Origin of the sequence: Sunxiuqinia elliptica, from assembly GCF_900113005.1 — a bacterium.
Classification (GTDB): domain Bacteria; phylum Bacteroidota; class Bacteroidia; order Bacteroidales; family Prolixibacteraceae; genus Sunxiuqinia; species Sunxiuqinia elliptica.
The window spans coordinates 1-115343 of the sequence record NZ_FONW01000011.1 but is presented as its reverse complement, the minus strand read 5'-3'; the positions used below and the strand labels follow the sequence as shown (position 1 = coordinate 115343).

Annotated in this window: 105 protein-coding genes and 1 tRNA gene (1 of these 106 running past the window's edge); 36 read left to right on the top strand and 70 right to left on the bottom strand. The window is 41.4% G+C overall.

Annotated elements, in window-relative coordinates; translation table 11 throughout:
- From BM156_RS17055 to BM156_RS16985, 15 genes are all read right to left on the bottom strand, one after another.
- Window positions 1-536: the 5' portion of a DUF4382 domain-containing protein gene (locus tag BM156_RS17055; protein WP_093921113.1), read on the bottom strand. Its footprint begins 382 nt before the window's first position; only the first 536 of its 918 coding nucleotides appear in the window; it begins with the start codon at window positions 534-536; the stop codon falls past the left edge of the window.
- Window positions 537-575: 39 nt separating this feature from the next.
- Window positions 576-1490 carry a Cbp1 family collagen-binding glycoprotein adhesin gene (locus BM156_RS17050; RefSeq protein WP_139218320.1) on the bottom strand — a complete coding sequence of 305 codons (915 nt, stop codon included), beginning with the start codon at window positions 1488-1490 and terminating at the stop codon, window positions 576-578.
- Between the two features lie 174 nt (window positions 1491-1664).
- Window positions 1665-3017 (bottom strand): sigma-54-dependent transcriptional regulator, encoded by a 1353-nt coding sequence (locus tag BM156_RS17045; RefSeq protein ID WP_093921111.1) that lies wholly within the window; start codon window positions 3015-3017, stop codon window positions 1665-1667.
- Between the two features lie 184 nt (window positions 3018-3201).
- Window positions 3202-3681 carry a response regulator gene (locus BM156_RS17040; protein ID WP_093921110.1) on the bottom strand — a complete coding sequence of 160 codons (480 nt, stop codon included), beginning with the start codon at window positions 3679-3681 and terminating at the stop codon, window positions 3202-3204.
- 155 nt (window positions 3682-3836) lie between these two features.
- Window positions 3837-6293: a response regulator gene (locus BM156_RS17035; protein ID WP_093921109.1), complete on the bottom strand. Its 2457-nt coding sequence runs from the start codon at window positions 6291-6293 to the stop codon at window positions 3837-3839.
- Window positions 6294-6348: 55 nt separating this feature from the next.
- Complete coding sequence (locus BM156_RS17030) at window positions 6349-6840, bottom strand: hypothetical protein (protein ID WP_093921108.1); 492 nt, start codon at window positions 6838-6840, stop codon at window positions 6349-6351.
- A gap of 187 nt (window positions 6841-7027) precedes the next feature.
- Window positions 7028-7534 carry an O-acetyl-ADP-ribose deacetylase gene (locus tag BM156_RS17025; RefSeq protein ID WP_093921107.1) on the bottom strand — a complete coding sequence of 169 codons (507 nt, stop codon included), beginning with the start codon at window positions 7532-7534 and terminating at the stop codon, window positions 7028-7030.
- A gap of 41 nt (window positions 7535-7575) precedes the next feature.
- Window positions 7576-8475 carry a DMT family transporter gene (locus BM156_RS17020; RefSeq protein WP_093921106.1) on the bottom strand — a complete coding sequence of 300 codons (900 nt, stop codon included), beginning with the start codon at window positions 8473-8475 and terminating at the stop codon, window positions 7576-7578.
- 150 nt (window positions 8476-8625) lie between these two features.
- Window positions 8626-9621, bottom strand: a complete 996-nt coding sequence (locus tag BM156_RS17015; RefSeq protein WP_093921105.1) for a phosphotriesterase family protein — start codon at window positions 9619-9621, stop codon at window positions 8626-8628.
- A 136-nt stretch (window positions 9622-9757) separates the two neighbouring features.
- Window positions 9758-10078 carry a hypothetical protein gene (locus BM156_RS17010; protein WP_212733547.1) on the bottom strand — a complete coding sequence of 107 codons (321 nt, stop codon included), beginning with the start codon at window positions 10076-10078 and terminating at the stop codon, window positions 9758-9760.
- Window positions 10079-10099: 21 nt separating this feature from the next.
- Window positions 10100-10714: a nitroreductase family protein gene (locus BM156_RS17005; protein WP_170846994.1), complete on the bottom strand. Its 615-nt coding sequence runs from the start codon at window positions 10712-10714 to the stop codon at window positions 10100-10102.
- 198 nt (window positions 10715-10912) lie between these two features.
- Window positions 10913-11836: a DMT family transporter gene (locus BM156_RS17000; RefSeq protein ID WP_093921103.1), complete on the bottom strand. Its 924-nt coding sequence runs from the start codon at window positions 11834-11836 to the stop codon at window positions 10913-10915.
- Between the two features lie 129 nt (window positions 11837-11965).
- Window positions 11966-14419 carry a phenylalanine--tRNA ligase subunit beta gene (gene pheT, locus BM156_RS16995; RefSeq protein ID WP_093921102.1) on the bottom strand — a complete coding sequence of 818 codons (2454 nt, stop codon included), beginning with the start codon at window positions 14417-14419 and terminating at the stop codon, window positions 11966-11968.
- A gap of 156 nt (window positions 14420-14575) precedes the next feature.
- Window positions 14576-15580 carry a DUF4249 domain-containing protein gene (locus BM156_RS16990; RefSeq protein ID WP_093921101.1) on the bottom strand — a complete coding sequence of 335 codons (1005 nt, stop codon included), beginning with the start codon at window positions 15578-15580 and terminating at the stop codon, window positions 14576-14578.
- A 10-nt stretch (window positions 15581-15590) separates the two neighbouring features.
- Window positions 15591-17954, bottom strand: a complete 2364-nt coding sequence (locus BM156_RS16985; RefSeq protein WP_093921100.1) for a TonB-dependent receptor — start codon at window positions 17952-17954, stop codon at window positions 15591-15593.
- 464 nt (window positions 17955-18418) lie between these two features.
- Here BM156_RS16985 and BM156_RS16980 point away from each other — a divergent pair, with 464 nt between their 5' ends.
- On the top strand, window positions 18419-20527 hold the full coding sequence (locus BM156_RS16980; RefSeq protein ID WP_093921099.1) for a M3 family metallopeptidase: 2109 nt from the start codon (window positions 18419-18421) through the stop codon (window positions 20525-20527).
- A gap of 144 nt (window positions 20528-20671) precedes the next feature.
- Window positions 20672-21583 (top strand): DMT family transporter, encoded by a 912-nt coding sequence (locus BM156_RS16975; protein ID WP_093921098.1) that lies wholly within the window; start codon window positions 20672-20674, stop codon window positions 21581-21583.
- A gap of 98 nt (window positions 21584-21681) precedes the next feature.
- Here BM156_RS16975 and BM156_RS16970 read toward each other — a convergent pair.
- Window positions 21682-21755, bottom strand: a tRNA-His gene (locus BM156_RS16970).
- Window positions 21756-21854: 99 nt separating this feature from the next.
- Here BM156_RS16970 and BM156_RS16965 point away from each other — a divergent pair.
- The 15 genes from BM156_RS16965 (at window position 21855) to lon (ending at window position 38080) form a co-directional block, all read left to right on the top strand.
- The gene (locus tag BM156_RS16965; RefSeq protein WP_093921097.1) at window positions 21855-22415 is read left to right on the top strand and encodes a molybdenum cofactor guanylyltransferase; all 561 of its coding nucleotides are present in this window, start codon (window positions 21855-21857) and stop codon (window positions 22413-22415) included.
- 214 nt (window positions 22416-22629) lie between these two features.
- The gene (locus BM156_RS16960) at window positions 22630-24873 is read left to right on the top strand and encodes a molybdopterin-containing oxidoreductase family protein (RefSeq protein WP_093921096.1); all 2244 of its coding nucleotides are present in this window, start codon (window positions 22630-22632) and stop codon (window positions 24871-24873) included.
- Window positions 24870-25403 carry a 4Fe-4S dicluster domain-containing protein gene (locus BM156_RS16955; protein WP_170846993.1) on the top strand — a complete coding sequence of 178 codons (534 nt, stop codon included), beginning with the start codon at window positions 24870-24872 and terminating at the stop codon, window positions 25401-25403. The genes BM156_RS16960 and BM156_RS16955 overlap by 4 nt, the downstream gene beginning before the upstream one ends.
- Before the next feature lie 10 nt (window positions 25404-25413).
- Window positions 25414-26355 carry an NrfD/PsrC family molybdoenzyme membrane anchor subunit gene (gene nrfD / locus BM156_RS16950; RefSeq protein WP_093921094.1) on the top strand — a complete coding sequence of 314 codons (942 nt, stop codon included), beginning with the start codon at window positions 25414-25416 and terminating at the stop codon, window positions 26353-26355.
- Between the two features lie 42 nt (window positions 26356-26397).
- Window positions 26398-26913, top strand: a complete 516-nt coding sequence (locus BM156_RS16945) for a YeeE/YedE thiosulfate transporter family protein (protein WP_093921093.1) — start codon at window positions 26398-26400, stop codon at window positions 26911-26913.
- Window positions 26914-26956: 43 nt separating this feature from the next.
- A complete protein-coding gene (locus BM156_RS16940) occupies window positions 26957-27562 on the top strand; it encodes a YeeE/YedE thiosulfate transporter family protein (protein ID WP_093921092.1) in 606 nt (201 codons plus the stop codon).
- A 49-nt stretch (window positions 27563-27611) separates the two neighbouring features.
- Window positions 27612-28235 carry a rhodanese-like domain-containing protein gene (locus tag BM156_RS16935; RefSeq protein WP_093921091.1) on the top strand — a complete coding sequence of 208 codons (624 nt, stop codon included), beginning with the start codon at window positions 27612-27614 and terminating at the stop codon, window positions 28233-28235.
- A gap of 149 nt (window positions 28236-28384) precedes the next feature.
- Window positions 28385-29689: a lipopolysaccharide biosynthesis protein gene (locus BM156_RS16930; protein ID WP_093921090.1), complete on the top strand. Its 1305-nt coding sequence runs from the start codon at window positions 28385-28387 to the stop codon at window positions 29687-29689.
- Window position 29690: 1 nt separating this feature from the next.
- Window positions 29691-30371 carry a DNA alkylation repair protein gene (locus BM156_RS16925; RefSeq protein WP_093921089.1) on the top strand — a complete coding sequence of 227 codons (681 nt, stop codon included), beginning with the start codon at window positions 29691-29693 and terminating at the stop codon, window positions 30369-30371.
- Window positions 30372-30481: 110 nt separating this feature from the next.
- The gene (locus BM156_RS16920) at window positions 30482-31255 is read left to right on the top strand and encodes a Bax inhibitor-1/YccA family protein (protein ID WP_093921088.1); all 774 of its coding nucleotides are present in this window, start codon (window positions 30482-30484) and stop codon (window positions 31253-31255) included.
- 282 nt (window positions 31256-31537) lie between these two features.
- Entirely contained in the window at window positions 31538-32704 is a 1167-nt protein-coding gene (locus BM156_RS16915; RefSeq protein ID WP_093921087.1) for a hypothetical protein, read from the top strand.
- 61 nt (window positions 32705-32765) lie between these two features.
- Window positions 32766-33941 (top strand): N-acetyltransferase, encoded by a 1176-nt coding sequence (locus BM156_RS16910; RefSeq protein WP_093921086.1) that lies wholly within the window; start codon window positions 32766-32768, stop codon window positions 33939-33941.
- 80 nt (window positions 33942-34021) lie between these two features.
- On the top strand, window positions 34022-34285 hold the full coding sequence (locus BM156_RS16905; protein ID WP_093921085.1) for a type B 50S ribosomal protein L31: 264 nt from the start codon (window positions 34022-34024) through the stop codon (window positions 34283-34285).
- A 77-nt stretch (window positions 34286-34362) separates the two neighbouring features.
- Entirely contained in the window at window positions 34363-35547 is a 1185-nt protein-coding gene (locus tag BM156_RS16900) for a GlmU family protein (RefSeq protein WP_093921084.1), read from the top strand.
- A 103-nt stretch (window positions 35548-35650) separates the two neighbouring features.
- The gene (gene lon, locus BM156_RS16895; protein ID WP_093921083.1) at window positions 35651-38080 is read left to right on the top strand and encodes an endopeptidase La; all 2430 of its coding nucleotides are present in this window, start codon (window positions 35651-35653) and stop codon (window positions 38078-38080) included.
- A 7-nt stretch (window positions 38081-38087) separates the two neighbouring features.
- On the opposite strand, the gene BM156_RS16890 is transcribed toward lon, so the two are convergent.
- Window positions 38088-38855, bottom strand: coding sequence for a LytR/AlgR family response regulator transcription factor (locus BM156_RS16890; RefSeq protein WP_093921082.1), 768 nt, complete (start codon window positions 38853-38855; stop codon window positions 38088-38090).
- Window positions 38855-39610 (bottom strand): LytR/AlgR family response regulator transcription factor, encoded by a 756-nt coding sequence (locus BM156_RS16885; RefSeq protein ID WP_093921081.1) that lies wholly within the window; start codon window positions 39608-39610, stop codon window positions 38855-38857. The genes BM156_RS16890 and BM156_RS16885 overlap by 1 nt, the downstream gene beginning before the upstream one ends.
- A 182-nt stretch (window positions 39611-39792) precedes the next feature.
- Between BM156_RS16885 and BM156_RS16880 the strand changes: the two genes are divergently transcribed.
- From BM156_RS16880 to BM156_RS16850, 7 genes are all read left to right on the top strand, one after another.
- Window positions 39793-40905 (top strand): AI-2E family transporter, encoded by a 1113-nt coding sequence (locus BM156_RS16880; protein WP_093921080.1) that lies wholly within the window; start codon window positions 39793-39795, stop codon window positions 40903-40905.
- 256 nt (window positions 40906-41161) lie between these two features.
- Window positions 41162-42319: a cytochrome c3 family protein gene (locus tag BM156_RS16875; RefSeq protein ID WP_093921079.1), complete on the top strand. Its 1158-nt coding sequence runs from the start codon at window positions 41162-41164 to the stop codon at window positions 42317-42319.
- Between the two features lie 31 nt (window positions 42320-42350).
- Window positions 42351-45296 (top strand): TAT-variant-translocated molybdopterin oxidoreductase, encoded by a 2946-nt coding sequence (locus tag BM156_RS16870; RefSeq protein ID WP_093921078.1) that lies wholly within the window; start codon window positions 42351-42353, stop codon window positions 45294-45296.
- 24 nt (window positions 45297-45320) lie between these two features.
- On the top strand, window positions 45321-46748 hold the full coding sequence (nrfD, locus tag BM156_RS16865) for an NrfD/PsrC family molybdoenzyme membrane anchor subunit (RefSeq protein ID WP_093921077.1): 1428 nt from the start codon (window positions 45321-45323) through the stop codon (window positions 46746-46748).
- A gap of 5 nt (window positions 46749-46753) precedes the next feature.
- Window positions 46754-47242, top strand: coding sequence for a DUF3341 domain-containing protein (locus tag BM156_RS16860; protein ID WP_093921076.1), 489 nt, complete (start codon window positions 46754-46756; stop codon window positions 47240-47242).
- Window positions 47243-47266: 24 nt separating this feature from the next.
- Complete coding sequence (locus tag BM156_RS16855; protein ID WP_093921075.1) at window positions 47267-47836, top strand: c-type cytochrome; 570 nt, start codon at window positions 47267-47269, stop codon at window positions 47834-47836.
- A 24-nt stretch (window positions 47837-47860) separates the two neighbouring features.
- Window positions 47861-49021, top strand: coding sequence for a hypothetical protein (locus tag BM156_RS16850; RefSeq protein ID WP_093921074.1), 1161 nt, complete (start codon window positions 47861-47863; stop codon window positions 49019-49021).
- A gap of 72 nt (window positions 49022-49093) precedes the next feature.
- On the opposite strand, the gene BM156_RS16845 is transcribed toward BM156_RS16850, so the two are convergent.
- From BM156_RS16845 to BM156_RS16765, 17 genes are all read right to left on the bottom strand, one after another.
- Window positions 49094-49489 (bottom strand): carboxypeptidase-like regulatory domain-containing protein, encoded by a 396-nt coding sequence (locus BM156_RS16845; protein WP_093921073.1) that lies wholly within the window; start codon window positions 49487-49489, stop codon window positions 49094-49096.
- Window positions 49490-49813: 324 nt separating this feature from the next.
- The gene (locus BM156_RS16840; protein ID WP_093921072.1) at window positions 49814-50119 is read right to left on the bottom strand and encodes a cation transporter; all 306 of its coding nucleotides are present in this window, start codon (window positions 50117-50119) and stop codon (window positions 49814-49816) included.
- A 141-nt stretch (window positions 50120-50260) separates the two neighbouring features.
- Complete coding sequence (locus BM156_RS16835; RefSeq protein WP_093921071.1) at window positions 50261-50737, bottom strand: DUF302 domain-containing protein; 477 nt, start codon at window positions 50735-50737, stop codon at window positions 50261-50263.
- A 59-nt stretch (window positions 50738-50796) separates the two neighbouring features.
- On the bottom strand, window positions 50797-51672 hold the full coding sequence (locus BM156_RS16830; protein ID WP_093921070.1) for a protoheme IX farnesyltransferase: 876 nt from the start codon (window positions 51670-51672) through the stop codon (window positions 50797-50799).
- Window positions 51669-52613, bottom strand: a complete 945-nt coding sequence (gene coxB, locus BM156_RS16825; RefSeq protein ID WP_093921069.1) for a cytochrome c oxidase subunit II — start codon at window positions 52611-52613, stop codon at window positions 51669-51671. The genes BM156_RS16830 and coxB overlap by 4 nt, the downstream gene beginning before the upstream one ends.
- 5 nt (window positions 52614-52618) lie before the next feature.
- Complete coding sequence (locus BM156_RS16820) at window positions 52619-52906, bottom strand: cytochrome C oxidase subunit IV family protein (RefSeq protein WP_093921068.1); 288 nt, start codon at window positions 52904-52906, stop codon at window positions 52619-52621.
- Between the two features lie 11 nt (window positions 52907-52917).
- Window positions 52918-53535 carry a cytochrome c oxidase subunit 3 family protein gene (locus BM156_RS16815; protein ID WP_093921067.1) on the bottom strand — a complete coding sequence of 206 codons (618 nt, stop codon included), beginning with the start codon at window positions 53533-53535 and terminating at the stop codon, window positions 52918-52920.
- Between the two features lie 17 nt (window positions 53536-53552).
- Window positions 53553-55169, bottom strand: a complete 1617-nt coding sequence (locus BM156_RS16810; RefSeq protein WP_093921066.1) for a cytochrome c oxidase subunit I — start codon at window positions 55167-55169, stop codon at window positions 53553-53555.
- A gap of 12 nt (window positions 55170-55181) precedes the next feature.
- Complete coding sequence (locus BM156_RS16805) at window positions 55182-55982, bottom strand: SCO family protein (protein ID WP_093921065.1); 801 nt, start codon at window positions 55980-55982, stop codon at window positions 55182-55184.
- 224 nt (window positions 55983-56206) lie between these two features.
- Window positions 56207-56929, bottom strand: a complete 723-nt coding sequence (locus BM156_RS16800) for a sulfite exporter TauE/SafE family protein (protein WP_212733546.1) — start codon at window positions 56927-56929, stop codon at window positions 56207-56209.
- Entirely contained in the window at window positions 56926-57375 is a 450-nt protein-coding gene (locus tag BM156_RS16795) for a FixH family protein (protein ID WP_093921064.1), read from the bottom strand. The genes BM156_RS16800 and BM156_RS16795 overlap by 4 nt, the downstream gene beginning before the upstream one ends.
- Before the next feature lie 12 nt (window positions 57376-57387).
- The gene (gene ccoG / locus BM156_RS16790; protein WP_093921063.1) at window positions 57388-58800 is read right to left on the bottom strand and encodes a cytochrome c oxidase accessory protein CcoG; all 1413 of its coding nucleotides are present in this window, start codon (window positions 58798-58800) and stop codon (window positions 57388-57390) included.
- A gap of 32 nt (window positions 58801-58832) precedes the next feature.
- Entirely contained in the window at window positions 58833-59480 is a 648-nt protein-coding gene (locus BM156_RS16785; protein WP_093921062.1) for a cbb3-type cytochrome c oxidase N-terminal domain-containing protein, read from the bottom strand.
- 18 nt (window positions 59481-59498) lie between these two features.
- The gene (locus BM156_RS16780) at window positions 59499-59678 is read right to left on the bottom strand and encodes a CcoQ/FixQ family Cbb3-type cytochrome c oxidase assembly chaperone (protein WP_093921061.1); all 180 of its coding nucleotides are present in this window, start codon (window positions 59676-59678) and stop codon (window positions 59499-59501) included.
- A gap of 3 nt (window positions 59679-59681) precedes the next feature.
- A complete protein-coding gene (gene ccoN, locus BM156_RS16775; protein ID WP_093921060.1) occupies window positions 59682-61838 on the bottom strand; it encodes a cytochrome-c oxidase, cbb3-type subunit I in 2157 nt (718 codons plus the stop codon).
- Window positions 61839-61843: 5 nt separating this feature from the next.
- Window positions 61844-62053, bottom strand: coding sequence for a cbb3-type cytochrome oxidase assembly protein CcoS (ccoS, locus tag BM156_RS16770; protein WP_093921059.1), 210 nt, complete (start codon window positions 62051-62053; stop codon window positions 61844-61846).
- A gap of 154 nt (window positions 62054-62207) precedes the next feature.
- On the bottom strand, window positions 62208-64607 hold the full coding sequence (locus BM156_RS16765) for a heavy metal translocating P-type ATPase (RefSeq protein WP_212733545.1): 2400 nt from the start codon (window positions 64605-64607) through the stop codon (window positions 62208-62210).
- 430 nt (window positions 64608-65037) lie between these two features.
- On the opposite strand from BM156_RS16765, the gene BM156_RS16760 reads away from it, so the two are divergent.
- The 3 genes from BM156_RS16760 to BM156_RS16750 are packed head-to-tail and all read left to right on the top strand — an operon-like array spanning window position 65038 to window position 67968.
- The gene (locus BM156_RS16760) at window positions 65038-65262 is read left to right on the top strand and encodes a DUF4492 domain-containing protein (RefSeq protein ID WP_093921057.1); all 225 of its coding nucleotides are present in this window, start codon (window positions 65038-65040) and stop codon (window positions 65260-65262) included.
- A 7-nt stretch (window positions 65263-65269) separates the two neighbouring features.
- Window positions 65270-66841, top strand: a complete 1572-nt coding sequence (locus BM156_RS16755; protein WP_093921056.1) for a cytochrome ubiquinol oxidase subunit I — start codon at window positions 65270-65272, stop codon at window positions 66839-66841.
- Window positions 66841-67968, top strand: a complete 1128-nt coding sequence (locus tag BM156_RS16750; protein ID WP_093921055.1) for a cytochrome d ubiquinol oxidase subunit II — start codon at window positions 66841-66843, stop codon at window positions 67966-67968. Before BM156_RS16755 ends, BM156_RS16750 begins: the two co-directional genes overlap by 1 nt.
- A gap of 314 nt (window positions 67969-68282) precedes the next feature.
- Here BM156_RS16750 and BM156_RS16745 read toward each other — a convergent pair whose 3' ends face one another.
- The 7 genes from BM156_RS16745 to rsfS form a co-directional block, all read right to left on the bottom strand.
- Window positions 68283-69032, bottom strand: a complete 750-nt coding sequence (locus BM156_RS16745) for a CDP-alcohol phosphatidyltransferase family protein (protein ID WP_093921054.1) — start codon at window positions 69030-69032, stop codon at window positions 68283-68285.
- Window positions 69032-69688, bottom strand: a complete 657-nt coding sequence (locus BM156_RS16740; protein WP_093921053.1) for a phosphatidylserine decarboxylase family protein — start codon at window positions 69686-69688, stop codon at window positions 69032-69034. Before BM156_RS16740 ends, BM156_RS16745 begins: the two co-directional genes overlap by 1 nt.
- A 178-nt stretch (window positions 69689-69866) precedes the next feature.
- Entirely contained in the window at window positions 69867-70679 is an 813-nt protein-coding gene (locus BM156_RS16735; RefSeq protein WP_093921052.1) for a phosphatidate cytidylyltransferase, read from the bottom strand.
- Complete coding sequence (locus BM156_RS16730) at window positions 70676-70882, bottom strand: putative signal transducing protein (RefSeq protein WP_093921051.1); 207 nt, start codon at window positions 70880-70882, stop codon at window positions 70676-70678. The genes BM156_RS16735 and BM156_RS16730 overlap by 4 nt, the downstream gene beginning before the upstream one ends.
- Before the next feature lie 9 nt (window positions 70883-70891).
- On the bottom strand, window positions 70892-71527 hold the full coding sequence (locus tag BM156_RS16725) for a LutC/YkgG family protein (protein WP_093921050.1): 636 nt from the start codon (window positions 71525-71527) through the stop codon (window positions 70892-70894).
- 10 nt (window positions 71528-71537) lie between these two features.
- Complete coding sequence (ftsH, locus tag BM156_RS16720) at window positions 71538-73565, bottom strand: ATP-dependent zinc metalloprotease FtsH (protein ID WP_093921049.1); 2028 nt, start codon at window positions 73563-73565, stop codon at window positions 71538-71540.
- Between the two features lie 5 nt (window positions 73566-73570).
- Window positions 73571-73948 (bottom strand): ribosome silencing factor, encoded by a 378-nt coding sequence (gene rsfS, locus BM156_RS16715; RefSeq protein WP_093921048.1) that lies wholly within the window; start codon window positions 73946-73948, stop codon window positions 73571-73573.
- Between the two features lie 192 nt (window positions 73949-74140).
- Here rsfS and BM156_RS16710 point away from each other — a divergent pair, with 192 nt between their 5' ends.
- Window positions 74141-74908, top strand: a complete 768-nt coding sequence (locus BM156_RS16710; protein ID WP_093921047.1) for a biotin--[acetyl-CoA-carboxylase] ligase — start codon at window positions 74141-74143, stop codon at window positions 74906-74908.
- Between the two features lie 112 nt (window positions 74909-75020).
- A complete protein-coding gene (locus tag BM156_RS16705; protein WP_093921046.1) occupies window positions 75021-76376 on the top strand; it encodes a GntP family permease in 1356 nt (451 codons plus the stop codon).
- A 22-nt stretch (window positions 76377-76398) separates the two neighbouring features.
- Here BM156_RS16705 and BM156_RS16700 read toward each other — a convergent pair whose 3' ends face one another.
- From BM156_RS16700 to pyrE, 7 genes are all read right to left on the bottom strand, one after another.
- Window positions 76399-77082, bottom strand: a complete 684-nt coding sequence (locus tag BM156_RS16700) for a DUF4956 domain-containing protein (RefSeq protein ID WP_212733544.1) — start codon at window positions 77080-77082, stop codon at window positions 76399-76401.
- Between the two features lie 2 nt (window positions 77083-77084).
- Entirely contained in the window at window positions 77085-77831 is a 747-nt protein-coding gene (locus tag BM156_RS16695) for a polyphosphate polymerase domain-containing protein (RefSeq protein ID WP_093921045.1), read from the bottom strand.
- Between the two features lie 121 nt (window positions 77832-77952).
- Window positions 77953-78321, bottom strand: a complete 369-nt coding sequence (locus tag BM156_RS16690) for a DUF6686 family protein (protein WP_139218318.1) — start codon at window positions 78319-78321, stop codon at window positions 77953-77955.
- Between the two features lie 81 nt (window positions 78322-78402).
- Window positions 78403-79005: a response regulator transcription factor gene (locus tag BM156_RS16685; protein WP_244525757.1), complete on the bottom strand. Its 603-nt coding sequence runs from the start codon at window positions 79003-79005 to the stop codon at window positions 78403-78405.
- Window positions 79002-79700 carry a hemerythrin domain-containing protein gene (locus BM156_RS16680; RefSeq protein ID WP_093921043.1) on the bottom strand — a complete coding sequence of 233 codons (699 nt, stop codon included), beginning with the start codon at window positions 79698-79700 and terminating at the stop codon, window positions 79002-79004. The genes BM156_RS16685 and BM156_RS16680 overlap by 4 nt, the downstream gene beginning before the upstream one ends.
- 93 nt (window positions 79701-79793) lie before the next feature.
- Window positions 79794-80243, bottom strand: coding sequence for an SRPBCC family protein (locus BM156_RS16675; protein WP_093921042.1), 450 nt, complete (start codon window positions 80241-80243; stop codon window positions 79794-79796).
- Between the two features lie 74 nt (window positions 80244-80317).
- The gene (gene pyrE, locus BM156_RS16670; protein WP_093921041.1) at window positions 80318-80950 is read right to left on the bottom strand and encodes an orotate phosphoribosyltransferase; all 633 of its coding nucleotides are present in this window, start codon (window positions 80948-80950) and stop codon (window positions 80318-80320) included.
- A gap of 34 nt (window positions 80951-80984) precedes the next feature.
- Here pyrE and BM156_RS16665 point away from each other — a divergent pair, with 34 nt between their 5' ends.
- Window positions 80985-81629 carry an NUDIX hydrolase gene (locus tag BM156_RS16665; RefSeq protein WP_093921040.1) on the top strand — a complete coding sequence of 215 codons (645 nt, stop codon included), beginning with the start codon at window positions 80985-80987 and terminating at the stop codon, window positions 81627-81629.
- A 147-nt stretch (window positions 81630-81776) separates the two neighbouring features.
- On the opposite strand, the gene BM156_RS16660 is transcribed toward BM156_RS16665, so the two are convergent.
- From BM156_RS16660 to BM156_RS16645, 4 genes are all read right to left on the bottom strand, one after another.
- On the bottom strand, window positions 81777-83201 hold the full coding sequence (locus BM156_RS16660; protein WP_170846992.1) for a peroxiredoxin family protein: 1425 nt from the start codon (window positions 83199-83201) through the stop codon (window positions 81777-81779).
- Window positions 83191-83676 carry a pantetheine-phosphate adenylyltransferase gene (coaD, locus tag BM156_RS16655; RefSeq protein ID WP_093921038.1) on the bottom strand — a complete coding sequence of 162 codons (486 nt, stop codon included), beginning with the start codon at window positions 83674-83676 and terminating at the stop codon, window positions 83191-83193. Before coaD ends, BM156_RS16660 begins: the two co-directional genes overlap by 11 nt.
- A gap of 50 nt (window positions 83677-83726) precedes the next feature.
- The gene (locus tag BM156_RS16650) at window positions 83727-85946 is read right to left on the bottom strand and encodes an APC family permease (RefSeq protein ID WP_093921037.1); all 2220 of its coding nucleotides are present in this window, start codon (window positions 85944-85946) and stop codon (window positions 83727-83729) included.
- A 111-nt stretch (window positions 85947-86057) separates the two neighbouring features.
- Window positions 86058-88325 (bottom strand): DUF6311 domain-containing protein, encoded by a 2268-nt coding sequence (locus BM156_RS16645; protein WP_093921036.1) that lies wholly within the window; start codon window positions 88323-88325, stop codon window positions 86058-86060.
- A 137-nt stretch (window positions 88326-88462) separates the two neighbouring features.
- On the opposite strand from BM156_RS16645, the gene BM156_RS16640 reads away from it, so the two are divergent.
- A complete protein-coding gene (locus BM156_RS16640) occupies window positions 88463-89938 on the top strand; it encodes a hypothetical protein (protein WP_093921035.1) in 1476 nt (491 codons plus the stop codon).
- Between the two features lies 1 nt (window position 89939).
- Here BM156_RS16640 and BM156_RS16635 read toward each other — a convergent pair whose 3' ends face one another.
- The 5 genes from BM156_RS16635 to BM156_RS16615 form a co-directional block, all read right to left on the bottom strand.
- On the bottom strand, window positions 89940-91919 hold the full coding sequence (locus BM156_RS16635; RefSeq protein WP_093921034.1) for a DUF2079 domain-containing protein: 1980 nt from the start codon (window positions 91917-91919) through the stop codon (window positions 89940-89942).
- Between the two features lie 7 nt (window positions 91920-91926).
- Entirely contained in the window at window positions 91927-92673 is a 747-nt protein-coding gene (locus BM156_RS16630; protein ID WP_093921033.1) for a glycosyltransferase family 2 protein, read from the bottom strand.
- A gap of 419 nt (window positions 92674-93092) precedes the next feature.
- Entirely contained in the window at window positions 93093-94256 is a 1164-nt protein-coding gene (locus BM156_RS16625) for a sigma-54-dependent transcriptional regulator (RefSeq protein ID WP_093921032.1), read from the bottom strand.
- Between the two features lie 50 nt (window positions 94257-94306).
- Window positions 94307-95221 (bottom strand): Ppx/GppA phosphatase family protein, encoded by a 915-nt coding sequence (locus BM156_RS16620; protein WP_093921031.1) that lies wholly within the window; start codon window positions 95219-95221, stop codon window positions 94307-94309.
- Between the two features lie 75 nt (window positions 95222-95296).
- On the bottom strand, window positions 95297-96211 hold the full coding sequence (locus BM156_RS16615; RefSeq protein ID WP_093921030.1) for a hypothetical protein: 915 nt from the start codon (window positions 96209-96211) through the stop codon (window positions 95297-95299).
- A 255-nt stretch (window positions 96212-96466) separates the two neighbouring features.
- Between BM156_RS16615 and BM156_RS16610 the strand changes: the two genes are divergently transcribed.
- Both BM156_RS16610 and BM156_RS16605 read left to right on the top strand, forming a co-directional pair.
- Window positions 96467-96823, top strand: coding sequence for a potassium channel family protein (locus BM156_RS16610; protein ID WP_212733543.1), 357 nt, complete (start codon window positions 96467-96469; stop codon window positions 96821-96823).
- A gap of 113 nt (window positions 96824-96936) precedes the next feature.
- Window positions 96937-98442: a sulfatase family protein gene (locus tag BM156_RS16605; protein WP_093921029.1), complete on the top strand. Its 1506-nt coding sequence runs from the start codon at window positions 96937-96939 to the stop codon at window positions 98440-98442.
- Window positions 98443-98570: 128 nt separating this feature from the next.
- On the opposite strand, the gene BM156_RS16600 is transcribed toward BM156_RS16605, so the two are convergent.
- The 7 genes from BM156_RS16600 to BM156_RS16570 form a co-directional block, all read right to left on the bottom strand.
- Window positions 98571-100091 (bottom strand): AbgT family transporter, encoded by a 1521-nt coding sequence (locus tag BM156_RS16600; RefSeq protein ID WP_093921028.1) that lies wholly within the window; start codon window positions 100089-100091, stop codon window positions 98571-98573.
- 185 nt (window positions 100092-100276) lie between these two features.
- Window positions 100277-100837, bottom strand: a complete 561-nt coding sequence (locus BM156_RS16595) for a mechanosensitive ion channel domain-containing protein (protein ID WP_093921027.1) — start codon at window positions 100835-100837, stop codon at window positions 100277-100279.
- Between the two features lie 290 nt (window positions 100838-101127).
- Window positions 101128-102000: a PIG-L deacetylase family protein gene (locus BM156_RS16590; protein ID WP_093921026.1), complete on the bottom strand. Its 873-nt coding sequence runs from the start codon at window positions 101998-102000 to the stop codon at window positions 101128-101130.
- Window positions 102001-102182: 182 nt separating this feature from the next.
- Window positions 102183-103094 carry a cysteine synthase A gene (cysK, locus tag BM156_RS16585; protein ID WP_093921025.1) on the bottom strand — a complete coding sequence of 304 codons (912 nt, stop codon included), beginning with the start codon at window positions 103092-103094 and terminating at the stop codon, window positions 102183-102185.
- Window positions 103095-103328: 234 nt separating this feature from the next.
- On the bottom strand, window positions 103329-104651 hold the full coding sequence (locus BM156_RS16580) for an ABC transporter permease (protein ID WP_093921024.1): 1323 nt from the start codon (window positions 104649-104651) through the stop codon (window positions 103329-103331).
- A 4-nt stretch (window positions 104652-104655) separates the two neighbouring features.
- Window positions 104656-105582, bottom strand: a complete 927-nt coding sequence (locus BM156_RS16575) for an ABC transporter ATP-binding protein (protein ID WP_093921023.1) — start codon at window positions 105580-105582, stop codon at window positions 104656-104658.
- A 277-nt stretch (window positions 105583-105859) separates the two neighbouring features.
- Window positions 105860-106429, bottom strand: coding sequence for a DUF502 domain-containing protein (locus BM156_RS16570; protein WP_093921022.1), 570 nt, complete (start codon window positions 106427-106429; stop codon window positions 105860-105862).
- A gap of 284 nt (window positions 106430-106713) precedes the next feature.
- Here BM156_RS16570 and hydE point away from each other — a divergent pair, with 284 nt between their 5' ends.
- Entirely contained in the window at window positions 106714-107805 is a 1092-nt protein-coding gene (gene hydE / locus BM156_RS16565; protein WP_093921021.1) for a [FeFe] hydrogenase H-cluster radical SAM maturase HydE, read from the top strand.
- 32 nt (window positions 107806-107837) lie between these two features.
- Here the strand turns inward: hydE and BM156_RS16560 are convergent, their stop codons facing one another.
- Together BM156_RS16560 and BM156_RS16555 are read right to left on the bottom strand one after the other, a co-directional pair.
- Window positions 107838-108347 carry a methylated-DNA--[protein]-cysteine S-methyltransferase gene (locus BM156_RS16560; protein ID WP_212733542.1) on the bottom strand — a complete coding sequence of 170 codons (510 nt, stop codon included), beginning with the start codon at window positions 108345-108347 and terminating at the stop codon, window positions 107838-107840.
- A 53-nt stretch (window positions 108348-108400) separates the two neighbouring features.
- Window positions 108401-109708: a serine hydrolase domain-containing protein gene (locus BM156_RS16555; RefSeq protein WP_170846991.1), complete on the bottom strand. Its 1308-nt coding sequence runs from the start codon at window positions 109706-109708 to the stop codon at window positions 108401-108403.
- A 238-nt stretch (window positions 109709-109946) separates the two neighbouring features.
- Here BM156_RS16555 and BM156_RS16550 point away from each other — a divergent pair, with 238 nt between their 5' ends.
- Both BM156_RS16550 and BM156_RS16545 read left to right on the top strand, forming a co-directional pair.
- Window positions 109947-111155 carry a purple acid phosphatase family protein gene (locus tag BM156_RS16550; RefSeq protein WP_093921018.1) on the top strand — a complete coding sequence of 403 codons (1209 nt, stop codon included), beginning with the start codon at window positions 109947-109949 and terminating at the stop codon, window positions 111153-111155.
- A gap of 300 nt (window positions 111156-111455) precedes the next feature.
- Window positions 111456-111908 carry an OsmC family protein gene (locus tag BM156_RS16545; RefSeq protein WP_093921017.1) on the top strand — a complete coding sequence of 151 codons (453 nt, stop codon included), beginning with the start codon at window positions 111456-111458 and terminating at the stop codon, window positions 111906-111908.
- 132 nt (window positions 111909-112040) lie between these two features.
- On the opposite strand, the gene BM156_RS16540 is transcribed toward BM156_RS16545, so the two are convergent.
- The 3 genes from BM156_RS16540 to BM156_RS16530 form a co-directional block, all read right to left on the bottom strand.
- Window positions 112041-113312, bottom strand: a complete 1272-nt coding sequence (locus BM156_RS16540) for a hypothetical protein (RefSeq protein ID WP_139218317.1) — start codon at window positions 113310-113312, stop codon at window positions 112041-112043.
- A 214-nt stretch (window positions 113313-113526) separates the two neighbouring features.
- Window positions 113527-114288, bottom strand: a complete 762-nt coding sequence (locus tag BM156_RS16535) for a cyclase family protein (RefSeq protein WP_093921015.1) — start codon at window positions 114286-114288, stop codon at window positions 113527-113529.
- A gap of 161 nt (window positions 114289-114449) precedes the next feature.
- A complete protein-coding gene (locus BM156_RS16530; RefSeq protein ID WP_093921014.1) occupies window positions 114450-115193 on the bottom strand; it encodes a GIY-YIG nuclease family protein in 744 nt (247 codons plus the stop codon).
- Window positions 115194-115343 lie beyond the last annotated feature (150 nt).

Here is a 115343-nt window from a genome sequence, read left to right as displayed (position 1 = left end):
TGCATAACAAAGGATTTGCTAACATCAAAGTCAAGTAAAACTGAAGACTCAGTGCCTTCTTCAATTACAACAGCTGGTTCAATTTTTACTTTCAAGCCGCTGGTGCTTCCACTTGGAATGGTGAGATCAAATTCAGTCCCATCTTTCAAAATTACTTTCGCATCTACAACATGTAGTCGGATTTGATCGTAACTACCTGCTTCCAGATCAACAGAAGCTAATTGCGCAGTTACACCATTCGCTAAGTCAAGCAAATTGATTTCATACTCCTCTTCGGATAGCGTGACAAAAGTGCGTGTTTCGGCTTCGTCCTCACTCGCTTGAGTGGTTTGTGCGATTTCAACTTTGTCAATTGTCACCACCGTTTTGTCAACGATGTCAATTGGGAAAGGCGCATCAGTAATCGCTACATTTAAGCGACCTTTTCCTTCTATTGTTTTTACATCATCCGACTTAGAGCACGAAAAGAACAGGGTGGCAAGAAGTAATGATAATACTCCAATTCGTGCTTTTCCATTCATCTTTAAAAATTTCATTCTTTATTGTTTTTAGTTAAACGAATATAGTCCCTTCTACTATTTCACTTCAATCACAGCATATTTCGAAATTTTCCAGAATTCCTCAGGATTATTAATTTGTAAGTAGGAAACTTGTCCGTCTTCTTCTACAAAGGTATAGGAATCAGCTGGATGCTCAGATATAATTGTAGCTTTTTTTGAATGCAACGGGATGGTTTTTGTTTCCTGAATATTCAGCTCGGTGAAGTATTCATCATCAAAATCTTCCTGGATGGTTTTGTTTTTTCCAATCCATAGGAAGCCACCTTCTTTGGTAAGCAATCCTTTTTCTTTTAACTCTTTGTAGGTTCCGTAAGCAATATGTGCTGTGTTCAGCTCTTCGTTTTTTTGATCAATGATGTTGAGCTTATTGGCAAGCGTGTCAGCTTGTTTGGCAATCTCAAACTCCATCGTTTCAACTTTCTCATTTAGGTCAGCAACCATGACGTCTTTTTCTTCAATGATTCGTCTCAATTCAACCATTTCTGAGTTCTGGTCATTAACGGTTTTTGAAAGTGCAGCAATTTTTTGCTGGAATCCGCTGAGCTTAATCCCTGAATTTTTAAGCTTCTTCTCTAGCTGGTCGATGTGCTTGCTGCTTTCTTCCAGCATCTTATTCATCAGGGCGATGTCGTCTAAAATGGCTTGTTTCCGATCAATATTTCCTTCTTTGTTTTGCTCGATTGACAATTGCTTTCTTTTTTCTTTGATAAATTTCAAATTGTTTTCGATATCGTTGAAAGCAGTAACCATTTCGTTGACAACAGAATCACGATTTTCAATCAATTCACTCAAATTACTATTCTCTGAAACTAAGTTCTCAACTTCCGATTGTTTTTGAGTGTAGACATAAATAGTACCAATCGCGGCTAAAATAACCACCACAACTGCAGTAACTATAATTCCCAATTGTTTTTTTCTTGTATTATCCATGATATTGTCCTCCATTCTTTAATAAATGTGATAAGCGATAGGCAATGGTTGTGCCAAGACAAAAAAAAAACCCAAAAGGCTGTCTTTTAGTCTTTTGGGTTTTTGTGCTGGATGTTTTTTCTTCTCAAATTGAATGATTGTTTCGCAAATTGAGAATAGAATCTGTTGGAAGGATCAGTTTCGTTCTTCTTTTAGCATGCGATAAATTGTTGCAACGCCAATGTCCAGTTTTTCAGCAACAAGCTTGATGTTGTTGTCGTATTTTTCCAGAAAGCGATTTAAAATTTCCAGGTTATATTCTCGCAAGGTCCGTTCTTCTGTCAGCAGGCTGTCTAGCATGTTTTGGCCGCCAAACATCAGGTTGTCTTCGGTAATCTCATCGGTGTCTGAAAGTGTGGCAGCTAACTCAATTACTGACTTTAGCTCACGAATATTACCAGGGAAAGAGTAGGACAGAAGTCGTTTACTGGCCGAGGAGCTTAGTGTTTTCTCTTCCAGTTGATTCTCTTTACAAAAGTTTTGGATAAAATGCTTGGCTAAGATGACAACATCGTTTCCGCGTTCGCGAAGTGGAGGTAACTCAATTGGAAGCCCAAAAAGACGGTAATAAAGGTCTTGCCTAAAATTACCTGCATTAACTTCTTCTATCAGGTTTTTGTTGGTCGCAATAATGATACGACAATTTGTTTTGACGGTCTCATTGCTTCCAATTCGGGTGATTTCCTTTTCTTGTAAGGCACGAAGGAGCTTGGCTTGAAGGGCAATGTCCATTTCTGCCATTTCGTCTAAAAAGAGTGTTCCGCCATTGGCTTCTTCAAATTTTCCGATCCGGCGAGAAGAGGCTCCGGTAAAAGCCCCTTTCTCATGGCCAAACAGCTCACTCTCGATCAAATCTTTTGGAATGGCAGCTACGTTGACGGGGATGAATGGCTTTTTTGCACGGGTTGAGTTGTAATGAATGGCCTTGGCAACCAATTCTTTTCCCGTTCCGGTTTCTCCGGTAATGGTCACCGAGATGTTGGTGCGTGTGGCCTTTTCAATTAATGAGAAGATTTTTTCAGCCGCAGGGCTATTCCCAATAATGGTATTTTGGTAGCTGTATTTCTTTTTAACCTCTTGCCGAAGCGAAACGATTTCTTTTTTCAGTCGGCTTCCTTGTCGGATGTTGTTAACCGTATTGAGTAGCCTTTCTTTTACATCCGAAGATTTGACAATGTAGTCATAAGCCCCGTGTTTTAGAAGTTCAACGACCACTTCGATATCATCCTGCTCCGAAATAAGCACCACCTGAATATCTTCATTGATTGCCTTGATTTCTTTGAGGACCTCCAGTCCTTTCATATCAGGCAGGCGGTAGTCAAGTGTGATGACGTCCGGTTCTTTATTCAGGTTTTTAATACAATCTTTCCCACTGGTAAACGACTCGATATCGTAATCGGGAATAAGGGATAAGTTGTGCACAAGCAATCGGTTGTACCAATCGTCGTCTTCAACTACAAAAATTTTAAATGATTTACTGGTGTCCATACGCTAGTTTCAACTACTAAAGCGGCTAATTAGTTTCATTTGGCTATGCAATAGTATAGAAATATTTTGTGAAAAATGAGTGATTTCGAGTAGATTTTTTTGAAAGAAAATCCCCTGGGTTGGAAACTACCCAGGGGAGGAAATTTAAAATAGAATAATCAAAGCTGACGAAATGAAACGTTCCTTACGAGGAAGCATCCTCGCGAATAAATTCTTCGAGCAACGATGTGCACATAAAATGAGTGAATTGATCTTTGCGGATAAATTGTGTTGCTCCGAGCTGTTTGGCCTCTGCGGCTATCTGGAAATTTTTAGTTTCTGAAATAATGACAATCCTTCGGTCTTTATCTGGCTGAAGTTGATTTAACACATCAATAGCCTTTTGACTGTCGTTTAGATAGTAATCGATGAAGAGAACCTTGCGGGTTCCTTTAACGTCCTTACTGTTAATTCCTTTAAAGAAGTCGTCAACCTTGAGGTAAGAGTGTACCTCAATTTGAGCTTGATACAATACGGCCAGATTGGATGAATAATGTTTTAATACTTCTGTCATAAGTGTATTGAAGTATTCATCATCATCTAAAACAGCAACTGAATACTTTTCCGCAGTAGGAAAAAACAGATCTAAAAAAGTTTTGTATTCTTTTGTTTCAGGCTTATCCATGACTTGCTTTTTCGATTTGGAAAACAAGCCCGATGCCAAAATTGATCAAAAAGGTTTAATTTGTTAAAAATCAGTTTTTTATTCTTTTACGCTAGAGTAGCTTATTTCGTCTTCTTTTCTCATATTGAGAAATTGCGTGTAAAAATGAAGCTATTTTAAAGCTGTTTCTTCTTCAATAGTGTTTTTAAATGATTGTTGGCCGCTTTCACTTCATTCTTTACATCCTGAAATAAGCTGACAATTTTATCTTCGTTTTGTGCCAGCTCTGCTTCATATTCCATTTCCTTAATTTTTGCATACAAGCTCATTGCTTTAATGTGCTTGGCTGGTGCTGCCATTTTATGGGCATACTCCCTTATTTGAGCCCAGTCTTTTTGATGCAGACTTTTTTGGATTTCCTCAATGCCATTCTCACTTGAGCGAATAAAAATCTCAATCATTTCCTGAACAAATGCAGCGTTCCCATTGGCCATTCGCTTTAGTTCGCTTAAGTCAATGGTTGTTTTTGATTGTGCTTTGTTACTCTTGCTTTTTTTTATTTTTGACTCATCAGCAAGGGTTGCTTCTAAGGTGTCAAGCAGTTCTTTCTCTGTAAACGGTTTTGACAAGAAGTGATGCATGCCTGCTTGTTCACACTTGTCAATATCTTCTTTTTTACTTCCTGCAGTAAGTGCAATGATTTTGGAATTTGCCGATTCTTTATTTGCTAATATTTGCTTGCTGGCTTCCAAGCCATTGAGAACGGGCATGCGAATATCCATAAATATGAGATCGAAATTTTGCTGGCTGGCTAAATCGACAGCTTCCTGTCCGTTGACTCCTTCAGCTACTTTCATTCCCCATTTTTCAAGAATGCTTTTCAATAAATATCGGTTGAAGGTTTCGTCGTCAACAATTAGGGCTGAAAGGTTTTTGTAATGCTTGGGAACATTGATTTCTTTTTGAGTTAAGCTTCTTATTTTTCCGGGATCTCCTTTTTTGTAAGGAATGGTGAGCGAAATGGTTGTTCCCTGATTTAATTGGCTACTAACTGAAATTTGTCCGCCTAAAAGGTCAACTAGTTTTTTGACGATGGATAATCCGAGACCGGCACCTCCCTGTTTTTTGGTCAGGTCGGTTTCCAATTGCACAAAATCGTCGAAGATCATGGCATGATTTTCTTCTGAGATCCCAATTCCGGTGTCAATCACTTGAAAATTGACATTAACCGGAGCTTCTGAAGAAGCAGGGCCTTCGGTGTAAGCTTTTAGGGTAACATGCCCTTGATCGGTAAACTTAATGGCATTGTTGACCAAGTTGATTAAGATTTGTTTTAATCGGAAGGCGTCACCTAATAAAATCAGTGGCGGAAGCTTTTCGGTGTCAAGCTGGAGTTGAAGCTTTTTTGCTTCAGCATTTGCCTTGTTTAAAGTAATCACTTCACCCAAAATACGATCTAATGAAAAATCAACCTGATCCAGCTTAAGTTTTTGACTTTCAATTTTAGAGAAGTCAAGGGTGTCGTTAACCAATGATATTAAGTGGCTGGTTGAGTTGTAGATGATATCCAAGTCTTTTTGGTATTTCGGGTCATCTGTTTTGCGCAAAAGTTGCTCGGTTAAACCATAAATGGCGTTGATCGGTGTTCGCATTTCATGGCTAACAGTCGCTACAAAAACTTCCTTGGCCTTAGCCAATTTCTCAGCATCTGTTTTGGCTTTGCGAAGAATGGATTGGTAGGCTCTTGATTTGTTGAGGTAGCGATAGAACAGGTATAAAACCAACAAAAGTAGAATGACCGAAGCAACGGTGAATAAGGTTAATCGTTTGTAGGTAATTGCAGCTAGACGGTCTGCTTCCTGGGTTTTCAGTAATAGTTTTTTCTGTTCGCTATTTTCAAGTTCAGTAATCTGGATATTTAGCAAATTCGACAGCTGAATGTTCTGTTCAAGCAATGCTTTTTCGCGAACCGACAGTTTTTTGTTGGTGTATTCAATGCGTTGTTCAATCTGGGCAATTTCTTGTTTAATGGCTTCCTTAGCGATGGTGTTGGTGTCAACAGTTTGGATTTGTTCCACCATTTCAGGCTCTTTCTTTTTCCCACCAAAAATACGCTTAAAGAAACCTTTCTTTTCTTCTTTCTGAACCGGTACTTCAACAACAACAGTATCGGGCTCAGTTCTGGAGCTGTCAATTTTGGAGTAGAGTTCAGAGAAGCTTTCGTGAGCTTCTTCCCGTGAATGATGAAGGGCAAGAACTTTCTCCCAAATAGCCAGTTTCTCGTTGACCAGTGATCGGATGGAGTCAATCTGTTGCTTTTCTTCAATGCTGGTTTGAGAGTAGTCTTCCAGGTTTGTCAGTTTTTCCTGAATTGATTCATTGATTTGTTTATAGGGGTGAAAATATTTTTCGTCTCGAGTCAGGGTGTAAAAACGTACTGTGTTTTCAACTTCTGCCAAGTCGGTTGCAACATCTTTTATCAGAAGTAACTTAAAGTCAGGTCTGGCCTCGCGATGGATTGAGTTAACAATTTGCGATAAACTTTGATAGACCAAATAGCCTGAGAAAACAACAGCTAAAGCGATTAAGGCTGTTAGTAGAGTTACTTGAAATTCAATTTTTATTCGTTTCATCAACTATAATTTTGAATGCAATCGTTGTCTTTAAAATTGGTAAGAAAGGTTTAGTTTATCTGAAGTTGAACCGGATTGAAAGTCCGATATCGTCCATCCAGAAACCGGAGTAGTTAATTAGGTTTAGCATGGGTTTCCAGTCGAGTGAGAAGCTAATTGGGGCTTCATCCAAACTGTACTCCAAACCGATAATTCCGTCAATCCCAAAGGCAGAATAAGTTCCACTTTTGTCGTACCACGGATGCTGATGCCCATTCAAATCCCAATACCCAAAATGTGCGCCGCCGCCATAGTACAGGTTAAAATTGGGATCGTTAAAAACATCATGATGTTTTTCGTACAGTGCCTGAATCAAAGTGCCATGCCAACGTGAACTGAAAATTCCTTCAAGCGCTGCATCCGAAGCAATAAAATGTTTCAACGATATTCCTGCCATTGGGCCTGCGCGAAAGCCAATACCAGTATAGTAGTCTTTCTGTGCCAGTAACTTTCCTTGACCAATTAAACAAATAAGGAGGATTAAAGTTAACGACCGAATTGCTTTCATGAAGTCCGTACAATTTTGAATTTATGCTAAGAGGGCAATTGTTATGCCGTAATTTTGCTTGTTGCTTTAAGCGCTTAATAAAGAGAATAAACCTGATGTTATGATCAGAGGAATGGTTCGCTTTGTTATTCTCATAATGAGAAAATTGTTCTCACTTCTGAGTTTTAGGCTGTTTGATGTTGCTACATTATAACTCTAGTAACTGTTCATATATTTCGTAGTTTTCATCATCATACACGCAGAAAGTGACTTCTTCAATGGAAGTGTCATTTTTGAGAAAGTCAGCAACCGTTTTTATTGCAATTTCTGCAGCTTGTCGTTTGGGGAAAGCATAAACTCCCGTACTGATGTTGGGAAAGGCAATGGTTGCAAGTTGATGCTCTTTGGCTAGCTTTAAGCTATTGTAGTAAGCAGAGGCTAACTGCTCCGGTTCTCCAATTTGGCCTCCATGCCAAACGGGGCCTACCGTGTGAATAACATAGCGGGCCGGAAGGCGATACCCCAAGGTAATTTTGGCTTCTCCTGTTTCGCATCCGTCTAGTTTTTTGCAGGCTTCTAAAAGTTTGGATCCTGCAGCCCGGTGGATGGCTCCATCCACACCTCCTCCGCCGAGTAAGCTTCGGTTCGCGGCATTTACGATGGCGTCAACATGCATCTCCGTGATGTCTCCTTGTAAAAGCTGAATACGATCCATTGGGGAATTATTTTTGTTGTTTTTCTTGAATGTTGTAGCAATTAGCTGCCAAAGCTAATCAAGAGAATGCCGGCCAAAATTCCAGCCAAGTAGATTCCTTTTTGGCGTATGTTGCGCTCATGAAAAAGCAAGGCTCCCATTGCAAAGGCAACCAATACACCACCACGTCGTAGAGCCGAAATGACTGCAATCATAGAGCCCTCGTAACTCAATGCATAAAAATAGGCAAAATCAGCTAAAACCAGAAATAATCCGATGGCAGGAATACTCCATCGCCAGGAGAAAGGAGTGCGTTTGCGAGGAGGTTTGGTCCATCGAAAAAGTGCAACAATTGGAAGCATGACGATTACCTGGTAAAATGAAAACCAAGCCTGAACAGCTAGCCGGTCAATCTTCCGGATGATAAACTTATCATACAATCCACTGGCTGCCCCGAGCAAGGTGCCGCCAATAATGAAAAACACCCAGGCATTCTTCCGAAAATTGATTCCTTCGAGCTTGCCTGCGGTTGAAAGTAAGTAGAAGAAGATAAGCGTCGTTAGAATTCCGAGCCACTGCATCAGGTTCAGTTGTTCGTTGAAGATTAGAATAGCTCCAATCAAGGTCCAGATGGGGCCTGTTGCCCGGATGGGGGTGACGATGGTTATTGGTAGATGCTTCATTGCGGTAAAAGCCAGGATCCAACTTGAAAGCACCAAGAGTGTTTTTACCAAGATCAGGAGATGTTCGTGTACGGATATTGTGGGAACGTAAAGGTTGATCGATTGGAAAAAATCTGGGAAGAATACCGAACCAACAACCGGAGGTACAAATAACAATGCACCGGTAAGAGTCGAGAATAACAGCACCATCATAACGGCATTGTTATTCACCGAGATTTTCTTTAAAACATCATAGATTCCGAGAAGGAATGCAGAAAGCAGAGCCAGTAGTACCCACATGTATTCTTTATTTGGTGGGTAAAGCTAGGCATAGTCTATTGGATTGAAGGCCGCACTACGGAGCTGGCAGCCAATTTTAATCATTCCTTAATTCGTCTCGCGGGTTTTTTTACGAGGGAAGTGACAACTAGCGACTATGGAAACAGCTTGTTATAACGTACGCTTTTCGACCGTAAATGCTCGCGCTGGATTTTTGACTAGCAACTGTTTAATTTCGGAAGCACTAAATCCTTTCACCTTAAGGTTGGGAATCAGTGTTTCAAAAATGGGGGTATAACTTTTAAAGGGATGGTCGGGCTTGTTGGGATCATACCATCCGGCATCATGCGAAATCAGAATTTTGTCCAATACGCCCTCGTTCTTTAAGTAAAGAAGCAGTTCTCCGTTTAAAAGAGAAGCGTTCCAGCCAAACTTATCAATTGAAATCCATGCTCCAAGGCGGGCTGCTTCAACAAGTTTGTGCCAGTCTTTTTCATCACTGGCATGTGTCCAGATAAAAGCAGATGGAGCAACACCTTCTTCGCTTAAAATTTCAAGTTGCTGAAAGGCAGGTGTGGCTGGGCCGGTATGCGACATGATGGTGAGTCCGGTGGCTCGATGGGCAATAGCGGCGGCTCGTACCAGCTTGGCATGGAACTCAGAAAGCGGTTTGCGGTTAACGGCAATCTTGATAAATCCGGGTTTGACGCCCGAGCCTTCAATGCCTTGCTCAAACTCAGCAATAAAAAAGGTAGCAATTGCTTCTGCTGACATGTCAATCACATGGACTGGAATAAATTTGTTGTTTTGTGCTCCGTAAAAGCCGGTGTTTGTAATCAAAGTAATGCCGCTTTTTTCGGTCAGTTGTTTTAGCAGAACGACATCTCTACCAACATGGTTAGGGGTGCATTCGATTAACGTTTGCACACCATGAGCTTTTAGTTTTAGCAATTCCGGAAGAATCCAGTCGAAGGCTTCTTGTTGGTTGTAGTTTTCTGGGGTGTAGTTGGCTGCTCCTGAGAAATCGACTAAAACATGTTCGTGCGCTAAGGTCGTTCCTAGTTGGGCTGGAGAAATGAGTCCTGAAACGGTAATGATTTTCCCATTGGGATCAGAAGAGCAGCTAATGCTGGTAATGGTTAATAGGAATATTAGAACTTTGTTCATGCGAGATGATTTTTGTTCAAATATAGCCTAATTACTTCTTCATAATCAGAATGTAAAGGTATTTTGTAGCATATTGAAATTAATTGTTTCTCTCGTTCTTTTATTGTCAAGCTCCTTCCTTTGATGCTTTAAAGGTTTAATCAAACTGCTTTTGGATAACTTGATTCATAAATTCGGAGATTTGTTCAGAGCCACTGGCTCCGTATGAATCCACAATTGTTCCTTTTAAGCCTGAATTTGTCTCAATCGCATAGACAATGCTCATGTCAGATGGATTCGTCATTCCTTCAAAACGATGAAATTCCTGAAGTGTTACTTGCTTTGGAAGAATCACTTGATCGGATTTTTCAGTAATCAACCCTCGGTCGTCAATTCTAAAGTTGTGGGTGAAGCCTCGTTTGGCCAATTCATTTAGAGCTTCAACAAGCGTGCTGTATTGATTATTTAAATGTTTCATGGTGTTCGTTGCTTTATAAGATTAATCTGAACTAATATGACTGGCATCGAGATAGGATTCGTCCCAGTTAGCACCAAAGAGAAAATGATTGACAGGCTTGCGCGGTGTGCGTTTTTGTTCTTGCTCCCTTTGTTCCTTCGAAAGTGAATTAAGATTGGCTGCATGACCGATGACGAAGCAGGTTATGGCCTCAAACTCATCGGGGATTGGAAAGTTTTGGTGAACTTTTTCGACCGAAAAACCTGCCATCTGGTGAACAAACAGGCCTAGGCTAACGGCTTTGAGTGTCGAGAAAGCCATAAATGCGCCTGCGTCATAGAAGCGGTGTCGGTTTTCTTTGTCTTTTTTAGTGAAGTGTTTTTTGACCAACACGACTCCTAAAAGAGGAGCGGTTTGTACCCATTGTTGATTGCCAGGTGTTAAGCACTCAAAAAGCTTATTGTAGTGCGGATCATCTTTGCTCGCGAGAATTACTCGCCAAGGCTGTTCGTTGAAACAGGACATGCTTGTTTTACCCGCATCAAAAATCTGAGAAATGGTCTTTTTTGAGATTTGTTGATCATCAAATTGGCGAGGACTCCAGCGTTTACTTAGCAGCCTGGAGAGTAAATCTGTGTTTGTATCTTTCTTTTCCATTGTACCTCCTGTTTTAATCATCCTTAACCAATGGAAAAACCTTGCCAAAATAAAATCGGATAAGTCTGCATTTGACTGATTGGCGCAGTTTGTGTGTCTTAGGAATAAAGTCGTTTTGTTGATTGTGGTTTAAAGATTTCCTTTCGAATTGCAAAACTGTGGACAGAATTCCCCTATTTGTGAAGTTTTTAGGGCGACTTAAGCGACTGACTTGCCCGATTTTATAGTTCGTTTTTTGCTGACAACCAGTACTGCTCCTGCAAGGATGGTTAGTGCTCCCAATAAAGACAGAATTGAAAAACGTTCGGCTTCAATCCAGGATACATCCAGCCAATTGAGTAAACCCATCGTTAAAAAGGTAATCGTCGGATTTAGAATGATGATGATGCTGACTTTGTTGGCTTGGGTATATTTTAGTGCCTGGGCTAAGCTACCGTAAGCAATCAGGGTGTTAAGTCCGAGAAAAAGAAGAATCAACCACCACTCCCAGCTGAGATTTAAGAGTGGGCTGAAATCAACAAATGGGAGATAAGCCAGGGTGGGGAAGCCAAACAAAAACAGATTTAAAGCACCTGCAGTATGTTTGAGAACCAATTGTTTTTGAAGAACAGCATAGGTGGTCCAAGCCAAAGCTCCACTAAAGGTCAGCAGCATGCCCATATTGTATTCCGCTTCTTCGCCGACCATCAGTTTGATTTGTTGGCTGTAAAAGAAAATAAACCCTACTGCGGCCAAGGCGAATCCCCAAAGTTGTGTTTTGCGAATTTGTTCTTTGAAGAAAACGACCCCGGCAAGTGCTAGTAAAATTGGGCCGGTTTGAATAACAAGCTGAGCATTTCCCGGGCTGGTGTAATGAATTCCCAGCATAAATCCGAGGTAATTCCATGAAAGTGCCATGGCTGCAAAAACGAGCATGAGTGGCGGGCGGATTAGTATTTTCAGGCTTTGGGGATGTTTTGTTGCTTGCCAGCCTAGTAATAGGGTGAAAGCAATGGCAAATCGGAACCAAACGACTGTTTGTGGTGCAACTTCTTGAACAGCTACTTTGAGGACAATCGCCAAAAATCCCCACAAGAAAGCAGTGATGATGGCATACATTATTCCTTTTCGATTTGTACTCATTGCTTGTTTTGATTATTGCTTTTTGTTGTTCATTATCTCAAGGTATAGCAACGCTGTCGGGTGCTAATGCTCCCCTTGAAAGATACTGAAACAAAAAAGCCATCGGGAAGTTCCTGATGGCTTTTGCTTTTATCTTAGTTTTGCCTCAAATTCCTTTTCAAACTGGAAGATCAATTTTTGCATGATCTTATCGATCTGTTTGTCCTTGAGCGTTTTTTCATCATCTCGAAGGGTGAAACTAACAGCATACGATTTTTTGCCATCAGGAACCCCGTTGCCTTCGTAAACATCGAACAGGTCAACTGCACGAAGCAGTTTCTTCTCAACCTTGAATGCCAAGTCACGAATTTCGCCGAACTGAAGTGATTGGTTTACCAGAAGGGCCAAATCTCTTTTTACTTCAGGATACTTTGGAAGTTCGCTGTAAAGGGTTTGATTATTCTTCTGTTCAAGAATAATGTTGTCCATATATAAATCAGCATAGTAAACCAAGTTATCAATATCAAAATGCTTGCGCAGCTTTGGATGAACGATGCCAAATTTTACAATGGTTTTGCCGTCACGAGTCGCATAAACCAAACCTTCAGATAGAAGTTCATTGTTGAAGCTGTCAATCTTTAGGTTTTGAGCTCTTAGACCCATGCGAACCAACAAGTTTTCAACGTAAGTTTTTAGTTGAAAGAAAGTACTTTCTGATTCCTTATTGGTCCAGTTTTCTTTTTCTTTTTGGCCGGTAACAAAAAGGGCTAAGTGCTCTTCTTCCCGGTAATTTTTAATGATGTCGTCTTTGTAATCCGTATTGTTGTGGAAATAGCAGTTGCCAAATTCATAAAATCTCAAGTTTGGATTTTGGCGATTGGCATTGTAGGCAATTGCTTCCAAGCCTCCGTAAAGAAGCGTTTGGCGCATAACGCCCAAATCATTACTCAGCGGGTTAAACAGTTTTACTGTATGCTGATCTTTGTAGGTTTCGCCATTTTCGTAATACGATGCTTTGGTTAATGAGTTTGACCAGATTTCGTTGAATCCTTGGGCTGTTAGCATTTCAGCCATCAGGTTCCTGATTTTTACCGGGTCGTGTGGGTCTGAGTATTGTAAAGAGGCATTAACCAATGCTGGAATTTCAATATTGTTGTAGCCGTAGATTCGAAGAATTTCTTCAACCACGTCTGCTTCGCGCCTTACGTCAACACGGTAAGGAGGAACTGAAAGTGAAAGCCCGTTTTCGGTTTCCTGGTCAATTTTAATTTCCAGTCCTTCAAGGATTAACTTGATGCGTTCTGCACCCAAATCTTTTCCGATAAGGCGCTTAACGTTGGAATAGCTCAATTCTACTTTGAAATCCTCAATCGGTGTTGGGTAAATATCAATAATGTCGGATGAGATTTTTCCTCCGGCAATTTCTTTAATTAAAAGGGCAGCACGTTTCAGCGCATAAATAACTCCGTTAGGATCGGTGCCGCGTTCAAAACGGAACGAAGCATCTGTGTTCAATCCGTGGCGGCGAGCTGTTTTCCGTACGTAAACAGGATCAAAACAAGCAGACTCAAGGAAAATACTTGTTGTGCTGTCTTTAACGCCTGATTGAATTCCTCCAAAAACACCAGCAATACACATGCCCGATTCTGCATTGCAAATCATCAGGTCGTCTTCGTGTAGCTCACGTTCACTTTCGTCCAGCGTGGTGAACTTGGTGCCAGCAGCTAGTGTTTTCACTTCAATTTTATTTCCTTTGATTTCTGCTGCATCAAATGCATGAAGCGGTTGGCCAGTTTCAAAAAGAACGTAGTTGGTGATGTCAACCACATTGTTAATTGGATTTAAGCCAATTGCTTTTAATCGGTTCTGAAGCCATTCAGGAGATTCCTCAATTTTAATTCCTGTTAGGGTAACGCCAGCATAGCGAGGACAAGCTTCTGGAGTACCTACTTCAACAGGAATTTCCAGCGCATGGTCATCTGTTTTGAATGAATCAACAGAAGGCTTGGTGTAGGCAATCTCTTGTTCTTGTTTCAAGTAGGCAGCCAAATCGCGGGCAACACCAATGTGCGATGCGCCATCAATCCGGTTTGGCGTCAGGTCCACCTCAATGGCAAAGTCTGATTCAACCTTGAAATATTCACTGGCTGGAGTTCCAACAACAGCATCGGCAGGTAATACCATGATGCCGTCATGGCTAGCACCCAAGCCAATCTCGTCTTCAGCGCAGATCATTCCTTTTGATTCTTCACCTCGGATTTTTGATCGCTTGATAACAAACTCTTCATCTCCGCTGTATAATTTTGTTCCTACTGTTGCAATAACGACCTTTTGACCAGCAGCGACATTTGGTGCGCCACAAACAATTGGAAGGATTTCATCAGTTCCCACATTGACCGTTGTTTTACTCAGGTGATCTGAGTTTGCATGTTTTTCACAAGTCAACACTTCGCCGATTACCAATCCGCGGAGTCCACCTTTGATGCTTTCAACTTCTTCGATGCCGCCAATCTCGAGTCCGGTTTGAGTCAACACCTCTTCCAGTTGTTGAGGTGTCAAGTCTGTAGCTATATAGTCTTTCAACCAATTGTAGGAAATCTTCATAATCGTTTTGCTTTAACACTGAGTTTGAGAAAATCAGTCTTTTATAGAATCCGACAAAAGTAAGCATTTTTTGTGCGGAGGCAAAGCCGGAAATAGCCAGAGACTGGTTTTTTCTTGAGGAGCAGTTTTTCTGGTTTTTTGAAGTGATAGAAACTTTCAATAACCACCATAATAACCGCCGTAGCCATAGTCCGGAGCTTCCACGACTTCAATGGTATCCATAGAGTGTGGAATGAAGATTTCTTTGAAGCTTACTTGGGCTTCATCATTAACTCCCGCAAATATGCCTGTTCCATTTTCGATGTTGGAATAAACCGGCACTGGTTCCGAGAATGGCTCATCACGGTAGTAGTTGTGTAGGTTGAGGTACTTTAAAAAGTTGAAAAGGTCTTTTGATAGTTTTTGAAGATGGACCGTTGATTTCTGATAGAGTATATCGTTGTTTCGATAAGAATCATACACTTCAAATTTGACATTGTATTGCTTGTTGTTAAAGTATAGGTCAGGGAAAATTTGGTAATTATTTTCAGGTCCCATATCTAAGGTTTCGTTGTCAATGTTGTTGTACAAACTGTTAAAAACCGGATCTTCAGACAAAATATATTGGGTGCTTCGGCTTAGCATATAAACCATGGAGTCTGGCTTAATTTGCATCGTGTACAGGAGCTCTTGGACAAGAAGAATCCGGTAGAAATCATCTCCTGGTTGATCTTCAAACGTTAGGTCAAATTGTTTGCGTTTATGGCCCCATTGTCCCTTGTTGGTTGTTGTGTCCACTGAGGTGATTTTTGCGGATGTTGGGATATAGGTTTCAGTGGTCAGGTTTTTTGATCCACTCTGGACATCAAGTTGATAGGTTTTTCCGGCCTGAGGACGGAAATCAGGAATGGTATAGTATCCATTCTTTTCAATTGCTTGCCCTAGTTCCGTTCCGTCTTCCTTCAGTGTTACCTGAGCACCGGAAACAACGGGATAGCCAGAAGATTCGAGTATTGACTGGCTTTTGACCAGCATAATTTTAAAGGTGCTGTCGGGGGTTAAAATTCCGTTAATGATGAGTTGTTGTTCGTTTTCGGCTTCCTGAAAATCGATGGTTTTTGTACAAGAGCTCCATCCCAGGACAATAAGCAAACAAGTAAAAATTAGTGGAATATTTTTCATGATAAACGGTTTAAAATTTGAAACTGTACGAAATAGATGGGATGATTGGGAAAAGGCTGAATTGTTTCAAAACTTTTCGGCTGCTTGTGTAGGTTTGTTCATTATCGAAATAAACAAAGAATGGATTTTGTCGGGAGTAAGCATTGTACAGGCTAACATTCCAGGTTCTGATGCCGTGTTTTTTTTGCTTGTGAAAGTTAAAGCCAATATCCATGCGGTGATAAGCAGGCATTCGATAGTTATTTCGCTCGCCATAATATTCATAGCCTCCAGTTATGTAGGGGGTATTGGGAATTTGAGGACTGATGACTTTTTGGGTGGGAATGGTCACGGCATTTCCGGTGCCATATACCCAAGTAAACCCAATGTCAAAGCGATCCGAAAAGCGGTGAGTCATCACAAAGCTCAGGTCGTGTCGACGATCGTATCGGGCGCTAAACTTTTCTCCCCAATTGATATTTTCAAATTGACGATCGGACCATGACAGCGTGTAGCCGAGCCAACCTGTCGTTTTTCCGGTTGTTTTCTGTAGCAGGAGTTCGGCTCCGTATGACCAGCCTTTGCCCATTTCTACTTTGTCCTCCCAGCCTGTTGAGACCCCAATAAAAGAGGCGCCTTCTTTGTATTCCAGAAGGTTGTCCATGGTTTTGTAGAAGCCTTCTGCGCTAAGTTCAATTCCTTTTTTGACTTGATAAACTGCTCCCAAGGCAAATTGGTGGGAGTGTTGTGGTCTGATTCGCTTGGTGGTGGGTAGCCAAAGATCGGTTGGAAGTTCGATGGTTGCCGTTGAAAGCAAGTGAATGTATTGATCCATTTTTGAGTAGGCAGCTTTGATGGCCAATCGGTCATTGGCCATGTATTTGGCAGATAGGCGAGGTTGAATGGAACCATACATTTTTCCTTCTACACCAAAAGCTGAAGCGTGCAAGCCAACATTGACCGAAAAAATTGGAGAAATTTCGATGTTGTCTTCGATGTAAGCATAGAGCTCATGTGCGGTGATGTTGGCGTTTCCGTAGGTGGTGTCGATTGGGGAAGTGTAGTCTGCTTTTTCTTTGTGGACCATGATTCCCGGTTTGAAGGTGTGATTGGTATAGCTTGCTCCAAATTTTACTCGATGTTGTGGGTTGGGGTAATAGTCAAAATCAATTTTGGCTCCCAAGTCCTCAATTCCCGATTTGTAATTAAGCTGATAGCTATCTCCTTTTTCGGCAGTCGACAGGTTTAAGGATGAGGTTCTTTCTTCAATGTCAAACACATAATTGCTATAGGTCAGTGTTGTGTTTGCAAAAAGCTTATTTGTTATCAGGTAGTTCCATCGAAGGGCTGTTGTGGTGTTTCCCCAGTCAAGATGAAAGCGATCATTGTGTCTCCATGATTCGTTGTCCCAGTTTGAGGTATAGTCATATTTTGAAGATGCGCGGTCTTTCCCGGTGTAGGCACTCAGGTAGAGCTTGCTTCTGTCCGAAAATTTATGAGTTATTTTCATGTTTAAGTCATGAAAGAAATAACCTCCGCCTTCTTCTCCCTCAGAACTTGCTTTGATGAGAGGACGGGCAATGAGATCAGCGTAAGTTCGACGGGCTGAAAAGTTGAAGGTGGTTTTATCTTTTACCAATGGTCCTTCTAAGTTAAGTTTAGAAGAGATGAGTCCAATGGAGAAGTTTCCGTGTAGCTTTTGGCTATTGCCATCTTTCATCCGGATATCGACAACCGATGATAAGCGACCTCCAAAGCGGGCTGGAAATCCACCTTTGTAGAGTGATACGGACTTAATCGCATCAGGATTGAAAACCGAAAAGAAACCAAAAAGATGGTTGGCGTTGTAAATCGGCACATCATCCAATAAAATTAGATTTTGATCTGGTCCTCCTCCGCGAACGTACAGACCACTTGCGCCTTCGGTTCCCGATTGTACGCCGGGAAGCAGCTGAATTGTTTTAATGATATCTGCTTCACCCAGAAAGGCAGGCAAGCTTTTAACTTTGTCCATGGTGATGTTTTCTCTACTCATTTGGGAGCTGGCCAGCTTGCTTTCGCCTTGTTGCCCGATAATGGTAATTTCTTCCAACTCCTGCTGTGCGGACAGTTGAAAGTTGATCACGGTGTCAGTCGCCAGGTTAAGTTCAATGGTTTGCGCTTGGTAGCCAACATAAGAGCAGGAGAGGGTGTGCTTCCCGGTTGGTAGGGTCAAACTGTAGAAACCATAATTGTTTGAGATCGTTCCGATCAATTTTTCGGAGCTATAAACCGATGCATTGATGAGATGTTCTCCACTTGAACGGTCGGAAGTGTAGCCTCTAAGGGTAACTGTTTGGGCAAAGGAAACTCCCGATAGTAGACTTAAAAAGAGTAGTGTAAAGATTTTATTCATGTTTTGGGAATTGAAAAGTGTTAATACATAAAGATGATCTAGCCCTGCTTCATCGAACCCTTCAGAATCAAAAGATAATCTATTGCAAACATAATATGCATTGTTGTTCTGTAGTATTAAAAAGTATTAAGGATAATTAATTTTACTTTTCAATTACTAATTTTTGTAAAATAGTTTTAGAGGAGGTTAAAACGGGCGCAAATATAGTCATGGAATCTTTTTCCATATCATCTTAATTGGATTTTTCTTCTCAATGAATCTAGGCTGCAATGGATTCTCGTTGTATAACTAGGCGCTTGGAGCAGGAGATTACTGATATATCAATGAGCTGCTATGCATTGGGAAATGCGACTCCTTGTTTATCGAATGAGCTGTTTTGGCAATATTCTAACATTTATCAGTAAAAACAGTCATTGTTTTTGTTATTTTTCACCCCAAATATTCAAAAAATAACCCATTAGAACATGAAAAAAATTAGTCCGGTTTTAATCCTGGCTCTGGCTTTATTTGTTTCGTGTAATTCATCAAAAGAGACAAAAACTGCTATGACAAATCCATTTTTGAAGCCTTATGAGACGCCTTTCGAGGTTCCTCCGTTTAATGAGATTGAAATTGAACATTATCTGCCAGCTGTTGCTGAAGGCATTGAGCAACAGCAAGAGGAGATTGAAGCAATTACCTCAAATGCAGAAGACCCTACTTTTGAAAATACGATTTTAGCACTGGATCATTCAGGTATTTTGCTTAATCGGGTGACGACTGTTTTTTCTAACCTGAATTCGGCGAATACCAATCCAGACATGCAGGCTTTAGCCCGTGAAATTACTCCGAAAGTAACTGCACACAGCGATAACATCATGCTGAATTCGGCTTTGTTTAAGCGTGTAAAAGCAGTTTATGATAAGCGCGCGAGCCTTAACTTAAATCATGAGCAATTGCGTTTGGTTGAAAAATTCTACAAAGATTTTGAGCGCAATGGAGCTAATTTGTCAGCTGAAGATCAAGAAAAACTTCGTGGGTTAAACCAGGAGTTATCTAATCTTAGCTTGAAATTTGGCGAGAACCTGTTGGCCGAAACCAATAAAAACTTCCGTTTGGTTATTGAAGATGAGGCTGACTTGAGTGGTTTGCCAGAGGGTGTTGTTGCTGCAGCGGCTGAAGAAGCTGAAAAAGCAGAAATGAGTGGAAAGTGGGTTTTCACTCTGCAAAAGCCAAGTCTGATTCCATTTTTGCAATATGCAGATAACCGCGATTTGCGTGAGGAGATTTATCGTGGCTATTTCATGCGTGGAAATAACGATAATGAATTCGACAACAAAGAGGTGTTGGCCAAAATGGTTGAGTTGCGCGATGAAAGAGCAAAGCTTTTGGGCTACACCAATCATGCTGCATACATTATTGACAACAACATGGCTAAAACGCCTGAAAATGTATATGACTTCTTGCAAAAACTTTGGACCCCAGCTTTGGAGGTTGCCAAAAAAGAGCGTGATGAAATGCAGGCCATCATTAACCGCGAAGGTGGTAAATTTGAGTTGAAGTCATGGGACTGGTGGTACTATGCTGAAAAACTACGCAAAGAAAAATATGACTTGGATGAATCAGAGATCAAGCCTTATTTTAGCTTAGATAACGTTCGTGAAGGTGTTTTCTACGTTTGTAACCAACTTTACGGGATTCAGTTCGAACGTCGTGAAGATATTCCGGTTTATCACCCCGAGGCTGAAGCTTGGGAAGTAAAAGAAGCTGATGGTTCGCATGTTGGTGTTTTGTACATGGACTTCCATCCGCGCGATGGAAAACGAGTTGGTGCATGGAATACTGGTTATCGTCGTCAGGCCTATGAAGAAGGTAAAAAGATTTATCCGGTAACTTCAATCGTGTGTAACTTTACTCGTCCGGCAGGAGATGCCCCAGCCTTGTTGAACTTTGATGAAGTGCAAACGTTCTTCCATGAGTTTGGACATGCTCTACACGGACTGTTCACAGATGGTCCATACCGCAGGACTGCAGGTCGTGTGCCACGTGACTTTGTGGAACTTCCATCTCAGATTATGGAGAATTGGGCTGCCGAGCCTGAAGTGTTAAAAGTCTATGCTAAACACTACCAAACAGGAGAAGCTATTCCTGATGCACTAGTTCAAAAGCTGGTGAATAGCGGACATTTCAATCAAGGATTTGCTACTGTTGAGTATTTGGCAGCTTCTCTGTTGGATATGGATTGGCACACACAACCATTTAATGGTGATGTGTTGGCTTTTGAGAAAACATCGATGGATCGTTTTGGTTTGATTGATGAAATCATTCCTCGCTATCGGAGTACTTATTTCTCACATATTTTCGCTGGTGGTTATTCTGCTGGTTATTATGTGTATATCTGGGCAGGCGTATTGGATACGGATGCCTTTGCTGCATTTAAAGAGTCAGGCGATCTGTTTAATCCTGAATTGGCCGCTAAATTTCGTACCTTATTAGCCAAATCAGGCTCTGACGAAGGAATGACGATTTACCGTAACTTCCGTGGTCAGGATCCTTCAACAGAATATTTACTGGAGAAACGTGGATTGAAGTAATACCAATTTTATCTCGATAAAAGACAGCCTTGCAATTTATTATATTGCGGGGCTGTTTTGCGTTGAGTAAGGGCTACTCAGAAAGCGCTTTTAACTAGTTGAAATGAGAGATTAATCAAATAATACCTTGTTACGAAGATTACGATGAATGCACATATAAAAAGTCACCTAAAACTGCACATGGTTGTTTTTATTTACGGATTTACAGCCATTCTTGGGAAGTTAATTGTTTTGCCAGCCGTTGAAATGGTTTGGTATCGGATGTTGATTGCTTTTCTGGCTTTAGGTGTTTATCTGGGATGGAAGAAACGATCAATTGCTTATCCTAAAGAGGCGATTGTTCGTTTTTTTGGAGTTGGGCTTGTGGTTGCCTTTCATTGGATCACCTTTTTTCACGCAGTGAAAATTTCCAATGTTTCAGTTACCCTGGGCTGTTTGGCTTCAACAACTTTGTTTACCAGTATTCTGGAGCCTTTGATCACCCGACGCCGGTTTGTTTGGTTTGAACTGATTATTGGGTTGGTGATGATTATGGGCTTATACCTGATTTTTCAATTCGAGTTTCAATACAAATGGGGAATTATAACGGCACTGACTTCAGCTTTTCTAGCTGGATTATTTACAGTGCTCAATAAGACTTTCATTGGGAAGTACCGTCCGGATGTGATCAGCTTTTATGAGATGGGAAGTGGATTTATTGGAATTACGGTTTTTATGCTTCTTTCCGGAGGTTTTGCTTCGGGACTTCCGGTGGCAAGTGCTATTGACTGGGCTTGGTTACTTATTTTGGGTATCGTTTGTACGGCCTATGCCTACGTAGTATCAGTTGAGGTCATGAAGGAACTATCAGCCTATGTTGTGGTGTTAACGATTAATATGGAGCCTGTTTATGGCATTGTAATGGCTTATTTCATCTTTAAGGATTCAGAATATATGTCGGCAGGCTTTTATGCCGGGACGGCTATTGTGTTGTCAGCTGTCTTTTTGTATCCTTTTGTGTTGAGGAAATGGCGACAGTTGGCCGAAAGACGGGCGAAACGGGAACTTGTTTCGTGAATTTTTTTCAATCTTCTCGATTGTGAAAGAATGATAAAAAAGGCTAACTTGCTGGAAATAAAAAAGCTTCACTCAAGATTGAGTGAAGCTTTTTGTTGGGTGGATGATGGGATTCGAACCCACGACCCCTGGAACCACAATCCAGTGCTCTAACCGGCTGAGCTACAACCACCGTATTGCTTTGGTTATGCAAAGCGGGTGCAAATATAACATTTTTATTTCTTCTCAAATAAAAAAATGACATTTTTGAATAAAAATTTTCATTAAAAAAATGGCGCTATCAGGAATCATATTGGCAGGAGGTAAGAGCTCAAGAATGGGGCAGGATAAGGGATTGGTTGATTTTCAGGGGAAAAGGATGGTTGAGTATGCGATTGACTTGTTGAATCCCTATTGTGATGAATTATTGATTAGTATAAACCAACCAGGATACGAAAATTTTGGTTTGAAGTTGGTGGCGGATCAATATCCCAATTTTGGACCAATTGGCGGCTTGCATGCCTCCTTAAAAGAGGCAAAAAATGAGTGGAGTTTGGTGCTTGGTTGTGATATGCCATTTTTGACTCCGGAATTTATTGAGCTGTTAATAAGCAAGCAAACTGATACCAGTGGGGTGATTCCTATACATGAGCGAGGCATTGAACCCATGGCTGCGATGTACCATAATCGCTTGGTGCCGCAGTTAGAGACTCATATTTTGAAGGGGAGCTTGAAGCTGCAGCAAGTATTCCTAGAGCTACCCGTTTCTTTTGTTGATGTCACTGACTTGTTGAAGCAGTTGCCCAAGCTGTTTGGTAACCTGAATCATCCTTCCGATTTAAAATCCCGTTAATTTTCTTAGAATAGATTTAAATTGAACCTACGTTTTATTTGTAGTAAGTCTAAATAAAGACTTGTCATTTCTTTTTAGCTTGGAATACAGTAATTTATAGATTGATGTAGCGGGGGATTATTTCCCTCATATCGAAGCGTATCGATATATTGATATTCCGACATATTTCGATATGGAGAATTCTGTATGTTTGTGTAACTAAAATTCTAAAGAGATGGCACAAAAACGTCGTGATTTTATAAAAATTTCCTCTTTAAGTGCTGCCGGACTAATCTTTGGTGCTCAGCAATTGCGTTCTGCAATTCCGCCTTACTCCCAAACCGAACTTGGCGATTTTGGTCCTTTAAGTAGTCAACGGACTCCAACTTATTGTGAAGTTTGTTTTTGGAAGTGTGCTGGCTGGGTTTATAAAAACCAGGAGGGAGCAATTCAAAAAGTTGTAGGGAATGATAATGATTCGAATTGCAATGGAAGGCTTTGTCCACGCGGAACGGGTGGAGTAGGGATGTATTATGATGAAGATCGCCTGAAAAATCCATTGATTCGGGTGAAAGGAAAAGATGGGAAGCAAACTTTTAGGGAAGCCTCGTGGGATGAGGCGCTTGATGTTGTTGCAAAAGGCTTGCAAAAGGTGAAGGAAGAGCATGGAGCTGAGTGTACAGCCTTGTTAACCCACGGTTCTGGGGGGCATTATTTTGGTACCTTGCTGAAAGCTTTTGGCTCAACCAATATTGCGGCGCCATCTTATGCACAATGCCGAGGTCCACGTGAAGTCGGGTTTATAGCAACCTTTGGAGAAGGCTTGAACTCTCCGGAGCCAACGGATATTCGGGATACACGCTGCCTGGTGTTGATCGGTTCTCACCTGGGGGAGAATATGCACAATGGACAAGTGCAGGAAATGTCTGATGCCATCGACAAAGGAGCTTCTATTATCACGGTTGACCCTCGTTTTTCAACGGTGGCCAGTAAATCTAAATTTTGGTTACCCATTAAGCCCGCTACCGACATTGCCTTGCTGTTAACCTGGATTCATGAGATTATCGAGAATGAGTGGTATGATAAGGATTATGTCGAGCGTTATACTTATGGTCTTGATTTGCTGAAAGCGCATGTTAAAAACTATACGCCGGAGTGGGCATACGGAATTACGACAATTAAACCAGAGGTGATTCGGGAAACAGCCCGGGAAATGGCCAATGCAGCTCCTTCTGTTATAATTCATCCCGGACGACATGTTACCTGGTATGGAGATGATACGCAGCGTTTACGCGCTGTGGCAATTCTTAATGCTTTGCTAGGCTCTTGGGGACGCCGGGGAGGTTTTTATGTGCCAGAGAAAGCATCGGTTCCAAGTTATCCACATCCTGAGTTTCCTAAGCCACAACGTACCTGGCGCGATGCGATGGGAGGAAAATACAAACTGGCTGATTTAGCTTTGGCTTCCGGTGTGTGTGATGCCACGATTCCCTCTCCTGATTTGAATTGCAGTATCAAAGCGTGGATTGTAAACGGAACCAACCTGATCATGACTTTGCCAGATCAAAGGAAAACAATTGAGGCAATCCAAAACCTGGATTTTATGGTGGTCGTTGACACCATGCCAATGGAAATTACGGGGTATGCAGATGTGGTTTTGCCTGAATGTACTTACCTGGAGCGTTGGGATGATTTGCGCGTTGTTCAGGGGCGGGAACCTAATATCGCATTACGTATGCCTGCGGCAGAGCCGAAATACAATACCAAACCAGCTTACTGGATGGCTAAAAAACTAGCTGATAAAATGGGGTTGGGTGATTATTTTGCCTGGAACAGCATGGAAGAAATGCTGGACTGGCAGTTGAAAGAAGTTGGTTCTTCGCTGGAGGAAATGAAACGGATTGGTGTTAAAAATCTACCGCGCGAGTATGGTGCCCTGTATTTCCGGGATGGTGAAGAGATTGAATTCAATACAAATACGGGTAAAATAGAGTTGTATTCCACGGCTTTGGCAGCCGAAGGCTTCGACCCAATGCCTAAATATACGCCACATATGGAACCACCAGCTGGGTATTATCACTTGAATTATGGGCGGGCGCCACAGCATACTTTCAGCCGAACTTCAAATAATCCAAATCTAACAGACTTGATGGATGAAAATACCCTTTGGGTGAACCCGAAGGTTGCCAAAGAATGGGGCTTGAAAAATGGACAACCGGTTTATTTGGAGAATCAGGATGGAGTCGTGTCTGATTTTCCAATCAAAGTGCGGGTGACAGAACGTACGCGTTTTGATTCGGTTTACATGGTTCATGGCTTTGGGCATGCCAATAAAAAGCTTAGCCGGGCCTTTGGAAAAGGGGCTAGTGATTCGCAATTAATCACACGGGTGCTGGTTGACCCCATTATGGGCGGAACCGGTATGCGGGGCAATTTTGTGACTTTTCGTTTTGAGAAAGAAAGTGAGGTGAAATCATGAGATATGCAATGGCTATTGATACCAAGAAGTGTGTTGGTTGTGGCGACTGTGTGGTGGCCTGCCAGACCGAGAATAATGTTCCCATCGGGTATTGTCGCGACTGGATCGTTGAAGTAACCGATGGAACTTATCCTCAGTTGGAAATTGAAATTCGCTCGGAACGATGCAATCATTGTGATAACTCACCATGTGTGCGCTGTTGCCCAACGGGAGCTAGTCACTACATCGAAGGAGGAATCGTGAAAGTTACGCCTCACAAATGTATCGGATGTGGCGCTTGTATCGCCAGCTGTCCGTATGATGCGCGTTATTCTCACCCCGATGGCTATGTGGATAAATGTACTTTCTGCGACCATCGGATTAAGCAGGGACAGCAACCGGCCTGTGTGGCCGTGTGTCCTACCAAATGCATGTACTTTGGCGATTTGGATGATCCGAATAGTGATGTCTCCAATGTATTGAAGAAGAGAAAATATAAAACCTTGATTCCGGAAGCCGGAACGAAACCACAGGTTTACTACCTAATTTAAATCCAAACAGATGAGAGAAGAACTAATAACCAGCGGGCGCATGAACCCGAACATTGATCCTCACTTGGAAATTTGGCATTGGCACATTCCGCTTTACCTGTTTTTGGGTGGTTTGGCTGCAGGTATTTTGTTTTTTGCTGCCTTGTACGTCATTCTGGGTATGGAGAGTAAATATGCAGGAGCTGTTCGTCGGGCACCAATTATTGTACCTTTCCTTTTGGTAATCGGATTGGCAGCTTTGTTTCTTGATTTGAGACACAAACTGTATTTCTGGCAACTGTACACCACCATCAAGCTGCAATCGCCCATGTCGTGGGGAGCCTGGACTTTAATGGGAATCACCCCGATTTCCGTGATTTGGGTGGCCATTCATATCCAGGAGTATTTCCCAAAGTGGGAATGGAAGAATGTTATTCTGAAAGATCTGAATGCATTTTTTCTGAAAAATAAACTGGCATTGGCTTGGGTGACAATTGTATTGTCGGTTATTCTGGGAATTTATACCGGAATCTTGTTTTCAGCATTTAATGCTCGGCCGTTATGGAACACTTCGATTTTGGGACCGTTGTTTTTAGCCTCAGGTTTATCGGCAGGAGCAGCAACCATCATTCTGTTTGCACGCTCAAAAGAAGAGCGGCTTCTTTTTGCCCGGATCGATATTTTGCTGATTGTGATCGAACTCTTTTTGATCATTCACATGTTTATGGGCTTTAAAGCGAGTACTCAGGTACAAATTGACGCGGTCAATATGTTTTTAGGTGGCCAGTACACAGCTCCGTTCTGGATTTTTGTAGTGGTACTGGGCATGTTAGTACCAGCATTACTTGAATTTTTGGAGCTTCGGCACAAAAAAATTCCGGTGGTATTGCCGGTTGCTTTGGTTTTGTTTGGAAGTCTGATGCTTCGATTTATTATCGCCTATGCCGGGCAGATGAGCCGTTGGCTCTATTGATATTAGAGGATAAAACGAAAAAAAAACTAAAAATATAAACGAATGAAAGAAGCAAGAAAATACATGAATCCATACCTCGGTGGTGTTTTGCTGGGGCTGGTTTTGATTGTTGCCTTTTGGGTGTCAGGACGTGGATTGGGAGCCAGTGGAGCCCCAAAATCAGTATTGGTAGCCGGTATGCAGGTTGTTGCTCCTGAGCATACCGAGAATACGGCTTTTTATAAGGAATATTTGGCAGGGCATGAACACCCGCTAAAGTCCTGGTTGGTTTTTGAGATGCTGGGGGTTCTGGTTGGTGGCTTTTTGTCAGGTGCTTTGGCCGGAAGGTTGAACTTTAAAGTTGAAAAAGGACCGAATGTGACCAATAAAGTACGGATTGTTTTTGCGGTAATCGGTGGAATTTTGTTTGGTTTTGGTTCGCAGTTGGGACGTGGGTGTACCAGTGGTTCTGCACTTACCGGAATGTCGGTCTTGTCGGTTGGCGGTTTTGTAACAATGGCTGCAATTTTCGGGACAGCTTTCGGATTGGCCTATTTTGCCCGCAAACTCTGGCTGTAGGTGTTGATTAATCAGAAATCAATTAACAGTAAAAAATTAAATTATGGGACCACTAATTGTAAACGAAATAATTTCAGCAAATACGAATTTACTTATAGCCTTTTTTATTGGAATTGGCTTTGGCTTTGTACTTGAGTCCAATGGCTTTTCATCAAGCCGCCGGCTGGCGGGGATGTTTTATGGATACGACACAACGGTGTTGAAAGTATTTTTCACTGCGGCCGTTACGGCAAGCATTGGCTTGTTGTTTATGAGCTTGTTTGGTTGGATCGACCTGAGCTTTATTTATATCAACCCGACCTTCTTGTGGTCAGCCATTGGCGGAGGCGTTGTAATGGGAGCAGGATTTATACTGGGCGGTTATTGTCCGGGAACGTCATTTTGTGCAGCTGCTATCGGGAAGTTAGATGCCTTGGCTTTTATTGGCGGAATTTTTATTGGGATTTTGATTTTCATGGAAGGCTATCCGTTATGGGAGAATTTTTACAAAGCCAAGTTCATGGGAAGTCCACTGCTTAGCGATTGGTTAAATATCTCTCGTGGATTGCTGGCTTTCCTGATTGCTTTAGTGGCGTTGGGAATGTTTTGGGTTGGTGAATGGGCGGAAAAGAAATTTGCCCGTGAAGACTATGAAATCAATCAACGTTAGTTGGATTGTTTGAAGTTTGAATGAAAACTGAAACTTAAAATTAAAGAAGATGAGACCAAGATTGATATTAGCAAGTGTTATTATTCCGTTAGGGCTGATTATTGCTGCAGTCCCGGAAAACACCACCAAGCCGTACAAATTGACGGCAGAACAACTTTTAAACGAACTTAAGACTGATCAGCAGTTTGTTCATCCTGATCAGGTGGCCGATATGTTAATTCAGAAAGATCCGTCGCTGCAATTGATTGATGTGCGTAGCAGCGCCGAGTTTGAGAAATTCAGCTTGCCCGGTGCGATCAATGTTCCACTGGAAAATCTGCTTTCTGAGGATTACGAATATTACCTGAATCAGGATATTAAATTGAATGTATTTTACTCGAATGGTTCAACGGCAGCCAATGAGGCATGGATGATTGCCCGACAGTTGGGGTATAAGAACAACTATGTGTTGCGAGGCGGACTTAATTTTTGGGTGGAAACCATCATGAATCCACAAAAACCGGCTGAAACAAGTCCAAATGAAGAACTTGCCCGCTACGATTTCAGAAAAGCAGCCAGCTCTGCCTTGGGGGGAGGAGGAGCGATTGCCCCTGCAGCCGAAGTCGATGTGCCCGCTGCAAAACCACCAATCATTAAAAGAAAAAAGAAAAAGACCGTCCAGGGAGGATGTTAAGAGCTATGAGAAGAGAGCTGTCATTTATGATGGCTCTTTTTTTTGGTCGTATTTATCGTAGTAAATTGTCGGTTTTAAGCCTCAGGACAGATAAGGATGAAGCGGGTTTTGTTGTTTGGCGTTTGCTATTTATGTTTTAGATTTGGTCAATGAATTTGAAACTGACTTCCATCTCTTCTTTGCAGTTGTTTCAGTTGATGCGCTTTGGAACCTTCATCTTGATTGGGATTATTTTTACCAAAACGCAGTTAAGTACTGAAGCAATTGGCGAGTACGAACAATTTTTGTTCTTGGCAGGAGGTGTGAGCTTTTTCTGGTTGAATGGATTAATCCGAAGTTTACTTTCAATTGCTAACGAGTCGCGAGAGGATCATGCCTCTCCGATTTTTAACGCTTTTTTATTGATCAGTGCTTTAAGTGTGTTGGTAATAATCGCTTTAGCACTGGGAAGTCGTTTGTTTGGTGAGCAACTTCTTGGAGAAGCAACTGGTCCTTATCTGCCATTGTTGTTGGCATATCTGTTTTTTAGTGTCCCTGCCAATTTGGTTGAGTACTTCTTTTTGCTAAAAAAACAGCCCGGACGGATTTTGAGGTACGGAGTCATCAGTTTTTTGTTGATGCTGATTTTAGTGAGCCTTCCTCCGGTAATCGGATTCGATATTCAGTGGTCTTTATATGGTTTGCTAGGAGTTGCTGTCGGTCGCTATGGCTATTTGCTGGTGTTGCTTTTGCGGGCTGGGGAGAATCGGTATTCGGCTTCATTCATGCAAAAACATTGGCAAGTTGCTTTGCCTTTAATTTTTTCGGCTTTGCTGAGTGGTTCAGCACAATATGTTGATGGCTTTATTGTGACTTCTTATTTTGATGAGGCAACATTTGCCGTATTTCGATATGGTGCGCGTGAGCTCCCTTTGGTCGTTTTGCTGGCCAATGCGTTTAGTAACGCTTTGTTGCCGGAGTTTTCGGATAAGGGACGATTAGTAGAGAACTTAAGTCGAATCAAGAGCGAGTCACTGCGGTTAAGCAATGTGTTGTTTCCGCTTTCTGCAGTGATGTTGCTGTGTAGTCATGCTCTTTTTCCGGTAGTTTTTAATGCGGGTTTTGCAGCTAGTGCCACGATTTTTAATGTGTATATCTTGTTAACTATAAGTCGTTTGTTGTTTCCTCAAACCATTTTGATTGGTTTGCAAAAAACGAGGATGATCGCTTGGGCTTCGGCTGGAGAATTATTGTTGAATGTGTGTTTGAGCTTGTGGTTTGTTCAGCTTTGGGGCATTGTCGGAGTGGCTTATGCTACGGTGGTGGCCTATCTTTTTGAAAAATTATTTTTGGCCGTAGTGGTGAAGCAATCCCTTAACATCGGCATAACAAAATACCAGAATTGTTTCAGGCACTTAATCTATTCCTTACTTTTGTTAGCTCTTTTTATTATCGTTGAATTTGTAATGTATTAAAATGGATATACTTATTGATGATCCCGTTGTGGATGGCCAGTTTCGGGAGATTTTGGCACGTATTCGAAGACTGAAAAATGGTGAAACAGTTGCTCAAATGAAAGCATTGGGTTTGGTGTATCGCATTAACTGGGGAGCCTCAATTATTTCCTTACGCGATTTGGCGAAAAAGTACGAACGAAATCATTTGCTAGCCTTAAAACTGTGGAATAAACAATGGCGCGAAAGCATGATTATGGCGACCCTGTTGGATGATCCGAAACTGGTGACAGAAGAACAGTTGGATTTTTGGACCAAAAGTTTTGTTGCCACCGAAATTGCAGAGCAGGCGGTTGCTAATTTATTTGTTCACTCCAAATTTGCTTATGCCAAAGCTTTGGAATGGTGTCGCGGAAAGAAGCATATGGTTCGGTATACTGGGATCCATTTGATGGGGCGCTTGGCGATGGTTGACAAAAAGGCAATCGATGAAATGTTTGATCCTTTCTTTGAAGTTATTGCTCCTTTAATTAAAGATCCGGAATTAGCACAGGTTTTTTACCGTAGCTTTTTAATTGTTGCTAACCGAAGCGATGAACTTAAGCAAAAGTGTATCTTGTTTTTGCAAGAAGCTACCGAGTTTGAAGAAGAACAGGCCCGGAAAATGGGCAAGGTGCTTTTGGATGACTTGGCTGAACTTTAGTTTTTGCTGGGTGTTTTTGAAACAAGTACAAAATGGCAGAACCAATTATTTGGTACAGTTTTTATAGGTACTGACCTGAACAATTAAACAACAATTTAAAATTGAAAACTATGAATTTGACAAAATCATCAAACCCGGTTTTGGGGCAATCTGCTTTCAGTAAGGTACAAGCCGGCACACAGGCAGATGTAATGACCGTTGAAGGAGCTGTGAATAAAACGGGACTGATGTTTCTTATACTAGCCTTTGCGGCGGCTTTCACTTGGCGAAAATTCTTTGGAGTTTTTGATTATGGATCTCCGGAAGGAGCCTTTTCAGCTGTCGCTCCATGGGTGATCGGTGGAGGAATTGGCGGTTTTATTATAGCAATGGTTACTGTATTTAGCCCACGCTATTCGAATATTACAGCACCTATTTACGCTGTATTGGAAGGCCTTTTCTTGGGAGGAATTTCTGCTTTTTTTGAAGTACAATATCCCGGCTTGGTTATGCGTGCCGTTGCCTTAACTTTTGGCGTGTTTTTTATTATGCTTTTCTTGTTCCGTTCTGGGAAAATTAGAGCAACAGGAAAGTTCAGAATGGCTGTGTTGGCGGCAACCGGAGGTATTGCACTGGTTTATTTTATCAGTTTTATTGCCGGATTGTTTGGAGCTAGCTTTGGCTTTTTACACGGGAACAGCTTACTCAGCATCGGTTTTAGCTTGGTGGTAGTAGGTATTGCAGCGTTAAACTTAATTCTCGATTTCGACTTTATTCAACGTGGAGCTGATTCACGTGCTCCCAAAATTATGGAGTGGTATGGTGCTTTTGGCCTGATAGTTACCTTGGTTTGGTTATACATCGAGATTCTACGTTTATTGTCAAAAGTAGCGAGTAGAGATTAAACGTTATTAATGCGGGAATCAACTTTGTCTAAAAGTTTGTTGTCTTTTGTAATGGGTTGATTGTTAGTTGGTTTTTTTGTTGTTTGGGTGGAGTGTTGTGGTAACTTACTTGTGCCCAGTTTTATTGTAACTATCTGATGGTCTGAAACTCGAAAATCTAATGATCGATTGAAGTTGACAACCGTTAAATCATATTTAAAATCCAGCAGGGGCTTTGGTCCCTGTTTTTATTTTGTTTTTAGAAGTATTATTTTCGATGCTTTCTAATCAAGATCAAAGTTAATGCAGTTAGTAGAGGTTACCGACAAAAAGCTGGTGGATGTTTTTCATCAGGTTCCATATGCTATATATAAAGATGATGAGAACTGGATTCCGCCGCTTCGGATGATGATTGAAGATATATTCAATCCAAAAAAGAACAATACCCTGAAAAAGGGAAATGCTTGCCGATGGGTGATTTACAAGGAAGGAAAAGCTGTTGGGCGAATTGCTGCTTTTCATACATCTGGTTATGCCGGACAATTTGAGCAGCTGACAGGAGGAGTCGGCTTTTTTGAGAGTATTGATGATCAGGAGGTCGCAACTGCGTTGTTTGATGTTGCCCGCGACTGGTTGAAAAAAGAGGGCATGGAGGCGATGGACGGCCCAATCAATATTGGCGAAAACTTTTTCAATTGGGGCTTGCTGGTTGATGGTTTTATGCCCCAGGGATTTGGAATGAATTATCATCCGCCATACTACGAAAAGCTTTGGATGGACTACGGCTTTCAGATTTATTATCGTCAGTTTAGTTATCATCTTAATATTACAAGCCCTGATTTGCCGCAGCGGTTTTGGAAAATTGCCGCGTGGATGGCTAAAAAACCAGGCTATCGGTTTGAACAGTTTCGGTTTAAGAACAGTGAAAAGTATATCAACGACTTTATCACTATTTATGATAAGGCATGGAAAAAGCACGATAATTACAAGCAAATTGATCCGCAGGATTTGCGCGATATGATTAACCAGTCGAAAATGATTCTGGAAGAAGATTTTATCTGGTTTGTCTATCACGATGATGAGCCGATTGCTTTTTTCATGATGGTCCCCGATATCAATCAATTAATTCGCTATTTCCCGAATGGACGGTTGAATTTTTGGAAGATGCTAAAAATGATTTACCTGAAGCGGAAGAAGGTGATTAATCGTTGCCGGGTATTGGTCATGGGAGTTGTTCCGAAATTTCAAAAATCTGGAATTGAGTCTGCCATTTTTTACCAGCTACGTCAAGTATTACTAAAGAAAGACTGGTATAACGAAATGGAGTTGAGTTGGGTTGGAGATTTTAATCCAAAGATGATTTCCATTTTTGAAGCAGTGGGAGGAAAGCGGGCGAAAACCCATTTGACCTTGAGATATTTGTTTGATCGACAAAAGGATTTTAAACGATCGTCAATTATTGAAGGTTGATTTTGAATGCCTCAGTTAATAGAATATTGTCGTATCTTGTCACGCAAAACAATTAAGCGCCATGCAACTAAAAACAGTGAATAACGCGGAAACGAAGAAGCTTTTTCATAAGCTTCCGCATCTCATTTATAAAAACGATAAAAATTGGGCTGCTCCACTCGAGATGATGGTGGAGAATACATTTAGCCCGCAGAAAAATCCGTCATTTCAACACGGCGAGGCCATTCGTTGGGTTGTCGTTGACGACCAAAACAAGCCAATTGGACGAATTGCAGCTTTTGTGAACTACGATAAAGCCAAGACTTTTGAGCAACCGACAGGTGGCTGTGGCTTCTTTGAAAGCATTGACGATCAGGAGGTCGCTAATTTGTTATTTGATACCGCTCGCGATTGGTTGAAGGAGCGTGGTATGGAAGCCATGGACGGCCCCGTTAACTTTGGTGAAAATTACATGAATTGGGGCCTGCTGGTCGATGGTTTCATGCCTCAAGGATATGGTATGCCTTATAATGCAAAATATTATCAGAAGCTATTTGAAAACTACGGGTTTAAAGTGTATTTTGAGCAATATAGTTATCACTTGGATTACACGGTGCCATTCCCTGAGCGATTTTGGAAAATTGCTGGTTGGGTTGCTCAAAAACCCGGCTACAGTTTTAAGCATTTTGATATCAACAATTCTGAAAAATTTATTAAAGATTTTTGTCACATTTATGACGAAGCTTGGCGGTTTCATGAGCATTTCAATCCATTAGATCCCCAAGACCTGCGCGACTTTCTTAAAGATTCGAAGGCGGTGCTTGACCAGGAGATGATTTGGTTTGCTTATCACGATGATGAGCCGATTGCGCTATTTGTGATGATTCCTGATATTAACCAAATTTTACAGCGGCTGAATGGTAAGTTGAATTTTATCAACATGCTGAAGTTTCTGTATTACAAAAAGACAAAAGTAATTAACCGAACTCGTATTCTGATCATGGGAGTTGTACCCAAGTATCAACGGTCTGGAGTTGAGTCTGCTATCTTTTGGCATCAAGAGAAGTTGATGAAGAAGAAGCCACAATATACAGAAATAGAATTGTCATGGGCTGGTGATTTCAATCCTAAAATTGTAGCTTTGTACCAATCAGTAGGAGGGAAGCATGTAAAAACCCACTATACCATGCGTTATCTTTTTGATCGAACCAAGCCATTTCAGCGTGCTCCAATTATTGGAGCTGAAAAAGATCAATAAAAAAAGAAAAAGCTTTGGAAATTAAGAAAGTGTATATATCTTTGCAACCCGATTGAAATAATGTTGAAAAAGAATCAGCAATGAAAAAAGAAATACATCCGGAAAATTATCGCTTAGTAGCGTTTAAAGATATGTCAAATGGCCAGGTTTATTTGACTAAATCAACCGTTAACACAAAAGAAACTGAAGTGGTTGACGGAGTTGAGTATCCATTGGTGAAAGTTGAGATCTCAAGTAGTTCTCACCCGTTCTATACCGGTAAAATGAAACTTGTTGATACTGCAGGACGTGTTGACAAATTCATGAACCGCTATAAAAAGCATATGGAGAACAAAAAGAAGTAATTCTTAAGTTACCTACGATATATAAGCTTCGCTATTTGCGAAGCTTTTTTTTTGCCTAGTTTTGTAAAAACCTTGTTATGAATATCATTCTTTTTGATGGTTCTCACCGAGATAATCTGCTGCCGCTATGCTTTACGCGTCCGGTTGCTGAGCTTAGGACTGGTGTGTTAACCATACGCGAAAAGTGGGAGCATCGTTTAGCGGGCAATTACTCGTGGCATACCGAAGATTACCTTCAATATAAATTTCCTCAAAAGACAGCTGATAAAAATCTGTTAATTAGTGCACATGTGTGTCCTATAAACTCTTTGGTAGAGCGAGTGAAGATCCTGAAGCCCGGAGAAGGTATTCGCTGGCAAGGGCATCCGGTGGCTTTATTGATTGAGCAAGCTGTTGATTTTGACTTGGAGCTATTGGATGGAAAAGTCACGTGGACTGATTTTGAGGGGGAGCTTGACTATGTCGAGTTTCCATGGGACTTGGTGCGCATGAATGCTCGGCAAATTCAGCTTGACTTTGATTTGCTGACCAGTGGACGTGAGTCCGAGCCGATAAGTTTGACCAATCAACTGATTCATCCAGAGAATATTTTTGTTGAGCCAGGCGTGAAGATGGAGTGTTGTACGATCAATGCATCAGAAGGGCCTGTGTATATTGCTGCAGATGCAGAGGTGATGGAAGGATCCTTAATTCGAGGTCCTTTTTCATTGGGAGAACATGCTGTGGTGAATATGGGAACCCGGATTTACGGTGGAACAACTGTTGGTCCCTATTCAAAGGTTGGCGGCGAGCTGAGTCAGTCTATTTTAATCGGTTATTCTAATAAAGGACATGACGGTTTTCTGGGGCATTCTGTGCTTGGCGAATGGTGTAACTTGGGAGCTGGAACCAACGTTTCAAATTTGAAGAATACCTATGATGAGGTAAAGGTTTGGAACTATCCGTCCGGGCGATTTGTCCGTTCTGGCTTGCAGTTTGGCGGCTTAATAATGGGAGATCATTCCAAAGCCGGCTTAAATTCGATGTTTAATACCGGAACTGTTGTTGGGGTGGCTTGTAATATTCATGGAAGTGGTTTTCCGCGCCAGTTTGTTCCTTCGTTTGCTGATGGTGGAGTGGCTGGCTTTAAGCTGCATCAGCTGAAAAGTGTATTTACAACCGCCAAACGAGTGATGGAACGTCGCCAGCTAGCATTGACCGAGCTTGATGAGCAAATTCTGACAGCTGTTTTTGAACGCACGGCTGCTTTTCGTCGATTTTAGGTCGTGAGTGGCGCCTTTGGCATGGCTATTGCCTAACTATAGGCCTGATTTTATTTTGGCGTTTTTACGCCAGTTTGTCACATTGAAGAAGAAAGAGAAAACAATGGGTAAAAATAAAGGACAATTGTTGAAAGATATCATATTTACAGGGTTAGGGGATGACGATTCAGAACTTATCCCGATTATTGCAGATGGAAATGAAGAGGAACTGAAAAATTTTCAGGCACCAGATATACTGCCAATATTACCGCTTCGAAATACGGTTCTATTTCCGGGCGTTGTGTTGCCAATTACGGTTGGTCGTCAAAAATCATTGAAGTTAATTCAGGATGTTTTTCGTGGCGATCGCTTGTTGGGGACAGTCACTCAGAAAGATGGAAGCATTGAGGATCCGGAAAAGAATGATTTGTACCAAGTTGGAACTGTTGCACAAATCCTGAAGATTCTGGAAATGCCTGATGGATCTACTTCGGTAATTATTCAAGGGAAACGTCGTTTTGAAGTAACAGAATACCTGGAGGAGTTCCCTTATTTTCGAGCTCAGGTGAATTTGTTGGATGAAATTTTACCAACTGATAACAGTGCCGAATTTAATGCCGTTGTTGGATCGTTGAAGGATCTTTCGATCAAAGTAGCACAATACTCAAGTAATGTGCCGCCAGAGGCTACTTTTGCCGTAAAAAATATTGAAAACTCCACTTTTCTAATCAACTTTATTTGTTCGAATACTGATTTGGAAGTTAAGGAAAAGCAGAGCTTGCTGGAGATTGCTGATGTTCGTGAACGCGGGATTCAGGCCATTTCGTACTTGGTAAAAGAAGTGCAGATGCTTGAGCTTAAACGTGACATTCAGTCGAAGGTGAAAACAGACTTGGATCAGCAGCAGCGTGAGTTTTTGCTGAACCAGCAGATGAAAACGATTCAGGACGAGCTTGGCGGAAATCCCATTGAACAAGAAATCAATGAGATGAAGGAGGCTGCCAAAGAGAAAAAGTGGAGCGAGGAAGTTGGTGCATTCTTTGAGAAGGAAGTGAATAAACTGCATCGATTGAATCCGGCTGCAGGAGAATACTCGGTACAGTTTGCATACTGCCAGACGTTGTTGGAGCTTCCTTGGAATGAATATACCGAGGATAATTTCGATCTGAAACATGCCGAGAAAGTGCTTGATGAAGACCACTATGGTTTGGAGAAAGTGAAGGAGCGTATCCTTGAGCACTTAGCTGTGTTGAAGTTGAAGCGAGATATGAAGGCACCGATCTTGTGTCTTTATGGCCCTCCCGGAGTTGGAAAAACGTCACTGGGTAAATCTATTGCTCGTGCATTGAATCGTCAGTACATTCGAATGAGTCTTGGTGGATTGCACGATGAAGCAGAGATTCGTGGACACCGAAAAACATACATAGGAGCGATGCCAGGCCGTATCCTTCAAAATATTAAAAAAGCAAAATCATCGAACCCGGTTTTTATTCTGGATGAGATTGATAAAGTCTCTAAAGATTTTCATGGCGATCCAGCTTCAGCATTGCTTGAAGTGCTTGATCCGGAGCAAAACGCTGAATTCCATGATAACTACGTTGAGTTGGATTACGACTTGTCGAAGGTGATGTTTGTTGCAACAGCGAATACCTTGAGCACAATTGCTCCTCCATTGCGTGACCGCTTGGAGTTGATTGATGTTAGCGGATACATTGTTGAGGAGAAGATTGAGATTGCTAAACGTCACTTGATTCCGAAACAACTGGAAACCCATGGTGTAAAGAAAGGGCAGCTTAGCTTTTCTAAAGAGGTGTTGGAGCACATTGTTGAAAATTACACTCGTGAGTCTGGCGTTCGGGAGTTGAATAAGAAGTTGGCAAAGGTTGTTCGCCGAATTGCAAAAAAAATTGCTTTCGAGGAGCCATTCAATAAGAAACTGACTAAGGAAGATATTCGCGAATATTTAGGTGTTGTGGAATACAGTCGTGAAAGTTACCAGGGGAATGAGATTCCAGGTGTAGTGACTGGCTTAGCTTGGACTGCTCATGGTGGCGAAATTCTCTTTGTGGAGTCGAGCTTGAGTTCGGGGAAAGGTGGATTAACCTTGACTGGAAACTTGGGAGAGGTTATGAAAGAGTCAGCAATGCTGGCGCTGGAATACTTAAAATCGCACCGAGAAGAACTGGGATTGGAACAGGATGTTTTTGAGCAAAATAACTTCCATGTCCACGTACCGGAAGGTGCAATTCCTAAGGATGGCCCTTCGGCTGGGGTGACCATGGTTACTTCGTTGGCATCAGCCATGTCGAAAAGAAAAGTACGCAAAAATATTGCCATGACAGGTGAGATCACCTTGCGTGGCAAGGTGTTGCCGGTTGGTGGAATTAAAGAAAAAATATTAGCAGCCAAGCGTGCCGGAATTAAGGAAATCCTTCTATCTGATGATAACCGGAAAGACTTGGAAGAAATTAAGGATGTTTACCTGAAGGGCTTGAAGTTCCATTTTGTCAAGACAATCAGCGATGTGCTTGATTTCGCTTTGCTGAAGCGTTAGGCAAGAATCAGGTTATTGGATAGCAATCGAGTTTCTCGAAGAACGAAAGTGTCGTGCGGTTCAATTGCTCTTCAATAACAATATCTTGATGGGTTAAAACACAAAGTCGGTTTTTGCGATCAATCCGTCGCAGGTATTGCAGGTTGATATAGGAAGACCGGCTAGCTCTTACCATATTGGGAGAGTCAACCAATTCCAAAATATTCTGCATCATGTGAGTGACCAGCTCAACACTTCCGTTTGACAGGAAGATGTAGCAATGGTTGATTTGAGACTGGATCATCATGATCTCATCTGGATTGATAAATACAATTCCTGATTTTGTGTTAAGCTTAATCTTAGCTATTGGCCGGTTGTTGCGGACAAAAATGTCCATGCTTCGTTCAAGTTCCTTCTTCTTATCCCGGGCTTTGTAGCGGTTGATTACTGAAATCAACTCTTCTGGACCAAATGGCTTAACCAAATAATCCAATGGTTGTAAATCCAGCGACTTGAAAGCATATTTGCTATGTGCAGTTGTAAAAACAATTTCGGTATTCAGCTGATTTTCCTTGATGGCTTCAGCCACTTCCAGACCATTCACCTCGGGCATATCGATATCTAAAAATACGATATCTGGCATCTTTTTGATGAGCAGTTTTATGCCCTGCTTGGGGTTTAACGTCTTGTCAATAACCTCAATTTCACGAAAAGCTTTGAGATAGATCTCAAGCAGCGACAGAGCTTCCTCGTCATCTTCAATGATAATAGCTGTTATGGTCTTTTCTGGCAGCATCACTTGTTGATTTCAATCTTACAAAGTTCTCTAATTTGTTTTTTAGAACCATAGAGTTTGACCTCTTTTTTTCCAGCAATTAAAATACAGGAATAATCGCTGCGGTTTGCACGCCACAGTTTGTCCAGGTTTATCAAGATCGAACGGCCAATTCTAAAGAATTTATATTCGCTGAGGATTTCGCTAATGCGCCCAATGTTGTTACTGGATAGTTCAATTTCTCCATTATCCATATGGATGTGCGTGTAGGAGCCTTGTGCTTCGCAGTATACAATTTCTTTGGGGTCAATAAGCGTATGGCTGTTGTTTGACGAAATGCGTAGCTTGGTTTCTTGCTTGTATTGATCGAAAATGGCATTCAGTTCTGTCGAAACATGCTCCTCTTTTCGCTTGATGATCGCTTCGATTGCTTTGTTTAGTTTGCGTGGACCAATGGGTTTTAGAATGAAATCATACACTTCATTTCGAATGGCTTCGATGGCCATGTCACGATATGCGCTAACAATAACAATATTGGTGTTTAGTTTTTGCTTTTTTACCAAACTAATAAATTCCATTCCATTCTTTCCGGGCATAATTAAATCCAGAAAAACAATATCAGGGCGCAACTCAAGGAACTTAAAGAGTGCAGATTCAGTATTGTCTGCTTCATCCACAATCGCAATTTCTTTATGCTCTTTGAGCATGTATCTCAACAGATCACGCGCTTCTTTCTCATCATCCACGATTAAAGCAGTAAGCTTCTTATTTGTCATAGCTAATCTTTACTTACACAAAATTATCAAAAAAAAGCAAAGTCAGTTTTCTTTTGCTTCGGAAAAACCGATAGCTCATCATGCTTTAAAATAGGTTCGACCATTTTGGCACAAGCTTTAAAAATATAGCCGAAACTTTTTAACTTGAATTAATCAGGTATATTTGTATAAAGCTTCAATCTATGATAAAAGTTCAGGGTAGAACAAGAAACTTCTTGTTTATCATTGGTTTCATCCTTATCGCATTTTTAGTTTGGTATTTTAGTAGTATTGTTACTTACATCTTAATTGCTGCTGTTTTATCGTTGATTGGACGCCCGGTTGTTCGATTTTTAAGTGGGTTGAAAATGGGTAAATATAAAATACCACAAGGAGTAGCCGCTTTCTTGACTCTCATTTTAATTTGGATCTTTTTTGTCGGTTCGTTTCGCTTTTTAATTCCTTTACTGGTGATGGAGTTCGAACAGCTTTCTTCGGTTAATCTGAATGCGGTCATTGAGGAGGTGGAAAAACCTCTTGGACAGTGGATGGACTTTTGGGGAGAGGGGGATAGCGTTGATACGAATGCTCAGTTAATGGCGCTGATAAAAGGACAGTTAGGAGATAAACTCAATTTTTCTCAGTTGACGGACGTGTTTGGTTTCGTGGCTGGAACGTTGGGGGAAATGCTCATCTTGTTTTTTGCGGTTTCATTCATCACTTTTTTCTTTTTAAAAGAAGAAAATATGTTTAGGGATGGAATTTTACTTTTTGTTCCTTCCGATTATGAGGAGAAAGTGCAACGCATTTTGCATTCGATTTACAACTTGCTACGCCGTTATTTCGTTGGTCTGTTGTTTGAAGTTACCATGGTAGGGATGTTGGTAACCCTTGGATTAACTATAGTTGGGGTGGGTTTTAGTCATGCCGTTGTTATTGGTTTGTTTTGCGGTCTGTTTAATGTGATTCCTTATCTCGGACCTTGGATGGGGGCATTTGTTGGGTTATTAATTGGTGTCGCAATTAACCTGAATGCCGACTTTATGAGCTATACTTTGCCGCTTTTAGGCTTGATGACTTTGGTATTTGCAACGGTTCAAATTATTGATAATATTCTTTTTCAGCCACTTATCTATTCCAGTAGCGTAAAGGCTCATCCCATGGAGATCTTCCTTGTTATTATGGCGGCTGGAAGTGTTGCCGGTATTTTAGGGATGATTTTGGCTATTCCTGCTTATACCATTCTTCGGGTGATCGCAAAAGAGTTTCTTGATAATCTGAAAATTGTAAGAAAATTGACAGAGAATTTAGAATAAATGTATCGAAATTATCTATTTCTAAATTTATTTCATAATTGAATTCTATATCTTTTTGTGGGTTTTAAATGAAATGTCGTTCAGGTTCAGGCATTTAGTTCGTAGATGTTTCTGGAGTGCTGTATAAAAGACTTCTGAATGTTTTTTAGCGCGAAAATTTTAGGCTGAAAGGCAAAACCTTAGAGTACAAAAATTGTTAATTCTCTTGAGTTGCAAAATCCTAAGGTTTGAAAAAAAACTTACTAAAGCTTATAGAATGAAACTTAAGTTCTCTGTTTCGCCTGCTTTCGGGTATTTACCTATGGCTGTGTTTTTGGCCCTTTTTTTGTTTGTTAATTCCCCTGTTCTTGCCGAATCCGTTGAAAATCAACATGGCGCTGTTGATGGACATTCCCACCGGGACATCAAAAGAGGGGAGCGTTTTTTTAAAGGGCTATTGCCTCACAAGCTAGAACACCAGGCATGCGTGTCGTGCCATAACCTAACACCTACCGACACGCTCAATTGGAATCCTTCAGCAATCGCTATTGCCGAAAAGTACTTAGACAAAGACTTTGCCGCCTTTAATAATGCGGTAATGAACCCGGGCGTAGGCATGCTGGCACAGGTTCACAAAGATTTTAAAATTGAAGAAGAAGATTTAAAGACTGTTAAAGTGTATCTGGATAACCTGGCTATGACCGGGCCAGTGCCACAAAACATGACAATTAATAACCTGCTTCTTTTCTTGTTTTTAGGATTATTAATAACCTGGGCTTTGCTCGAGTTAATCTTTTTCCGCAAAATCCGCTATCGCTTTATTCCGGTACTCATTTTTCTTGGAGCTTTTGGCTACCAAGCCAAAATGTTGGTTGACGAAGGGATTAAACTTGGTCGTTCTGAAGGCTATGCTCCAGATCAGCCAATTAAATTTTCGCACAAGGTTCACGTTGGTGAAAATGGTATCGACTGTAAATACTGCCACCACACGGTGGAGCAAGGCAAGTCTGCCGGAATTCCTGCTACGAACTTGTGTATGAACTGTCATGTGCTGATTCGTGAAGGCACAAATTCCGGGAAATTTGAGATTGCTAAAATTGTTGAGGCTGTAGAGAAAGAGGAACCCGTAGAATGGGTAAGGCTTCACAACCTTCCAGATCATGTATTTTTCAGTCACGCTATTCACGTAGGTGTTGCCAAAATTGATTGTCAACAATGTCATGGAGATGTTGAGGAGATGGATATTATGGAACAACATGCCGACCTGTCGATGGGCTGGTGTGTGAACTGTCACCGCGACACTGAAGTGCAATTTACAGAGAATGGATACTATGAAACTTTTGTCAAGATGCATGAAGAAATGGGCATTGAGGACTTGAAAAAAGTTACTGCTGCTGACCTAGGCGCAAATGACTGTATGCGTTGCCACTATTAATAACGATTATTCTGAAAAAAAACGATATTGAATGAAGACATATTGGAGAAGTCTTGAAGAATTGGAAGACCCGAAAGCTTTACGAATTAAGGAAGCTCGGGAAGAAGCCAAACAAAAAAGCTTACTGTATAAAGAAAGCAAAGGCTCGGAAAACAATTCACGCCGTGATTTTTTAAGAACACTGGGATTTAGCCTGGCTGCAGCGAGTATTGTTGCCAGTTGTAAAAAACCGGTCGAAAAAGCAATTCCTTATTTAGTCAAACCAGAAGAAATAATTCCCGGACAAGCCTCTTATTATGCGTCCTCCTATTTCGATGCCGGTGATTACTGCAGCGTTGTCGTTAAAGTTCGCGACGGACGGCCAATCAAGATTGAAGGAAATGAATTAAGCCCAATTTCTCAGCAAGGAACAAGTGCCAGAGTGCAGGCTTCTATCCTGAATCTTTATGATGGAGCTCGCTACAAAGGGCCTCGTTTTAAAGGCAAAAAGACAAGTTGGGATGATGCCGATAAAGCGATTGCTACGGCACTCAAAAGCTTGGCTGACAAAAATGAACCGGTTGTTTTGCTGGCTTCTAGTTTGATTTCTCCTTCTACCAAGTCGGTAATTGACCAATTTATTGAAGCCTATCCAAATGTCAAATTGGTTCAGTATGACTCGGTTTCAGCATCAGGAATGCTTTCCGCTAACTTGAAATCATTCGGTCAGCGGGCAATCCCTGATTATCGTTTTGATCAGTCGAATGTTGTGGTAAGCTTTGGAGCTGACTTTTTAGGTACTTGGCTTTCTCCAGTGGAGTACACCAAACATTATACATCCAAGCGTAAGCTGGATGAGGGACAACGAGATATGTTGCGCCATTATCAGTTTGAATCAGCTATGTCGTTGACTGGTTCAAATGCTGATGTTCGTTTCCCAATAAAGCCTTCAGAAGAAGGGGGAATTGTATTGGCTTTGTACAATGCGATTGCAAAAGCAAAAGGGGCTTCAGCTATAAGCGGTCCTAAATCAGCTGTTGATGTTAGCGATTTAGCAGAAGAGTTACTGGCTAACCAGGGACAGTCCATTGTTGTTTCTGGAAGTAATGATGAGCATATTCAACTGTTGGTTAACGGAATTAACCAGCTGTTGGGGAACTACGGCAAGTCTATTTCTTGGAATTCGCCGCTGTTGACTAAGCAGGGCTTAGATGCTGAGATGAATGAGTTTGTCACCGACTTAAAAGCAGGCAAAGTAAAAGGCCTGTTGGCTTGGGGCGTCAACCCAGTATACGATCATCCGGAAGGCATGGCAATTGAAACGGCTATCCGTAACTTGGAACTTTCAGTTTCATTTGCTGAACGCAAAGATGAAACGGCTAACCTGTGCCAATATATTTTACCAGAACCTAACTATTTGGAATCCTGGAACGATCATGAACCAAAATTAGGATCGTATAGTTTAGCTCAGCCAACAATTCAAAAATTATTTGATTCCCGTAATGTGCAAGAGAGTTTGCTGCGTTGGATGGGAGATGCTGAGACGACTTATGCTGATCTAATCAAAAAATATTGGGAAGCTCATCAGTTTACTGGTCAAACAGCGCTGACAGACTTCCGCTTGTTTTGGAACACCGCACTTCAGAAAGGTGTTTACGAACAGCAACAGAATGCTGAGGTGGCCTATTCTGATCATGGTCTTTCAGCGGCTGGCACTGGATTGAAAAGTGCCGGTAAAGGAACGGAAGTGGTTCTTTACGAAACCATCGCAATTGGAAATGGAAAGTATGCCAATAACCCATGGTTACAAGAATTACCAGATCCGATGGCAAAAATTAGCTGGGATAATTATGCTTCAGTACCTGTGGCTTATGCCGAAGAAAATGGCCTAAGCAATGAGAGTGTGATTACGGTTAATGGTTTGGAACTGCCAGTCTTTATTCAGCCAGGACAAGCAGCCGGGACAATTGCGGTGGCCTTGGGCTATGGAAGAAGCTATGCCGGTAAGGTGGGCGATGAAGTGGGAAAGAACATGTTCTCTTATGTGAGTCATGTTAATGGTGCTCGCCAGTACTACATGGAAAATGCTGATGTGGCTGTAGTCGAAGGGAAAACCTTCCCATTGGCACTTTCGCAAACGCACCACTCCATGGAAGGGCGTCCAATTGCCCGTGAAACGAACCTGGATGAATACCTAAAAAATCCTGCAGCAGGAAATGAATGGCATAAAAAGTCGGAAAGCCACCATGTTTCTCTTTATGAGAAGCCTGAATTTAAAGGGCATCATTGGGGAATGGCTATTGACCTGAATTCATGTACCGGTTGTGGAAACTGTGCCATTTCGTGCCAGGCTGAAAATAATGTTCAGGTCATCGGAAAAGAGCAGGTTCGTAACCGACGGATTATGCACTGGATACGGGTTGACCGCTATTACTCGGGCGATCCTGCCAATCCAGAAGTATCGAACCAGCCTGTAATGTGTCAGCATTGCGACAATGCACCTTGTGAAAACGTTTGTCCGGTGGCTGCAACTCCTCACAGCGAGGAAGGCCTGAATCAAATGGCTTACAACCGATGTGTTGGTACAAAATATTGCATTAACAACTGTCCGTATCGCGTGCGTCGTTTCAACTGGTTCCGCTATGTCAATAATGACCAGTTTGATTACAACGCGAATAATGATCTTGGTCGGATGGTGTTGAACCCCGATGTAACTGTGCGTTCGCGAGGAGTTGTTGAAAAATGCTCCATGTGTGTGCAACGTATTCAGGAAAAGAAACAAGAAGCCAAGTTGGCTGGACGAATGATTGAAGATGGCGAGATTAAAACAGCTTGTCAACAGTCATGTCCTGGAAATGCAATTGTTTTTGGAGACCTGAATAATCCTGAAAGCAAAATCAGCAAGCTGTTCAAGGATGAGCGGAACTACCATTTGCTTGAAGAACTGCATACGTTGCCGTCAGTTGGATACTTAACTAAAGTGAGAAATAAAGCCTGAACGAAGAAATAAAAACTTGTATTTATGTATAATACTGAAGTCAGAGGAAAGCTCATTGACGGGGATAAATCCCTGAAGCAGATTTCGAAAGAAATTTTAGCTCCTATTGATGCAAAAACACCAGCTTGGTGGTACATCGCTTTCATCATCAGCTTGGGAATGTTTGGCTGGGGCCTTTACTGTAAATATATCACCATCTCAACAGGGATCGGAACCTGGGGGGTAAACAATACAGTCGGCTGGGGATGGGCTATCATCAATTTTGTATGGTGGATTGGTATTGGTCACGCCGGTACTGCTTTTTCCATCTTCCTCCTTATTTTACGCCAAAAATGGCGGACCGCAATTAACCGTGCGGCAGAAGCGATGACTGTTGTTGCTGTATTGTGCGCCAGTTTGTTTCCACTGCTTCACATGGGACGCCCTTGGCTGTTCTTTTTCATCTTTCCGTACCCCAACACGCGTGGGCCTTTGTGGGTGAATTTCAATTCTCCGTTGTTTTGGGACTTCGTAGCAATTAGTGCTTACATGCTCATTTCTGCCAGCTTCTGGTATTTTGGTATGGTGCCTGATTTTGCAACCATCCGGGATACAACCAAGTCAAAAGTTAAAAAAGCAGTTTACGGATTTTTCGCTTTTGGTTGGGTCGGATCATCCAAAGAATGGTTGCGCTTTGAAGCATTGAGCTTTGTGCTTGGAGGTATTGCTGCAGTGCTTGTGGTATCTGTGCACTCTATTGTATCTACTGACTTTGCTGTTTCAGTAGAGCCGGGGTGGCACACGACTATTTTTCCACCCTACTTTGTGGTCGGAGCGATTTTCTCAGGTTTTGCGATGGTACTAACGTTGGTTACGCTGATGCGAAAGCTGTATAAAATGAATGACTTCATTACAGATGCGCACGTTGATGCCGTTTGCCGAATTCTGGTTTTCATTTCACTCATCATGGGAACCGCCTATCTGACAGAGATTTTTATAGCCTGGTATTCAGGATCAGAATATGAAATGTTTACTTTCTTCCGTAATCGGATTACGGGCGATTATGCTTTCCAGTTCTGGGCCATGTTTGTATTTAATGCCTTGGTTCCACAGTTGTTCTGGTTCAAAGCTGTTCGTAAACGTTTGTGGGTTGTTTTCATCATTTCAATCATCATTAATATTGGAATGTGGTTCGAGCGGTTTAATATCGTAATCACCTCATTAACCAAAAACTATTTGCCGGCCAACTGGGCGACTTATTCGCCAAGTATCATTGAAATCGGATTCTTCATTGGAACTTTGGGAATGTTCTCTGCTGGAGTACTGTTATTCTTCCGCTATATTCCAATGATTGCCGTATCAGAAGTGAAGAGTGTTGCCAAGTTCGATAAGCCAATCCCATCTCATGGTGAGCACGGTGGCGGGCATACTTCAAATGAAAGACCACTAACAACAAATAACTCTCAAAACTAAAGGCTATGGTAGGAGTATTTGATAACGAATTTGATTTGCTGCAAGCTTTTGGAAAAGTAAAAAGCAAAGGATTGAAAATTGAAGAGGTTTACACACCTTACCCAATTCACGAGATATTGGAAGGAATGGGAACAAAAACCCGGATTACCCATGCCGCATTTTTCTTTGGCCTTTTTGGAGCGCTTGCAGTTTTAGGTGGAATGTATTACGCCGCAGTAGAGAGTTGGCCGTTGAATTTTGGAGGAAAGCCGTTTAATACTTTTCCATCATTTATTGTTGTGACCATTGTTGCCACAATTTTGATTGTTACGCTGTTAACGCTTTTTACTTTTTCGGCACGAGCCAAAGTGTTTCCGGGGAAAAAAGCAGAGATTGTCGATATAAGAGCAACGGACGACAAGTTTGTAATGGTGGTTGATGCTTCCAGCCCTGGCTACGATGCCGAAGAGTTAACGGCACTTTTGAAAGCCAGCGGAGCCTCTGATGTATATTAAGTTTGAATCTGTTAAAAACAGTATATGATGAACCTGAAAAACCGAAACTTTTTATTGGCCTTAGCACTTATTGCCTTGGTTTTTACCGCTTGTGATCATGAACGGAATAATCCCGGATGGCAATACTTTGACGATATGGTTACTTCACCGGCCTACGAAAGCTATACGCCAAACCCCAACTTTAAGGATGGGAAAACCATGCAGGGAACGATTGAGGGAACCATTCCTCGTGATCGGATGCCTTATCCCTATGAAAAGACGGATGAAGATCGGCTACTCGCCGGACAAAATCTAGAGAATCCATTGAATCCAACCCCTGAAATCATGGCTCGGGGTGGCGAGTTGTATGGCATTTACTGTGCCAGTTGCCATGGCGACATGGGCGATGGGCAAGGACAATTGTTTACCCGTAAAAAATATCCATATCCACCGGCTGATTTGTTGTCCGACAAGGTCAGAAATAACCCTGAGGGAGAGATTTATCATGTTATTTCGGTCGGCTGGGGAGTAATGGGGGAGCATGGATCCATGTTGCTTCCAAATGATCGTTGGAAGATTGTATCATACATCAAAAATGAGCTGCATAAGAATTAAGCCTAAAGTATAATAAAACTGGTTATGGAAGAAAAATTTATCGTCCCACAAAAACTCAAACTACTATCCATTGGCTTAATTGTCATTGGGGTAATTGCTTTCGTTGTAGGTTTGCTAAACGACCCTACCAGAGCTTGGGCCAATTACTTGCTGAACAACTTTTACTTCGTGTCGCTAGCAATAGGAGCTGCTTTTTTTATCGGTATCCAATACATTTCGCAGGCTGGTTGGTCTGCGGCCTTTAAACGGATTCCGGAAGCCATGGCGGCTTACATTCCATTTGCGGCAGTACTTTTTCTTTTACTGATTTTTGGTGTACATCATTTATATGAGTGGTCGCATGACGAGGCTGTTGCTACCGATAGTTTGATCAAGCATAAATCGCCTTACCTGAACGTGCCCTTTTTCTTTGCCCGGGTAATTGTCTTTTTCGCACTTTGGATTTTATTGACCAAGTTGATGCGTCGGGTTTCGTTAAAAGAAGATGAAGCATACAGTTTGGAGTTATTCAATAAGCAAGAGTGGCTATCAAAGGTGTTCATCTTTGTGGTTGCCATTACGTTTTCAGCTTTCTCGGTGGATATGATTATGTCGCTGGAAGTTCATTGGTTCAGTACCATTTTTGCTGCCAAGGCATTTGTTGCAGCTTTCTTACATGGTGCGTCTATTATTACCTTGATTGTCATTCTACTACATCGTAGGGGCTACCTCAAGGTACTCAATCGTTCGCATTTGCATGATTTTACACGATACATGTTTATGCTGGCAATTGTTTGGGGCTATTTCAACTTTGCACAGTTCATGCTGATCTGGTACGGTAACATTCCGGAAGAAACCCATTTCTACGTCCATCGGATGCATGGCGTTTATGGCGTCCTGTTTTATGCCAATATTGTGTTGAACTGGGCCATTCCTTTCTTGTTTCTGATGCCACGGTTTAGTTCTCGGAGTCGAATGGTTATGGTGCCTGTTATTTTATTGCTGATTGTCGGACAGTATACCGAGTTGTATTTTGAGATCTGGCCTGCTACCGTACATGAAGCAAAGTTCGGATTAATCGAAATTGGTATGTTTTTAGGCTTTGCAGGACTGTTTAGCTTAGTGGTGGTAACTTACCTTGCAAAAGCTAGTTTGGTGCCGAAAAACCACCCTTATTTAGAAGAAAGCGTTCAGCATCATTTTTAAGCAGAGATATTTGCTTTTTAGAAGCAAGGAAAAGGGCTGAATCATTTTCGATTCAGCCCTTTCTTTTTGTCTTTACTTTTGTTTCTGTTTCCTCGTGTTTGAAGACATTTTGACATTAGCCTGTTTGTCGTGCTCTGCCGTTACTTCCAGGTAAACGACAGAAAGATCATTGTTCGTTTGGTTATTCAACGATTGAACGTCGGCAATAACTTCTTCATAGCCATCACAACGAATAATTATGTCGACCGTATCGGCAGGTAAATTCCATAGGCGAAATTCGCCTTTTTCGTTGGTGATGGTTCCAATGCCATCGGGGTGGTCTTTTATGCAAACACTCACTCCATAAAGGGGTTTTTGTGTTTCTTTATCGACAACCTTGCCGTAAACATTGGAGGTTTGACCTTGTCCTGCAGTTGAAATCAGGCTCATCAACATCAGTAAACTGAGTAAGAAAAGTGGTGTTTTCATACGCTTGTGTTTTTTTGGGTTTTACGTATGGAACTCCCTTTACTCTTCGTCACCTTTTATGGAGACAAAAAAGAAATGACGAAATTGAAAGTTTGTTTCATGGCTTGTTTTTATGACTCTTATTATATTGACAAATAATATGCCGAAAGGGTTGCTTTTCTGTCACCCTTTTTTTAAATATTTTTTAGATCACTTTTCGGCAATCAGCTATAATGCTGTACGCAGAAAATTGGTAGCGATTATCTTCGGCTATTCTAATATAAACCGATGGCGGTTAGTTGTTTATCGGCGATGGGATAAACAGCATTTTTTTAGTCATCGAATTCATTGAGTAACTTGATAACCTCTTTTTTTGATTGCAGCAATTATTTCATCACTGTTGGTTAATGAAGGATCAAAAACAACGCGTGTTGTAGAATCTTCATGATTGGCTTCAACCAGTGAGATGCCATCTAATGCCGCAACTCCTTTTTGAATGGATGACTCACAATGATCGCAGGTCATTCCTTCCACATGATACACAATTTCTTGTGTTGTTTCGCTGGCGGTTGGTTCTTGCTTTTTAGGGGTGCTGTTGCAAGCTGCAACAGCGAATGTTACCACGAGCATAAGTAAAAAATGATTTTTCATTCAGTTGTATTTTTAGTTTCTTAATGGTGTCCATCAAACAATTTTGCCTTTCAAGCTCGGGGCATTTTTGTTTGATGGGCTGTTGTTTTGTTGAAGTTAGATGTTTATGGTATGTTTTCAAAGAAGGCGTCAGAATGATCCTTATTCAAAAAGTGGCGCCAAGATCATTTCACTCCCGGCTCCGGCTTCGGACATAACCGATTTGGCATTGCTCCCCAACAATTTTGAAAGCATTCTGGCATTGATGCGGGCAATGTAGGTTTTACCATCTGATTTTTCGAATACGGCAATTCTACATGGCATCATTGCAGCGATGTGTCGGTCTGCATCGGTTTCTAGTATGCGTTTGGCAAGATCGGGCTTGCAGATTGAAAAAACTTTAACTGGTTTTACTTCAAAACCATGTTTAGTCATAGTTGCTTGCAAGTTATATTGATGAGGTAGGCTCCAACTTTGGGTCTTTGTTGACTCTTCGAGCAATGCGACTGTTTCATTAAAGTCGTATTTACTCTCCGTGACTGTAAATAAGCTTTTGGGGACAACTACCAAAATGATTAGAACGGCGATCGCAAGTCCAGCGACTAAGCCAATTAGAAATGAAGGGAACTTATTTTTCATGCCAATATATTTAAAAATCTAGATATATCGGTATAACATCTTTCCTTAAACTTTGTTCATTAGCGATGAAACAAGCTGTCGACAATGATTGCAATCATCATAAACAGGTACAAAAAGTTGAGTTTGAAAAAGGTTGGTCGCACGCTAAGGTTCTTTTTTACCAGTAGTTGTGTGGTGGTTGAAAAAAGTAAATAGAAAATATAGAATAGGAGGATGAAAATAACCGTTCGTCCAATAAGCACCTGCAGTGCAATGACCAAAGCAGCAGCGATGGTGGATAAAATCCAGGTATAGCTAAGTCGCTTGATCTGGTTGTCGGAAAAGAGGTCATTTAGGCTGGGATACCCAGCTAATTTATACTGTTTCCCAAACATCAGCAGTAGCAGCCAAAAGTGTGGTATTTGTCCGATAAAAAAGAAAATAGCGACTAAAAAGATCGTCGGATCGAGGAGGTCGCCTCCTGCAGCCAACCAGCCAATGTATGGAGGAAGTGCTCCCACCAGCGAGCCAGGAACAACGGCAAAGGCTGTGTACTTTTTTAGTGGGGTATAAAATCCGTTGTAAGAAATGAGAGTAACAATACTTGCAATTAAGGCAACAACCGGAAAATGAAGTGTGAGCACAATGGCTCCGCCAGTAAAATAGGCCAAGGCAACGGCCAACGCAAATCCAGGTGTTATTTTGCCTGATGGAATTGGGCGGTCCTTGGTTCGTGGCATTTTGGCATCAATGGCATGCTCTTGCCAGTGGTTGATGGCACTGGAGCTGCACGACATCAAAAAAACACCCAGAGAAAGGTAAAGACCTGCCTCCCCGATATGCCCAGTGTACATCGCATAACCTGTTAAGGCTGATAAAGCAATGGGCAAAGAAATACGTGCTTTGCCCAATTGCAGAATAATCTTTATGGTATTGCCAATGCTTTGTTTGCTCATTTCAATGTTTTCAGATACTCAATAATTTGTTCAACTTCAGTTTCTGTGAGTTGACCTTCGTATGAAACCATCAAACCTTTATTAAATCCTTCAACGATATCGGCATTTGGATCAAAAATTGATCGCTTAATGTATTCGTCATCGACCATTACGGTTCGGGTTTCTCCTCCTGTTTTAACTGTGGCTTCGTGTCCGTATAATCCTTTAAATGAAGGACCGACCAAGCGAGAGCCATCCAGTGAGTGGCAAGCCAGGCAGCCAATATTCGTCATAATGCGCTTCCCTGCAGCCGTAGGTGATTCAACCTGTGCACTTGCTAATTGCTGTGTCGTATCGGTGTACCACGTATTAAATTCTTCTTCGGGCATTACTTTTACCCAATTGTACATGTACGAGTGTTGTAAGCCACAATATTCAGTACAGAAGAGTTCGTAAATTCCTTCGTTCTGAGCCGTAAACCACATGAATTTGTCGGAGCCCGGAACAACATCTTCTTTAACCCGGAAAGCTGGGATATACACGGAGTGGATAACATCCATCGATCTTAGGTTTAATTTCACAGGTCTGTCTTTCGGAATAAACAAGGTGTCCGTACGTCGGCCGTTGTCATATTGGAAGGTGAAATTCCACATCCGGCTGTTGACAGTAATCTCAAAGCTGTCCTCGGGAGCTTCTCTCATGGGTTTCCAGCCTGCCCATCCGTAGTAGAACATGATCAAAACCAAAATTGTTGGAATGACAGTCCATACGACTTCCAGGGTATTACTTCCTTTTATTTGAGTTGCCTTTGGATGTTTCTTCTTGTTGTACTTAAACATGAAATAGATCATTACTGCTGTCAGTGCAATCAAAAAGAAAAAGCAGATGGCCAGAATAATGATGAATGCCTTATCGACACCGGAAACAAAGTTAGAGGCTTGTGTTGATGCTAAAATATACATGATTTCTATCGGTAATAGTAGTCAAAAAATGTAATAACAATCACTGCAATAAAAACTGCCATAACAAATCCCACCATAAGCTTGAGGTAGGGTTTGTCAAATTTTAGGTGCATAAAAAAATAAAGCACCAGTCCTGATTTTATTGTTGCAAGCAATAAAGCCCCGGCAACATTGTAGCTGCCTAATTCAATCTGGGTGATGGCTATTGATATGAAGGTAAACAATAGCAACAACAACAAGATAACAAAGTAGCTTCGATAGGAAACAATATGGTGTTTTTCGTTATTTTCCATGATTTTGCAGTTTAGTGAATTAAGTAAAATAATGGGAAGAGGAAAATCCAAATTAGGTCGACTAAGTGCCAGTAAAGTCCTGCATTCTCGAGTAATGAGGGACGATTCTCATGTACTGTTCCGTTCTTAATTCGGGCCAAAGCAAATCCCATAATAACCATTCCTACAATGATGTGAAGAGCATGTAAGCCAGTCATGACGAAGTACAAGCCAAAGAATAAAATCTCTCCCTGGCTCATTTCTTCTTTCATGTATTCTGATCCGGGGAAAATGCCGTGATCGAACTTAATACCCCATTCGAAATATTTGTTAATCAAAAATACTAAGGCTAGCATGAAGGTGATTTCCAACAAAACAATGGTTGTTGCTTTTTGCTTTTTCTGGAGTGCCGTGGTTGACATGGCTATGGTCATACTACTAATCAGCAGGATGACAGTGTTTATGGCTCCAACTGTTGTATTCAGCTCTTCAGCTGCCAAATGAAAGGCATCCTGATTTAGATAGCGATAAACTGAATAAACAATGAAAAGTCCTCCAAAAAGAAGCAATTCAGTAAAAATGAAAAGCCACATCCCGATCTTCGATCCTTCCGGGTCATAGTGCTCATCATGATGAATAACTTGTGACATAGGTGTAGGTATTGAGTTTATTTGTATTCGTAAGGTCCGTCTTTTTCTCCGTATACCGGGATTTCTTCATAGTTTTCAACAGGGGGAGGTGATGGAACTGTCCATTCCAGGGTTTTTCCATTCCACGGGTCTTTAGGAGCAATTGCTCCACTTTTGGCCGATCGGAAAAGGTTGATCAGAATGATCACCAGTCCGAGGGTCATTACCCAGCTTCCCATTGTTGATAAAATATTTGCGGCATGAAATTCTTCCAGGTAGTCGTAATACCGTCTGGGCATTCCTTGCATTCCCAAGTAAAACATCGGAGAGTATAAGGTTAGGAATCCGATGGTGAAAATGAGCCAACCAGCATTAGCCCAGGTGCTGTCGTACATCCGGCCAAACATTTTAGGGAACCAGTAGTGAATGGCTCCGAAGAAGGCAAAACCAACGCCTCCAAATACAATGAAGTGGAAGTGTGCAACAACAAAGGCTGTATCATGAACATAAACATTGGTGGCTAAAGCTCCTAAAACCAGTCCGGATAAACCTCCAATCATGAATACAAAAATAAACGATACCGCCCAGTAGAAAGGCGTTTGTACGTTGATGGATCCTTTATACATCGTGGAGATCCAGTTGAAAACCTTAATGGCACTAGGGATAGCAACCAAAAAGGTTAATATTGAAAAGGTATATTGAGCGGTTCCACTCATACCCGAAGTAAACATGTGGTGTCCCCATACAAAATAGCCAACAAAAGCAATGGCTAAGGTTGAAGCGACAATGGCTTTATAACCAAAAACGTGCTTTTGAGAGAAGGTAGGGATAATCTCAGAAATAGCTCCCATCGCGGGGAGGATCATAATATACACCGCTGGATGTGAATAAATCCAGAACAAGTGCTGATAAAGAATGGGGTCGCCACCTAAAGCGGGATCAAAGACTCCAATTCCGAAAATTCGTTCAAGCGAAACCAAAACCAACGTAATTCCAACGATTGGCGTAGCTAGAAGCTGAATCCAAGCTGTTCCGTATAAAGTCCATGGAAAGAGCGGCATCTTTGTCCAGGTCATTCCTGGTGCCCTAAGCCGGTGAATGGTTACAATAAAGTTTAGCCCGGTAAGAATGGATGAAAACCCGAGTACGAAAGCTCCGAAAATAGCCGGGAGCATATTGGTTCCCGTTTTAAAACTGTAGGGAGCATAAAAGGTCCATCCGGTATCCGGGGAGCCGTCTCCAAACAAGACCGAGGCAATTACTAAGAATGCTCCAGCTATGTAAACATACCAAGAAGCCAGATTTAGTTTTGGAAAGGCAACATCCTTTGCACCAATCATAATTGGCAGTAGAAAGTTTCCAAATACTGCTGGAAGTCCCGGAACGACGATCATGAAAATCATGATCACACCATGAACCGTGAAAACAGCATTGTAATCCTTGGCTTCCATAATGGTTTTCCCGGGGGCGATTAACTCAAATTTCATGGCCAACCCAAGAACAACGCCAATTAAAAACAAGGTCATCATTGAATACATGTACAGCAGGCCAATGCGCTTGTGGTCAGTCGATAAAATCCAACTAAGCAGCCCTTTATGCTTGCCTTTGTATTCTAAATAACTTACATCAGTGGGGATTTTAGAACTTGCTTGCATATTAGTGTTCGTTTAGTAAACTTTTTTTCTTTTAGGTTTTAAAATCAAGTACAAGAAAATTACGATTGCAAAAAACAAGATGATGGTTCCTGCAACCTTGGTAACGTTTAATACATAAGTTTGTCCTTTCGGATCATATGAATAACAAAACTGTAATATTTTATTGATGGTTGGGCCGGATTGCCCTTTGTTGGCTTCGATAATCGCCATTTTAAATTCGAAAGGCAGAAAGTAAACACCGTTTAAGTAACGGGTAATCTTTCCTTTGGGGCTGATTACCATGACTGATGCCGCATGGAGAAAATCATTCCCGGTGCGTTTGTATTTAAATCCTACTGCTTGCGTGCTTTTAGCAATGCTGACACTATCTGATACATAAAATTTCCAGCCTTGAGCAATGGCTTCTTTTTTATTAACCAAATTCAGATAATTGGTCTTTTTGCGTTCAGCCAATTCCAAGGTTTCCGTTGGATCAAAACTGATAGTAAGAACTTGGTAATCCTGATCGGGAATCAGATCAGATTTATCCATGACTTCTGCAAGTCCTTCCATAAGCGGACTGCATATTCCAGGACACCGGTAATAAACAAAGTTCAGAATTGTAGGTTTGTCAATTAAGTCTAGCAGTCGAACCCGTTGCGAATCAAGCCCCGTTATGTAGATGTTCTCAGGAAGGAACTCATCAAGGTGCTCAACAACTCCAATCTCTGGATCGTTCGATGTTTCATAATTGAAAAGGGAACTTTGTCCAAACGAACTATACTGGAACAAAAGAATGATTAGTACAAGTAATAATTTGGGACCTAGTCTCATAGATTTTGTCCTATTGATTTTCGTTGATCTACATGATCAAATAGACCGATTCACTTTATCACCATAAGAAACCCAAAACCACCACTGAATGTTTATAAAAAAGAGAATAAAACCGATATTTTTTTGAATTTCAGTGGAAGAGCACTTTTCCCCTGATGATTCGTCGGATTCTGGGGAATTGCTAACTGGTTATTTTTCAGTATTAAACAAGCTATTGTTTAAAATTAATGACAACAGCTATCTTCCATGGTCCTTTCCACCGGAATTAGTTTTTCGGCCTTAGGGCTTACATAGGGAATACCTAAAGATAAGCCTCTGAGAATAAACAACACGCCCAGAAGAACGATGAAGTAGGGAACCACTTTCCGCATGAGCGAACGCAGGCGCAAATTGATCAGGCTTCCGGTGAGTGAAAGCAACAACATCATTGGAATGGTGCCCAAACCAAATAGAATCATAAACCCGGCTCCTCCCCATATATGATTGGTGTTGATCGCTCCGGCAATGGCAACATAAACCAAGCCGCAAGGTAACAAGCCATTGAGCAGGCCAATGCCCAACAGCGAACGATAGGAACGGTTGCCAAAAAGTTTCCGAAGGTTGTTGATTAAACGTCCGGCATAACCGGTGAAAAGCGTGTTTAAGTTGATTTTTTGCTTGAATAAATAGGGAAATAACACGCCCAAAATCATAATGACTCCCAATAAGATTGAAGTCCATTGTTGAAAGCCAGCTAACTGAATTCCTTGGCCCAGCAATCCGAAAAGAAGCCCCAAAACAGCGTAGGTCAATGTGCGTCCAATGTTGTAAAGGAGCCCACCGGCAATCTTGGCTGCATAACTGTGATTTTTTAGCGGCAGGGCAACTGCAATTGGACCACACATGCCAATGCAGTGAAAGCTACCTACCAGACCGATTGTTAAAGGCGTAATTAGATCAAACATCATTCTAGCATTATTTCCAATTCCTGAAAAAATGGTTTCTCATCGGCAGTCCAGTCCAGCTTTATTTTGTATCGTCCTTTAGGAAGTCGACTCACTTCAACAAGTTGCTGCAGCGTTGAATCAAGCTGAAGCGGAATGTTGAGATCGTTTCTTTCGCTAACGGGACTGTAAACCTGGATTGTTCCTTCCAGTAGGTCGTGTTTAAACAAAGCCGGAAATGACAACTGAAGGTTGCTTCCGAGCTGAGTCAACTGGACCTTTTCTTCCAGGAGATTGACATTTTTTATTTTATCAATCTTTTGTTGGTAATTAATTGATTTCTGATAGTAATCGTCTTCAACCAGGTAATAATCTTGACTGGTGGCAATCGAAACCAGGTAAAGCATCCCTGAGACCATTAAAACAATGGCAATTGCAATGCCGGTTCCCCAGTTAAATTTTATTTTCATAGCACAAATTCTTTATTCGTTGTCCAACGAGTTGGGACCAACAAAAGTTGACTTTATTTCTTCCAGTAATTCACCATCTTCATAAACTCCGATGACCAAATGCGTATTTGATTGGCTAAGTGTGTTTTTGGGTAGAATGATGAGCAGGTTGCGTTTGGCAACTTTGCCTACTTCCAGGTTCAGTTCATCTCCCATCAATTTAATTTCACCATCAGGGGTTAGCAGCTTGAGTTCCATTTGAACAGCGTCGCTTGTTTTATTAACCATCTGGAGGTTATACAGGTTGCTGTATGCATCTGCTCCATATTCCTGAAAAAGGGTTCCCTGTGCTCGAATAATGGTTGTTTCAACATCACCTCGATTCATGAACGAGTAGCTAACAACAGCCAAAAGAATGACCAAAACAACCGAGTAGGCAATCGCACGCGTATTCAGAACATGCTTTTTGCTTTCCGAGATTGATCGTTCTGAAGCATAGCGAATCAGTCCTTTGGGTTTATTTACGGCATACATAACCGAGTTACAGGCATCAATACAGGCGGTGCAGTTGATGCACTCGAGCTGGGTGCCGTTCCGAATATCAATTCCCGTGGGGCAAACATCGACACAACGTTTGCAATCAATACAATCCCCTTTGTCTTCGTTTCGACCCCGTCCTCTTGGTTCTCCTCGAACATAGTCGTACGCAACAACAATCGAGTTTTGGTCGAGCATAACGCCCTGCAAACGACCGTATGGACATACCAAGGAGCATACTTGCTCCCGAAACCAGGCAAACACATAGTAATGAGCTGCGGTGAATGCCAAGACAACCAGTAGGGACGAGAAGTTACTTCCCGGCCAACCCGACATGTTTGCTAAAACATTGGGATAGCCAATAAGGTAAGACCAAAACGTGATGATGGTCCCAAAGGAAATGGCCAGATAAATACCATGCTTCAACAGTCGTTTCGATAATTTTTTCAGGTTCATTGGCTGTTGAGCAAGTACTTGTTGCTTGCGGCGGTTGCCATCAATCAAATATTCGATGGGCCGATACAGGAACTCCAGAAAGACTGTTTGCGGACAGGTCCAGCCACAGAAAATACGACCATAAACAACGGTAAACAGAATAATGAAGACCAGCAGTGTTATGAAAGCCAGCACCAACAGGTGAAAGTCCTGCGGGTAAAACGTGTTTCCAAACAAGACAAATTTTCGTTCCAGGAAATTGAGGAAAACCAATTGTTCTCCCTTTATTTTAAGGTGTGGTGCCAGGTAGAAAAAAGCCAATAACGTGTAGGCTACCACCCGGCGGTAGTTGTAAAGTTTACCTTTGGGCATTTGTGGAAATACCCATACGCGTTTTCCTTCATTATCAACGGTTGACATTCGGTCTCGAAAAGTAACCTTCTGATAATCGCTTGTTTTTTCTTCTGCGGCCATTTCAACGTTTCAATTAAACCAATTGCTCCTTGTTAGCTTTGGGGTTGTTTCTCTTCTTGCTGTTGTGGAACGTACTTTTCTCCTTCTGGAGCTTTTTGATTAGGAGGATTGGTGCCCTTAAGACTTTGAATGTAGGTAATAACATCCTGAATTTGGGTTTCCGTCAGCTGATTTTTATACGAAATCATTCCCTTTTCAATGACGCCATTGACAATCACCGCATGCATATCTTCGCGCGAACCTCCATGAATCCAGTACTCGTCGGTAAAGTTTGGGCCAACTAGGCCTTCTCCAAATTTACCGTGGCAAACGGAGCAAATCTTGCCATATGTTTCAGCACCGCTGGCCAACATGTCTTCTTGGGTACGCTGCACCGGTGCTGCCGTTTCTGTTCCATCTGAAGGAGTCGGCTCCTCCTGATGCATAGCAGCCATCATTTCATTGCGGTACTCTTTTTCTTGAATGACACTGTCGTGTTCAAAAACGAAAACAAGCATCAGGTAAGCGGCCGAAAAAACAATACTCGCATAAAAAAGGTATTTCAGGAAGGGAGGAAGTCGGTTATCCAACTCCCGGATTCCATCAAATTCGTGGCCTCCCAATAATTTGACATTGGTTGCTTCATCAATTTCAACCTGTTTTTTCGAGCTATCTTGGTTTTTATCTTCTATTGTACTCATAAGGATCAGTTTTAAAGGCTAGTGAAGATTGGTTTGCAGATCATCATCTAACGGGATTTCACTCAGTCGTTTTACTCGTGATTTATCCATCCGAATTGTATGAATAGTAACTAGGATGAAAAAAACAAAAAAGATGAGAAAGCCTACAATGGCATAGAGTTCTACTCCAATAATACTTTGTAAGTGTTCTTTAATCATAGCTTATTCTTCTTCAGTGTCTTCGTCTGTTTGGGGTGTCATAATATCAGTTCCTAAGCGTTGCATGTAGGCAATTAGGGCAATGATTTCTTTAGTGCTTTCAGTCTCAATTCCTGCTTCACGCAGGTTTTGTGCAATCTCTTCGGCCTGTTTTTTTAGGTCGTCATTGGCTTTATGCTCATAGTTGTCAGGGTAGGGGACGCCTAATTTTTTCATGACCCTAATTTTTGGAGCGGTTGATTTCAAGTCAATATCTTTCTCAGCCAACCATGGATACTTAGGCATAATGGATTCTTCATTCATCTTTTGCGGATCGATGAAGTGATTGTAATGCCAGGCATTCGGCTTGTAGATACGGCCTGTTTTTACCCCTTCACGAGCCAAATCAGGACCGGTACGTTTAGATCCGAACTGGAACGGACGGTCATAAATAAATTCACCGGCTTTGGAGTATTCGCCATAGCGCTCTGTTTCTGATCGGAATGGACGAATCATCTGCGAATGGCAGTTGTAGCAGCCTTCTTTTACGTAGATGTCGCGTCCATGGAGTTCTAATGGTGTGTATGGTTTTACACTTGAAATAATGGGCACGTTTGAATTGATCAGGTAAGTTGGAATAATCTCAAAAATACCTCCAATGGAAATAGCAATGGTTGCAATGATCAGAAAACGAATGGGTTTACGTTCCAGGAAGCTGTGCCAGCTTTCTGATTTTGTTTTCTCTACTGGTTGAGGCCTTAAAGCCGGAGCTTCAGCAGCTTCTTCTTTTACCAGGCTACCTTGTTTCGCAGTTTTAATCACATTGAAAACCAACAGAAGCATTCCAACAACATACAAGCCTCCACCAAATGCACGAATAGCATACATCGGAATAAGCTGAGTAACGGTTTCCAGGAAGTTCGGATAAGCCAGGAAGCCTTCCGGCGTAAACTCTTTCCACATTAAGGCTTGGGTAATTCCTCCGATATATAGCGGAACGGCATAAAAGATAATGGCTAGCGTGGCCAACCAGAAGTGGACGTTGGCCAACTTCACCGAATACAATTTGGTATTGTAGATACGAGGAATCAGCCAGTAAAGCATTCCAAATGTCAACAAGCCATTCCAGCCTAAGGCTCCAATATGTACGTGTCCAACAGTCCAGTCCGTGTAGTGACTGATCGCGTTTACTGTTTTTAGTGAGAGCATCGGGCCTTCAAAGGTTGACATTCCGTAGGCTGTAATTCCGACGACAAACATTTTCAAAATAGGGTCTTTGCGAACCTTATCCCATGCACCACGCAGGGTGAGTAAGCCGTTAAACATCCCTCCCCAGCTAGGAGCAATCAGCATGATGGAAAACGTGGTTCCCAGTGCTTGCAACCAGTCCGGCAGCGAGGTGTACAACAGGTGGTGAGGACCAGCCCAGATGTATATAAAAATCAAAGACCAAAAGTGGACAATCGATAATTTATAGGAATAGACAGGCCGGTTGGCAGCTTTCGGCACAAAGTAATACATCAGTCCCAAAAACGGAGTTGTTAAGAAGAAGGCAACAGCGTTGTGCCCATACCACCATTGTACCAAGGCATCCTGAACGCCGGCATAAATCGGGTAACTTTTCAAAGCGCTATATGGAATTCCGATGGAGTTGACAACATGGAGCACAGCAACCGTAACCCAGGTGGCAATAAAAAACCAAATGGCTACATAGATGTGGCTTGTGCGCCGTTGTAAAATGGTTCCGAACATGTTAATCCCGAAGATGACCCAAACGATCGTGATGGCAATGTCAATAGGCCATTCAAGTTCGGCATACTCTTTTCCTGAAGTAAATCCGGCAAGCAGGGTTACGGCTGCCGAAACAATGATTAACTGCCATCCCCAAAAATGAATTTTTCCCAGCAGGTCGCTATACATTCGGGTTTTAAGGAGGCGTTGCATGGAGTAGTAAACAGCCGTGAAAATGGCATTTCCTACAAATGCAAAGATTACTGCATTGGTATGCACCGGCCTTGTTCGTCCAAAGGTGGTGTACTCCAGGCTGAAATTCATTTCGGGAATAAAAATCTGCAAGGCTACCAGCAAGCCTGCTAATAAACCTACAACCCCCCAAACAATTGTTGCAACAGCAAAATTTCGGGTAATCTTGTTGTCATAGGTAAACTTCTGTAGTTCCATATAGCTTATGATTTAATAGATTTCTTCTCGTGCTTATTGTCTTGTTCTGATGTATCGTCGTTTTCTTCTGTAGAAATAGGATCGTCGAATAAAATGCGAACTGAAGGAGTGTAGGAATCTTCGAACTGGCCGTTTCTTACAGCCCAAATGAAAGCGATGAGAAAAACAGATGCCACTAATATTCCAATAATGATCAATACAAATACTACCGACATGTTTCTCGTTTTAGTTAAAGATTTAGTTTTTTCTCGTTAAAGACTAAGGTTGCGGGTCACAACATTTATCCTTAAATCAATTTGAAACAACAAGAATGATTGAACTTTGTTTTCCAATTTAGCTAAAATTTTCGGGACTCCTTAAGATTCAGCTTTACAGCAGTTTTTTTCTGGCTTTCAAATTGACTGAGAATGTGGCAAATGCTACAACCGTAACCGAACTGAGCGGCATTAGGATGGCCGCAATGATCGGTGATAGATTTCCCTGCACAGCAAAAGAAATACCAACCACATTGTAAAGGAATGAAATTAGAAACGACTGCCGGACGATGCTCATACTGCTTCGGGCAAAACGAATAAAGCGATGCAAAGATGCAAACTTATCGGCTTGCAAAATGGCGTCGCAAGCTGGCGTAAAATTGTAAATGTTATCGGCAATAACAACCCCAACCTTGCTTTCATTTAAAGCTCCAGCATCATTTAAACCATCACCAATCATTAACGAAGGCGAACCATCTTGCTGCAGCTTGTTGATGTAATTTAACTTGTCGGTTGGTGATTGGTTAAAATTTAAATGTGCTTCCTGTTTAAAGAGCGGGAGTAGGTTTTTTCGTTCTGACTCGTTATCGCCACTAATTAAGTGAAGTTCATAATTCGAACTTAGTTGGGCAATGGTTTCCTGCAGCCCTTTTCGGTAGCTATTTTCGAACTGGAAGTAGCCCAAAATATGCTGGTTGATGGAAACCCAAACCTGTGTTTTCAACTCTTTGGAGTCGGACTGGTCTCCGGTGACAAAATATTTGGAGCCGATATTGAGTTTCGAATTATTGACTTCGCCTGTAATTCCAAGCGAAGGTAACTCTTTGAAATTAGCGACTTCATAGCGTCCGCTTGCTTCAAGTGTTGTGCTAATGGTTTTACTGAGTGGGTGGGTCGAATGGAACACCAGCGAGCGAATTAGTTTGAGTTGTTCCTCGGTAAGTTGTTCGCCCTTAAAATCAATGCGAGAAGATTGGGCGTGGGTAATGGTTCCTGTTTTGTCAAAAACAATGGTTTTTATTTTATAGAGCTGTTCAATGACATCAGCATTTTTAAGGTAAAAGCCTCGTCGTCCAAATTGGCGCATGGTACTCCCAAAAGTAAAAGGGATCGTTAGCGCCAAAGCACACGGACAAGCAATAATTAAAACCGAAGTGAAAGCAAAGAGAGCTTTGGATGAGTCGTTGAAATTCCAGTACAACGCAGCTCCCAAAGCGATGGTAATGATGGTTGCCGTAAAGTATTGGCTGACCTTGTTGATAACGCTTGACATGGGAGCCGAGTTATTAGTGTTTTCATAATCTTGGTTCCAAAGCTGGGTGAGGTAACTTTGTTCAACTTCTTTTTGAACCAACAACTCAATCGCACTTCCCATCTGGCGTCCTCCGGCAAAAACAAAATCGCCCACATTTTTCCCAACGGGTACCGACTCGCCGGTAACGAAACTGTAGTCGATACTGGCATTGCCTTTTTCAAGGGTGGCATCGGCCGGAATGAGTTCCTGGTTCCGAACCAGAATGCGGTCGCCGGCTTTTAGCTGATCCAGGGGGATGGTGGTATTGCCCGCCTCCGTCAGCTTGGTAACAGCCACGGGGAAATAGGATTTGTAGTTTCGTTCAAAAGTCAGCGCTTCGTAAGTGATGCTCTGATACCATTTTCCAATTAACAGGAAAAATACCAAGCCAGTGAGCGAGTCAAAATAGCCAATGCCTTGATCGGTAATCAGCTCAAGCGTACTCTGCAGAAATAAGGTGATCAGACCCAGTGCAATGGGCAAATCAATACTGATAATCTTTTTTCGAAGGCTTTTGTAAGCCGATAAAAAGTAGTCGCTGGCACAATAGAACAGCACCGGAAGACTCAGTAAAAAGCTCAACCAACCAAATACCAAGCGGAAATTTGCTTCAAGGTGTTCACTTCCTGGAAGGTATTGGGGAAAGTGGTAAAGCATGGCATTTAAAAAGCTAAAGCCGGCAATGCCAATTTTAATGAGCAAGGTTTTACTCGACTTGCTTTTGGGGGCTTTCTCCAATGTTTGCTGACTGATTTCGGGGACATAATGAATCGAAGCCAGCAGTTCGACCAATTTGCGCAAGTTTAGCTCTTCTTCGCGGAACGTAATGCTAACTTCTTTTTTAGGGAAGTTAACTGAAGATTGAATGACACCCTTGTGCAGCGTATGCAAGTTTTCGAGCAGCCAAATGCAAGAAGCGCAGTGAATCGTAGGAATGAAAAAACGCACTTTGGAAATTCCTCCATCTGAAAAGTCGAGTAAACGGGTTCGGATCTCGTCCAATTCGAGGAAAGCGTATTTGTCTTCCGACGGAATCTGGTCATTCTCCAGCTTGATGCCTGGGGCATCCGCAATCGAATAATATTGCGTCATCTGATTTTCGTTCAACAGCTGGTAAACGGTTTGACATCCCTGGCAACAAAAAGGTTTCTGGTTCCAAATAATTGGAACAGGACCACAATTTTCACCGCAATGAATGCAGGCTTGCTCTTCTTTTTTCAAAATCAGAAATTTTTAGGTTGATTGATTTTTCTGACTAGAACACTTTGGACGTTTAAAGGTTGCAAAAAAAGCCGGATATCGATCTTTTCTTGAATTCAAAATTTGGCTATTGATTTTAGGAAGCAACCAGCTTGAAAAAAAATCAGCAGCACGAACAACGATTAACAAGAAAAGGCTCAGTAAGTTTTATCTGATTAACGATAAAAAGGTATTTATTTCGCAAATAGATTCTGCTAAAATTCATCAACAATCAAGATTAGTATGTTGTTTTGGAATTTATTAATTTGTTCGTCAATTCTATGAATTAAACAAAATAAAATTTGTTTATATGGAATTGATGACGAAATTTGATTCGATGATTTTGTATGAGAAGACCGATTTTTAACTGTAATAATTGGTCTTGTTTCATGAAATTGTAAAGTTATTCAAGATGAAGAAAGGATTGTTTTCACGGGTTTGGAGTTTGTATTACGATGGATTTCGCAATATGGGTAAATGGGGGCGACAAGTATGGTTGATCATCTTTATTAAGTTGTTCATTATGTTTTTTGTTTTGAAGTTGTTTTTCTTCCCCAATTTTTTGAAAACCAATTTTGAGACCGATGAAGAACGAGGCAATCATGTGCTGGAAAATTTAGTAGAACCAATTAAATAAAAAATCAATGTTAGAAGCTATCGACTTATCTTTAGTCAATTGGTCGCGCGCGCAGTTTGCGTTAACAGCCATGTATCATTGGGTTTTTGTTCCTTTAACATTGGGATTGACGGTGATTATCGCCATTATGGAGACACTGTACGTCAAAACCGGAAATGTGGAATGGAAGAAAATCACCAAGTTTTGGATGGTATTATTTGGGATCAATTTTGCCATCGGTGTGGCTACCGGAATTATTCTGGAGTTTGAGTTTGGAACCAATTGGTCCAATTATTCCTGGTTTGTGGGCGATATTTTTGGGGCTCCTCTTGCTATTGAAGGTATTTTTGCCTTTTTCATGGAGTCGACTTTTATTGCTGTGATGTTTTTTGGCTGGAATAAAGTGAGCAAGAAAGTGCACTTGCTGGCTACGTGGTTTACAGCCATTGGCGCCAGTTTATCAGCACTTTGGATTTTGGTGGCCAACGCCTGGATGCAAAATCCGGTGGGGATGCAGTTTAACCCGGAAACGGCTCGTAATGAAATGGTCAGCTTTTGGGATGTCCTGTTTTCGCCAACAGCAATTTATAAATTCACACACACAACCTCCTCAGGCTTTGTGCTGGCCTCCATTTTTGTGATTGGGATTTCGGCCTGGTTTATCCTGAAAAAGCGTCATTTGGTTTTTGCCCGGAAAAGTATTGCGGTCGCTGCCGTTTTTGGGCTTCTTTCGTCGGTTTATCTGGCCTTTACAGGCGATAGCTCAGCCAGGGATGTGGCTCAGAAGCAACCCATGAAGTTTGCCGCTTTCGAAGGTTTGTACAACGGAAGCGAAGGGGCAGGACTTATTGCTTTGGGGTTTATGTCGACTTCGGAGACTGACCCATCGAATGAAAACTTGCTTGATTTCAATATGAAAATTGAGATCCCCAATGTTTTATCTTACATGGCTTACATGGACTGGAATGCCTTTGTGCCAGGAATCAACGATTTGATTGATGGTAATGAGGCTTACGGTTACATGTCGGCTGACGAAAAAATTGAGCGTGGAAAAATCGCCATGGCTAAATTGAAGGATTTCAAAGAAGCCAAGAAAGCAGGTGATGAGCAGTTGGCTGAACAGTTGAAAACGGAGTTTATGTCGCCTGATTTCCAGGAAAACTACTTTAATTATTTCGGGTATGGCTACATTACCGATACGGCTATGCTAATTCCAAGTGTTCCTCTGTCATTCTATAGTTTTCATATTATGGTTGGCTTAGGATTCTACTTTATCTTGTTTTTCTTCTTGGCTTTGATGTATGTCATTAAAGGTAAGCTGGAACAAAAGCGTGGCTTTTTACGATTGGCGATCTGGACCATTCCGCTGGCTTATATTGCTTCGCAAGCAGGCTGGGTTGTGGCAGAAGTTGGGCGCCAACCTTGGGTCATTCAAGATTTGATGCCAACGGTTGCGGCCGTTACGCAAATTAGCACGAGTGCCGTACAGGTGACTTTCTGGTTGTTCTTTGGTATTTTCACGCTTCTGCTTATCGCTGAAATTAAAATCATGCTGCGTCAAATTAAAATTGGACCTAAAATGGAAGGAGGGCAGAACTAATGTTTGAAAGTTTATCACATTTGGCATTGCAACAGTATTGGTGGGTGATCATTTCACTGCTGGGAGCACTGTTTGTTTTTCTAACCTTTGTTCAGGGAGGACAAACTTTAATTTATACGATTGGTAAAACGGAGAATGAGCGGACCATGCTGGTCAATACCTTGGGCCGAAAATGGGAGTTCACTTTTACGACCTTGGTTACTTTTGGTGGCGCCTTTTTTGCATCCTTTCCCTTGTTTTATGCCACTTCGTTTGGTGGTGCTTATTGGGTTTGGTTTGCAATCTTATTTTTCTTTGTTATTCAGGCCGTATCCTACGAGTTTCGGACTAAACCTTCCAATTTTTTGGGAGCCAGAACCTATGAAGTATTTTTATTTTTGAATGGAGCTTTTGGAACTATCCTGATTGGAATAGCTGTTGGCACGTTCTTTAATGGGGCCATGTTTAGTTTGAATGATTTGAACAATGTAAGCTGGGAAACCCCTTATCGTGGTTTGGAAGCGGTTCTGACTTTCCACAATGTTGCACTTGGTTTGTCCGTCTTTTTCCTGGCACGGATTCTCGGAGCTTTGTATTTCATGAATTCAGTAGATAGTCCCGCCATTTTTGAGCGTTCAAAAAAACAGGTGCTTTACAATACGATCCCATTCCTGGTTTTCTTTTTGTATTTCCTGATTTGGTTATTGCTGAAGGACGGCTATGCTTATGGTGAGAATGGCGTTGTTATGGAACCTTACAAATACCTGAATAATTTGATCCAAATGCCAGTTGTGGCAATTATCTTGTTGCTCGGTGTGGTGGGGGTTTTATACGGCATTGGCATTACCTTGCTGAAAGGAAGTGGTTCTGGTATTTGGTTTTCCGGAGCAGGAACAGTGCTTGCCGTAATGGCCTTGTTCTTGATTGCTGGCTTAAACGGAACTTCATTCTATCCTTCGAACTTTAGCTTGCAGGATTCGCTGACAATCGAAAATTCTTCATCCAGCCACTATACGCTGACTGCAATGAGTTACGTATCCTTAGGAGTTCCTGTTGTAGTGGGCTACATTTGGTGGGTATGGAAAGCGATGAATGCAAAGAAAATTGATGAGGACGAGATTCTGGAAGAGGATTCTCACGCCTACTAGAGAAGATTTTACCGTAACACTTAAATTGTTTTGAAATGTATTGGAGTTCTATTTTATATTTATTGACATGGCCGGTTTTGGTAATTGCTTCTTACCACCTGGTCAAATTTGTGGTGAAAAAATATACCACAGTTTTTGAAAAAATTGAAGACTAAAGTAGTCCTAAAATAATTCTAACAGAAGGCATGCCAATTAGGCGTGCCTTTTTTATTGTAATTGCCGTTATTCAGCTTATAGCATGAGTGTATTGAGCAATTCAAATTGATCAATACACTTGCCTCAGATTGTTATGCGAATGATTTGATATTCGGTCTTTAGCGATTAGTCAATTTTAAAACCGCTGATATTAAAATGTAGCTAATAATGATCAATGGAACCGCGTATAGCTTTAAGCTGATGACTAGAATCAAGCAAAGGCCAATAAACAAAAAGCGAATTTGGTTTCCTAGCCATTTCAGGTGTTTGAACTTGAGCGAGAACATGGGAAGTTCTGAAATCATCAAAGCTGAGAGCAAAGCGATTGCCGTGAGTAAATTGAAGCGGTTCAAAATGAGGTTTGTTACAACGGGAGCATTTCCCCATTGCAGAATAAGTGCCAAGGAGGCATAGAAAATAGCATTGGCTGGAATTGGGAGTCCCAAGAAGTTTTCGCTTTGGCGGGTATCCAGGTTGAACTTGGCCAACCGGAAAGCTCCTGCAACCGGAACCAAAAGGGCTGATAATAGGAAAATCCATTCTAAAATACTGGCATCAATGGATGTGATCGCCTGATTTTGACCAAACATGGCCAGTTGCAGCATCGTGAATAAAATAGCTGCCGGAGCTAACCCAAATGATACGAGATCAGCCAGTGAATCCAGTTGTTTCCCAATTTCGGAGTAGGCCCCTAGCAGACGGGCTGCCATTCCATCAAAAAAGTCAAAAACAGCAGCAGCCAAAATAAAAATGGCAGCCAAACCTAGTTCTCCTTCAATACCTAAAAATACAGCCATACTACCAGAAGCCAGGTTCAGCGCTGTAATGGTATTCGGAACCCAAAAGAATAATTCACTGATTCGTCGCATTAGCTCAATTTTCCGATGATTGTTTGTGATCCGGTAACCTTATCTCCCAGTTTTATTTTAAGCTCGGTGTCGGTTGGTAAGTAGAGATCAACACGACTTCCGAATCGGATAAAGCCCATTTCCATGTCTTGCGTAACTTTTTGTCCTTCTTTTAAGAAATTAAGTATCCGTCGAGCCATGGCTCCTGCAACTTGGTTAGCCATAATTTCACGGCCATCTTTCATTCGGAAAGCGGTGCAAGTGCGCTCGTTTTCATCGGCTGACTTATCCTTAAATGCAGCGTAGAAATGTCCTTTTTTGTGTTTCAAAAAACTGACTTGTCCAGGAACCGGAACCCAATTGATATGGACGTTGAAAGGCGACATGAAAATAGAAACCTTGGTGCACGTGGTGTTGAGGTATTCGTTTTCATGAACTTCTTCAATAACACAAATTTTCCCATCAGCAGGGGCGATGACATGCTTTTCGTTGGCTGTCACTTGGCGACTGGGGTAACGAAAAAATTGTAAGACTAAAACCAATACTACAAGTGAAGCTATGGAAATAACGGCATTGAGAATACTGATTGGGATCAGTAACCAAGCCAATACATTGATTAAAATAATGAAGAGTAAGGTATTTCGAATAATCGATTTTCCTGCTGGATGAAATTTCATAATTTGCTATGTGAAATGTATAACAATACGCTCGCCAGCAAGCGGGCAGAGCGAATTTATCTGTAGTGCAAAAGTAGGAAATAAATCCATGATCTTTGAAAGGAAAGAGATCTTTGCATCGATTTTTATAGAAAGCTTGACACTGTGCAGGGCGTTCCCAGTCCTGTTTATTTTTCGCCTAAACGAAAATACGCCAGTAAAGTACCATGGTTGGCACTGCAAAAAATAGGCTGTCAAAACGGTCTAGAATTCCCCCATGTCCCGGTAAAAAGTTACTGCTGTCCTTCAGGTTAAATTGTCTTTTAAACAGGGATTCTGTCAGGTCGCCATAGGTTGCTGAAATTACGGTGATGACTGCCAGAATAATCCAATGAATAAGATCAACTTCAGGAACAAAATAGGACGAAATGAGGCTTGCTGCAGCGATTGCTAATAGTGCTCCTCCGATTGCTCCTTCCCATGATTTTTTGGGTGAGATCCGCTTAAAAAGGCGATGTTTGCCTAAGGTGACCCCAAACAGGTAGGCCCCCGAATCGTATGACCAAATAATGACAAAAAGAGCTAGCAATAGGGCAGGGCTATAGGTGTTGTTAGAGAAAACCAACAGGCTGATCATGCTTAAGGGGAGCGCAATGTAGATGAGCCCTAAAACACCTGCCGCAATATTTTCGAAAGGGAAATTACGGCCTCGGTATAGCTCTGCAATAAAAACCAAGAGGAAAACAGGAATTAGACTGAAATAAGTCGTTTCCGGAAGAATACCTTTCCCGATTAAAAAGAAAGCAATAAAGATGACTCCTCCGATTACAGAGGCTAAAATCCGGTTGGGCTTAATTTCAGCATTCTTGAAAAAGTTAAAAAATTCATGCAATCCAGCTAAAAGCACAAATAAAAAAAGAATACCAAAAGTGTATTCATTAAGCAAAAGGCTGCCAACAACAACCCCTGTAAAAGCGATTCCTGTAAGTGTTCTGACGAAGAAATTTTTCAATGCTTGAGCTTTTTTAAGATTTTCTCAGCTTGTTGTTGATTTTTTTGGTGAACGTAAAGCTCAATTTGCCCAATACTTGGGATCACAGAATCGTGTTGATTCAAGCTGAATGATTCGATGCCATTTTCGTCTAAAAGCTCCCGGGCAATTTGGATTTGATATTCTTGGTCGGAAGAATAAACAGCTACTAAGTCTTTTTCCATAGTCGGGTGTTAAAAGGGTTCGTTAGCTAAAAGTACGAATAATTTTTTGGGTCCATGCATCCCCATGACCAATGTTTTTTCAATATCGGCAGTTCTGCTGGGGCCTGTAATATTCGTAATCATGCTAGGAAGAGCCTCTTGGTATTTATTCTCAAGCTGTTCCAGTGCTTCGTCCAGGAAATTGACGATTTGTTTTGAATGAGCGATAACAATATGAGTTTCTGGGAAAACATGCGCTCTTCGACCTGAAGACGATGCCGAGCTTACCATCACTGATCCTAAGTGGGCAACCAAAAATTCACAAGAGGTGATTCCTGTGCCAATTTTATCCAGTTTTTTCAAGGAATCAGCTGTCGAAAATTCATCTCCCAAAAGCTCTTGTAGCTTTGGTTCCAAGCATACCAGATTATCCAATTGTTCCTGTTGAATCAGCTCTTTTAAGTTTGATTGAATTTCTTGCTGGTCTTTTACTTGGATAACATGACCTCCAACCAATTCCAGGTTCGTCTTGAAATTTTCCGCTAAGTTTTCGTCTTGTGGTAAATAAATTGGAGCATCAAAATCGGGGCGGGCAACAGTTTGCCTACCCCGAGTATTTTGTGCTTGTTGAAGTCGTTTTAATATGTTTTCTTTTGCTGAACTCATTTAAAAATATTTAAGCAGAAGTCGTCTTATCCGGAGTTTCTGTTTCCGGTTTTGGGTCCATTATTGTCTGATTTTCGGCAGTCAGTTCGTCTTTAACCCATGGTCGTTTACCAAAGATTTCTTCTAAATCTTCACCAAAGATAACTTCTTTTTCGAGTAAACGCTCAGCTAACTTTTTATGACCTTCGCTATGTTCTTTTAACACTTGAAGGGCACGTTCATATTGAGAGTCAATTAAACCTTTAGATTCTGAGTCAATTAACTCTGCTGTTTTTTCACTATAAGGCTTTGTAAATCCAAAGTCAGATTGGCCGGTTGAATCATAGAAACTTACATTTCCAACTTTCGGACTCATTCCGAAAATGCTGATCATGGCATAAGCCTGTTTGGTTACTTTTTCCAAGTCATTTTGAGCCCCGGATGAAATTGAGCTAAAGATAATTTCTTCGGCAGCACGTCCTCCTAAAGCGGAGCACATTTCATCCAGTAGCTGTTCTTTGGTTGTAATTGAGCGTTCTTCGGGAAGATACCAGGCTGCGCCAAGTGCTTTCCCGCGGGGAACGATGGTTACCTTAACCAGCGGGTGAGCATGCTCAAGTAGCCAGCTGATTGTGGCGTGCCCAGCCTCGTGATAAGCAATGCGTTTCTTCTCGTCTCTGGAAATAATTTTGTTTTTCTTTTCCAATCCTCCAATGATCCGATCTACGGCATCCAGGAAGTCTTGACGACCAACTTTATCACGGTTTTTACGAGCAGCAATCAGGGCTGCCTCATTACAAACGTTGGCAATATCGGCTCCAGAGAATCCTGGAGTCTGTTTGGCTAAGAAGCTGGCATCAACCTCATCTGATAGTTTAATCGGACGAAGGTGAACCTTAAAAATTTCACCACGTTCATTCAAGTCTGGCAGTTCCACATGAATTTGGCGGTCAAAACGTCCTGCCCGCATCAACGCACGGTCCAGCATATCAGCTCGGTTGGTTGCTGCTAAAATGATGACTCCGGAATTGGTGTCGAAACCATCCATCTCGGTAAGCAGCTGGTTCAGTGTATTTTCGCGCTCATCATTTGAGCCCATATTCGGGTTCCGGCCCCTTGCACGACCAATTGCATCAATCTCATCAATAAAGACGATACATGGTGCTTTTTCTTTGGCTTGTTTAAACAGGTCACGGACACGTGAAGCTCCTACACCGACAAACATTTCAACAAAGTCAGAACCTGACATCGAGAAAAATGGTACGTTAGCTTCGCCTGCAACGGCTTTCGCAAGAAGCGTTTTTCCCGTTCCCGGAGGACCGACCAACAAGGCTCCTTTCGGAATTTTACCTCCCAATTTGGTGTATTTGGCAGGGCTTTTCAAAAACGAAACCACTTCTTCAACTTCTTGTTTCGCTTCAGCAAGACCGGCAACATCTTTGAAGGTTGTGCTTACGCGCGAATCTTTATCAAAAACTTTAGCTTGTGATTTTCCAACATTAAAAATATTTCCAGCTCCACCAGCACCGCCAGCGCCTTTACTCATTCTTCTGAAAATCCACCACCAAATGGCAATGATAATTAGGAAGGGAAGGATCCAGCTGATGATTTCTCCAAAATAGTTGGTGACATTGTTGTATTCAGGAGTTACTTTTTGATCTTCGGCGAAGTTCTCCTGAGCTTCATCTAAATTGTTTTCAAAGGTTTCAACCGTTCCGATGGTAAAAATAAAGTGAGGACCAAATTTCGAAGGGGCTCCAAAACCAGTATTCAACTTATCTGCATATTTCTCGTAACTGTCTTCTTTTAGGTATATCTGCGCTTCATCTCGGTTAACAACGACTATCCGAGCAATATCATGCTGCGTCAGCATGGTTGTTCTTACTTCATTCCAAGTGGTTTTTACCGGACCACCTCCAAAACTGAAGTATTGAATTGCCAAAAAGATGACGATGACAATTCCGTAAATCCAGTAGGGATTAAATTTGGGAGGCTTTCCTCCTGGCTTTAAATTCCCCAAGTTGGAGCGTTGTTTATTCTTGTTGTTCTTCTCTGCCATTTCTTCTAGTTTTCTGTTTGTATTTTTTCGATGGCTGCATCAGCCCAAAGATTTTCTAAATCGTAAAATTTGCGTGTTTCATGTTGAAAGACGTGTACCATTACATCGGCATAATCCAGTAACACCCATAACGAGTTTTGGTATCCGTCTTTGTGCCAGGCGCTTTCTCCAATCATTTCTTCCACAGTGTTTTCAACGGAGTGGGCTATTGCATCAACTTGGGTGGTCGAGTTTCCGTGGCAAATGATGAAGTAGTTGCATTCTGAGTGATTGATTTTTGTTAAATCTATTTTTACAATATCTAATCCTTTAATTCTTTGAATCCCCTCCAGAATCGCCTCAATTAATTGGTCCCTATCTTTTCCTTGTGGTGTTTGTTGCATAGATTTATTTTAGATCTACAAAGATAAATTTTTTCACTTATTTTGACATTTTTACTTACTGTAGGATCATCCCGAATGAAGCATGAACTACAATAACATTAAAGATAAATTATTGTTTTTCGCAATTTCTGTAGATGTTCCGTTAACTTGCTACTAGTTAAACACATGAAATTTAAAAAAATAGTTTAACTAATGGGCAATAAAATTAAAAAACTAATGTGTCATTTTATCGGTCAACCCATTGTTTTTATTGAGAGTACAGAAAGTACCAATAATTATGCCACCCGTCAAGTGCGTGAAAATGAAGTTAAAGAGGGTACTGTCTTTTTGACATATAAGCAGACAGCTGGCAGAGGCCAGGTAGGAAATAGCTGGGAAAGCGCGCCAGGAAAGAACCTCAGCTTTTCAATTTTGCTGAGACCTTTTTTTCTCGATATTCATCGTCAGTACCTTTTATCGAAGGTTGTTTGCCTGAGCTTGGAACAGGTACTGAGTCAGCTGGTTGATGATGTGAAAATCAAATGGCCCAATGATATTTATGTTGGTGATCAGAAAATCGCTGGTGTACTAATTGAAAATGCAATTATGAACGGGCAAATTAGCCAGTCGATCATTGGGATTGGGCTGAATGTCAATCAGGCACAGTTTTATTCAGATGCGCCAAATCCGGTTTCGCTAAAAATGCTTACGGGATGTGATTTTGATTTGGAGCAGATGCTTCAGGGAATTTTAGCAGCAATGAACGAGTTTTATGCTTATCTGGAGGCCGGCGAGTTCGAAAAGCTTGATCAGTTATTTTATGAGAGGATGTACCGGTTGAATGAATGGCATGCTTACAGGGATGAAACTCATCGCTATACTGGAAAGATTACAGGAGTTAATGGTATTGGCCAGTTGAAAGTAGAAGAACGTGATGGTACTTTGCATGAATATCATTTTAAGGAAGTGAGCTATTTGTAGGGAGATTTTATTTCGTGGGTTTCATTTCTTATTTTTAGAGAGCAGACTGCACCGGTTGGAATAGAGCAGGGAAGGACTAACAACTGATAACCAAACTAAACGCACGAAAATAATGAACGAAATTCTTCTGTTGGCAGGAATTGGCTTTGCCATTCTCCTGTTACTTTTCCTGGTACTGAAATTGAAAATTCACGCTTTTCTTTCCTTACTAATTGTAAGTATTGTTGTGGGCATTGTTACGGGCATGGACTTTTCGAAAATCATGAAAAGCATGCAGGACGGCATGGGCAATACCTTAGGCTTTGTTGCGACTGTTGTTGGGCTGGGCGCAATATTTGGGCAAATGTTGGAAGCTTCGGGAGGTGCCCAAACGATTGCAAAGAGCTTGCTTAAACACTTTGGCGAGAAGCGGGCATCCTGGGCGTTGGTGCTTACTGGGTTTATTGTCGCGATTCCTGTTTTTTTTGATGTTGGTTTGATTATTCTCATTCCGATTATTTATGAGTTGACCAAGCAAGCCAAACGATCAATTTTGTACTATGCTATTCCATTATTGGCAGGTTTGGTGGTTACCCATGCTTTTATCCCACCAACCCCCGGGCCGGTTGCTGTTGCCGAAATTTTGGATGTGCAGCTAGGTTGGATTATCATTATGGGCTTTATTGTTGGCATCCCCACTGCCATTATCGCTGGCCCTGTTTTTGGTCGTTACATTAGTGGAAAGATCAAGTTGGGTGCTCCTGACTATTTTGCAGACGCTCCTGTTGATCAGGAGCAGGAGGGACTGCCTTCCTTTCGGACAATCATTTTGATTATTCTTTTGCCTTTGTTATTAATTGTAGCCAGTTCTGTTGCTGAAGTGCTTTTCGATAAAGGCTTGCTTCAGAATGAGTCCGTTTATCAAATCGTTCGTTTGCTTGGCCATCCGTTTACTGCCCTCATTCTTTCTACGCTGCTGGCAATGTATGTTTTAGGGATTCGAAGAGGTTTCAAAAAAGATGAGTTGATGCAGTTGGCCAATAAAGCTTTGGGGCCTGCTGGTTTAATTATCTTGGTTACGGGAGCCGGCGGGGTTTTTAAACAAATATTAATTGATAGTGGAGTGGGGGACATGTTGGCAGAGCAGTTGGCTAATTCGGCCATGCCTCCCATTGTTTTGGCCTTTATTATTGCTGCAGTTGTTCGTGTAGTGCAAGGGTCGGCTACGGTGTCGATGATTACTGCCGCAGGAATTATGGCTCCTTTAATTGGTCTTTTTGATTTGGGGCAAGCTGATAAAGCCTTGTTGGTTTTGGCTATTGCTGCCGGATCGACCATTTTATCGCATGTTAATGACAGCGGATTCTGGCTGGTTGGAAAATACCTGGGAATGGACGAAAAGCAAACCCTGCGTTCGTGGACCGTTATGGAGACGATTGTGTCGTTGGTTGGCTTTTCGCTGGTACTTTTACTTAGTTATTTTGTTTGATCACTACTCAATCGCTAGCCTTTTATTCTTTATTTGTAGGTTTTGGTGGAGCTTGTTCGGTCGGATCAAAAAACACTGAAATGTTGGCTACGTCTCTTAAAAAGTCAATTCGTTTAATTTCGTACCGCTTGATGTCAATTCCGGTTCTGGTTCGTAAATCGTCCAACAGTTCTTTTTCTTTCATCCGATGAATGTTTTCAATGCGCTCATAGCGGATTTCTAGCTCGTTTTCCTGACGAAGCCGCAGGATGCGCTCAAGCAAATAAAGCCCTCCAACGATGAATGCATTGGTGACCACCAGTTCCAGGTAGCTTACTTTTTCGCTGGCCAGTGCATTAATTACCGAAACGCCAATCACTACAAATAAGTAGGTCATCTCTTTGATTGGAATGGGATCTGTTCGGTAGCGGATGATGCCAAAGATGGCGAAAAGCCCCAACGCAAATCCCAGTTCTAGCTTGACACTTTCGAGTAAAAAGCAAAGTAAAAAGACGGTAATGCCTACAGCAAAATAGCTAAAAAAGAAGTCTTTACGTCGACTGTTGCGTGCATAGAGGTAGCGAATGATAAAAAGTAAGATGAGGCTGTTGAAGCAGAAGCGAATCAAGAGCTCCGCAAAGTCTTCAATATTAATCAGCTTGATATCGAGGAATCGAATCTCCTCAATCCATTCAAAAAACGGTATTGATGATAAGATGTTAAGCATACTCAGTTTTGAATTAGTTTACTCAATTGTTTGATTTTAGGTTTAAAAGCATTCGCTTTGAGCATGGGCTCGGTGAGTACCCTGCCTATGCAATATTTACTAAAACTTGTGGAATTAATGCCTTGTTGCGCTAACTGATGAAATAATTTTGAAGAACGAATATGCTGCCGGTGCTTGATTTCAATAATGGCAACAGCATCATGACCAACTTGACTACGGTGATTTTCAAACTGTAAATTTAGATCGATGGTGCATCGTTCGGTCATGTTTTTACAAACCAAGGTGATGCGTTGAAACCGATTGGCTGTTTTTGCTTCCAATAAATCGGGGGCAAGCGGAACTAGTTTTCGCAAAAAAGACCTTTCCTCTACACTTAGTTGGTGGAGTTCGGAATGACTCGGTATCCGTTTCTTGATTGTTCGACCTTTATTTGTTTTTTGTTTTATTTCCAGGTAGCGGCTTGCTGTTTCTGTGTAGCTTCGTTTTCTAATTTTGAAACGATTTAGTTTGCCGTTATGATGGGAGAGGTAAAGCTGATTATCGGGAGTGTCGAAATACAGCGTGTGGTAGTTCAAAAGTCGCTGCTGATTTACTTCAAGCATGAAGTAATCGGTGCTAACAGCTTGTAAAAGCGAAGGCAGCCAATCCATAGGAATGAGAAACTTCTCATCCATGCGGTTGGTAAGCCGGGCTTGGGATAGCTGGCACAGATCAATCGAATCAAAAGAAGAAATAATTGGAGTCTTCATCCGGCACACAACTTAATTGATAACAGGAAATAAATTGCTCATTTTCCTGCTTGCTTGCAAATTAAGTTGAAATGATTGGAAAAAAAAATTGCGAATGGTCTCCTGTAAATTCTTGGCGTCCCTAATTTAAGGTGAATTTACTCAGATCCCAGGCAAGTTGGCTGTTTTTAAAATTACTGCCTGTATATTCAGATCGTGAGAGTAAGTCCATAAAGTCATTTAGTAAATCAATGAGCTCTACAATTTCCGTGTCAGAAAGCAGTAGTTTCACCGGCATATTGGCAAACGGAATCAGAAGTTTCCGACGTTGGTTATTGCTTTTAACTTCATGTTCGAAATGATTTGCATGAACGGTTTTTAGGTAGCTTTTAAATTCAACGAGCTTTTCGGGAGATGGAAAGTCCAAGCCGAGATTGCCGTATTCAAGATGTAACTTTTTACAGGCGTTGCATCGATATATTTGTCCGTTTGGACAGCTCTTTTTCATCATTTGCCATACTTTGTGTGTGTTGACAAAGTTGAAAAGAAAAAGCGGGCATGTCCATCCCCAGTTGTTGGGATTTTCGTTGACTTAGATGAGCTCTTCCGGGTTGATATCCTGAATGTCGAGCAGGTTGTTCATAATGGCATAAACGGTTAGCCCCGATATGGATTTGATGCCTAACTTTTCGGTAATGTTTTTCCGGTGAGAAATAACGGTGTGGATACTAATGAATAGTTTGTCGGCAATTTCTTTATTCGCTAATCCTAAGGCAATTAACTTGATTACATCTTTCTCTCGCGATGTTAGTTCGCCGTTTTCAAGTAAGTGATTTTTCTGCTTGCTGCCTGCTTGACGAATAACCTGAATCAGTTTCTGAATTTGAATAGCGGATGAATATTGCGTCAAGTGATAGTCGTACTGTACTCCAGCTGATTCATTGATTGTTTCGGAAAAGAATCCAACAAGGAACACATCGTTGTTCTTCTGAAGTTGTTCAATGGCTTTGGTATTTTGCTCAACGCCAGCTTCAAGAATCAGGATGGTGGTGCTGTTTGAAATTCCAGCAAATGAACTAAGGTCTTTGGCGGAATTCAATTGGGTAATTTCCATTTTGAAATATTCCTGAAGAATAAGCGCTAGTCCTTTGCGGATAATTTCTGACCGGTGAATTATGAAAACGTTCTCTTTCATTTTCTTAACTCCTTTTCAAATTCCAGCACTTGGGTAATCAGGATGTGATCTTCGATGCGGGCGTGGTCGTTCAAATCATTTTCAAACTGAAACAAGGCTGTTAAGAACTCATTCATGGTATTGTCGTCATAATTTGGAGGCATATGACGAATGATGAGACTTTTCAGGTCGCTTAGCTTTACTTCGACATTAGTGTGCTCATTTTCGATTACTTCAATGGATGAGCCATTTGTGTTTAGCTTTTTATGCTTATACAAATCGATGATGTAAGGGAATACTTTTTCATCTTCCAACTGTAAATGTAAAAGCAACTCTGCTTTGTATTTTTGATAGAAGGTGCTAATCATTTTTAGGCTCGAACAATTGTCTTTGCAGCTCAAAAGCACCTGGTTCAGGAGCTGCTCAATTTTGGGCAATACGTACTCAATGTAATAGCGATGTGTATTTTTCAAATAGTCAATCAGCAGAACTGGCGAAAAGGAAAGTAGCTCAGCTTCGGGAAAATAATTTTCATCGGTGTAAGTGTTGACGATAGCCAGAAAAAAGTCGGTATTAATGTCATTTTCACGACAGACCTCGGCTATTGTTTTTTCCTTAAATCCTAGTCGAATACCAAAGCGGTTAATGACCGGCAGCAACGTGTAGTTCCGACTAATTAAGGAGGACATTTTATCTTCTTGGCTGAATAATTCCATGACTGTTTATTTTGCTAATTGTTATTGTAAACAGAATAGCAGGCCTTTGGGTTTCTGGATTAACCTAATTTTTTTTTGAAATTGTATTTGCTACTAGCGGTAAGGAAGCTTCGTCAGCATCTCGGCCAATTGGTTAACGCCTTTCTCCAGTTTGTTTCCAACCATCATTTTAATCATCATTCCCATTTCTGCATGCAAGGTCAACTTCATTTTAGTTTGATAGGGAGTGACAGGCAAGAGTTGAATCCAGAAGGTAAATTCCATTGGAAGTTTGCCGCTGCTGGTTACTTTGATGGTTTTATGCGGTTCCCGTTCGACAATCCGTATTTCAGCTTCGCCCAAACCACTGATGTTAAACCGGCAGGAGTCAGCGTCAGATTCAAAATCAGAAACTTTTATTTGAGGTACCTGTTTGGTGACCTGTTCAAGTAAGCTTTCATTAACGTATTGCGAAAGGTTCTCGAAATTTGAAAGGAAATTGAAAACGACTTCCTGATTTTGTTCGATATAATGAATATCGCTGGTGTATTTGCTTAGTCCCATAAAGTTTGTTTAATCAAAAAAAATCCCCGGAAAAGCTCCGGGGAATGAAAATATGTGGTACAAAAATAATCAAATTATTTTCCCCAGTTTGCTGGGTCTTCACGCCATTTGTTTAATGACTCTACTTGCGACTCTTGAACTTCACCCGACTCAAGTGCTACTTGAATCAACGTTTTGTAGCGGCTAAGTGTTGTTAGCTCAATACCAGCTTTTTCAAAGTTCTCTTTCGCAACTGGGAAGTTGTAAGTGAAAATAGCCATCATTCCTAAAATATCACCTCCAAAGTTGGCAATAGCTTCGGCAGCTTTTAAACTGCTCACTCCTGTTGAAACGAGGTCTTCAATAATAACAACCTTTTGAGAAGCTTTCAAATCACCTTCAATTAGGTTTTCTAAACCGTGATCTTTCGGTTTTGAACGAACGTAGATGAACGGCAATCCCAATTCTTGCGCAACCAACATTCCATGAGCGATGGCTCCTGTTGCAACTCCGGCAATCACTTCTGCTTCGGGATATTTTTCACGAATCAGCTTGACAAACTGATCACGCACGTACGTACGAGCTTCCGGGTAGGATAACAACTTCCTGTTGTCACAATAAATAGGAGCTTTCCATCCTGAAGCCCAGGTGAATGGGTTTGATGGTTGGATTTTTATTGTGTTTATTTGTACGAGTTTTTTGGTTACCTCAACATGAATGTCTTGCATAATCTTAAAAGTTTATAACTGAATTTAACGACAAATGTACAAAGTTTTTTTCAATGACCACCAGCTACTTTGGAACCCTAAAATTAAGAATTCATTAAAAGATAACATTGATCAATTCGTTGAAATAGAAGATGTTGAAACGCTTTTTTTGATGCTTTCAAAACTTGAAAAAACTGAATGTGTTGTAAAACTGTTTCTTAGCTCAAAAAAAGTCGATTTGCTGAGCTTTTTGCGGGAGCAGTTAACGCGAATTGATGCAGCTGGGGGAATTGTTCGAAATGCCAATGGTAAATTACTTTTTATCAAACGGTTTGGTAAGTGGGATCTTCCAAAGGGCAAAATAGAGCAAGGAGAGACTCCTGACTTGGCTGCCGTTCGTGAGGTGGAAGAAGAATGTGGAATTCATGCTTTGCAGGTGGTTAAAAAGCTTCCTTCAACTTTTCATATCTATCGGTCTCCATACATTAAAGAGACGAACAATTGGGTGTTGAAGGAAACACATTGGTTTGAGATGAGCTATGCAGGCAATGAAAAGCTTGCTCCGCAAACCGAAGAGCAAATCGAGGAGGTTTGCTGGCTTACGCCAAGTCAACTAGAAATGGTTTATAGGAACACTTTCGGGAACTTGAAAGAGCTTCTGGGTCATTATATGGGACAAGCTATTGAAATTAGTTCCTGAACTCGAAATGTATCAATTGGGTTTCTGCGGTTCCTGTTGTTTCTATCGGTTTGTTTTAGCTGTTCGAAGTTGTTTGAAATAGTTTGAACTTGTTTCAAATCGTCTGAAGATCTGAGCGTCTGTTATCCAAAAATCAAAAGTCCAATTTTACTTTCCTTGCTGGCGCAATTCGTTAAGTCGGTTTTGCTTCAGCAGGTTTAAAAACTGTTGCTCGAAGCCATCAAGCGGATTGGGAGCCGGAGACATGGCTAGTTTACCCGATGGATCAATCAGGTAGGCCATTGGAAGTGTGGTTACCCGATAGGTATCCGCAGCTTGCTCGTCGATGATGAAGAACTCACCAGGCCAGTTTTGTTGTAGGATCAGTTCTTTTTTGCTGGCTTCTTCGGGTAAAATCAAGTTTAATATTTGAACCTGTTGTTTCAGAAGGTCACCTGCTTGTTTAAGCTGATCAAGGTGTTGGCGACAAATCGGATTGGCCACCCGTGTGAAATTCAGGTAAATGTATTTGCCTTTGAAACTGCTTAGTGGTTGGCTTACTCCTGAAAAATCAGTGAGCTTAATGGTTGGAGCGTCACTTCCTGCTTTAAGATAAGTAAGTCTTTCCTTCAATCGTTTGGCAATCTGTTTTTTATCCGTGGGCCAAGTGCTTGCTCCAATGGTGTCGAGTAGGCGAAGTAAACTTCCCTGCGAAAACTGGCCTTGAGAATACGCATCGTGGATGGATTGAAGAATAACGAGCTGACTCAAGTTGGTATTCCATTGCTTTTTGTTTGCAAAATAGGCCTCAATGCCATTCAAATCTGCCCGGGCAACGAGCCGTTTAAACTCTGTTCCTCGAATTTGGTTACTTTCAAAAGTGAAATAGTCATTAAAAAGCTGGTGAAACAGCCGGTGGCAGGACGGAATGAGCAAGTCGGGCTGATGGCCAATAAAATAGTTCCGGACAAATGATTCAGATTGCCCTTGATGCAGCGCATATTCAGCAAATGCCGTCCGGTAAAATAGGTATTGGTTAAAATAAGTATTGTTGGATTGCGAAAATTGTTTAGACAGGTTTGCCTTTAATGAATCGACCGCCGCTTTGGATTGTAGGTTGAAAATTTGGTTGAAATAGCGACTTTCTTCTTTCAAATAAGCCAGTTCAAATTGTTGAATTTGCCGATTTAAATCATCAGCAGAACTGTTTTTTAACGCAAAGGCTGTTTCCTCGGCCTGAAAGAAAGGATTTCGTTTTTGGCTGGCAGGTATTTGTTTCAACGGCGGAAAAACCAACTCATATTCTTTGCCTGGTTCAAGGTAGATAAACGCTCGGTAAGCATCAAAATCTGCAAAACAATAGGTCGTCGCACTTAGTTTGGCTGTGGAATGAAAGTAGCCTTCAGCATCAATGTTTATCGTGCTAACAAGTTTTTTTGTTTTGGAAATAGCGTCAGCGTAGCGGTAAAGCTGAATTTCGTAATTGCGGTAGTCAGGAGCTGTCCCGGTTATGATTACCGACTGTGGTGACTGAGCAATGACTTGAAGCGATAATGCTACAACAAAAAAAAGAAGGAGGGTTTTAAGCTTCATCTTTTTTAAATTCATCCATGTTTAGTTTTTGGGGTAAAAACATGCTGGCATCTCCTCCGTGCAAAATAATATCGCGAACGATTGATGAATTGACAGGAGTGTGCTCTGGCATTGTCAGAAGGAAAACGGTCTCCAGTTCAGGGTGCATTTTTTTATTGACCTGGGCGATGGCACGCTCGTATTCGAAATCTGCAGAGGTACGTAATCCCCTTAAAATGTAATTCGCATTAACTTGCTTGCAGAAATCAACCGTTAGTCCCTCATGACTTTGAATTTCCACTTTAGGTTCATCTTCAAAAATCTGGTTAATCCATTTCAAGCGTTTTTCTAATGGAAAGAAAGATTGCTTGTTAGAATTAAAACCAATCATGATGATGATTTTATCAAACATAGGAAGTGCCCGGCGAACAATACTTTCATGGCCAATTGTAAACGGATCAAATGACCCTGGAAATATAGCGATACGTTTTGTCATTCCTTCGTGGTTTTGTTTAAACCTCCAAATATAAAAGGAATTCTTTGGAATTATTCGATATCCTTAGCCTTATTGGCACTAACAAACAAAATATTACCAAGGTCGTTGTAGCCTTCAAAGAACTCCAGACTACCTTTAAGCATCTCATTTCTAAACCCAATAAGAGTGAGGTCTGCATCTTGTGAATAAGAGGATACAACTTGCTTTTGCGTGTGCTTTTCGTAGGGAACCATTTCGATATTGGATGGGCTAATCGGAAGCCTTCCTTCTTTTACCAGATCCAGCAATTGTTGTCGCTTATCAACGACATGTTCTTCAGGAAAAAGAGCAAAAATTTTGATCAGTCCTTTTTTCCAGTCCGGATGTCCCAGAATGATATAGCCCAGCAAAATCATGAGGTTGGCATTCTCGAAATCATCCGGTCTAATCCAAATATGCAGCTCCCGCTTATAGCCAAAGCTTTTGTAGGAAGTATTCAGAATACATACATCGAAGCCAGCCGATTCGATCATCTTATAGTTGGGCAGAATCTCTTGCAGGGTTTCCGGCTCTGTGCGTGAAAACTCAAAAAGGATTAGGTTATTTCCTTTTCCGGAAATGCCTGATAACTGGACGACCTGCGCAATGGCTGAAGTGTAGGAGGGAGATATGATGGTATCCAGGTAAACCCTGTTTTTACTGCCATGTGCCAGGTTGATTAATCTTTTTAGCGATTCTTTGGAGGCTTCAGTTGTTCCTTCATTCAAATAACCTTTGATGAAGTGAATGTAAGTGCCAAAGCCATACTTGTAAGAGATCCATCGCATAACGTCAAAAGCGCTCCGTCGTTTGAAGGTGTCGTGCGAAATGCAGACTCCAAAAGGACGCCAGCTTACTTCGCGATCTTCTTTGTCGGCTCGCTGAGCAAAAATCTGTAATTGACGGCTCATCTGAAAAACTACGCCCCGAAACAATTTGTTTAATCCTCGCCTTTCATTACTGTGATAAGTGATTGCAAAGTAGATCATTGCCATGATGATGATAGAAAAGGCGGCATAAATGGCGTTCATCTGAAACATGATCCAGAAGGAAAAGATGGCTCCAATTAACGAAATGTACCATTTGCTGCGAAATGTAGGCCGGTAAGCAGGATCGGCTGCAAAGTGCTCCAGAAAAGAAACCATACAAATAGCGGCATAGGTTACCATGAAAAACATGGAGATGATTTGCGCCACAAAGTTAATATCGCCAATAAGGATAAAGAAAAAGGCGATGATAATGGTGACGATGGAGCCGTTGATGGGCTCGTTATTTGTTTTAGTTCCCTTGGCAAACCATCGGTTAAGCCATTTCTGGGGGAAAATGTCATCGTAGCCAATCGCTTGCAAGGTGCGTGGTGCCACCATGATTGACCCGAGCGCAGAGCTTAATGAAGCAGCAGCCAGCCCAATTGGGATAATGGGGCCCCAAGCCGAAATACGTTGCATAATGAGTTGGTCGGCAACCAAGTCTTCGGGGCTTGCCGAGATGGTAAACTTATAAGCAGCAGCAATATAAACCAACATACCGGCAATGGTTGCCCACAAGGTTCCCCGCGGAATTGATTTTTTGGGGTCTTTTAAATCTCCTGAAAGACCTAGTCCTGCCGCGAGCCCGGTAAAAGCAGGAAAGATAATGGTAAAAACAAAGAAGAAATTCAGGTTGTCGGGAACATGAGAATGAAAATGAACCTCATGAGGCTTGATGGGAGAATCGCCGGCAAAGAAAAACAGCAATGAAAATAGCAAAATAGTTACCACCAGGTAAAGGGCTTTCATGCCCATGTTGGCTCCCTTGGTCAGAATGATCAACGAAAGAATCCCCATAGATGGTAAGGAAATCCAACGCCGATCTTCAATCCCTAACTGGTAATGATCGTTAAGATAGTTGATGAGTGGCTCAAATGCTTCGCCAAAGGCAATGACATAGAAGGCTACTGAAATTGCCTGCGAAAAGAAAAGCGCAAGCCCAATAGCTCCGCCAATATTTAATCCGAATGATCGCGATATGATGTAATAAGCTCCACCGCCCTGTACGCGTTGGTTGGTGGCTATTTCGGCAACAGCAAAAGCTGTCGGAATAGTTATGATGTGCCCTATTATGATGATGCCAATCACTCCCCAGAAGCCAACCTGACCAACAGCCCAGCCAAAACGAAGAAACAAAATAGCTCCCAAAATAGTGGATAAAGCCGTTAGAAAAACCGGCATAGTCCCAAACTTAGCATTCGAATTTACAAGCGATTTAGCCATTGAGTCGTTTTTTTTCAAAGTTAACCGATCAGTTGAAATTTCAAAACCTTAATCATACAGGTAAAGCTTGTTTAAACAAGTGTTTTCGCTTTTTAGTTTGAATGCGAATAGTTATTGCAAAATGAAGTTGTTGACTAAGTTCTGCTGATTCTCTTTCTTGATGAGAACATTTGATTTTAGTGGTTTTATTAAAAGATCATCAATACAGGTATATTTCCCTTTTACCGTGAGCTGGTACCGATAGTTGGGATGAGCTTCGAATTGCGTTGAAATGCGCACCCAATTGTGGTAAACATTATGGTTTTGGCGGTTATTCAGTTTTTGTTTCAAAATTTGATTTCCTGCTTGGTCCCATATCGTAAGGGTCGGTTGAGGCATATCATAATGCCGGGTGTCAAAGTAGAGCCAAAAGGACAAGTCTGCAAGGCCAGAATTTATCGGCAATGTTTGGTTCAGCACTTCCATCGTGCCTCGACGCTGATACATTGCCCCTTCTCCGGTGAAGGTATTTTTTGCTGGTAATTGCTCAAATCCATTGTAGTAGATTAAGTCCGACAGCGTATCAGTACAAAGCTCTTGAGGGCAATCCAGTTTATGACTTAGCTCAAGGGCATGTTTTTTCCAGTTTTGATGGCTTGTTTTTAAAACCTGAACTGGAAGAATACTCATGGTAATGTATTGGTCTTCCCAAAACTTGGTCGCCTGAGAAACCAGCCAGTTTTCCTGTTCATTTAGTTCCTGTTTGGTGGTTATCAGTAGAAGGGGCTTATCATTCATATCATCCAGGCGGCTTTTTTGTATTGCCGAGTCAGCTAATAATTGAATGCTGCTTAAAGCTTGAGTAAATGATAAGCGGGGAGAGAAACTTTGTACCAAAGGAATGCCCGTGTGGTAGGAGCATTTCATCGCTTCACCTAAAGCGGTCATGCCATGCTCAAAAAGAAGTTTATCGCCACAGGTACTGGCAAAGGGGAGGGCAAAAATCGCCTGAAATTGGTTTACATCAACCTTCGTTTCAACAAAACGATTTAAAAAATCGTCATGATTGGAACTCAATTTATCATTTACATTGAATAAGCCTCGAGTTCCTCGATCGACATTGTATTTTGCACTGAATCCCCAGGATAAAAACACGGCGACTAAAACGGAATAGGCCAAAATTCGTCGTTTTTGGGCCTTTAGGTTCTTAAAAAAATGGAAAATGATCAATGCTGAATAAACAGTGAAAATGTAATAAAAGAGCCATGAAAAACGTCCCAACGCGCGGAATTGCTTAACCGGAGGAAGCAGATCCAGTAAAAAACCAAAGCCCCATTTAAACGGGAAACACATGGAAAAAAGTAGAATTAATGTTCCGGCGAGGAGGTATGGTTGGTAACTCTTGTCCTGAAAGAAAAAACTCCAGTCAGGTTTTTTGCGACTTAGCCAGGCAATGGGGGCGATAAGGATCAGGATGCAGGCAATAATGGTGGCGGGAGTGCCAACAAAAGCTCGGCCTTCCCACTGGAAGCTTAAGTCCAGATACTTGGATAAAAATCCCTTCAATGGAAATTCTGATGGTAAAAATATACTGAAGACATTGGCATGATAGACATAGAATCCGTAGGGATTAGTTGGCCGATCACTAACCCAGTCGGTTAGTCCCACTAGGCCTTTCACGGCCAAAATGGGAATGACAGCCAAAGCAAATAAGTAAGCAAATGATTTTAGCTGAGGTTTTAAGTGTTTTCGGGCAAACCACAGATCTGCTATAAGAACGCCGATTAATAGGATCGCATAAAATGCGACAAAATAAGCACTGATGAATCCTCCGATAATTCCCGAAAGGAGCAAGCAAATTCCCCATAAAACGGGCTTCTTTTGCTCCCGGTAGCGGATGAGCAAGTACCAAAACAAGGGAATAAAAAACCAATAAACCATTTCAAAATGCCCATGTATTCGGTCAAACTGAGGTGTTAGAAAACCGATGAGCAGGGCTGTTATAAACGCGTACCAGGCTGGTAGCTTAAAACGTCTTAAAATCAGGTACAGTAGGGGCATTCCAATCAAAAATGAAAGGATCATTGTTAAGTTCAAAATGCCAACTCCATAATCAGCAATCGGATAAATGTGCTTATCGACGAATTTAAGGACCGTGACATAAATGGGGTGCGAATTGATGTATTGTAAATGATCACCGTAAGGGTAGTTGATGCCATCATGGCGGATACCTGAATCGTACTTTAGGTAGTAGGAAAAATTGTAATAGCTTTTTAAGGGGTCAACCGATTTTGAAAATAAAAAACCATTCGGATGTTTTAAGACGGGAGAAAACAGAAGGAAAATAATGGATGCAGTTATTGCAATAAGTAAAATACTACCTAACCAGTCCTTTTTCATTATATCTTAAGTTGAATATTAAACATTAAAGAAACGAATTTTCGGGAAGTCATCATAAATGAAAATATTGTTTTTAGTAAATAATCAAACATCTTTGTGTTGGCTGAGATGCTACATTAGGATAAACACAAAAGAAAATGAACACAAAAGAATCTGAGGAGAACTCTAATAGAAAAGTTTGGAAAGATATCATTCCCTATTTTAGCTTTGAAAATGTAGGGCATTTGTTTTTTTTGGTCTTTGCTATATGGAGTCTAATTGATGCAAGTAGTCGGGTTTTAATAACAGATCCGGCTTATTATCTTTTCAATATTATAAATAAAGAAAATTTTTTTATTGCGGGGCCAAGATATACGACTGTGATTAATCAAGTGCTGGTTGTCTTGGGTGTTAAGCTCGGAGTATCATTAAAGCTTTTGATTTCGTTGTATTCGGTTTCATTTGTATTAATACGATATAGCTATTTCCTTATTGTTGTTAAGTTGTTGAAAAACATCCCTGCCGGATTTGCGATTATTGCCTTTACGCTACTTGGTGTTGCCGAAAGTTATTTTAGGCCAACGTCAGAAAGTACAATTGCGCTTTTAAACAGTAGCTTATTGTACGCATCTTTGGTATTTTTTGAGATGAAAATGGCGGGTAAAAAGAAGCTTGTTCTGCAACTCTTAGTGACACTCTTACTTGTTGCTTTTGGGTATTACACGCATCCCATTGCTCTTTTTTCGCTTGTGTTTGTGGTACTTTTCTTTTCAGTTTTTCATCAATCAAAGTTTTCTTGGTATCCGGTTTTTGCGCTAGTAATTGTTCTTGTAACTTTTGGCCAGAAAGTTCTATTGGGCGAAAACAGTACGCACCATAGTAGTTTATATGGCAATCTTTTGAGCTCTCCATTTTTGATACTGCAGGAGTTAAGTGATTATTATCCATACAAATTCTTTTCAAATCATTTTGAGCGATTATACCTGATAGCGAGCTTGCTCTTTATTGCCGCAGTAATTCTTCTTGCTCTTCGAAAGCGAGGCTGGATGAGTAGTCTACTTATAGTTGTTTCTGTGGTGGTTTATTTTATTGTGGCTTGCACCTCTTTTAAAAAGGGAGATGCCAACATGCAGATGGAAAAAATATTTCTACCAATGGTATTTTTTTCAGGGATTGCTTTTGCTGAGGGAGTTTCAGCTTTGAAGCGTAATCGTATAAAGGGCGTTTTACTGGCAGGTACAACCCTGATTGTTATGCTTGTGGGCTTGGAGAGAATAGGGGATGTCAGGGGGCTTTACCACGGACGAATTGATTATTTAAAAGAGATTGTTCATCAAGCAAATCAGGAGTCTGGCAAAAAACTTTTAATAAAGTCAGAGCAAGTTGACCGAAAAATGGTATTCACTTGGGGGATGGGGATGGAAACCCTTATGCTTTCTACCATAGATAAGACGATGGATCCTTTAACAGTGTATTGTATTCAAGGCCATGAAAAACTTGAGGGAAAGCAAGATGACCCGGAGAACTTTCTGGTAACCCATTTTCATACTTCTTTTAACTACACTCAGTTTAATCAACGATACTTTGGATTATCCGAAGAAGCATATAAGGAATGGGATGTTGACTTGAAATGAGTTAATGTTTTTTTAGATTGATTTTTTTTATCGATAGCTCAAAATCGTCAAAATAAAGTGGACTGTTCCCGGCATTCCATAGGTAAAGTTGAAAATTCTGTTTTGCTGTGTTTTCAGGAATCCAACAGCTTATCCTAATTTGTTTCCAGCCAAGATTATCCTTTTGTTGAACTGTGTTACTTTGGAAATAGAAATAGCCTTTTGATTTTGTAACAATGTGAGCATCTTTGATGTTTTCTCCATAAACCCAAACCATCGCTTCAAGGTAGTTGAACCTTGCCAGGTTTTTAGGAGTGATTGCTTTACTAAAGCGGTTATTTTGGGTTAACTTTAGACTATTATTCCCACTTCTTTGGATGTCTTTTGTAAGTGCTTCCTTTGTTGAAATAATGAGCCCATTGTTAAAACGTACGGAGTTTGTCAATAAATCGATATGCTCAAAATTGCAGAATGAGCTTTCAGGAGGAGCTGCTGTTAAAGGTGTAGTTGCTTTTTGTTGATTTTGACCAGAGTCTTTACGCTTTCGCATTAGGAATACAGGAAACTCGCTATCGATTAGTTCCCAATCGGGGTTTAGAAGATAATCGTTTCTTGCTGCCTCATTTTCCGTGTGTGATTTCAAAAAATAATTGTCATAAACTGAAAATACAATATACTCTGCATCTCTAACTTCAGGAAAGAAGTAGATATGGAAACGCTGGGAAAGATGAGTAAAAAAATCTTCAGAGGCACTCACTTTCGCATCGGGTGGAATTTGTTCTAGAAGCTTGTGTGTTGCTCTCAGGCGATAGGGTGATTGATAAAATCCTTTATAAAAAAATTTTTCCTTTTGAGGGACAAAAGATCCAGGAACAACGCGGTTACTTCGGTCCATTTTATGAATTGTCATAGAGAATGCCGTGAGGCAAACAACCCAGGTCAAAATTTTTTGTAGTTTATCTGATTTAAAAGATGAGATCGTCAAGAAAACAGAAATGGGGAGGAGTGTTACAACTTCTATTGAATAGTAAGTTAAAATTCCCCAACGAATAGGAGCATCATTAAGTACTTTCTGTGCAACAATTGGGATAAACCAAATTAAAAATTGTGGGCGAAAGAGGAGTAAAATGCCTCCTGAAGTCAGGTAAACCCAATAAAATTCAGTTTTTATTCCATCAAACTGAGGATTATGGAGGTGGTTGATGAAAAACAACTTGATAGTTTCTATAGGATTTTTTATGACATATTTTAATGCTTCCGCAGGATCTGCCCCCAAAGCAGAATAGTTAAAAAGAGTGAATTGTTTCTCTTCAGTTTCAACCGATGGAATTAGCACCTTGAATAATATAATAAAATACAAAAGTGAGATTGCAATCCCTCCTACACTCAATAGAACTGCTTTCTTGTCCTTGCGGTGCTGAAGAATAAGGACAATAAAAATAAAGATAAACCAGATTGGAATATTCTCTCTAGAGAATAGGGATAAGATTAGGATTATGAATGATAGTAAATATTGTTTTTGTTGAAAATAATAAAGAAATATTGGAATAAAGCAAGCTGAAATAACAGCTAGATTAACATCGCAAGCAAAAGTTGTGTATCGTCCAAGAAGTAGGAAATAGTATAATAGAGCTCCAATTGATAAATAATAATTATCTGTTTTTGATTGTATGATTTTATAAGAATACCATCCTGCTAGTATGATTAATGTATTTTGTATCAATATTAACGTGTAGGTTCCGGTAAGCCAGTTAAACAGCCAGTATATTGGCACAAAATAGAAAAGGGTATAAGAATAATGGTCTTGAAGAAAGTTGCCGGGATAAGTGGGGATAGAACTTATTCTTAGGTGAGAATAATCCCAGAACGCAAAATTATAATTACCGTAATCAAAAACAAAAGTGCGAAAGTAATAATGGTTAATTATCCCCATATAAAACATGAGCAAACCAAAAAATCCTAGAATTAGTAAAGGAGTATATTTTTTTCTGCTTTTTACCATGTGTCAATTAAATTTTGCGAAACAGCTCATTCTTCACGATTCCCCACTTATGGAGCCGGTACTGAATCGAAGTTCTAAGAACTCCAAAGGCATAAATTGTACTGTTTTTTAGGTTGATGCTTGAGGCATCGTCAAAATACTTGGTGGGGCAGGTGATTTCAGCAATTTCGTAACCGGCATACCAAATCTGTGCCAGCATTTGGTTGTCGAAAACAAAATTATCCGAGTTTGCATTGAAGTTGACTTTTTCTAAAACCTCACGCGAAAAAGCACGATAGCCGGTATGGTATTCCGATAAATGAGCATGCATAAATAAATTCTGGAATGTAGTTAATCCGCGGTTAGCCAAATATTTTATTAGTGGCATACCGCCTTTTAATGCCCCGCGTCCCAGTATTCTTGATCCAAGCACGGCATGATACAGTCCACTGCCAATGAGATGGCTCATTGCCGGAATCAACATCGGAGTATATTGGTAATCGGGATGAAGCATAATGACAATATCAGCCCCTAATTCGAGTGCTTTGTTGTAACAACTTTTCTGATTTCCTCCATAACCTTTGTTCTGATCATGACGGACAATGTGTTTGATCCCGAGTTGGCGGCCAACCTCAATGGTGTCGTCATTGCTGTGGTCATCAACAAGGATGACATCATCGACAATTGAAAAGTCGATTTCGTCATAGGTGACTTTTAGTGTCTTTGATGCATTGTAAGCAGGAAGAACTACAATGACTTTTTGATTTACGATCATCGTTTAGGTTTTATTGGAACTTGGCGCAATCAGTCGTATGGTTACGCGCTGTTTCTGTGAATTTCAAAAATAACTAAATTAATGATAATATGAATGAAGAAAGCTTCAGTTGAGACGGAGGGTTACAACGGATAGGCTAATGCAAAAAGCGAGGGCGATTCTAGATTTGAGGTGGGGATTCCGAAATTTTTAAAAAAGGAACCCCCTGAAATGCGGTCCGTTCCCCGGGTAACAATAAACCCCGGGGTGAAGTGTTTAAATACGCCATGACAACAACAAAAACTTTCCGGCTTCAGGGGGAGTTCCAATTTCTTTACTATGTCTTTTAACCTTCTCGGTCAATCTTTCGTCTTGTTATAACAACAAATGTTAAAAGTTGTTTGAAAATGCTTGAAAAACATATTTAAAGTTCATGTTGTTTATTTTATCGGCGCTGCAAATGTCTCTACATCAGTGTCCGATATGGTTTTGTTTCCGAGGATGATTAAACGTTCAATAACATTTCGGAATTCGCGGATATTGCCGGTCCAGCTCAATTGTTGAAGTTTCTGGATGGCTTCGTTGGTGATGGTCTTCTCTGGCATTCCATACTCGTTACATATTTGTCGAATAAAGTGATTGGCCAGTTCTGGAATATCTTCGGTGCGTTCGTTTAAGGTTGGAACTTTGATAAGAATCACGCTTAAGCGGTGGTAAAGGTCTTCCCGAAAATTGTTCTGCTCAATTTCTTCGCTCAGATTTTTGTTGGTTGCAGCCACAACGCGCACATCCACTTTGATGGGCTTGTCTCCTCCAACCCGGGTGATGATATTTTCTTGCAGGGCTCGCAAAACTTTAGCTTGCGCTGACAAACTCATGTCGCCAATTTCATCGAGAAAAAGGGTACCTCCGTTGGCTTGCTCAAATTTTCCTTTCCGTTGTTTTACCGCCGAGGTAAATGCTCCCTTCTCGTGGCCGAACAACTCACTTTCGATCAGGTCAGCAGGAATGGCGGCACAGTTAACTTCGATGAATGGACCGGAAGCCCGGTTACTTTGATCGTGCAGACGACGTGCTACCAGCTCTTTCCCGGTTCCGTTTGCTCCGGTAATTAATACTCGTGCATCAGTTGGAGCAACCTTGTCCGCCATTTCAATGATCTTTTGCATGGCTTCGGAGCTACCAACAATTTCGTACTTCTTGTTGACCTTTTTCTTTAGAACTTTGGTTTCGGTAATCAGGTTTGATTTGTCCATCGCATTGCGAATGGTAATCAAAAGGCGGTTCAAGTCCAATGGTTTCTCAATGTAGTCGAAAGCTCCTTTCTTTATTGATTCAACGGCAGTATCGATATTGCCGTGTCCTGAAATCATAATTACAGGGACATCAGGAACCAGGATCTGTATCTTTTGCAAGACTTCAATACCATCCATCCCAGGCATTTTAATATCGCACAGCACCGTGTCGTATTCATTTTTCCGAATCAACTCGATGCCTTGCTGCCCATCTTCAGCCAGATCAACCTGGTATTTTTCGTACTCTAAAATATCTTTCAGCGTGTTACGTATGCTGCGTTCATCATCAATTACTAATATTTTTGACATGGCTATTTTGTTTGAGGTGTTTGCCTTAATAATCTAAATTGAAATCAAAATTAGTCATAAATCGCTTGGAACAAAACTCCTTCGCGTAAGGCAAAGTCAGTTTGCTTAAGTTGCTGAATTTTCAACCGGCTTACGACTAAGCGCATCAGAATAAAAGCCGGAACAATCATTTCTACTCGAAGTGGTTCCATGCCGGTCATTCCTTCTCGTTCTTGTTTCGTTGAGTGGATAATTTGCGCTGAAATACGATCAAAATCAGCCAAGGGAATATCCTGCAATTGGCGAGCTTTGCTTCCTGGAGCTGTTCCGTCAAGTAGATCAGCTAGCGTGTCGAAAGCTCCGGAGCACCCAACTAGAACAGGTACCGGAAGGTTTTGTAATTGACTCCACAAAGGGGCAAGCCCTTCTTCAAAATGCTTTTCAATAATGGCTAATTCTTCCTTTGTAATGGGGTCGGAAAGTGAGAACTGGTCAATAATCCGTGCCATTCCCAGTGGAAAGCTGGACTTCCAGTTCATTTGGCCATTTCTGATTTCAATAAATTCATTGCTTCCCCCTCCAATATCCAGAATAAGTGCTTCGTCAGGAATTGCTTGCATGGCGAGCTGGACTCCTTTAAAAATCAATTGTGCTTCTTTTTCGCCACTTATTGTTTGAAGCTGAATTCCGGTTTCCTGAAGTAGAAAGGTTTCAAATTCAAGTTGATTAGCGGCATCTCGAACAGCAGAGGTGGCAATTGCAATAACCTGATCAACCTGAAAAGGCTTTATGGTCTGTTGATGGCTGAGCAATGCTTCTTTGGCCCGGTTAAAAGCTTCCGGAGTCAGATGTCGCTTGTTTATTCCTCCCTTCCCAAGCTTTACGCCTAATTTACTTTGTTGTAAAACCTGAAAGTCTCTTTCCTGTATTTGTGCAATGAGTAAGTTGCAGGTGTTGGTTCCCAAATCAATTACAGCCAGTTTCATTCAAATTGTATTTCAGTTTTAATGAAAGCAAAGATAACCATTTGTAAAAGCCGGAAGGGAACTGTTGAAGGTCGCCTACTTTTTCAATTTGAACGGTGATTCGGGGTGCCAATTAACACCGATATTAAAAGAGCTGTAGAGGTAATCGCGAAGTCCGGTTTTAAATTCAGCAAAATAGTTCCACTTTTTTGATTTGATAACCAATCGGCTGTCGAGCAATGCTGGGCGGTCTTTCCCATAATATTTCCATCCGTTGTAGCCTCTGGTTCCTACAGAAAAGCTGAAGTTTTGATGATCCAACTCGGCTTCCAGTCCCCAAAGTGGGCCTTCGTTTTGCTCTAAATCGGTTTGGTTGGTTTGCCAAAAATAGTAGCCGGCCATTCCATTTAGTCGCCAGTTCACTTTTCTCGACGAAATAAGGTTTTTACCCATGCTAAAGTAATGCCAATGAGCTGGCAGGTCGGTATATCGACCATCGTGAATACTTCCGCTAGTGGTTTTCAATGAAGATACCAGCATGATATCGGGCCAGTATTCCCGATCATACAACACTTGGATGTAGGTATTCAAAATAATATCTCCTAAATCATTGGTCCATCCTTGGTCATCTTCATACAACTGAATATAGTCGCGAACAGCATTGGTCGTTCGGAAATAATCAACCACATTCCATTCCAAACCAAAAGCCATAAAATTTTGAACGACCGGAAAACGAAAATCAAAACGAAGGGTGTGCCCATTGTCACCTCCTCCATCTCTGAAATAATTGTCTATCGACACTTTAAATTGGGAGTCGGTGCCAACACGCCCATTCAGTGTGGCTGGTACAGGCAGAGCGTTTGGTCCCAGTGTTCCGGGTGCAATAAGTAGGGTACTGTAGTTTTTATTTCCTTCGTAATAATGGATAAAATCATTGGTAGAAGGACGTTGTGCCAATAGCTGGTTTCCTATTAAAAAGGCAATCAGGAAGAGGGTAATCTGTTTCATCATTGTTTGCTTAACAAAGGGCGCAAAATTAAGTTTGAAAGGGGAACTAAAAAAATTGTAAGCTTTGTTGTAGAGGAATAACGGTATTCATAATGATAAATTATTATGGCTCGAAGTTTTCTGATGGAGAGCAGAATGGTTAAGCTCTTTCATCTTATTTCTGTTCACCTGATTTATTCAGAGACAGATATCTTGTCGTTTTGAAATATGTCGTACTTTTGTTCAAGCAGTTTAAAATCCTGAAATTTTTGGATAAGCATGGGGATGTTTAGAGCGATCATACTCTTTCTCAAAGAAAAATCATATCGGAATTTGGTAATTTCTACCTTAGTTACCTTGCTGAATGGAACCTTGGTTTATCATTTTGTAGAAGGGTGGCGATGGCTTGATTCCTTCTATTTTTCGGTGATAACGCTAACCACAGTGGGGTATGGAGATTTTAGTCCTCAAACTGACTTTGGAAAACTATTTACCACACTTTACATCCTTACCGGAATTGGAATTATCTTGGGATTTGTTAACGCCATTTACGATAACCGTTTAAAACACGGAAGAAAGATTAGGGCTTTGAAAAAACAAAAAGAAGAGGCGAGAAAGGGAGATAAAAGGAAGTAAGGCGTGTTAATTAAGTTGAATTTAAAGCTCGTCACATAATTTTAACAAATTTGCTTGAAGGGATTAAGCTGCCTTAAAAAACTAGAAGACTACTAACTTTTTAGAATAGAGATATGCAAAGAACTACTACCTCGTTACTATCCATCCTGCTGTTGGGAAGCTGTGTCCCCGGGGAACAAACGGCGAAAGACCAATCAACCAATTCAGAAAAGCCCAATGTGTTATTTTTGTTTGCTGATGATCAGCGAGCCGATGCACTTGGATGCTCTGGGAATCCTTACATTAAAACGCCGAATATTGATGAGTTGGCTAATCAAGGAGTCCGTTTCAGTAATAACTATGTTATGGGCGGTCACCATGGGGCTATTTGTGCTCCAAGCCGGGCTATGCTGATGAGCGGGAAAAGCTTGTTTCATGTGTATGATGTGCTGGACGGCGTAAGTACCATGCCTATGCATTTCGCGAAACAAGGCTATCAGACGTTTGGCACAGGAAAGTGGCACAACAGCAAGGCTAGCTTTGAAGCATCTTTCCAGCAAGGGAGAAACGTATTTATCGGGGGAATGAGTGACCATTTTAATGTTCCATGCCGGGAGTTGGTTGATGGCAAGTTGACGGAACCTGTTCGGAAAGGTTTCTCTACAGATTTATTTGCCGATGTTGCGAATGAGTTTCTGGAAGATTATGCTCAGGGAGATCGCGCAAATCCATTCTTCTGTTATGTGGCTTTTACAGCACCACACGACCCTCGTTCGCCGCGTCCTGACTACATTGGAATGTATCCGGATGAAACAATGCCTTTGCCCGGAAACTTTAAGAAATACCATCCTTTTGAGTTTGACCACATGACAATTCGGGATGAGAATTTGGCTCCGTGGCCAAGAACTCCTGAGATTATTCAAGCCTCGCTTGCTGATTATTATGCTTTAATCAGTCATGTTGACGAGCGCGTGGGTGATCTTATTGAAACATTGAAAGAACAAGGTTTATACGATAATACCATCATCGTTTATGCTGCCGACAATGGTTTGGCCGTTGGAAGTCACGGACTTCTTGGAAAGCAAAGTTTGTATGAGCACAGCATGAAGGTGCCATTAATTATCAGTGGGCCGGGGGTGCCATCGGATAAAGTAAGCGAGGCATTGGTTTACCTGTATGATGTTTTCCCCACCTTGGCTGGTTTGTGTAATCTGCCTGCACCGGAAGGCGTCGATGGCAAAAGTTTAGTACCGGTCATTCAGGGAGAAACTGATCATGTTCGTACTTCGTTGTTTACGGCTTATCGCCATACCGTGAGAGCTGTGCGTACGGATGAATGGAAGTTGATCCGCTATCCGGAACGGGATTATACCCAGTTATTTAATTTGAAGGACGATCCATTGGAGTTGAATAACTTGGCTGGTGATCCTGCCTATCAATCAAAACAAGAAGAATTGAAACAGATGATCCTCGATTGGCAGGTTGAAACAGATGATACTGCTTCGTGGACTACGCCAGTTGTTTTACCAATGGAATATGATCCAGAATCATTTGTACAGGTTCCGGATGTGCATCAACCGGAATATGTTTTGAAAAGGTATTTCAAAGGAGTGAAATCGAAGCAAAAAAGTACTCATTAATATTAAGGGATTTAAAAAGCAAAAGCCAGCTATTTCAATAGCTGGCTTTTGCTTTTTAATAAGAGTGTCTGGGATTTTGCTGATTTGAAAATCCGTTCCCCTGATGTCGTTTTTATATCATTAATGCCCTAGTTGCCCATTTCGTAGAACAAGCCTGCTCCTGGTCCCAAAGGAATTCCTAAGCTAAACCAGATGATTAGCAGGATAGTCCAGCCAATAAAGAAGGCAATGGAATAAGGGAGCATCGTCGCGATGATTGTCCCAATTCCGGCTCCTCGATCATACTTTTGGAAATAAGCGATGATAAGGGCAAAAAAGCTCATCATCGGCGAAACAATGTTGGTGACAGAATCGCCAATCCGGTAGATTGCTTGTGAAAGTTCGGGACTGTATCCCAACAACATAAACATGGGAATAAACACTGGAGCCAGAATAGCCCACTTGGCTGAAGCACTTCCCATAAGCATATTGATGGAAGCTGCCAAGAGAATAAACAGAATCATTAGTGGGATTGGGCCAATTTGAGAGGTAGCCAACACATCGGCACCCTGAACAGCCAGAATAACCCCTAAGTTAGACCACTTGAAATAGGCAACAAATTGCGCTGCAAAAAACACCAGCACCATGTAGCCGGCAAGTCCTTTCAATGAGTCTCCCATTCCATTCATCACATCGGCATCGTTTTTATAGGCACCACAGCCAAAGCCGTAAGCAACGCCCATGCCGCCTGCGCCAAGAAACAGGAAGGCGATGATGGCGTGTAAAACCGGAGAGTGAAGAAGATTGCCGTCTTCTGGGCGGAGTAGTCCATTCTCAGGAATAATTCCAATGAGGATTAATCCGGTAAAAACAGCCATAAACAATAAGGCAAACTTTAGGCCCCGCCGTTCGTTGGGAGCTAAACGCTGAATGGCTTCTGCTTCAACTTCACCTTTATAAGCCCCAAGCCTTGGAACCACCATTCGCTCGGTAACCCATGTGCCGATCCCTGCAATCATAATGGTTGAAATAACCATGAAATAATAGTTTGCCGTTGGAAGTACCTGGTAGTCGGCATCTATGATGTGGGCTGCCTCTGTTGAAAGGCCAGCCAATAGCGGATCAATGGTTCCTAACAATAGGTTCGCGCTGAATCCACCGGAAACTCCGGCAAAAGCAGCGGCCATCCCGGCAATTGGGTGGCGACCAAAGGAATGAAAAATGGCACCGGCCAAAGGAATAAGCAACACATAACCAATATCGCTGGCGGTGTTACTAAGCACGCCGGCCAACACCAGCACAAAGGTGATGATGCGTTTGGGCGATTTCATGACCAGTAAACGAATTAAAGCACCAATTAAACCTGAACTTTCGGCTATTCCAATTCCAAGCATGGCAACCAAAACAATTCCCAGCGGGGCAAAGCTTGTGAAGTTGGTAACCATATCTTCCAAAATACGGTGAATACCATCTTTTGAAAGTAAGTTGAAAGGATGGATTACTTCGTTGGTTGCGGGGTGTATAGCCTTCCAGTCGAGCAAAGCAGCAACCCATGAAAAAAGGATGGCTAGCAGGGCCATCAAGGCAAACAAGGTTGCAGGATGAGGGAGTTTATTTCCGGCTTTTTCAACCCATCCTAAAAAACTAAAACGTCGTAATTTTTGCAGCATAGTGTTTGTCTTTATTCTGTTGTTATTTAGAAGGCTTTGGGTTGTAAAAATCAGTTGTTACTGTAAAATTGCGACCCAAAACCTTGTCGTTAATGTGTAATCTGTTTTTTCAGGTTTTGTGTTTCGGGGTACATGCCGGAATCGTCATGGGCCCATTTAGAAAACGAAACTGAAAAGGAATGCTCCTATTGGACTTCTGAGGGCTTTTTAGTTTTTGAAGTCCCGGGCTTTGTTTTTTTGTCCGGTATTTTTTCAGGATGACTCACTGCAATGTTCTTTTGTAGCACAATGGAATTTGGAATGGTAATTTGTTCCCCTTCCGAAGTAAGCAGGTGGACAAAAAAGAAGGTGATATCATTGATTTTTCCTTCAATTATAAAATCTTTTTCAAGTACTTTAATGTGATCCCCAATTTTCATAGGGTGATTAAAAAACAGGATAAGTCCAGAAGTAATGTTTGCCAGGATTGACCATTGCGCCACAAAAGCGATCCCCAGTATGGTGAGTACAGACGAAATAAAGATCATGAGCTTTTGTTTTTCGATGCTCCAAATAGCTGTTAGAGCAACGATTCCCATGATGATAATAAACAGGTTCATTATTTTGGTGGTCAACCGACGTCGTTGTAGCGAAAAATGAAACTTCTTGAGCGTCTTGTTAATGGAATGCCTGATTAGAAACCGAATGGCAATAATCAGGATCAAAACAACGATGGTCTCAACAATTTGCAGTCTGTAAGTTTCCATATATCAATACATGTTTCAGGCAAAAATAAAAATATTCTGATGTATTGTATACGAAAAACGACTTTCCTCGAAAAATAATTAAATCAGGATTTTAGATCGTCAAGGGGGAATTTATCCAATCGTGATTTGGAGTGAATAGGGATTGGAGTGATCTTTATTGAACGTTCGTGTATTATGTCGAGAAAGTTTAAGCAGGGAAGTTGTTTTTGATGCGCTAAATAAATTATACGAACCAAGGGGAACATTGCTGCTGTAAAGGCCCTTGATTCGTACAATTCATCTGTAATGCATTAGTTACCAATCATTGGGAATAGCCGCCTGATTTCATCTTCGGAAGGGCGACGTCCATATTCGCAAATTTCGAAAGATTCGGCAATCTTCACTTGTTTTCCTTTTTCTGAACCATACCATTTTACCAGTGATTGACGAAGTTCATCACCAATGGGGGCGCGTCGAAAACCAGCCAACCATTTTACACGTTGCTCGTCAGTGTCAGGAACTTGATCCAGTGTGCCATAAAGCCAGGGAAGCCATTCGAAAAATTGAGATTCGTGGGCGGCCATCGCATAAATCTTTTGGTCGAAAACGTCAGTAATATCCACCGCAATATCCGGTTTGAAAGGCGAGGGCTTTTGAAAGCCATCGTGCGAGTATAAAAAAATCGGGTTTTTCTTTAGAGCTGGAACGTCAGAAACCACGTTGGGAACAACAACCAAAAAAGCGGCATCCTGGACCAGAAGTGCAGCATTACGATGATCAGGGTGATAATCGTAAGGGCGGTGACTGATTACGATATCTGCTTCCCATTCGCGAATGATGCGGATAATTTCGTGGCGGTTTTCCAAGGTAGGCATCAATTCGGCATCGTGGTTGTCAAGTACCTTATAGCTTACGCCAAAACGCTTGCCAGCCTCCTGGGATTCGGCTCGTCTAATGCGGGCAAGGGCACCTCCACCTTTTTCATGATGTCCGGCATCACCATTGGTTAAGGAAACAAAAAGCACCCGATGCCCTAGTTGGGCATATTTCAACGCAGTTCCTCCCGCGTCAATATCGCAATCGTCGGGATGAGCACCAATAACAACAACATTAATTTTTTCTTGAGAATAAGTTGTTAAAACAAACGCAAGAAGAGTAAGGAAAAGGACAGATATCTTTTTCATAAGGTTTTATTAGGATTGGTTTATCGTTTGGGTAAAGCTAATGATCTTTTAGCAAATTTCTTAGCAGGTTTTCTTAATTTTTATTCCGGAAATGAAAGATTAGTTGAATCCTTTTAAATAAAGAAAACCACAACCGTAATCAGGACACTGACTACTTGTTGTGGTTTTTCTTTGACTGTTTGTTAAAACAAACCTTCAACAGAGAGGTAGCGTTCTCCGGTATCGTAGGAGAAAGTCAAAATTTTCGAGCCTTTAGGCAGCTCTTTTATTTTTTTGGCAACGGCAGCTAACGATGCTCCAGACGAAATTCCAACAAACAAACCTTCTTCGCGGGCAGCTCTTTGCGCATATTCAAAGGCTTCATCTTTACTAACCTGAACGGTGCCATCAAGAAGGTTGGTTTTTAGGTTTTCAGGGATGAAACCTGCGCCAATCCCTTGAATTGGATGAGGCCCTGGATTTCCGCCGCTAATCACCGGAGAAGCTTCTGGCTCAACAGCTAGGGTTTGCAAGTTTGGAAAGCTTTTTTTCAATACTTCGCTAACCCCCGAAATATGTCCTCCTGTTCCAACGCCGGTAATCAGGTAGTCAAAGCCTTCAGGAAAATCAGTCAGGATTTCTTGAGCGGTATGTTCGCGGTGAGCAGTGATGTTGGCTTCATTATCAAACTGCGATGGAATCCAAGAATTTGGGTTCTCAGCAGCAATCTCCTGAGCTTTTTCGATGGCTCCTTTCATGCCCTTTTCTTTTGGGGTAAGCACCAACTTGGCTCCATGAGCAGTCAAAATACGACGGCGCTCCAATGACATGGATTCTGGCATCACCAAGATCAGTTTGTATTTTTTTACAGCGGCTACCAAAGCCAAGCCAATTCCGGTGTTTCCTGATGTTGGCTCCACAATCAGGCTGTCTGGTTTTAAAACCCCATCGGCTTCGGCTTTTTCAACCATTTTCAAGGCAATACGGTCTTTGATGCTACCACCTGGGTTGGTTTTTTCCAGTTTTACGTACACTTCGTATCCTTTAGGATACAGGTTGTTGATTCGAACCAGTGGGGAATTCCCGATGGTTTCCAGGATGTTGTTAAATTTCATATCAATTGTTTTTAAAGGGTTATACAAAAAAAGGCCTCCCAAATGATTGGAAGGCCTGCACATATTCTTGTAATATATTTACTTATCTACTCGACATACCTTCCCCGTGTTGTAATCATACAACAGCAGTAACACATATTTAAGAAGGTATTTTTCATTTTTGTTAGATTGCTTTCGCGTTATCTGAAACAATTATAAATAAAAAAATCTAAAATCATACAACTTTATCTGATTTTAATTGCGATAAAAAAGCCATTTAACGATTTCTTTAAAATTAACTTTCTTTCCATACATCAGAATACCAGTTCGGTAGATTTTACCGGCAACCCAAATAGTCCCATAAATCGAAGCGACTAAAATTCCCATGGATAAGAGCAATTCCCACATCGGAAGCCCGTAAGGAACACGAACCATCATGATTACCGGAGAGGTAAATGGGAACATGGAAGCCCAAAATGCCAGCGAACCTTCGGGGTTTTTTACAACTGGAAATAAAATGATGATTGAGAAGATCAGTGGAATGGTAACCGGAAGCATCAGTTGTTGGGCTTCTTCTTCGTGGTCAACGGCGGCACCAACGGCACCCATCAACGAGGAGTACATCAGGAATCCACCGAGGAAATAAAACAAGAAGGAGCCTAGTATTAATGGGATGTTAAGGTTGCCAACGAGTTCAATGGCATTCAAAACAGCATTCTGTTCAATTTGAGGTGCTTGTCCCATCATGCCCTGCGACTGTTGAATCATTTCGGCCTGATCGGGCGTCAGAAAAAACTGGAGCCCTGTTGCAATGAGGAAAATCAGAACAACCCAGAAGACCAGTTGGGTCAGGCCAACCAAGCCAATCCCTACAATTTTCCCAAACATCAGTTGGGTTGGTTTTACTGATGAGATGATCACTTCCACAATTCGGCTTGACTTTTCTTCCATCACGCCGCGCATAACCATCGCACCATAGATAAAGACAAACATGTAGATGATAAAGCCAGCAGCATAACCAACTCCCATTGCCAGCTCGGTTGAACTCTTTACGGCTTCTCCTGTTTGCCCAATTTTAATGGTTTCCAGTTGAATGTTGGTACGTGTGGAAGCCAGCTTTTGCTCAAGATCAGGAATCCCGGATTCCTCAATAACAACAGCCTTCTTATCTTTTTCGATGATGTCTTCCAGCTTGTTTCCAATCATATTTTTAACATCAAAAGTGACTTGCTTGCCGGAAAGCAAGCGTGCTTTGTTGGAAGTTAAAATATCTTCGGGAACGTGCAGAACAGCATAAAACCTGCTGGTACTAATATCTTGTTCGATCACTTGAAACTCAGCTTTGTCAATAAAATTGAAATGAGTGAATTCCGTATCGGTTAATCGACTTTCGAAAAGGTCGGAGGCATCGTAAACACCGATGGTTCGCTGTTCCTCATCGTCTTGCATAGCCAACCAAGCGGGTAAAACGGTAAAGCCGGCAAACAGAAACGGAACCAAAAGGGTCAGGATAATGAATGATTTTTTTCGTACCCGGGTTAAGTACTCTCTTTTTAAGATTAACAGTGACTTGTTCATGGGCTTATTTTTTAGGGTTGGCTTGTTCAACGACTTGAATAAATACTTCATTCATGGATGGAATCACTTCGCGGAATGAACGGATTTCCATTTTTTCGATCAGGTTTTTGATCAGCTCATTGGAAGGCATTTGATGTTCCATTTGAAATTTAACTCGTTGAATACTTCCCTGAAGTTCGTATTCAATCAGCTTAAATCCATTTCGGCTAAAATGATGGGTTACATCGTGCTGAGCCGTGGTTTCTACCTCAAAAATATCGTTTTTGTATTGCTCTTTGATGGTGTCAATGGGACCATCCAATATTTTCTTCGACCGGTTAATCAAGGCAATGTGGTCACAAACCTCTTCAACCGAAGCCATGTTGTGGGTTGAAAAAATGATGGTTGCCCCATTTTCTTTCAACTGAAGAATTTCGTTTTTCAACAGATTGGCGTTGATGGGATCAAAGCCACTGAAGGGTTCGTCAAAAATCAACAATTTCGGTTGGTGAACAACGGTGGTCACAAACTGAATCTTTTGCTGCATTCCTTTAGACAACTCTTCAATTTTTTTATTCCACCAAGGTTGAATCTCAAACTTTTCAAACCAATGCTTTAGCCCTTTTAGCGCATCATGACGACTCATTCCTTTTAATTGGGCCAGGTATAAAGCCTGCTCGCCAACCTTCATTTTTTTGTACAGGCCGCGTTCTTCGGGGAGGTAACCAATTTGATGAATATCCTCTGGTTTCAAGCGTCTGCCAAATAACTGAATCTCGCCTTGGTCGGGGGCTGTTATTTGGTTAATAATTCGGATCAGTGTTGTTTTTCCGGCTCCATTTGGCCCGAGTAGTCCAAAAATGCTTTGCTCTTTAACAGCAAGACTAACCTCGTCCAAGGCCCGATGTCCGGCGTAATCCTTGACAACATTGGTCGCTTTGATAAGTTCCATGAATTGAGTTTTTGATTTTTGAAATTAGGAGTTGCACTGGTGAATGCAATTTTTATGATTCATAACGCCTACGAAATTAAAAAAAATGAGAGTTTATCGGGGATTTTTTCGGTGAACCATCGATTTTTAACTGTCAAAGTGTGTTGAAGGTTATACGATTTAAAAATCAAACTCAGCGATTCAATTGAATAGCCAAGGACATCATGATTTATTCGATATCGGTTCGGTCGCTGATTCGTGGGAGTTTGGAAGATCTTGGAATCAGTCTACAAACAACTTAGTTGACTCTGGTGACGCCGCCCGAAACAACAAATTTCATCGCTTCGGAAGGCGGCATATCGAGCGGTTGAACAGCGTTGGAGTCCACCATAAACAGTTCGCCCGAGAAGTTATAGGAATGTGGAAAGTAAACCGCAACGAGCCCTTCCATTCCAATCTCTGTCATGCTTTTTTGCGTGATGAAGCCAATCTTCCACAAGTTATTTTCCTTGTTGATTTTGACCAGAACCGGCTGATTGAATTTTTTCTCTTTCCCGACAAAAGCGGAGAAGAGATCAACCAACGAACTGTATACCACTTTTAACAGCGGGGCTTTTTTCAGTAAACGCTCACCAAGCGCTTTAATTGGGCTTGCTACAATAAATTGTCCGATAAACCCCAGAACAGTTAAAAGCAGGAAAATAATGACCAAGCCTAGTCCCGGAATGTTGTAGCCAAACCAATCATCGAGCTGATTGCGCAAAAGCCCATCAATAAAGTCAAAAATCAAGAAGACAATGTAAGCCGTGATGGCAATGGGAGCAACAAGCACCAGGCCTTGCATGAAATAGGTCAATAATCGTTTCATCGTATAAATTTTTGATCTAAATAGCGATTGCTGTTCGCTGCTTTTAGGCAGGAAAGGTACAAAAAAGTCTTTATTTCAATGGATTCGTTTTGTTCGATTTAGAGAGGGGAAAAGTAGTGATTATTGTGTTTGTCTTGAGACTTATGTGAATCTTAGTGTTCTGATCTGTAGTCGATTTTGTGCCGTATGAATTTTAGTGTGGAAGAAATATCAGGCGTTTGTATTATTCTTTGTAGCCTTTTCCCATATAGTGTTTGAACGTGCAAAATAATTATCTTCGTAAGGTGAAAAAAATAAAGGAAATACTGGCTCAAACGGAATTCTCAAAAGCGGATTTAGTTTGTCTGTTGCAGGCAGAAAGGGAGGAGCGTCAGTTACTTTTTGAAGCGGCACAGGCTCGCAAGGTAGCAACGGTTGGGAAAAAGGTTTTCTTTCGCGGCTTGGTCGAGTTCTCCAATATTTGTGCGAAGGATTGCCTGTATTGCGGTATTCGAAAGAGCAATGAGAAGGTGCTGCGTTATGAAGCTACCGATGATGAAATTCTGGGAGCTTGCCGTTTTGCCTGGGAAAATCGTTTTGGCTCAGTGGTTCTTCAGTCGGGAGAGCTCTCGTCGCCAGCTTTTGTGAAGCGGGTTGACCGCTTGCTGCAAGCCATCAAGAAAATGTCGAATAAGGAGTTGGGCATTACGCTTTCCTGTGGCGAACAAACCAAAGAAACATACCAACGTTGGTTCGAAAGTGGGGCACATCGTTATTTGTTGCGCATTGAAAGTTCGACTCCAGACCTGTATCATAAAATTCATCCCCAAAATGACCTGCATGCCTATGAAAAGCGGCAGGATTGCTTGAAGTTATTGAAAGAGTGTGGCTACCAAGTGGGAACAGGAGTGATGATTGGACTGCCATTTCAAACCGATGAAGATTTGGCAGAAGATTTATTGTTTTTGAAAAAGCTGGATGTGGATATGGTGGGGATGGGCCCCTATATTGAGCACGAAGATACTCCCTTATACGCCTATCGGTCTCAGCTAAAAACGAAGCAAGAACGTTTTGATTTGGCCTTGAAGATGGTGGCCAGCCTGCGATTGCTCATGCCAGACATAAATATTGCAGCGGCAACGGCTTTGCAAGCCATTGATCCTGTTGGGCGGGAAAAAGCTCTGAAGATTGGTGCCAACGTGATTATGCCGAATTTAACGCCTTGTGATTTCCGGAAAGAGTATCAATTGTATGAGGACAAGCCTTGTTTGGATGAAGATGCTGCCTTGTGTCGCAATTGCCTGGAAGCACGTATTGAACTGGCCGGAAGTGAGATTGGCTATGGCGAATGGGGCGACTCCAAGCATTTCTATCGTCGGCAAGAAGTCACAAAGTAAGTTTCTTGAAGTTCCTCTGGTTATTCGTTGTTTTAAAACAGACGTCCGGGGATGGAACGGAATTCCATTTCATGGCGGAGTAGCCATTTCTTGCGCCACAATCCTCCGGCATAACCAACCAATTTGTTGTTAGCGCCTACAACCCGGTGGCAGGGAATAACAATTGGAAGTGGATTTTTGGAATTGGCTCCACCAACAGCCCGAACCAGGTTTTTATCGCCCAGGCTAATGGCCAGTTCCGAATAGCTTGTTTGGGTTCCGTAATCAATTTGTTTGAGCTGCTTCCAAACCTTTTGTTGAAAGTCGGTGCCATGCGGGCGAAGCGGTAGCTGAAACTGCTGCAACCTTCCGGCAAAATAATCATCGAACTGCTCTTCAATTTGTTCTTTTAAAACCGGATCAAAATGTTCGGTATTCGTTTCATGTTCAACAAAGTGAATCTGGTTGATATAACCTTCAGAGCAATCGAACTGAAGCAAGCCGATAGGAGAGATGTAGGTAAATGATTCCATCAGAGCAATTCGTGTTTTTTGTGTTAACATTCCGTTAACGTAAAATTAACAGTTAAGGTTCAGGAAAAACGGTTAAATTCTGATTAATCTTCGATTGCTCCATAGATAATTGCGGTGAGCCGATCATAGAAATTCCCATGGCGGAAAGGCCTTACCTGAGTCATTCCTACAAAAAGTAAATCTTCCTTTGGATCAATAAAAAACTGGGTGCTAAAGTAGCCACCCCAATAATAGGTTCCAGGCGAATGGGCATCCAGTCCGGCAGCTTCTTCTGTCAATAAGCCAAAACCGAGGCTCATGGTTTTTCCGGGTGTTGTACTGTAGCCTTTTTTCTCCTGATTTAAGCCAGCCAGTTGATCAGAGGTCATCAGCTCAATGGTTTTGCGTCCCAAAATTCGCTGTCCATTCAGGCTTCCACCATTCAGCAGCGCTTGCAAAAACCGGGCATAGTCCATAGCCGACGACGTTAATCCGCCGCCACCAGCAAAATGCCTGTTGTTCCGATGCTTGGGGTAATCAATGGTGTAAACCACGGGATCGGTTTGCAGCATAACGGTGCCCGAGTCTGTTTGAGAATAAATTGGAACGAGTCGTTGTTGCTTCTCCTTTGGAAGGTAAAAGTAGGTGTCCTTCATGTTTAGGGGAGCAAAAATGTGCTCGTTAAAATAATTTTCCAGCGTTTGCCCACTTGCCACTTCAACAACCCGGCCCAGCACATCCATATTCAGCCCATAGTTATAACGGCTGCCGGGCTGAAAGAGCAAAGGTGCCTTGGCCAGCGTATTGATAAACTGTTCGGTGGTCCAGTTGGGATGGGAAAGCCCCACGGCATGAAGCTCCAACTTTTCATAGATCGCCCGAATGGGACCCGTCATAAAGTCGCCGTAAACAATCCCGGATGTGTGGGTGAGCAGATGCCGAATGGTGATGGCACGCTCAGCAGGAATAGTGGTAAACGTTGAATCCTGGGGATTGAATGAATCCAAAACACCGGTTGATGCATAAGCCGGAAGGTAATCCGAGAGTGGATCATCCAAGCGCAATAAGCCTTTTTCGTATAGCTGCATAATAGCCACGGTGGTGACCGCTTTGGTCATCGATGCGATGCGAAACAGGTCGTCTTTTTGATAGGCTTCCCAAAAGTTGAGCGAGTGATATCCAAAGCTTTTATGATAGGCTATTTTTCCGTGCCGGGCTACTAAAAATACGCCTCCCGGAAGTCGTTGATCAGTCATATAACGGCTAACCAAGCTGTCAATCTGCGATAGATGCTGTTCATCAAATCCCGCTTCTTGAGGCGTTGATTCCTGAAATTTGCTAGTTGGAACCTCTTGACAAGAGGCCAGTAGCAGAATGAATAACAGGGGTAAGTAGTTTGTTGAGGTATACATGTAAAAAGAGTTAATAGCGATGTTCAATATACAAAACATCATGGAGCCAGTAAAATAACAGTAGCATTTTTCTGTTTGACTGTTGTTTCGCGAAGGTGGATTTGCTTGAATGGATAACTACTATCCTTTGTTTTAACTATTACGCTAACAAGATCGTGATAGCCTTTTTCAACAAATATTTTAGGGGCAGCGGATGGTTTTTTATATTCGTTGATTAATCACTACTTAATTAAAACTGATGAATATTAAATCGAAACACTACTTACTACCGTTTTTTTTATTGCTGTTAGTTGCTCAAGTATCCTTTGGATTGGAGCGTTCCACTAATACAGAGCAGGCAAATTCTACAGCACAGCTTGAGGCTGAGTCCATTTTTCGAACCAAGCCTTTCTTGCAAAATCCCATTGGCGGAGGAATAACAATATCGTGGTTCACCAAGGTGCCAACGCATGGCTGGGTGGAATTTGGAACGGATGAAAACTTGGGGACGAAAGCTGAAACCCGGATTGCCGGGCAGGTGGTTGCCAATGTAAAACAGCATCAGGTTCGGCTCGACGGACTTCAGCCGGGGCAATCTTATTATTACCGGGTTTGTTCGAGGGAAGTCTTGGTTTATGGAGCGTATAAAAAGGAGTTTGGCGAAGTGGCATACAGCGATGTCTATGAGTTTACGCTGCCCGACACAAAAAGCGCTGATTTCACCGCAATCATTTTTAACGATTTGCACCAGAAGCGGGAAACCCTGCAGCAATTAATGACTCAGCTAGAGGGGGTGAACTATGATTTTGTTATCTACAATGGCGATTGCATTGACGACCCAAGCAGCGAAGACCAGGCGCTTAGCTTTTTGAGCTATTCGAATGAGCAGGTGAAAGCCGAAGAGAAGCCGGTGTTTTACATCCGCGGAAATCATGAGATAAGAGGAGCCTATTCGGTTGAGCTGAACCAGCTTTTTGATTATGTAGGCGGAAAAACTTATGGTGCCTTTAATTGGGGCAATACCCGTTTTGTCTTGCTGGATTGTGGAGAGGATAAGCCTGATTCGCATCCGGTTTATTATGGCTTGAACAGTTTTGAGCAATTGCGAAACGACCAGCTGGATTTTCTCCGCGATGAAACCAAAAGCAAGGCTTTCAAAAAAGCAGCTAAGCGGGTGTTGATTCACCACATTCCCTTGTATGGCATGGATGAAAAATATTACCTTCCCTGTGCTGATCTGTGGGGCGAAACCTTAAACAAAGGCCGGGTTGCCGTTGCCATTAACGGGCACACCCACAGCTATGCCTACCACGAAGCAGGAAGTCTGGGCAATAATTACCCCGTGGTGATTGGAGGGGGCTATAGTGCCAACAATGCCACCGTGATGATTCTGGAAAAAGTCGATCAATCCTTACACCTAAAAGCGATTGGTTACGACGGAACTGTATTGGGCGATTATCATTTTTAAGAGGCGAGCGGATCCAGATTTATCCGGAGACAAGTACGTCTTGCACGAGAGCAGGGACGAATTTTCAAATTTGCTATTTAAGTTGTATTATTGCAGGCTATTAATCGCACAGCGCAAAAAGAAATAATGAATTTATCATTTTCCATCATCAACATGACAACGATGTGTTGCTGTATGTTTTTCAAACATGTGGAGGGTGATGCTGTGCTTCTATAATTCTAGAATACTTAAATATAAGAATAGGTTTCAGCCCTTCACAGTTTTGTGAAGGGCTTTTTTTTTACTATAAATTCAAAAATAATGGCAGATTTAAATTTTAAAATTGAAGGTGAAGCTCAAACAGGAGCGAGATTTGTTGCCGGTGCACGGCAGTTTTCGATTGTAATTGATGAACCCCCGGCGCTTGGAGGAGATGACCTTGGAGCAAACCCCGTTGAATACCTCCTGGCCAGCTATGCAGGATGTATCAATGTTGTTGCCCATCTTGCAGCCAAAGAATTGGGAATTCATGTTGAGAAATTGGGAATTGAGGTAAGTGGTAACCTGAATCCGGAACGTTTGTTGGGGCAAGCAGATGCCGAGCGGGCAGGATTTAAACAAATTGATGTCAAATTTTCGCCCATTACGGATGCCGATCCCGAACAAGTAAGCCAATGGATTGAGCGAATCAAAGATCGTTGTCCAATTAATGATAACCTCGCCAATATTACTCCTTTGACCTTTAGTTTGGTTTCAGAGGAAGTAAGTGTTTAAATACTTGCCATGAAGCGGTCTAAAAAGTCCCTTGAGTACGAAAAACCGTCATTGCGAGTGAAACGAAGCAATCTGTTATTCAAAAGATTGCTTCAGTCGTTCCTCCTTCGCAATGACGAAGAATGATACTTTTCAGACCGCTTCATGCTTGTTTGCTGTTTGCCTCCCTGTAGCTTGCTGCAGGCCCAGGTAACAAGCCAGGCGATCGGCGCAAGCTCCTTGTTTTTTATTCGCTTTAATCATCCACGAATAATTTAGTTGGAACAATCCACCACATCCGGCTTGGTTAAAAAGAGCTCTTAATTGCTGATGATCTTTAATATCGGATGTAATAAACGTGTTGAGACGATCAATCCCCAAATAAGCTTTATCAAGTTTGGCTAAACCAGCTAGTTTCTGAAGTTTTTTCCCTTCGGGTGTTCCGTTGTTGGTTACAAAAAGGAAGGTACGAACCACTAGTTTATCACCAATGATATCGGCTTGCAGGTATCCCAGGCGTATGTTGCCCTCATTCATTGGGAACAGCAAGCTGTTGGGTTTACCTGCCGGGAGAGGTGCTTGTAAAAGAGACGTGATAATATACAAATAGCTTAAATGAACGAAAGTTTTTCCGAGCCGTTCTTCCATACGCACGATGACATGCTTTTGAATAAACACTTTTAATGGAAGCTTTTGCATCATTCCTTGCAGCCCCAGTTGTTCGGGAGTGAGTGTAAAAGGGATAAATGCTTGCTTCGCATTTAGACATACCCGGAAAATGGTGCGCCGGTGCCCGTCAATTTCCAGCAATTCTGTTTCGGTCTTTTTCTGCTCTACAATATAATTATTGAAGAAAGGAGATAGGTCGAAGGGGGGACGATTCTCTTTTAGCTTTTCCTTAGCAAAACGAATTGTACTGCTTGTGAAGTCAGAAAATAGCCAGCTAAGTAACTCTAAGCGGCGTTCAACCATACAAAGCATTTTTAAACGTTGCTCATTGAATTCGTCTTTCTCGAAAATTGGAAAACAGGCATGAAACCTCTCTCCAATATCGGGTTCTTCGTTTACCACATTATCCCAAAAAAGAAACAGGGTCTCGGCATAAATCGAAAAATCGTATAGGTTTATTCGTATCTGTTGACTGTTTAACTCGACCCAAGTGTGCTGTAGTAATTGGGTTAAGTTGTCATTCAGCATCTGCAAGGCTGCTTTTGATGCCCGCTTACCTTCGGCTGGGTTAATAACCTTAAAAGGGCGAATGCGGGTGCAATAAATCATCAGACGTCTTTTTTTGTCAAGCAAATCAAAGGCTGAATCATCCCCCAAGATAGCCATGGTATGTTTCAGCTTTTTAAAAAACTCGTTTTGGCGGTGGCGTAGCTCGTGCTTATTCTGAATACCCTTTTTTTTCTTTTTACGTTTCATAAGCAGTGGTTGAAGGTTGATTAAATAAAGCAGCCAGTCCTCTTTTTGTTTTAACAAAAAAGATATTAAAAAATATTATTGAATGCAATACATGTGATGTTTCATGCTCAACGGATGACTCACAGGCACCCGTTGAGTGGCTGCCTTTATTGTTCCCTTTTTTTGAGAACGCCTTGTGTTGATGGTTTAAAGGCTTGCTAAGCCACAGGCAGGATTATTCAATCATCGCAACAACTCTTGCCGGGGCAGCGGAAGCACCAACTATTTTCAAGGGAAAAACAGCCAGTTTAAATCCTTGGTAAGGAAGTTGATCCAAGTTAACCAGTTGCTCCATGTGGCAATATTCTTTGTTGGCACCCACCAAATGAGCTTCCCAAAAAAAGTTTGGATCGTTGGTTTCTTTGGCTTTTTGAATCATGTAAGGCAAGGGTAAATCCCAGCCCCATGCGTCAATGCCCATCACTTTTATGCCTTGGTCGATAAGCCACTCGGTAGCTTGGGCACTCATGCCTGTTCCGGTTTTATGGAAATCTTTGGTTCCGTTCAGCTTGTCTCTTCCGGTTTTAATAAGAACAATCATTCCCGCTTTTAACTGCAGGTCATTGGTTTCCAGAAAAGCTTGAATGTCTTCCACCGTAATTGGATCAAAGTCGGCTTTGTGCTTCATGTCAATCACAAGGCCATCGCCATAGCACCATTCCAGAGGAATCTCGTCAATGGTTTTGGCTTTCTCTCCTTTAACAGTCGGGGAGTAATGCCAGGGGGCATCGATATGAGTGGTCGAATGAACGCCCATTTTTTGAATGGTATCGTCAGCCCAACCGATAAACCCTTTGGGAAATAGTCGCAAAGGAAGTCCCAACATTCGAAGCAACCACTTGGCTTTTTGATGTGGCTTATGCTTTATTTTTACTTTCATAAACCACGGATCAGACTCGTTGTACTGAATCGGCTTGGATAAATCAATAATTTTCATGTTTAGGGGGTATTTGGGAGGGAATGGTTCTGCTATATGAAGTGTCGGTTTGTATGTAGTATATTCGCCTCCTTGTTTTTACCTCATTTCGCACGGGAGCTTAATTTCTTAATCTCGGCAAAGATTGGGCTATTTTATGATGGCTTGTCGTACTTTTTTATTCAATTTGCATTGTATCCAAATTTTCGACTCAATAAAGTTTCTTTCCACCAACTTTCTCTTTCAGTTATTGTTTTGTCGTCTGTCGTTGATTTAAATATGTCTAAAATGGAATATCTAAAATTGTTTTTTATATGCTCAAATTCTAATTTCTTAAGCTCTTTATTACCTCCATTTCCTGTTATTGCATATGATTTCCATCGATTTAATATCATTTCATCTCCATAAGCAGAACCCACGTACATTTTTCCATTTGAGGTGTCTGTTATTAAGTAAACCCCTTTTTGATTTCTTAACGCTGTTTTCCAAGTGTCTTTTGTAATAACTCTTGAAAGTTCACTCCAAGAAATATTCACTTTGTCATAACCAGGGAAAATGTCATTATCAAAAACATCTGGTAGAATTTGTGCAATTTCACAATCATCAATTACTGACTCTGCTTTACGTACCATATTTTGAGATTTGTTCTTGAATCTAACAATTATTCTTCCAAAATATTTTTCGTATTCTGTTAATGTCTCATATTCGTAACCAACTGCCTCTTGGATGTTCAAGTCTTTGGTGATTTTCCCGATGTGAATTAATAACCAAAGGTTTTCATTGCTTCTTATGCGAATAAATCCAACTGTAATTTGTCCGTCTTTGTATGATTTTTTTTTTGCGTAATTCCAATAATGTCCACATAGAATAGTGTCCATTTCGTTATTTTTAAACATTTCAATTGGATTCCAATTTCCGCCAAACATTATATTGAATCTAATTTTTACGTTGCTCAGATTATCTAATTTTAGGATATCGTTTTGTAGCCTTACCTCTTTTGTAGCCTTACCTCTTTTCAGACAGCTCTAAATTAGACATTTCTTTTAAATGTTTATCTGGTTTTGTATTAGGGTATC

Coding starts and splice junctions, on each gene's coding strand:
- BM156_RS16685 (WP_244525757.1), bottom strand. CDS start 79,005: ATGAAAGAGAACGTTTTCATAATTCACCGGTCAGAAATTATCCGCAAA.
- BM156_RS16940 (WP_093921092.1), top strand. CDS start 26,957: ATGGGACCACTAATTGTAAACGAAATAATTTCAGCAAATACGAATTTA.
- BM156_RS16815 (WP_093921067.1), bottom strand. CDS start 53,535: ATGTCACAAGTTATTCATCATGATGAGCACTATGACCCGGAAGGATCG.
- ccoS (WP_093921059.1), bottom strand. CDS start 62,053: ATGTCGGTAGTATTTGTATTGATCATTATTGGAATATTAGTGGCATCT.
- BM156_RS16965 (WP_093921097.1), top strand. CDS start 21,855: ATGGCGCTATCAGGAATCATATTGGCAGGAGGTAAGAGCTCAAGAATG.
- BM156_RS16610 (WP_212733543.1), top strand. CDS start 96,467: ATGGGGATGTTTAGAGCGATCATACTCTTTCTCAAAGAAAAATCATAT.
- BM156_RS16540 (WP_139218317.1), bottom strand. CDS start 113,312: ATGAAACGTAAAAAGAAAAAAAAGGGTATTCAGAATAAGCACGAGCTA.
- BM156_RS16555 (WP_170846991.1), bottom strand. CDS start 109,708: ATGTATACCTCAACAAACTACTTACCCCTGTTATTCATTCTGCTACTG.
- BM156_RS16730 (WP_093921051.1), bottom strand. CDS start 70,882: ATGGAAAAAGACTTAGTAGCTGTTTATTCTTCCGACCAAGAATATCAA.
- BM156_RS16575 (WP_093921023.1), bottom strand. CDS start 105,582: ATGGAACTTATCAAAGCGACCAATGTTGTCAAGGATTACGCCGGACAT.
- BM156_RS16855 (WP_093921075.1), top strand. CDS start 47,267: ATGATGAACCTGAAAAACCGAAACTTTTTATTGGCCTTAGCACTTATT.
- pheT (WP_093921102.1), bottom strand. CDS start 14,419: ATGAAGATTTCCTACAATTGGTTGAAAGACTATATAGCTACAGACTTG.
- cysK (WP_093921025.1), bottom strand. CDS start 103,094: ATGAAATTTAACAACATCCTGGAAACCATCGGGAATTCCCCACTGGTT.
- pyrE (WP_093921041.1), bottom strand. CDS start 80,950: ATGCAAGACATTCATGTTGAGGTAACCAAAAAACTCGTACAAATAAAC.
- BM156_RS16580 (WP_093921024.1), bottom strand. CDS start 104,651: ATGAACAAGTCACTGTTAATCTTAAAAAGAGAGTACTTAACCCGGGTA.
- BM156_RS16750 (WP_093921055.1), top strand. CDS start 66,841: ATGTTTGAAAGTTTATCACATTTGGCATTGCAACAGTATTGGTGGGTG.
- lon (WP_093921083.1), top strand. CDS start 35,651: ATGGGTAAAAATAAAGGACAATTGTTGAAAGATATCATATTTACAGGG.
- BM156_RS16910 (WP_093921086.1), top strand. CDS start 32,766: ATGCAACTAAAAACAGTGAATAACGCGGAAACGAAGAAGCTTTTTCAT.
- rsfS (WP_093921048.1), bottom strand. CDS start 73,948: ATGCAACAAACACCACAAGGAAAAGATAGGGACCAATTAATTGAGGCG.
- BM156_RS16695 (WP_093921045.1), bottom strand. CDS start 77,831: ATGAAGACTCCAATTATTTCTTCTTTTGATTCGATTGATCTGTGCCAG.
- BM156_RS16660 (WP_170846992.1), bottom strand. CDS start 83,201: ATGAAGCTTAAAACCCTCCTTCTTTTTTTTGTTGTAGCATTATCGCTT.
- BM156_RS16935 (WP_093921091.1), top strand. CDS start 27,612: ATGAGACCAAGATTGATATTAGCAAGTGTTATTATTCCGTTAGGGCTG.
- BM156_RS17015 (WP_093921105.1), bottom strand. CDS start 9,621: ATGAACAAAGTTCTAATATTCCTATTAACCATTACCAGCATTAGCTGC.
- BM156_RS16900 (WP_093921084.1), top strand. CDS start 34,363: ATGAATATCATTCTTTTTGATGGTTCTCACCGAGATAATCTGCTGCCG.
- BM156_RS16930 (WP_093921090.1), top strand. CDS start 28,385: ATGAATTTGAAACTGACTTCCATCTCTTCTTTGCAGTTGTTTCAGTTG.
- BM156_RS16840 (WP_093921072.1), bottom strand. CDS start 50,119: ATGAAAAATCATTTTTTACTTATGCTCGTGGTAACATTCGCTGTTGCA.
- BM156_RS16920 (WP_093921088.1), top strand. CDS start 30,482: ATGAATTTGACAAAATCATCAAACCCGGTTTTGGGGCAATCTGCTTTC.
- BM156_RS16915 (WP_093921087.1), top strand. CDS start 31,538: ATGCAGTTAGTAGAGGTTACCGACAAAAAGCTGGTGGATGTTTTTCAT.
- BM156_RS16630 (WP_093921033.1), bottom strand. CDS start 92,673: ATGATCGTAAATCAAAAAGTCATTGTAGTTCTTCCTGCTTACAATGCA.
- coxB (WP_093921069.1), bottom strand. CDS start 52,613: ATGTATATTTTAGCATCAACACAAGCCTCTAACTTTGTTTCCGGTGTC.
- BM156_RS17035 (WP_093921109.1), bottom strand. CDS start 6,293: ATGAAACGAATAAAAATTGAATTTCAAGTAACTCTACTAACAGCCTTA.
- BM156_RS16650 (WP_093921037.1), bottom strand. CDS start 85,946: ATGGCTAAATCGCTTGTAAATTCGAATGCTAAGTTTGGGACTATGCCG.
- nrfD (WP_093921094.1), top strand. CDS start 25,414: ATGAGAGAAGAACTAATAACCAGCGGGCGCATGAACCCGAACATTGAT.
- BM156_RS16985 (WP_093921100.1), bottom strand. CDS start 17,954: ATGAATAAAATCTTTACACTACTCTTTTTAAGTCTACTATCGGGAGTT.
- ftsH (WP_093921049.1), bottom strand. CDS start 73,565: ATGGCAGAGAAGAACAACAAGAATAAACAACGCTCCAACTTGGGGAAT.
- BM156_RS16545 (WP_093921017.1), top strand. CDS start 111,456: ATGGCAGATTTAAATTTTAAAATTGAAGGTGAAGCTCAAACAGGAGCG.
- BM156_RS17050 (WP_139218320.1), bottom strand. CDS start 1,490: ATGGATAATACAAGAAAAAAACAATTGGGAATTATAGTTACTGCAGTT.
- BM156_RS17030 (WP_093921108.1), bottom strand. CDS start 6,840: ATGAAAGCAATTCGGTCGTTAACTTTAATCCTCCTTATTTGTTTAATT.
- BM156_RS16880 (WP_093921080.1), top strand. CDS start 39,793: ATGATAAAAGTTCAGGGTAGAACAAGAAACTTCTTGTTTATCATTGGT.
- BM156_RS16800 (WP_212733546.1), bottom strand. CDS start 56,929: ATGATGTTTGATCTAATTACGCCTTTAACAATCGGTCTGGTAGGTAGC.
- BM156_RS16675 (WP_093921042.1), bottom strand. CDS start 80,243: ATGGGACTAAGCAAATACACCAGCGATATTCATTATATCGAACAAAAT.
- BM156_RS16860 (WP_093921076.1), top strand. CDS start 46,754: ATGGTAGGAGTATTTGATAACGAATTTGATTTGCTGCAAGCTTTTGGA.
- BM156_RS16700 (WP_212733544.1), bottom strand. CDS start 77,082: ATGCTTAACATCTTATCATCAATACCGTTTTTTGAATGGATTGAGGAG.
- BM156_RS16710 (WP_093921047.1), top strand. CDS start 74,141: ATGGGCAATAAAATTAAAAAACTAATGTGTCATTTTATCGGTCAACCC.
- BM156_RS16560 (WP_212733542.1), bottom strand. CDS start 108,347: ATGTTAACACAAAAAACACGAATTGCTCTGATGGAATCATTTACCTAC.
- BM156_RS16805 (WP_093921065.1), bottom strand. CDS start 55,982: ATGAGACTAGGTCCCAAATTATTACTTGTACTAATCATTCTTTTGTTC.
- BM156_RS17020 (WP_093921106.1), bottom strand. CDS start 8,475: ATGTGGGTACTACTGGCTCTGCTTTCTGCATTCCTTCTCGGAATCTAT.
- BM156_RS16600 (WP_093921028.1), bottom strand. CDS start 100,091: ATGCTGCAAAAATTACGACGTTTTAGTTTTTTAGGATGGGTTGAAAAA.
- BM156_RS16595 (WP_093921027.1), bottom strand. CDS start 100,837: ATGGAAACTTACAGACTGCAAATTGTTGAGACCATCGTTGTTTTGATC.
- BM156_RS17040 (WP_093921110.1), bottom strand. CDS start 3,681: ATGGATAAGCCTGAAACAAAAGAATACAAAACTTTTTTAGATCTGTTT.
- BM156_RS16760 (WP_093921057.1), top strand. CDS start 65,038: ATGAAGAAAGGATTGTTTTCACGGGTTTGGAGTTTGTATTACGATGGA.
- BM156_RS17045 (WP_093921111.1), bottom strand. CDS start 3,017: ATGGACACCAGTAAATCATTTAAAATTTTTGTAGTTGAAGACGACGAT.
- BM156_RS16705 (WP_093921046.1), top strand. CDS start 75,021: ATGAACGAAATTCTTCTGTTGGCAGGAATTGGCTTTGCCATTCTCCTG.
- BM156_RS16745 (WP_093921054.1), bottom strand. CDS start 69,032: ATGCGACGAATCAGTGAATTATTCTTTTGGGTTCCGAATACCATTACA.
- BM156_RS16925 (WP_093921089.1), top strand. CDS start 29,691: ATGGATATACTTATTGATGATCCCGTTGTGGATGGCCAGTTTCGGGAG.
- BM156_RS16605 (WP_093921029.1), top strand. CDS start 96,937: ATGCAAAGAACTACTACCTCGTTACTATCCATCCTGCTGTTGGGAAGC.
- BM156_RS16960 (WP_093921096.1), top strand. CDS start 22,630: ATGGCACAAAAACGTCGTGATTTTATAAAAATTTCCTCTTTAAGTGCT.
- BM156_RS16755 (WP_093921056.1), top strand. CDS start 65,270: ATGTTAGAAGCTATCGACTTATCTTTAGTCAATTGGTCGCGCGCGCAG.
- BM156_RS16780 (WP_093921061.1), bottom strand. CDS start 59,678: ATGATTAAAGAACACTTACAAAGTATTATTGGAGTAGAACTCTATGCC.
- BM156_RS16945 (WP_093921093.1), top strand. CDS start 26,398: ATGAAAGAAGCAAGAAAATACATGAATCCATACCTCGGTGGTGTTTTG.
- BM156_RS16570 (WP_093921022.1), bottom strand. CDS start 106,429: ATGAAACGATTATTGACCTATTTCATGCAAGGCCTGGTGCTTGTTGCT.
- BM156_RS16690 (WP_139218318.1), bottom strand. CDS start 78,321: ATGATGAAAAAGAGCTGTCCAAACGGACAAATATATCGATGCAACGCC.
- ccoG (WP_093921063.1), bottom strand. CDS start 58,800: ATGGCCGCAGAAGAAAAAACAAGCGATTATCAGAAGGTTACTTTTCGA.
- BM156_RS16830 (WP_093921070.1), bottom strand. CDS start 51,672: ATGAGCAAACAAAGCATTGGCAATACCATAAAGATTATTCTGCAATTG.
- BM156_RS17025 (WP_093921107.1), bottom strand. CDS start 7,534: ATGGATCGTATTCAGCTTTTACAAGGAGACATCACGGAGATGCATGTT.
- BM156_RS16820 (WP_093921068.1), bottom strand. CDS start 52,906: ATGGAAAATAACGAAAAACACCATATTGTTTCCTATCGAAGCTACTTT.
- BM156_RS16835 (WP_093921071.1), bottom strand. CDS start 50,737: ATGAAAAATAAGTTCCCTTCATTTCTAATTGGCTTAGTCGCTGGACTT.
- BM156_RS16625 (WP_093921032.1), bottom strand. CDS start 94,256: ATGTCAAAAATATTAGTAATTGATGATGAACGCAGCATACGTAACACG.
- BM156_RS16885 (WP_093921081.1), bottom strand. CDS start 39,610: ATGACAAATAAGAAGCTTACTGCTTTAATCGTGGATGATGAGAAAGAA.
- BM156_RS16740 (WP_093921053.1), bottom strand. CDS start 69,688: ATGAAATTTCATCCAGCAGGAAAATCGATTATTCGAAATACCTTACTC.
- BM156_RS16810 (WP_093921066.1), bottom strand. CDS start 55,169: ATGCAAGCAAGTTCTAAAATCCCCACTGATGTAAGTTATTTAGAATAC.
- BM156_RS16955 (WP_170846993.1), top strand. CDS start 24,870: ATGAGATATGCAATGGCTATTGATACCAAGAAGTGTGTTGGTTGTGGC.
- BM156_RS16990 (WP_093921101.1), bottom strand. CDS start 15,580: ATGAAAAATATTCCACTAATTTTTACTTGTTTGCTTATTGTCCTGGGA.
- BM156_RS16640 (WP_093921035.1), top strand. CDS start 88,463: ATGAACACAAAAGAATCTGAGGAGAACTCTAATAGAAAAGTTTGGAAA.
- BM156_RS16875 (WP_093921079.1), top strand. CDS start 41,162: ATGAAACTTAAGTTCTCTGTTTCGCCTGCTTTCGGGTATTTACCTATG.
- BM156_RS16890 (WP_093921082.1), bottom strand. CDS start 38,855: ATGCTGCCAGAAAAGACCATAACAGCTATTATCATTGAAGATGACGAG.
- BM156_RS16530 (WP_093921014.1), bottom strand. CDS start 115,193: ATGTTTGGCGGAAATTGGAATCCAATTGAAATGTTTAAAAATAACGAA.
- BM156_RS17000 (WP_093921103.1), bottom strand. CDS start 11,836: ATGAGTACAAATCGAAAAGGAATAATGTATGCCATCATCACTGCTTTC.
- BM156_RS16620 (WP_093921031.1), bottom strand. CDS start 95,221: ATGAAACTGGCTGTAATTGATTTGGGAACCAACACCTGCAACTTACTC.
- BM156_RS16665 (WP_093921040.1), top strand. CDS start 80,985: ATGTACAAAGTTTTTTTCAATGACCACCAGCTACTTTGGAACCCTAAA.
- BM156_RS16645 (WP_093921036.1), bottom strand. CDS start 88,325: ATGAAAAAGGACTGGTTAGGTAGTATTTTACTTATTGCAATAACTGCA.
- BM156_RS16615 (WP_093921030.1), bottom strand. CDS start 96,211: ATGATGAAACAGATTACCCTCTTCCTGATTGCCTTTTTAATAGGAAAC.
- BM156_RS16905 (WP_093921085.1), top strand. CDS start 34,022: ATGAAAAAAGAAATACATCCGGAAAATTATCGCTTAGTAGCGTTTAAA.
- BM156_RS16975 (WP_093921098.1), top strand. CDS start 20,672: ATGAATGCACATATAAAAAGTCACCTAAAACTGCACATGGTTGTTTTT.
- BM156_RS16980 (WP_093921099.1), top strand. CDS start 18,419: ATGAAAAAAATTAGTCCGGTTTTAATCCTGGCTCTGGCTTTATTTGTT.
- BM156_RS16795 (WP_093921064.1), bottom strand. CDS start 57,375: ATGAAAATAAAATTTAACTGGGGAACCGGCATTGCAATTGCCATTGTT.
- BM156_RS16535 (WP_093921015.1), bottom strand. CDS start 114,288: ATGAAAATTATTGATTTATCCAAGCCGATTCAGTACAACGAGTCTGAT.
- ccoN (WP_093921060.1), bottom strand. CDS start 61,838: ATGGAACTACAGAAGTTTACCTATGACAACAAGATTACCCGAAATTTT.
- BM156_RS16870 (WP_093921078.1), top strand. CDS start 42,351: ATGAAGACATATTGGAGAAGTCTTGAAGAATTGGAAGACCCGAAAGCT.
- BM156_RS16635 (WP_093921034.1), bottom strand. CDS start 91,919: ATGGTAAAAAGCAGAAAAAAATATACTCCTTTACTAATTCTAGGATTT.
- nrfD (WP_093921077.1), top strand. CDS start 45,321: ATGTATAATACTGAAGTCAGAGGAAAGCTCATTGACGGGGATAAATCC.
- BM156_RS16845 (WP_093921073.1), bottom strand. CDS start 49,489: ATGAAAACACCACTTTTCTTACTCAGTTTACTGATGTTGATGAGCCTG.
- BM156_RS17010 (WP_212733547.1), bottom strand. CDS start 10,078: ATGAAACATTTAAATAATCAATACAGCACGCTTGTTGAAGCTCTAAAT.
- coaD (WP_093921038.1), bottom strand. CDS start 83,676: ATGACAAAACGTATCGCTATATTTCCAGGGTCATTTGATCCGTTTACA.
- BM156_RS16785 (WP_093921062.1), bottom strand. CDS start 59,480: ATGAGTACAATAGAAGATAAAAACCAAGATAGCTCGAAAAAACAGGTT.
- BM156_RS16725 (WP_093921050.1), bottom strand. CDS start 71,527: ATGAGTTCAGCAAAAGAAAACATATTAAAACGACTTCAACAAGCACAA.
- BM156_RS16680 (WP_093921043.1), bottom strand. CDS start 79,700: ATGGAATTATTCAGCCAAGAAGATAAAATGTCCTCCTTAATTAGTCGG.
- BM156_RS16550 (WP_093921018.1), top strand. CDS start 109,947: ATGAATATTAAATCGAAACACTACTTACTACCGTTTTTTTTATTGCTG.
- BM156_RS16590 (WP_093921026.1), bottom strand. CDS start 102,000: ATGAAAAAGATATCTGTCCTTTTCCTTACTCTTCTTGCGTTTGTTTTA.
- BM156_RS16850 (WP_093921074.1), top strand. CDS start 47,861: ATGGAAGAAAAATTTATCGTCCCACAAAAACTCAAACTACTATCCATT.
- BM156_RS17005 (WP_170846994.1), bottom strand. CDS start 10,714: ATGGAAAAGAAAGATACAAACACAGATTTACTCTCCAGGCTGCTAAGT.